Origin of the sequence: Flexivirga endophytica (assembly GCF_014640635.1) — a bacterium.
In the GTDB taxonomy this organism is placed as follows: Bacteria; Actinomycetota; Actinomycetes; order Actinomycetales; family Dermatophilaceae; genus Flexivirga; species Flexivirga endophytica.
The window spans coordinates 57672-168247 of sequence record NZ_BMHI01000007.1 but is presented as its reverse complement, the minus strand read 5'-3'; the positions used below and the strand labels follow the sequence as shown (position 1 = coordinate 168247).

The 110576-nt window shown below is 67.7% G+C and carries 113 protein-coding genes and 1 riboswitch (2 of these 114 cut by a window edge); of the genes, 51 read left to right on the top strand and 62 right to left on the bottom strand.

All coding sequences use genetic code 11. The features are described from left to right. The 5 genes from IEX71_RS20600 to IEX71_RS20580 form a co-directional block, all read left to right on the top strand. Nucleotides 1-1112, top strand: partial view of an extracellular solute-binding protein gene (locus IEX71_RS20600; protein WP_229749917.1) — the 3' portion only. 145 nt of this gene lie to the left of the window's left edge; the window shows 1112 of its 1257 coding nt (coding positions 146-1257); its start codon lies off the left edge, out of view; it ends in the stop codon at nucleotides 1110-1112. Beyond that, nucleotides 1109-2065, top strand: a complete 957-nt coding sequence (locus IEX71_RS20595) for a carbohydrate ABC transporter permease (RefSeq protein WP_188838956.1) — start codon at nucleotides 1109-1111, stop codon at nucleotides 2063-2065. The genes IEX71_RS20600 and IEX71_RS20595 overlap by 4 nt, the downstream gene beginning before the upstream one ends. A 63-nt stretch (nucleotides 2066-2128) precedes the next feature. Beyond that, entirely contained in the window at nucleotides 2129-2929 is an 801-nt protein-coding gene (locus tag IEX71_RS20590; protein ID WP_188839046.1) for a carbohydrate ABC transporter permease, read from the top strand. 17 nt (nucleotides 2930-2946) lie between these two features. Beyond that, a complete protein-coding gene (locus IEX71_RS20585) occupies nucleotides 2947-4209 on the top strand; it encodes an ABC transporter ATP-binding protein (protein WP_188838955.1) in 1263 nt (420 codons plus the stop codon). Between the two features lie 148 nt (nucleotides 4210-4357). Next, entirely contained in the window at nucleotides 4358-5053 is a 696-nt protein-coding gene (locus tag IEX71_RS20580; RefSeq protein WP_188838954.1) for an SDR family oxidoreductase, read from the top strand. A 7-nt stretch (nucleotides 5054-5060) separates the two neighbouring features. On the opposite strand, the gene IEX71_RS20575 is transcribed toward IEX71_RS20580, so the two are convergent. After that, nucleotides 5061-5978 (bottom strand): carbohydrate kinase family protein, encoded by a 918-nt coding sequence (locus IEX71_RS20575; RefSeq protein WP_188838953.1) that lies wholly within the window; start codon nucleotides 5976-5978, stop codon nucleotides 5061-5063. 19 nt (nucleotides 5979-5997) lie between these two features. Next, complete coding sequence (gene glpX / locus IEX71_RS20570; protein ID WP_188838952.1) at nucleotides 5998-7017, bottom strand: class II fructose-bisphosphatase; 1020 nt, start codon at nucleotides 7015-7017, stop codon at nucleotides 5998-6000. A gap of 126 nt (nucleotides 7018-7143) precedes the next feature. On the opposite strand from glpX, the gene IEX71_RS20565 reads away from it, so the two are divergent. After that, complete coding sequence (locus IEX71_RS20565) at nucleotides 7144-7812, top strand: DUF4245 family protein (protein ID WP_188838951.1); 669 nt, start codon at nucleotides 7144-7146, stop codon at nucleotides 7810-7812. 11 nt (nucleotides 7813-7823) lie between these two features. Here the strand turns inward: IEX71_RS20565 and IEX71_RS20560 are convergent, their stop codons facing one another. After that, complete coding sequence (locus IEX71_RS20560; protein WP_188838950.1) at nucleotides 7824-8075, bottom strand: exodeoxyribonuclease VII small subunit; 252 nt, start codon at nucleotides 8073-8075, stop codon at nucleotides 7824-7826. A 103-nt stretch (nucleotides 8076-8178) separates the two neighbouring features. Between IEX71_RS20560 and ligD the strand changes: the two genes are divergently transcribed. After that, entirely contained in the window at nucleotides 8179-9786 is a 1608-nt protein-coding gene (gene ligD / locus IEX71_RS20555) for a non-homologous end-joining DNA ligase (protein WP_229749916.1), read from the top strand. Between the two features lie 43 nt (nucleotides 9787-9829). Here ligD and xseA read toward each other — a convergent pair whose 3' ends face one another. After that, nucleotides 9830-11080, bottom strand: coding sequence for an exodeoxyribonuclease VII large subunit (xseA, locus tag IEX71_RS20550; RefSeq protein ID WP_188838948.1), 1251 nt, complete (start codon nucleotides 11078-11080; stop codon nucleotides 9830-9832). A 157-nt stretch (nucleotides 11081-11237) separates the two neighbouring features. Here xseA and IEX71_RS20545 point away from each other — a divergent pair, with 157 nt between their 5' ends. The 3 genes from IEX71_RS20545 to IEX71_RS20535 all read left to right on the top strand — a co-directional run bounded on the left by IEX71_RS20545 (nucleotide 11238) and on the right by IEX71_RS20535 (nucleotide 14307). Continuing rightward, entirely contained in the window at nucleotides 11238-11897 is a 660-nt protein-coding gene (locus IEX71_RS20545) for a 4'-phosphopantetheinyl transferase family protein (protein ID WP_188838947.1), read from the top strand. Between the two features lie 50 nt (nucleotides 11898-11947). Then, nucleotides 11948-13204, top strand: coding sequence for an alpha/beta fold hydrolase (locus tag IEX71_RS20540; protein WP_188838946.1), 1257 nt, complete (start codon nucleotides 11948-11950; stop codon nucleotides 13202-13204). A 62-nt stretch (nucleotides 13205-13266) separates the two neighbouring features. Further along, complete coding sequence (locus tag IEX71_RS20535) at nucleotides 13267-14307, top strand: 4-hydroxy-3-methylbut-2-enyl diphosphate reductase (protein ID WP_188838945.1); 1041 nt, start codon at nucleotides 13267-13269, stop codon at nucleotides 14305-14307. Nucleotides 14308-14339: 32 nt separating this feature from the next. On the opposite strand, the gene IEX71_RS20530 is transcribed toward IEX71_RS20535, so the two are convergent. Together IEX71_RS20530 and IEX71_RS20525 are read right to left on the bottom strand one after the other, a co-directional pair. After that, a complete protein-coding gene (locus IEX71_RS20530) occupies nucleotides 14340-15551 on the bottom strand; it encodes a DNA recombination protein RmuC (protein ID WP_188838944.1) in 1212 nt (403 codons plus the stop codon). A gap of 46 nt (nucleotides 15552-15597) precedes the next feature. Beyond that, entirely contained in the window at nucleotides 15598-16377 is a 780-nt protein-coding gene (locus tag IEX71_RS20525; protein WP_188838943.1) for an alpha/beta hydrolase, read from the bottom strand. An 83-nt stretch (nucleotides 16378-16460) separates the two neighbouring features. Here IEX71_RS20525 and IEX71_RS20520 point away from each other — a divergent pair, with 83 nt between their 5' ends. After that, nucleotides 16461-17072, top strand: coding sequence for a TetR/AcrR family transcriptional regulator (locus IEX71_RS20520; protein WP_229749915.1), 612 nt, complete (start codon nucleotides 16461-16463; stop codon nucleotides 17070-17072). On the opposite strand, the gene IEX71_RS20515 is transcribed toward IEX71_RS20520, so the two are convergent. Next, the gene (locus IEX71_RS20515) at nucleotides 17069-18025 is read right to left on the bottom strand and encodes a DUF389 domain-containing protein (protein WP_188838942.1); all 957 of its coding nucleotides are present in this window, start codon (nucleotides 18023-18025) and stop codon (nucleotides 17069-17071) included. The genes IEX71_RS20520 and IEX71_RS20515 overlap by 4 nt on opposite strands. 39 nt (nucleotides 18026-18064) lie before the next feature. Beyond that, nucleotides 18065-18379, bottom strand: a complete 315-nt coding sequence (locus IEX71_RS20510; RefSeq protein WP_188838941.1) for a DMT family transporter — start codon at nucleotides 18377-18379, stop codon at nucleotides 18065-18067. 17 nt (nucleotides 18380-18396) lie between these two features. Next, a riboswitch (guanidine-III (ykkC-III) riboswitch) is annotated at nucleotides 18397-18464 on the bottom strand. Nucleotides 18465-18605: 141 nt separating this feature from the next. Between IEX71_RS20510 and ychF the strand changes: the two genes are divergently transcribed. The 4 genes from ychF to IEX71_RS22705 all read left to right on the top strand — a co-directional run bounded on the left by ychF (nucleotide 18606) and on the right by IEX71_RS22705 (nucleotide 20769). Next, the gene (gene ychF / locus IEX71_RS20505) at nucleotides 18606-19679 is read left to right on the top strand and encodes a redox-regulated ATPase YchF (protein ID WP_188838940.1); all 1074 of its coding nucleotides are present in this window, start codon (nucleotides 18606-18608) and stop codon (nucleotides 19677-19679) included. 33 nt (nucleotides 19680-19712) lie between these two features. After that, on the top strand, nucleotides 19713-19994 hold the full coding sequence (locus tag IEX71_RS20500) for a type II toxin-antitoxin system RelE/ParE family toxin (RefSeq protein ID WP_188838939.1): 282 nt from the start codon (nucleotides 19713-19715) through the stop codon (nucleotides 19992-19994). Between the two features lie 10 nt (nucleotides 19995-20004). Next, nucleotides 20005-20304 carry a HigA family addiction module antitoxin gene (locus IEX71_RS20495; protein ID WP_188838938.1) on the top strand — a complete coding sequence of 100 codons (300 nt, stop codon included), beginning with the start codon at nucleotides 20005-20007 and terminating at the stop codon, nucleotides 20302-20304. Nucleotides 20305-20646: 342 nt separating this feature from the next. Next, nucleotides 20647-20769 (top strand): hypothetical protein, encoded by a 123-nt coding sequence (locus tag IEX71_RS22705; RefSeq protein WP_268235978.1) that lies wholly within the window; start codon nucleotides 20647-20649, stop codon nucleotides 20767-20769. Nucleotides 20770-20788: 19 nt separating this feature from the next. Here the strand turns inward: IEX71_RS22705 and arfB are convergent, their stop codons facing one another. Beyond that, nucleotides 20789-21229 carry an alternative ribosome rescue aminoacyl-tRNA hydrolase ArfB gene (gene arfB / locus IEX71_RS20490; RefSeq protein WP_188838937.1) on the bottom strand — a complete coding sequence of 147 codons (441 nt, stop codon included), beginning with the start codon at nucleotides 21227-21229 and terminating at the stop codon, nucleotides 20789-20791. 13 nt (nucleotides 21230-21242) lie between these two features. Next, nucleotides 21243-21812, bottom strand: coding sequence for an ArsR/SmtB family transcription factor (locus IEX71_RS20485; protein ID WP_188838936.1), 570 nt, complete (start codon nucleotides 21810-21812; stop codon nucleotides 21243-21245). 63 nt (nucleotides 21813-21875) lie between these two features. Here IEX71_RS20485 and IEX71_RS20480 point away from each other — a divergent pair, with 63 nt between their 5' ends. From IEX71_RS20480 to IEX71_RS20470, 3 genes are all read left to right on the top strand, one after another. Then, on the top strand, nucleotides 21876-22445 hold the full coding sequence (locus IEX71_RS20480; protein ID WP_188838935.1) for a dienelactone hydrolase family protein: 570 nt from the start codon (nucleotides 21876-21878) through the stop codon (nucleotides 22443-22445). A 111-nt stretch (nucleotides 22446-22556) separates the two neighbouring features. Then, nucleotides 22557-22850, top strand: a complete 294-nt coding sequence (locus tag IEX71_RS20475; RefSeq protein WP_188838934.1) for a hypothetical protein — start codon at nucleotides 22557-22559, stop codon at nucleotides 22848-22850. Further along, nucleotides 22831-23283 (top strand): GNAT family N-acetyltransferase, encoded by a 453-nt coding sequence (locus IEX71_RS20470; protein WP_188838933.1) that lies wholly within the window; start codon nucleotides 22831-22833, stop codon nucleotides 23281-23283. Before IEX71_RS20475 ends, IEX71_RS20470 begins: the two co-directional genes overlap by 20 nt. On the opposite strand, the gene IEX71_RS20465 is transcribed toward IEX71_RS20470, so the two are convergent. From IEX71_RS20465 to IEX71_RS20450, 4 genes are all read right to left on the bottom strand, one after another. Continuing rightward, nucleotides 23280-23750, bottom strand: a complete 471-nt coding sequence (locus tag IEX71_RS20465; RefSeq protein ID WP_188838932.1) for a MaoC/PaaZ C-terminal domain-containing protein — start codon at nucleotides 23748-23750, stop codon at nucleotides 23280-23282. The two genes, IEX71_RS20470 and IEX71_RS20465, sit on opposite strands and share 4 nt — an antisense overlap. 17 nt (nucleotides 23751-23767) lie before the next feature. Continuing rightward, entirely contained in the window at nucleotides 23768-24541 is a 774-nt protein-coding gene (locus IEX71_RS20460) for a hypothetical protein (protein WP_188838931.1), read from the bottom strand. Continuing rightward, nucleotides 24538-25566 (bottom strand): hypothetical protein, encoded by a 1029-nt coding sequence (locus IEX71_RS20455; RefSeq protein WP_188838930.1) that lies wholly within the window; start codon nucleotides 25564-25566, stop codon nucleotides 24538-24540. Before IEX71_RS20455 ends, IEX71_RS20460 begins: the two co-directional genes overlap by 4 nt. A 112-nt stretch (nucleotides 25567-25678) precedes the next feature. Next, on the bottom strand, nucleotides 25679-26323 hold the full coding sequence (locus IEX71_RS20450; protein ID WP_188838929.1) for a dihydrofolate reductase family protein: 645 nt from the start codon (nucleotides 26321-26323) through the stop codon (nucleotides 25679-25681). 88 nt (nucleotides 26324-26411) lie between these two features. Here IEX71_RS20450 and IEX71_RS20445 point away from each other — a divergent pair, with 88 nt between their 5' ends. Continuing rightward, complete coding sequence (locus IEX71_RS20445) at nucleotides 26412-26903, top strand: winged helix-turn-helix transcriptional regulator (RefSeq protein WP_188838928.1); 492 nt, start codon at nucleotides 26412-26414, stop codon at nucleotides 26901-26903. Between the two features lie 43 nt (nucleotides 26904-26946). Beyond that, complete coding sequence (locus IEX71_RS20440) at nucleotides 26947-27474, top strand: GNAT family N-acetyltransferase (RefSeq protein ID WP_229749914.1); 528 nt, start codon at nucleotides 26947-26949, stop codon at nucleotides 27472-27474. A 2-nt stretch (nucleotides 27475-27476) separates the two neighbouring features. On the opposite strand, the gene IEX71_RS20435 is transcribed toward IEX71_RS20440, so the two are convergent. The 5 genes from IEX71_RS20435 to IEX71_RS20415 all read right to left on the bottom strand — a co-directional run bounded on the left by IEX71_RS20435 (nucleotide 27477) and on the right by IEX71_RS20415 (nucleotide 30502). Beyond that, the gene (locus tag IEX71_RS20435; RefSeq protein ID WP_188838926.1) at nucleotides 27477-27971 is read right to left on the bottom strand and encodes an NUDIX hydrolase; all 495 of its coding nucleotides are present in this window, start codon (nucleotides 27969-27971) and stop codon (nucleotides 27477-27479) included. Between the two features lie 10 nt (nucleotides 27972-27981). Next, nucleotides 27982-28473 carry a hemerythrin domain-containing protein gene (locus IEX71_RS20430; RefSeq protein WP_229749913.1) on the bottom strand — a complete coding sequence of 164 codons (492 nt, stop codon included), beginning with the start codon at nucleotides 28471-28473 and terminating at the stop codon, nucleotides 27982-27984. Between the two features lie 22 nt (nucleotides 28474-28495). Next, nucleotides 28496-28966 (bottom strand): hypothetical protein, encoded by a 471-nt coding sequence (locus IEX71_RS20425; protein WP_188838925.1) that lies wholly within the window; start codon nucleotides 28964-28966, stop codon nucleotides 28496-28498. 76 nt (nucleotides 28967-29042) lie between these two features. Then, nucleotides 29043-29495 (bottom strand): HEAT repeat domain-containing protein, encoded by a 453-nt coding sequence (locus IEX71_RS20420; RefSeq protein WP_188838924.1) that lies wholly within the window; start codon nucleotides 29493-29495, stop codon nucleotides 29043-29045. 80 nt (nucleotides 29496-29575) lie between these two features. Continuing rightward, nucleotides 29576-30502 carry a ribokinase gene (locus IEX71_RS20415; RefSeq protein WP_188838923.1) on the bottom strand — a complete coding sequence of 309 codons (927 nt, stop codon included), beginning with the start codon at nucleotides 30500-30502 and terminating at the stop codon, nucleotides 29576-29578. Between the two features lie 97 nt (nucleotides 30503-30599). On the opposite strand from IEX71_RS20415, the gene IEX71_RS20410 reads away from it, so the two are divergent. Further along, entirely contained in the window at nucleotides 30600-31478 is an 879-nt protein-coding gene (locus IEX71_RS20410; RefSeq protein ID WP_188838922.1) for an oxidoreductase, read from the top strand. Between the two features lie 7 nt (nucleotides 31479-31485). On the opposite strand, the gene IEX71_RS20405 is transcribed toward IEX71_RS20410, so the two are convergent. The 11 genes from IEX71_RS20405 to IEX71_RS20355 form a co-directional block, all read right to left on the bottom strand. Next, complete coding sequence (locus IEX71_RS20405; protein ID WP_188838921.1) at nucleotides 31486-32265, bottom strand: DUF1295 domain-containing protein; 780 nt, start codon at nucleotides 32263-32265, stop codon at nucleotides 31486-31488. Continuing rightward, nucleotides 32258-33577 (bottom strand): SAM-dependent methyltransferase, encoded by a 1320-nt coding sequence (locus tag IEX71_RS20400; protein WP_188838920.1) that lies wholly within the window; start codon nucleotides 33575-33577, stop codon nucleotides 32258-32260. Before IEX71_RS20400 ends, IEX71_RS20405 begins: the two co-directional genes overlap by 8 nt. After that, the gene (locus tag IEX71_RS20395; protein ID WP_188838919.1) at nucleotides 33574-34896 is read right to left on the bottom strand and encodes an SAM-dependent methyltransferase; all 1323 of its coding nucleotides are present in this window, start codon (nucleotides 34894-34896) and stop codon (nucleotides 33574-33576) included. The genes IEX71_RS20400 and IEX71_RS20395 overlap by 4 nt, the downstream gene beginning before the upstream one ends. Before the next feature lies 1 nt (nucleotide 34897). After that, nucleotides 34898-35629 (bottom strand): DUF1365 domain-containing protein, encoded by a 732-nt coding sequence (locus IEX71_RS20390; RefSeq protein ID WP_188838918.1) that lies wholly within the window; start codon nucleotides 35627-35629, stop codon nucleotides 34898-34900. After that, nucleotides 35626-36885, bottom strand: a complete 1260-nt coding sequence (locus IEX71_RS20385) for an NAD(P)/FAD-dependent oxidoreductase (RefSeq protein WP_229749912.1) — start codon at nucleotides 36883-36885, stop codon at nucleotides 35626-35628. The genes IEX71_RS20390 and IEX71_RS20385 overlap by 4 nt, the downstream gene beginning before the upstream one ends. Before the next feature lie 64 nt (nucleotides 36886-36949). Then, nucleotides 36950-37663 carry an anti-sigma factor gene (locus IEX71_RS20380; RefSeq protein ID WP_188838916.1) on the bottom strand — a complete coding sequence of 238 codons (714 nt, stop codon included), beginning with the start codon at nucleotides 37661-37663 and terminating at the stop codon, nucleotides 36950-36952. Further along, nucleotides 37660-38265 (bottom strand): ECF RNA polymerase sigma factor SigK, encoded by a 606-nt coding sequence (gene sigK, locus IEX71_RS20375; protein WP_308420999.1) that lies wholly within the window; start codon nucleotides 38263-38265, stop codon nucleotides 37660-37662. The genes IEX71_RS20380 and sigK overlap by 4 nt, the downstream gene beginning before the upstream one ends. Nucleotides 38266-38289: 24 nt before the next feature. Then, nucleotides 38290-38955: a fasciclin domain-containing protein gene (locus tag IEX71_RS20370; protein WP_188838915.1), complete on the bottom strand. Its 666-nt coding sequence runs from the start codon at nucleotides 38953-38955 to the stop codon at nucleotides 38290-38292. A 92-nt stretch (nucleotides 38956-39047) separates the two neighbouring features. Continuing rightward, nucleotides 39048-40604 carry a molybdopterin-dependent oxidoreductase gene (locus IEX71_RS20365; RefSeq protein ID WP_188838914.1) on the bottom strand — a complete coding sequence of 519 codons (1557 nt, stop codon included), beginning with the start codon at nucleotides 40602-40604 and terminating at the stop codon, nucleotides 39048-39050. 171 nt (nucleotides 40605-40775) lie between these two features. Beyond that, nucleotides 40776-41264: a glutathione peroxidase gene (locus IEX71_RS20360; protein WP_188838913.1), complete on the bottom strand. Its 489-nt coding sequence runs from the start codon at nucleotides 41262-41264 to the stop codon at nucleotides 40776-40778. A gap of 4 nt (nucleotides 41265-41268) precedes the next feature. After that, nucleotides 41269-42840, bottom strand: coding sequence for an MFS transporter (locus IEX71_RS20355; RefSeq protein WP_229749911.1), 1572 nt, complete (start codon nucleotides 42838-42840; stop codon nucleotides 41269-41271). Between the two features lie 109 nt (nucleotides 42841-42949). On the opposite strand from IEX71_RS20355, the gene IEX71_RS20350 reads away from it, so the two are divergent. Beyond that, nucleotides 42950-43963: an Lrp/AsnC family transcriptional regulator gene (locus tag IEX71_RS20350; protein WP_188838912.1), complete on the top strand. Its 1014-nt coding sequence runs from the start codon at nucleotides 42950-42952 to the stop codon at nucleotides 43961-43963. Between the two features lie 23 nt (nucleotides 43964-43986). On the opposite strand, the gene IEX71_RS20345 is transcribed toward IEX71_RS20350, so the two are convergent. The 4 genes from IEX71_RS20345 to IEX71_RS20330 are packed head-to-tail and all read right to left on the bottom strand — an operon-like array spanning nucleotide 43987 to nucleotide 46929. Further along, nucleotides 43987-44703: a VIT1/CCC1 transporter family protein gene (locus tag IEX71_RS20345; RefSeq protein ID WP_188838911.1), complete on the bottom strand. Its 717-nt coding sequence runs from the start codon at nucleotides 44701-44703 to the stop codon at nucleotides 43987-43989. After that, nucleotides 44700-45008, bottom strand: a complete 309-nt coding sequence (locus IEX71_RS20340) for a 4a-hydroxytetrahydrobiopterin dehydratase (RefSeq protein WP_188838910.1) — start codon at nucleotides 45006-45008, stop codon at nucleotides 44700-44702. Before IEX71_RS20340 ends, IEX71_RS20345 begins: the two co-directional genes overlap by 4 nt. 56 nt (nucleotides 45009-45064) lie before the next feature. Continuing rightward, nucleotides 45065-45709 carry a response regulator transcription factor gene (locus tag IEX71_RS20335; protein ID WP_188838909.1) on the bottom strand — a complete coding sequence of 215 codons (645 nt, stop codon included), beginning with the start codon at nucleotides 45707-45709 and terminating at the stop codon, nucleotides 45065-45067. Next, the gene (locus IEX71_RS20330) at nucleotides 45697-46929 is read right to left on the bottom strand and encodes a sensor histidine kinase (RefSeq protein WP_188838908.1); all 1233 of its coding nucleotides are present in this window, start codon (nucleotides 46927-46929) and stop codon (nucleotides 45697-45699) included. Before IEX71_RS20330 ends, IEX71_RS20335 begins: the two co-directional genes overlap by 13 nt. Nucleotides 46930-47153: 224 nt before the next feature. Here IEX71_RS20330 and IEX71_RS20325 point away from each other — a divergent pair, with 224 nt between their 5' ends. Continuing rightward, complete coding sequence (locus IEX71_RS20325; RefSeq protein ID WP_229749910.1) at nucleotides 47154-49295, top strand: MMPL family transporter; 2142 nt, start codon at nucleotides 47154-47156, stop codon at nucleotides 49293-49295. Nucleotides 49296-49366: 71 nt separating this feature from the next. On the opposite strand, the gene IEX71_RS20320 is transcribed toward IEX71_RS20325, so the two are convergent. The 6 genes from IEX71_RS20320 to soxR all read right to left on the bottom strand — a co-directional run bounded on the left by IEX71_RS20320 (nucleotide 49367) and on the right by soxR (nucleotide 55933). Then, nucleotides 49367-50533 carry an ABC transporter ATP-binding protein gene (locus IEX71_RS20320; protein ID WP_229749909.1) on the bottom strand — a complete coding sequence of 389 codons (1167 nt, stop codon included), beginning with the start codon at nucleotides 50531-50533 and terminating at the stop codon, nucleotides 49367-49369. Continuing rightward, nucleotides 50530-51555 (bottom strand): ABC transporter ATP-binding protein, encoded by a 1026-nt coding sequence (locus IEX71_RS20315; RefSeq protein WP_188838906.1) that lies wholly within the window; start codon nucleotides 51553-51555, stop codon nucleotides 50530-50532. Before IEX71_RS20315 ends, IEX71_RS20320 begins: the two co-directional genes overlap by 4 nt. A gap of 5 nt (nucleotides 51556-51560) precedes the next feature. Continuing rightward, nucleotides 51561-52520 carry an ABC transporter permease gene (locus IEX71_RS20310; RefSeq protein WP_188839040.1) on the bottom strand — a complete coding sequence of 320 codons (960 nt, stop codon included), beginning with the start codon at nucleotides 52518-52520 and terminating at the stop codon, nucleotides 51561-51563. Nucleotides 52521-52534: 14 nt separating this feature from the next. Further along, on the bottom strand, nucleotides 52535-53545 hold the full coding sequence (locus IEX71_RS20305) for an ABC transporter permease (protein ID WP_188838905.1): 1011 nt from the start codon (nucleotides 53543-53545) through the stop codon (nucleotides 52535-52537). A 113-nt stretch (nucleotides 53546-53658) separates the two neighbouring features. Then, nucleotides 53659-55329: an ABC transporter substrate-binding protein gene (locus IEX71_RS20300; RefSeq protein WP_188838904.1), complete on the bottom strand. Its 1671-nt coding sequence runs from the start codon at nucleotides 55327-55329 to the stop codon at nucleotides 53659-53661. A 130-nt stretch (nucleotides 55330-55459) separates the two neighbouring features. Beyond that, entirely contained in the window at nucleotides 55460-55933 is a 474-nt protein-coding gene (gene soxR, locus IEX71_RS20295; RefSeq protein WP_188838903.1) for a redox-sensitive transcriptional activator SoxR, read from the bottom strand. Nucleotides 55934-56122: 189 nt separating this feature from the next. On the opposite strand from soxR, the gene IEX71_RS20290 reads away from it, so the two are divergent. From IEX71_RS20290 to IEX71_RS20265, 6 genes are all read left to right on the top strand, one after another. Beyond that, nucleotides 56123-56833: an SDR family oxidoreductase gene (locus IEX71_RS20290; RefSeq protein WP_188838902.1), complete on the top strand. Its 711-nt coding sequence runs from the start codon at nucleotides 56123-56125 to the stop codon at nucleotides 56831-56833. Continuing rightward, nucleotides 56830-57942 carry an S-adenosylmethionine:tRNA ribosyltransferase-isomerase gene (locus IEX71_RS20285; protein WP_188838901.1) on the top strand — a complete coding sequence of 371 codons (1113 nt, stop codon included), beginning with the start codon at nucleotides 56830-56832 and terminating at the stop codon, nucleotides 57940-57942. Before IEX71_RS20290 ends, IEX71_RS20285 begins: the two co-directional genes overlap by 4 nt. Nucleotides 57943-58078: 136 nt before the next feature. Then, nucleotides 58079-59980 (top strand): translational GTPase TypA, encoded by a 1902-nt coding sequence (typA, locus tag IEX71_RS20280; RefSeq protein ID WP_188839039.1) that lies wholly within the window; start codon nucleotides 58079-58081, stop codon nucleotides 59978-59980. Nucleotides 59981-59982: 2 nt separating this feature from the next. Then, complete coding sequence (locus IEX71_RS20275) at nucleotides 59983-60849, top strand: PIG-L family deacetylase (RefSeq protein ID WP_188838900.1); 867 nt, start codon at nucleotides 59983-59985, stop codon at nucleotides 60847-60849. After that, nucleotides 60846-61367 carry a flavin reductase family protein gene (locus IEX71_RS20270; RefSeq protein ID WP_229749908.1) on the top strand — a complete coding sequence of 174 codons (522 nt, stop codon included), beginning with the start codon at nucleotides 60846-60848 and terminating at the stop codon, nucleotides 61365-61367. Before IEX71_RS20275 ends, IEX71_RS20270 begins: the two co-directional genes overlap by 4 nt. Further along, on the top strand, nucleotides 61364-63082 hold the full coding sequence (locus tag IEX71_RS20265; RefSeq protein ID WP_188838899.1) for a VanW family protein: 1719 nt from the start codon (nucleotides 61364-61366) through the stop codon (nucleotides 63080-63082). The genes IEX71_RS20270 and IEX71_RS20265 overlap by 4 nt, the downstream gene beginning before the upstream one ends. Before the next feature lie 105 nt (nucleotides 63083-63187). Here the strand turns inward: IEX71_RS20265 and IEX71_RS20260 are convergent, their stop codons facing one another. Both IEX71_RS20260 and IEX71_RS20255 read right to left on the bottom strand, forming a co-directional pair. After that, a complete protein-coding gene (locus IEX71_RS20260; RefSeq protein WP_188838898.1) occupies nucleotides 63188-64141 on the bottom strand; it encodes a type IV toxin-antitoxin system AbiEi family antitoxin in 954 nt (317 codons plus the stop codon). Nucleotides 64142-64258: 117 nt separating this feature from the next. Further along, nucleotides 64259-65359: a GNAT family N-acetyltransferase gene (locus tag IEX71_RS20255; protein WP_188838897.1), complete on the bottom strand. Its 1101-nt coding sequence runs from the start codon at nucleotides 65357-65359 to the stop codon at nucleotides 64259-64261. An 83-nt stretch (nucleotides 65360-65442) separates the two neighbouring features. Between IEX71_RS20255 and fdxA the strand changes: the two genes are divergently transcribed. The 3 genes from fdxA to IEX71_RS20240 all read left to right on the top strand — a co-directional run bounded on the left by fdxA (nucleotide 65443) and on the right by IEX71_RS20240 (nucleotide 68267). Further along, nucleotides 65443-65769, top strand: a complete 327-nt coding sequence (fdxA, locus tag IEX71_RS20250) for a ferredoxin (RefSeq protein ID WP_188838896.1) — start codon at nucleotides 65443-65445, stop codon at nucleotides 65767-65769. 12 nt (nucleotides 65770-65781) lie between these two features. After that, nucleotides 65782-66888, top strand: a complete 1107-nt coding sequence (gene dapC / locus IEX71_RS20245; protein ID WP_188838895.1) for a succinyldiaminopimelate transaminase — start codon at nucleotides 65782-65784, stop codon at nucleotides 66886-66888. 101 nt (nucleotides 66889-66989) lie between these two features. Then, nucleotides 66990-68267 (top strand): citrate synthase, encoded by a 1278-nt coding sequence (locus IEX71_RS20240; RefSeq protein ID WP_188838894.1) that lies wholly within the window; start codon nucleotides 66990-66992, stop codon nucleotides 68265-68267. Between the two features lie 146 nt (nucleotides 68268-68413). Here IEX71_RS20240 and IEX71_RS20235 read toward each other — a convergent pair whose 3' ends face one another. The 3 genes from IEX71_RS20235 to dapD form a co-directional block, all read right to left on the bottom strand. Continuing rightward, the gene (locus IEX71_RS20235) at nucleotides 68414-69346 is read right to left on the bottom strand and encodes an esterase/lipase family protein (protein ID WP_188838893.1); all 933 of its coding nucleotides are present in this window, start codon (nucleotides 69344-69346) and stop codon (nucleotides 68414-68416) included. A 180-nt stretch (nucleotides 69347-69526) separates the two neighbouring features. Next, entirely contained in the window at nucleotides 69527-70624 is a 1098-nt protein-coding gene (locus tag IEX71_RS20230; protein WP_188838892.1) for a hypothetical protein, read from the bottom strand. Nucleotides 70625-70660: 36 nt separating this feature from the next. After that, nucleotides 70661-71599 carry a 2,3,4,5-tetrahydropyridine-2,6-dicarboxylate N-succinyltransferase gene (dapD, locus tag IEX71_RS20225; protein ID WP_188838891.1) on the bottom strand — a complete coding sequence of 313 codons (939 nt, stop codon included), beginning with the start codon at nucleotides 71597-71599 and terminating at the stop codon, nucleotides 70661-70663. Nucleotides 71600-71693: 94 nt separating this feature from the next. Between dapD and dapE the strand changes: the two genes are divergently transcribed. The 6 genes from dapE to IEX71_RS20195 all read left to right on the top strand — a co-directional run bounded on the left by dapE (nucleotide 71694) and on the right by IEX71_RS20195 (nucleotide 76336). Then, nucleotides 71694-72758 carry a succinyl-diaminopimelate desuccinylase gene (gene dapE, locus IEX71_RS20220; RefSeq protein WP_188838890.1) on the top strand — a complete coding sequence of 355 codons (1065 nt, stop codon included), beginning with the start codon at nucleotides 71694-71696 and terminating at the stop codon, nucleotides 72756-72758. Nucleotides 72759-72784: 26 nt separating this feature from the next. Then, a complete protein-coding gene (locus IEX71_RS20215; protein WP_188838889.1) occupies nucleotides 72785-73540 on the top strand; it encodes an LOG family protein in 756 nt (251 codons plus the stop codon). A 191-nt stretch (nucleotides 73541-73731) separates the two neighbouring features. Then, nucleotides 73732-74028 (top strand): DivIVA domain-containing protein, encoded by a 297-nt coding sequence (locus IEX71_RS20210; RefSeq protein WP_188838888.1) that lies wholly within the window; start codon nucleotides 73732-73734, stop codon nucleotides 74026-74028. A 7-nt stretch (nucleotides 74029-74035) separates the two neighbouring features. After that, on the top strand, nucleotides 74036-74479 hold the full coding sequence (locus tag IEX71_RS20205) for an SRPBCC family protein (RefSeq protein WP_188838887.1): 444 nt from the start codon (nucleotides 74036-74038) through the stop codon (nucleotides 74477-74479). Further along, nucleotides 74472-75056 (top strand): DNA-3-methyladenine glycosylase I, encoded by a 585-nt coding sequence (locus IEX71_RS20200; RefSeq protein WP_188838886.1) that lies wholly within the window; start codon nucleotides 74472-74474, stop codon nucleotides 75054-75056. Before IEX71_RS20205 ends, IEX71_RS20200 begins: the two co-directional genes overlap by 8 nt. After that, on the top strand, nucleotides 75053-76336 hold the full coding sequence (locus IEX71_RS20195) for a hypothetical protein (protein WP_229749907.1): 1284 nt from the start codon (nucleotides 75053-75055) through the stop codon (nucleotides 76334-76336). The genes IEX71_RS20200 and IEX71_RS20195 overlap by 4 nt, the downstream gene beginning before the upstream one ends. Before the next feature lie 131 nt (nucleotides 76337-76467). Here IEX71_RS20195 and IEX71_RS20190 read toward each other — a convergent pair whose 3' ends face one another. The 3 genes from IEX71_RS20190 to IEX71_RS20180 all read right to left on the bottom strand — a co-directional run bounded on the left by IEX71_RS20190 (nucleotide 76468) and on the right by IEX71_RS20180 (nucleotide 79211). After that, nucleotides 76468-77832, bottom strand: coding sequence for an SPFH domain-containing protein (locus IEX71_RS20190; protein WP_188838885.1), 1365 nt, complete (start codon nucleotides 77830-77832; stop codon nucleotides 76468-76470). Then, nucleotides 77820-78263: an NfeD family protein gene (locus tag IEX71_RS20185; protein ID WP_188838884.1), complete on the bottom strand. Its 444-nt coding sequence runs from the start codon at nucleotides 78261-78263 to the stop codon at nucleotides 77820-77822. The genes IEX71_RS20190 and IEX71_RS20185 overlap by 13 nt, the downstream gene beginning before the upstream one ends. A gap of 144 nt (nucleotides 78264-78407) precedes the next feature. Then, the gene (locus IEX71_RS20180; protein WP_188838883.1) at nucleotides 78408-79211 is read right to left on the bottom strand and encodes an enoyl-CoA hydratase-related protein; all 804 of its coding nucleotides are present in this window, start codon (nucleotides 79209-79211) and stop codon (nucleotides 78408-78410) included. A 228-nt stretch (nucleotides 79212-79439) separates the two neighbouring features. Between IEX71_RS20180 and IEX71_RS20175 the strand changes: the two genes are divergently transcribed. Then, on the top strand, nucleotides 79440-79607 hold the full coding sequence (locus IEX71_RS20175; protein ID WP_188838882.1) for a DUF3117 domain-containing protein: 168 nt from the start codon (nucleotides 79440-79442) through the stop codon (nucleotides 79605-79607). A 126-nt stretch (nucleotides 79608-79733) separates the two neighbouring features. Here IEX71_RS20175 and IEX71_RS20170 read toward each other — a convergent pair whose 3' ends face one another. After that, complete coding sequence (locus IEX71_RS20170; protein ID WP_188838881.1) at nucleotides 79734-80366, bottom strand: O-methyltransferase; 633 nt, start codon at nucleotides 80364-80366, stop codon at nucleotides 79734-79736. Nucleotides 80367-80600: 234 nt separating this feature from the next. On the opposite strand from IEX71_RS20170, the gene sigE reads away from it, so the two are divergent. From sigE to IEX71_RS20155, 3 genes are all read left to right on the top strand, one after another. Next, a complete protein-coding gene (gene sigE, locus IEX71_RS20165; RefSeq protein WP_229749906.1) occupies nucleotides 80601-81236 on the top strand; it encodes an RNA polymerase sigma factor SigE in 636 nt (211 codons plus the stop codon). Beyond that, complete coding sequence (locus IEX71_RS20160; RefSeq protein WP_229749926.1) at nucleotides 81236-81850, top strand: zf-HC2 domain-containing protein; 615 nt, start codon at nucleotides 81236-81238, stop codon at nucleotides 81848-81850. Before sigE ends, IEX71_RS20160 begins: the two co-directional genes overlap by 1 nt. Before the next feature lie 198 nt (nucleotides 81851-82048). Then, nucleotides 82049-82426: a twin-arginine translocase TatA/TatE family subunit gene (locus IEX71_RS20155; protein WP_188838879.1), complete on the top strand. Its 378-nt coding sequence runs from the start codon at nucleotides 82049-82051 to the stop codon at nucleotides 82424-82426. 242 nt (nucleotides 82427-82668) lie between these two features. Here the strand turns inward: IEX71_RS20155 and IEX71_RS20150 are convergent, their stop codons facing one another. The 4 genes from IEX71_RS20150 to IEX71_RS22630 all read right to left on the bottom strand — a co-directional run bounded on the left by IEX71_RS20150 (nucleotide 82669) and on the right by IEX71_RS22630 (nucleotide 86282). Next, nucleotides 82669-83802 carry an Mrp/NBP35 family ATP-binding protein gene (locus IEX71_RS20150; protein ID WP_188838878.1) on the bottom strand — a complete coding sequence of 378 codons (1134 nt, stop codon included), beginning with the start codon at nucleotides 83800-83802 and terminating at the stop codon, nucleotides 82669-82671. Between the two features lie 119 nt (nucleotides 83803-83921). After that, a complete protein-coding gene (locus IEX71_RS20145; protein WP_188838877.1) occupies nucleotides 83922-84497 on the bottom strand; it encodes a DUF1003 domain-containing protein in 576 nt (191 codons plus the stop codon). After that, on the bottom strand, nucleotides 84497-85804 hold the full coding sequence (locus IEX71_RS20140; protein WP_229749905.1) for a magnesium transporter MgtE N-terminal domain-containing protein: 1308 nt from the start codon (nucleotides 85802-85804) through the stop codon (nucleotides 84497-84499). Before IEX71_RS20140 ends, IEX71_RS20145 begins: the two co-directional genes overlap by 1 nt. Before the next feature lie 10 nt (nucleotides 85805-85814). Further along, a complete protein-coding gene (locus IEX71_RS22630; RefSeq protein ID WP_229749904.1) occupies nucleotides 85815-86282 on the bottom strand; it encodes a hypothetical protein in 468 nt (155 codons plus the stop codon). A 165-nt stretch (nucleotides 86283-86447) separates the two neighbouring features. On the opposite strand from IEX71_RS22630, the gene IEX71_RS20135 reads away from it, so the two are divergent. Then, nucleotides 86448-87149, top strand: a complete 702-nt coding sequence (locus IEX71_RS20135) for a L,D-transpeptidase family protein (RefSeq protein WP_188838875.1) — start codon at nucleotides 86448-86450, stop codon at nucleotides 87147-87149. 631 nt (nucleotides 87150-87780) lie between these two features. On the opposite strand, the gene IEX71_RS20130 is transcribed toward IEX71_RS20135, so the two are convergent. Continuing rightward, nucleotides 87781-89286, bottom strand: a complete 1506-nt coding sequence (locus IEX71_RS20130) for an aminopeptidase P family protein (protein ID WP_188838874.1) — start codon at nucleotides 89284-89286, stop codon at nucleotides 87781-87783. A 104-nt stretch (nucleotides 89287-89390) separates the two neighbouring features. Continuing rightward, nucleotides 89391-90023, bottom strand: a complete 633-nt coding sequence (locus IEX71_RS20125) for a hypothetical protein (protein ID WP_188838873.1) — start codon at nucleotides 90021-90023, stop codon at nucleotides 89391-89393. Nucleotides 90024-90220: 197 nt separating this feature from the next. Here IEX71_RS20125 and IEX71_RS20120 point away from each other — a divergent pair, with 197 nt between their 5' ends. Together IEX71_RS20120 and IEX71_RS20115 are read left to right on the top strand one after the other, a co-directional pair. Then, complete coding sequence (locus IEX71_RS20120; RefSeq protein WP_188838872.1) at nucleotides 90221-91624, top strand: bifunctional cytidylyltransferase/SDR family oxidoreductase; 1404 nt, start codon at nucleotides 90221-90223, stop codon at nucleotides 91622-91624. Between the two features lie 154 nt (nucleotides 91625-91778). Continuing rightward, a complete protein-coding gene (locus tag IEX71_RS20115; protein ID WP_188838871.1) occupies nucleotides 91779-93494 on the top strand; it encodes a CDP-glycerol glycerophosphotransferase family protein in 1716 nt (571 codons plus the stop codon). Between the two features lie 18 nt (nucleotides 93495-93512). Here IEX71_RS20115 and IEX71_RS20110 read toward each other — a convergent pair whose 3' ends face one another. Beyond that, nucleotides 93513-96143: a CDP-glycerol glycerophosphotransferase family protein gene (locus IEX71_RS20110; protein WP_188838870.1), complete on the bottom strand. Its 2631-nt coding sequence runs from the start codon at nucleotides 96141-96143 to the stop codon at nucleotides 93513-93515. Between the two features lie 244 nt (nucleotides 96144-96387). Between IEX71_RS20110 and IEX71_RS20105 the strand changes: the two genes are divergently transcribed. After that, nucleotides 96388-98502, top strand: a complete 2115-nt coding sequence (locus IEX71_RS20105) for an acyltransferase family protein (RefSeq protein WP_188838869.1) — start codon at nucleotides 96388-96390, stop codon at nucleotides 98500-98502. A gap of 63 nt (nucleotides 98503-98565) precedes the next feature. On the opposite strand, the gene IEX71_RS20100 is transcribed toward IEX71_RS20105, so the two are convergent. Continuing rightward, the gene (locus IEX71_RS20100) at nucleotides 98566-101313 is read right to left on the bottom strand and encodes a UPF0182 family protein (RefSeq protein WP_188838868.1); all 2748 of its coding nucleotides are present in this window, start codon (nucleotides 101311-101313) and stop codon (nucleotides 98566-98568) included. Nucleotides 101314-101659: 346 nt separating this feature from the next. Here IEX71_RS20100 and IEX71_RS20095 point away from each other — a divergent pair, with 346 nt between their 5' ends. Both IEX71_RS20095 and IEX71_RS20090 read left to right on the top strand, forming a co-directional pair. Further along, complete coding sequence (locus IEX71_RS20095; RefSeq protein WP_229749903.1) at nucleotides 101660-102565, top strand: ABC transporter permease; 906 nt, start codon at nucleotides 101660-101662, stop codon at nucleotides 102563-102565. Further along, nucleotides 102558-103409: an ABC transporter ATP-binding protein gene (locus IEX71_RS20090; RefSeq protein WP_229749902.1), complete on the top strand. Its 852-nt coding sequence runs from the start codon at nucleotides 102558-102560 to the stop codon at nucleotides 103407-103409. Before IEX71_RS20095 ends, IEX71_RS20090 begins: the two co-directional genes overlap by 8 nt. A 34-nt stretch (nucleotides 103410-103443) precedes the next feature. Here IEX71_RS20090 and IEX71_RS22765 read toward each other — a convergent pair whose 3' ends face one another. After that, nucleotides 103444-104277 (bottom strand): acyltransferase, encoded by an 834-nt coding sequence (locus IEX71_RS22765; RefSeq protein ID WP_188838866.1) that lies wholly within the window; start codon nucleotides 104275-104277, stop codon nucleotides 103444-103446. A gap of 105 nt (nucleotides 104278-104382) precedes the next feature. After that, nucleotides 104383-104883, bottom strand: coding sequence for a hypothetical protein (locus IEX71_RS20080; RefSeq protein ID WP_188838865.1), 501 nt, complete (start codon nucleotides 104881-104883; stop codon nucleotides 104383-104385). Nucleotides 104884-104983: 100 nt separating this feature from the next. On the opposite strand from IEX71_RS20080, the gene IEX71_RS20075 reads away from it, so the two are divergent. Then, on the top strand, nucleotides 104984-105832 hold the full coding sequence (locus tag IEX71_RS20075) for a PHP domain-containing protein (protein WP_188838864.1): 849 nt from the start codon (nucleotides 104984-104986) through the stop codon (nucleotides 105830-105832). Between the two features lie 185 nt (nucleotides 105833-106017). Here the strand turns inward: IEX71_RS20075 and IEX71_RS22620 are convergent, their stop codons facing one another. Both IEX71_RS22620 and IEX71_RS20065 read right to left on the bottom strand, forming a co-directional pair. Next, a complete protein-coding gene (locus IEX71_RS22620; protein ID WP_229749901.1) occupies nucleotides 106018-107046 on the bottom strand; it encodes a LuxR C-terminal-related transcriptional regulator in 1029 nt (342 codons plus the stop codon). Between the two features lie 9 nt (nucleotides 107047-107055). After that, nucleotides 107056-108567: a DEAD/DEAH box helicase gene (locus tag IEX71_RS20065; protein ID WP_188838863.1), complete on the bottom strand. Its 1512-nt coding sequence runs from the start codon at nucleotides 108565-108567 to the stop codon at nucleotides 107056-107058. Between the two features lie 347 nt (nucleotides 108568-108914). Between IEX71_RS20065 and IEX71_RS20060 the strand changes: the two genes are divergently transcribed. Next, nucleotides 108915-109628, top strand: coding sequence for a ferritin-like fold-containing protein (locus IEX71_RS20060; protein WP_188838862.1), 714 nt, complete (start codon nucleotides 108915-108917; stop codon nucleotides 109626-109628). A gap of 154 nt (nucleotides 109629-109782) precedes the next feature. On the opposite strand, the gene IEX71_RS20055 is transcribed toward IEX71_RS20060, so the two are convergent. After that, nucleotides 109783-110043, bottom strand: a complete 261-nt coding sequence (locus IEX71_RS20055; protein WP_188838861.1) for a GlsB/YeaQ/YmgE family stress response membrane protein — start codon at nucleotides 110041-110043, stop codon at nucleotides 109783-109785. A gap of 326 nt (nucleotides 110044-110369) precedes the next feature. Here IEX71_RS20055 and IEX71_RS20050 point away from each other — a divergent pair, with 326 nt between their 5' ends. After that, nucleotides 110370-110576 carry the start of an ABC transporter ATP-binding protein gene (locus IEX71_RS20050; RefSeq protein ID WP_188838860.1) on the top strand. It continues 603 nt past the right edge of the window, so 207 of the gene's 810 nt are visible here — the first part of the coding sequence; its start codon is at nucleotides 110370-110372; its stop codon lies beyond the right edge, outside the window.

Genomic DNA, 110576 nt, shown 5'->3' with positions numbered 1-110576 from the left:
AGGCGTCCGGCGGCAAGTACCGGATCAAGGTGCAGTTGTTGCCCAACTCGGCTAGTGACCAGCGGATCCAGTTGCTGCGGCGACTGGCCGGCGGTGACAAGACGATGGATCTGATGAGTGTCGATCCGGCGTTCGTCAGTGAGTTCGCGGCTGCCGGTTATTTTGCCCCCGTCCCCAAGAATATGATCGACGACTTCAAGGCCGATCGGGTGCAGTCGTCGATCGACGCGTCGACGTACGGCGGCAAACTGATGTCGGTGCCGTTCTGGTCCAACACGCAGTTGCTCTGGTACAAGAAGTCGGTCGCCAAGAAGGCCGGCCTCGACATGAGCAAACCGATCACCTGGGACCAATTGATCAAGGGAGCCCAGCGGGCCAAGATGCAGATCGGTGTGCAGGCGAAGCTCTACGAGGGCTACTCGGTCTGGATCAACGCACTGGTCGCGGGCGCGGGCGGGGAGGTCGTCAAGAACCCGAACGCCACCTACGAGAACATCAAGCTGGGTCTGGACACGAAGGCGGGCAAGGACGCGGCCAAGATCATCCACGACGTCTCCTCGACCGGCGTCGGTGGACCGGCGATGGGCAACTCCACCGAGACCGAGTCGCTCAACCTCTTCAGCAGCAAGAAGGGCGGCTTCCTGGTCAATTGGCCCTACACCTACGGCGCGTACGCAGGCAAGGACAAGGCCGATGTGGCCGCAACCATGTACCCGCAGACCGTGCAGGGTGAGAAGGCAGCCCCGCCATACGGTGGTATCCAGCTGGCCGTCGGCAAGGACAGCCAGCACGCCGATCTCGCCTACCAGGCGGCTGCCTGTATCACCAACCAGAAGCACCAGGCGGACTACATGGCCGCCTCGGGCAACCCGGCCAGCCGCAAGGGCGCCTATGAGACCGCCGAGGTCAAGAAGGCGTTCCCGAACGGCATCGCGGCCGAGATCCGGAAGTCGCTGGATGTCGCGGCGGCCCGCCCGCTGACCCCGTACTGGGGTGACATCTCGACGGCGCTGCAGCAGAAGTTCAGCCCACCGAGTTCGGTCAACCAGCAGACGCCCGCCAAGACGCAGTCCTTCATCCTGAAGGTCTTGAACGGGAAGGCCCTCCTATGAGTACCGTTGCGGAAACCACCAAGGCCGACCTGACCTCCGAGGAGCAGGCGCACCTGTCCGATCGGGCCAAGGGCGAGCGCAACCTCGGCTGGCGCCTGGCCGGACCGGCGTTCATCGTCATGCTGCTGGTCACGCTCTACCCGATCGGCTACGCGGTCTATCTCTCCCTGTTCAACTACCGGTTGACCGATCCGGCCGGCAAGAAGATGGTGTGGCTGCAGAACTACATCACCGCACTGTCCGATCCGCTCTTCTGGCAGGCGTTCGTCACGACCCTGGTGATCGTGATCGTGACTCTCGTCTTCGAGCTGATCCTCGGTATGGCGATCGCCATGGTCATGCACCGGGTCGTCTGGCCGCGGCGCACGTTGCGCACAGTGGTCCTGATCCCCTACGCGATCGTCACCGTCGTGTCCGGGTTCTCGTGGCTGTATGCCGCGCAGATCGACACCGGCTTCTTCAACCACTGGCTGCACTTCCTCACCTTCGGCGGATTCAGCGAGAACTTCAACTGGTTCGGTGGTCGCTGGTCGTCGCTGACCATCATCTGCCTGTCGGAGATCTGGAAGACCACGCCGTTCATGTCGCTGCTGCTACTGGCCGGCCTGGCTCAGGTCGATTCGGCGCAGGAGGAGGCGGCCAAGGTGGACGGTGCCACCTGGATGCAGCGCTTCACCAAGGTGATCCTGCCCAACATGAAGGCCGCGCTGATGGTGGCGCTGCTGTTCCGCACGTTGGATGCCGTTCGTATCTATGACAATCCGTATGTCATGACCGGTGGAGCGAACAAGACGCAGACGTTGTCGATGCTGGTTGGCACCGAGACGGTGAGCCGGGTCGAGATCGGCATGGGCTCCGCCCTGGCGGTGATCCTCTTCCTGATCGTGCTGATCATCGCGTTCATATTCGTCAAGCTCTTCAAGGTCGATCTCACCACGAGCGGGAGGAGTTGAGCTGTGGAGACCAACATCAGTACCAAGGCGAAGAACGGTCTCGGTGTCGTCTCGATCGTCATCATGATCTGGACCGTCATACCACTGTTGTGGATCCTTGCTACATCGTTGAAATCCGATGCGGCACTGGGCGATTCGAGCAAGAACGTCCTGGGCAACTTCTGGCCGAAGGACATCAGCTGGGACAACTACAAGCTGATCTTCTCCGGTGGGGCCTCGGACCTGTTCATGCCGGCGTTGTGGCACTCGATCATCGTCTGTGTGGTGTCGACCGTGATCAGTGTGGTGTTGGCGACGTTCTGCGCCTACGCGATCTCGCGGCTGGACTTCCCGGGTAAGAAGCTGATCCTCACGACGGCGCTGGCCGTGTCGTTCTTCCCAGTGATCGCGATGGTCACGCCGCTGTTCAACCTGTGGCGGCAGATCGGTCTCTTCGACACGCTGCCCGGTCTGATCATCCCCTATCTGGCGCTCACCCTGCCGTTGTCGATCTGGATCCTGTCGGCGTTCTTCCAGCAGATCCCGTGGGAGATGGAGCAGGCGGCCCAGGTCGACGGGGCGACGAGTTGGCAGGCCTTCGTGAAGGTGGTGGCGCCGCTCGCGGCGCCGGGTGTCTTCACGACGGCGATCATCGCCTTCTTCACCGCCTGGAACGACTTCGTCTTCTCGTCCAACCTCACAGCGCAGCATGCTCAGACGGTTCCGGCGGCACTGAGCTTCTTCACCGGCGCCAGCCAGTTCGTCCAACCGACCGGCGCCATCTGCGCGGCCGCGGTCGTCGTCACCATTCCCGTCGTGATCCTCGTGCTGGTCTTCCAGAAGCGGATCGTTGCCGGACTCACGTCCGGCGCAGTCAAGGGTTAAGGCCCAAGGAGAGAGCAATGTCGAGCATCGAACTCAAGCACATTGTCAAGAAGTACGGCGACGGCTTCCCGGCCGTCAACGACGTCAACCTGGACATCAAGGACGGCGAGTTCGTCATACTCGTCGGCCCGTCCGGCTGCGGCAAGTCCACGCTGCTGCGGATGATCGTCGGGCTCGAGGACATCACGTCCGGCGAGATGGAGATCGACGGGAAGCGGGTCAACGACCTCGCGCCGCGCGACCGCAACCTGGCGATGGTCTTCCAGAACTACGCGCTCTACCCGCACCTGACCGTCTTCGAGAACATCGCGTTCCCGCTGCGGCTGCAGAAGGGCAAGCACAGCAACGAGGAGATCGACAAGAAGGTGCGCGACGCCTCCGCGATGCTGGAGTTGGACGAGCACCTGGAGCGCAAGCCGGGAAACCTGTCCGGCGGCCAACGACAGCGGGTTGCGATGGGCCGCGCGATCGTCCGCGAGGCCGACGCGTTCCTCTTCGACGAACCGCTGTCCAACCTGGACGCCAAGCTGCGTGGTCAGATGCGCACCGAGATCGCGCGTATGCAGCGCCGGCTCGGCATCACCACCGTCTACGTCACCCACGACCAGACCGAGGCGATGACGCTCGGTGACCGCGTCTGCGTGTTGAAGCGGGGCATCCTGCAGCAGGTCGCGTCGCCGCGTGAGCTTTACGAACAGCCGACCAATCTGTTCGTCGCAGGCTTCATCGGCTCACCGCCGATGAACTTCCTGCCGGCGAAGGTGGAGGGCAATTCGCTGAAGCTGCCCTTCGTCGACGTGCCACTCGACGGGCCGCTGGCCGAGAAGGTCAAGGGCAAGGACATCGTCATCGTCGGCCTGCGTCCGGAGCACCTGAAGGACACGACCGTCGAGACGGGGCCGGAGCACTCGGTCAAGTTCAACGCCGTCGTCGACCAGACCGAGTGGCTGGGCAACGAGCAGTACGCCTACATCCCTTACGAAGCCGACGGTGCGGTGCGGGATCAACTCGAGGAACTCGACCGCGACCTGGACGGCGAGGGGCTGCGGACGCAGATGATCGTCAACTTGGATCCGCGCTCGCGGGTGCTCGAGGGTGACGAGGCGCAGCTGGCGTTCAACCCGGCATCCATGCACGTCTTCGATCCGCAGAGCGGTGACAACCTCACGCGCGACGACGCGAGGGCGGCCGAGATCGCGGCTGATTCGGAGAAGATGCGTAAGGCCGCGCTCGAGCGGGCGCGCAAGCGCGACGCGGAGCAGGCCGAGAAGTCCGCCTAGCCGCGGCCGGGCGCCTGCGAGGGACAACCCCCTTCGCCGAGAGGACACCCTTTTACCGAGAGGACAGGGAATAGCGGTCAAAACGACCCGATTTCCCTGTCCTCTCGATCATTTGCTGTCCTCTCGGCGAAACCCATAGCGTGGATCCATGACTGCTGAGACTCGTCCTGTCGTCCTGATCACCGGCGGCACCCGCGGCATCGGGCGGGCGGTGGCCGATGCCCTGGCGCCGGACCACGACCTGCTGATCGGTGGCCGCGACCAGGCCGCCGTCGCCGCGGTCTGCGGATCCCTGCCCGGCGCGACACCGTTCGTGGCCGACCTCACGGACGCCGACTCGATGTCCGCCGCCGTGGCATCGGCCGGACTGCAGCGGTTGGACGGTGTCGTGCACTCGGCTGGCGTGCTCGGCAGCGGCGCGGTCGCGGATCTCGGTCGCGACGCCTGGCGTCATACGCTCGAGGTCAACGTGGTGGCCGTCGCCGACCTGACGCGGACTCTGTTGCCGGTGTTGCGGGTCGCGCGCGGCACCGTCGTGGTCGTCAACTCCGGATCCGGCCTGCGGTCCGGCGCACAGGGCAGCCTCTACTCGGCATCGAAGTTCGCGGTGCGTGCGTTCGCTGACGGGTTGCGTCAGGAAGAGCGTGGCAACGGCGTGCGGGTGTCGACCGTCTACCCCGGTCGGGTCGCCACGGACATGCAACGTGAGTTGCGCGACTTCGAAGGCGGGGAGTATGACGAAGACGCCTACCTTCGCCCCGAATCCGTCGCAGCCGCAGTGCGTTTCGCACTGACTGCGCCGTCGGAGGCTTCGGTGGAGGACCTGTCGATCCGACCCCGCTGAGGCCGTGTCAGCGCAATTCGGCGCGGCTCGGTGGGTTGGCGCCGGCCCGGGAGACGGTGATCGCCGAGGTCTCGATCGCGCGGTCCACTGCGGGGCGCAGGTCGGACAGGTTCGCGGCACGCAGGCGAGAGCGTGCGTCGGCGGAGCCGAGTAGTCCTGAGTCGAGCAGACCGGACAGCAGACCGGACTGGAAAGAGTCCCCCGCGCCCACCGTGTCGACAACGGAAACGCTTCTGCCGGCGACGGATTCGGTCTCGCCGGTGGCTGTCACGTGCATCAGCGCGCCGTCGCCACCGCGGGTCATGACCACCAGCGAAGGGCCGAGCTGGCCCCACAACGCGAGCACCTGGCCCGGGTCGCCGCCCGCGCCATACAGCCAGGCGATGTCCTCGTCGCTGGCCTTGACGACGTCGGAGTAGCCGATCAGCTGCTCCAGTCGGGCGCGCACGTCGTGCGCGTCGCCGATCAGGGTCGGTCGCGGGTTGGGGTCGAAGGAGACGGTCGCGTGGTCGCGTGCCGCGAGCATCGCCTCGGCGACCTTCTCCGCGCCGGGCTGCAGCGCCGCGGCGATCGAGCCGGTGTGCAGGTGACCGATGTCGGTCGGCAGCGGGTAGGGGAGATCCCAGGCGAGGTCGAACTCGTAAGTGGCGGAACCGGTTTCGTCCAAAGTGGCGGCAGCGGTCGGTGTCCGCTCGGCACCGAGACTGCCTTCGACGAGGGCGACGTCATCGGCGGCGAGGTGCCGGGCGATGAGGTCGCCATACGTGTCGTTCGCGAAGTATGCCGCCAGGCGCGCGGGGTGTCCCAGGCGCGCCAGCCCGATCGCGACGTTGAGCGGACTGCCTCCGACGTGCTCCGTGGTCGGTGCGCCGACCGGCCGGACGATGTCGATGAGGGCTTCTCCGACCACCAGGGTGTCGACCATCGAATGAATTCCTTCGGCGTCAGCCGTCGAGGAGGCCGCCGCTGAGCTGCTGCAGCTTGGCCATCGGGTGAACGGCTTCGATCGAGCGGATCGTGCCGCTCTTGGAGCGCATGACCAGGGAGTGCGTGGTGCACCCGCCGGCGCGGTAGCGGATGCCGCGCAGTAGTTCGCCATCGGTGATGCCGGTCGCGACGAAGAAGCAGTTGTCGCTCGTCACCAACTCGTCGGTAGTCAGCACGGCGTCCAGGTCGTGCCCCGCGTCGATCGCGCGCTGTCGCTCGTCGTCGTCCTTGGGCCACAGCCGCCCCTGCAGCACGCCACCGGTGCACTTCATCGCGCACGCGCTGATGATGCCCTCGGGGGTGCCGCCGATGCCGAGCAGCAGGTCGATGCCGGTGTCGGGCCGGGCCGCCATGATCGAGCCGGCGACGTCACCGTCGGAGATGTAGCGGATGCGCGCCCCGGCAGTGCGGATCTCCTCGGCGAGCTTCTGGTGGCGCGGACGATCCAGCAGGACGACGGTCACGTCCGAGACCGAGCCGTGCTTGGCCTTCGCGACGCGTCGGATGTTCTCGGCGACCGGCAGCCGGATATCGACCACGTCCGCGGCCTCGGGGCCGGTGGCCAGTTTGTCCATGTAGAAGACGGCGCTCGGGTCGTACATCGAACCGCGTTCGCTCACCGCCATGACGGACACGGCGTTGGTCATACCCTTGGCGGTCAGGGTGGTGCCGTCGATCGGGTCGACGGCGACATCGACGTGCGGTCCGGTGCCGTCACCGACCTTCTCGCCGTTGAACAGCATGGGGGCGTCGTCCTTCTCGCCCTCGCCGATCACCACGACCCCGCTCATCGACACCGACGAGATCAGGTGCCGCATCGCCGCGACCGCGGCACCGTCGGCGGCGTTCTTGTCGCCGCGGCCGACCCAGCGGCCACCGGCCATCGCGGCGGCCTCGGTCACGCGCACGAGCTCCAGCGCAAGGTTTCTGTCCGGGGTCTCCGGGATGACGGTGTCGGACGGCATGTCGGACGGCATGGAATCTCCTCGGAGAACTCGGATGGGTTCGGCCACGACTCTATCGGCAGGAGCAGGGACCGTCGCGCGGCCGGGGCCGCGAGGTCGCCCGGCGCAGCACGGGCATCGTTTGGGACGATGAGAGGCGTGAGCGACAGTGAGACCCCCGCCGCCGAGCCCGGCGCAGCACAGGCATCGGCCGGCGACGAGCCCACGGCGGAGGAATCGGCCGGGCAACCGGCGCCGCGCCGCGGACTGGGGTCGGTGCGCAGCATGATCATCTCGATGGTGCTGGTCGTGCTCGCCGTCGTGGCGTGGTGGGCGTGGGTGCCGCGCGCCGACCAGACCCAGCAGCGGGTTGAGGACGTCGCCGGGATCGCCCGCGAAGTCGGGCTCAGCAAGCACTGGGACCCTGCGGTTGCCTCCGGCCTCCCGAAGGGCTGGCAGCCGGTCAACGTCCGGCTCGTCCCGGCCGACAAACAGCCCGACACCTGGCAGGCGGGGTATGACGCCCCGGGCGGCAGCTACGCGCGCGTCGTGCAGACCAAGGACGGCAGCCCGAGCTGGGTGCAGGCGCAGACGGACGACAGCAGGGCGGCCGGATCGGTCACGATCGACGGCGTGCGATGGGACAAGCTCGACCGTGCCGACGGCGGCGAACGCAGCCTCGTGCGGTCCGAGCCGCTCGCGGGGTTGACGACGGTGGTCACCGGGACCGGTGACTGGTCGCAGGTGCAGAAGTTCGCGGCGTCGCTGAAGCCGCTCAGCAAGAGTGATTTCAAGAGCGTCGGGCCGACGGCGCCGGCCGGCTCCTGAGCGGGCCCGCCTCAGTCCTCCGGCTCGGCCTCGTCGGTCATCGCGGTGATCGTGCGCTGTGCGCCGTCCAGCCAGCGCTCGCAGTGCGTGGCCAGCGCCTCGCCGCGCTCCCAGAGTCGCATCGACTCCTCGAGCGTCTCGGTTCCGCCCTCCAGCCGGCTGACGATCGACGCCAGCTCGTCGCGCGCGGCCTCGTAGCCCAGGTCGGCGACGTCCGCGTTGGCGTCGGCCGTTTCGTCGGCGATGGTGTCCTTCTTCGGCATACGGGGCAGCCTAGATGAGTCGTACGATCTCCTGACGCGCATCACGTGCGCGGGAGCGTCAGGGCGTCCGGCTCGGGGTAGGACTGCTCGGGAGGTGGAAGTTGTGCCGAGCAGAGCCGACGACGGCTCGTTGACGACCTACCGGGAGAAGCGGAAGTTCGACCGCACGCCGGAGCCGTCGGGCGACAACGAGCAGGGAGCCGCAATCCCCGGTGAGCGCCGCTTCGTGGTGCAACGGCATCGCGCGCGGCGGCTGCACTACGACCTGCGCTTCGAGATCGACGGCGTCCTGGTGAGTTGGGCGGTGCCCAAGGGGCCGACGCTCGACCCCGACGTGCGTCGGATGGCGGTCCACGTCGAGGACCACCCGCTGGAATACCAGGACTTCGAAGGCGTCATACCGCGCGGTGAGTACGGCGGTGGTGACGTGATCGTCTGGGATCGCGGCACCTGGGAGCCGCACGCCACGGACGACCCGGCCAAGGCCGTCGCGGACGGCGACTTCCACGCGGATCTTTATGGCGAGAAGCTGCGCGGCCGGTTCGTGCTGGTTCGCCGGGGCGAGGCGTCGGACCGCGAGCAGTGGCTGCTGCTGCACAAACACGACGACGACGCGGTGCGCGGCTGGGACCCGGAGGACCATCCGAGGTCGGTGCTCAGCGGGCGCACCAATGACGAGGTGAAGTCCGCGCCGGACCGGCTGTGGCGCTCGGACCTGCCGGCGGCGGCCGCATCGGTCGACCTGGACGGCGACGCCGTAACCGAGCCCGACCAGGAGGCGCTTGCCGCGCTGGACGAGATGGGCGACCACGGCACATGGCAGGTGTTCGGGCGGTCACTGAAGGTGACGAACCTGGACAAAGTCCTTTTCCCCGGCACGGACGACGCCGAGCCGGTCACCAAACGCGAACTGCTGCGGTATGCCGCCACGATCGCTCCGACGGTGTTGCCCTACGTCGCCGGCCGGGCGTTGAACGTGCACCGCTACCCGGACGGCGCGGACCACAAGGGCTTCTGGCACAAGTCGGTGCCGAGCCGTGCGCCGACGTGGTTGCCGCGGTGGGACAACGAAGCAGCCGACTCCGACGAGGCGCACACCTACCTCGTCGTGAACGAACCGGCCGCGCTGGTCTGGGCCGCGAATTACGGTGCCCTGGAATGGCATCCGTGGACCTCGCGCACCGATGAGCCGGAGCAGCCGACCTACGCGCTCTTCGACCTGGACCCGGGGGAGAAGACTTCTTGGGAAGAAGTGCTCGAGCTCGCCCGGCTGCACCGGACAGCGTTCGAGCATCTGGGCGTGACGGCGTTCCCGAAGCTCACCGGACGCCGGGGCATCCACGTCTGGGTGCCGATCGCCCGCGGGCCGACCTTCGAGCAGACCCGCGCTTGGGTCGAGCAGGTGTCGCGGACGGTCGGCGCGGTCATGCCGGAGTTGGTGAGCTGGAAGTGGGTCAAGAACGAGCGCCGTGGGCGGGCTCGCCTGGACTACACGCAGAACGCGATCAACAAGACGCTGGTCGCGCCATACAGCCCGCGTCCGGCGGCGGGGGCACCCGTGTCCGCGCCGATCAGCTGGGACGAGCTCGACGACGCGGACCTACGGCCGGACCACTTCACGATCCGCACGATCGGAGACCGCCTCGCCGAGCGCGGCGACCTCTTCCGCGGCGTGTTGTATGGCGAGCAGCGCCTGCCACGTCTGCACTGAGCCGGCTCGGGACACCTCACCCAACGAAGTCCTCGCTCGTCCCTCACTCGGAACTTCGCGGGGACCCCGAGACCGGGCGTACCGCGAAGTCACCGGACGCGACGGTCACCCGCAGGAGTTCGTCGCTCTCGACCGTCGCGACGTCGGTGACGACCTCGCCGCCCGCATGGCGCACGACGGCATACCCACGCTCGAGCGTCTGCAGGGGTGACAGCGCCCGCAGCTGGCCCCGCAGGTGACCGACCTGGTCGTGCGCACGGTCCAGCCGGTGCGTCATCCGGGCGCGTGCTCGGTCCCGCAGCGCCTCGACGGTGGCGCGCCGGGTCGCGACCATCGTCTCGGGTGCGACCAGGACCGGCCGGCTGCGCAGCTGCTCCAGGTGCCGACGCTCCGCGACGAGGCGGTGTCGCAACGCGCGAGCCCCGGCGGCGCGGGTCTGGGCCAGGCCGTGCAGCTCGTCGGCCAGGTCCGGCACGACGCGCTTGGCGGCGTCGGTCGGCGTCGACGCGCGGACGTCGGCGACGAAGTCCAGCAGCGGGGTGTCCTCGTCATGGCCGATCGCGCTGACCACCGGCGTGCGGGTCGCCGAGACGGCGCGCACCAGTGCTTCGTTGCTGAAGGGCAGCAGATCCTCGAACCCGCCGCCGCCCCGGGAGACCACGATCACCTGCACGTGCGGTGCGGCGTCCAACTCGGCGAGCGCGGCGGACACCTCGGCCACCGTGTTGGGCCCCTGCACCGCGACCTGGCGGATCTCGAATTGCGTTGCCGGCCAACGACGTCGGGCGTTCTCGACGACATCTTTCTCGGCCGCGCTGGCGCGTCCGCAGATGAGCCCGACCGTGTGCGGAAGGAACGGCAGTGGCTTCTTGCGGGCGGCATCGAAGATCCCCTCGCTGCGCAGCAACTGCTTGAGATGCTCCAGGCGGGCGAGCAGCTCGCCGACACCCACCGGACGCATCTGCCGGGCGTTGAGGTGCAGCGAGCCGCGCTTGGTCCAGAACTGCGGCTTGGCCTGCACCACGACGCGAGCGCCCTGCTGCAGACCAGGGCCCATCGCATCGAGCGTGTTGACGTGGACGGTGACCGACAGCGACATGTCGACCTCCGGGTCACGCAGGGTGACGTATGCCGTGGGTGCTCCCGGCCGCCGGTTGAGCTGGACGATCTGGCCCTCGACCCACAACGCGGACATCTTGTCGACGTAGTCGCTGATCTTGACCGACAGTTTGCGAACCGGCCACGGTTGCTCGGCCGTCGTGTCGGCGGCCTTCTCGGGGAGTGAGTTCGTCACCCCGGTCACTCTAGGCGCGGGGGACGACGCCGACGCGACCAGCGGTGGAGCACCAGCGGCACCCGCTGATAATCGACGGGACAGTTCTCACCGGGCAGGAGGCGCAGCGATGAATGTCGCAGACACCTGTCTGGCGTGGTGCTGGCGAGGGAGTGCCGTGCCACCCCTCGCCGACGGGCTGCTCAGCCCCGCCGAACGCGAGCGCGCGGCCCGCCTTCGGCATGTCGCCGACCGCACCTGCTCGGTGACGGCGGCGGCGCTGGTGCGACTGGTGGTCGCGGACTGGCGCGGCGCCGGTCCAGTCGAACGTGCCGACGTCGCGCGCGAACTGTCCGTCGACCGCACCTGTTCGACCTGCGGTGCACAGCACGGGCCGCCGCGGGTCTCCGGCGGCCCGCACCTGTCCGTCACGCACACGGGCGTCGGGGCAGATTCGCTGGTGGTGGTTGCGGCGACCGCGGCCGGCGCGGTCGGCGTCGACGCGGAGGCGGTGACGGATCTCGATTTCGCTGCCCTCGCACCGACCGTGCTCGCGCCCGAGGAGTCCGCAGAGGATGCACCGCGGTCGCCGCAGCGTTGGTTCGCGGTCTGGACGCGCAAGGAAGCGGTGCTGAAGGCGACCGGTGACGGACTGCGGACCCCGATGTCCGAGGTCGTGCTGGGCGACGGGGCGTCGCTGGTCTCCTACCGCGGCGATCGACTGCCGTGCGTCCTGCGCGATCTCGACATCGGACCGGACACTGCGGCCGCGCTCGCGGTGCTGGGCGCCTCGCAGGTCACGGCTCGACTGATGGACGCGCGACAGCTCTTCGGCTGATCACGTGGTCGGGCAGACGAGCCGACCCTCCGCGAACTAGCCTCGGCTGTATGACGATCCGCATCCCCGGCCTCGCGCTCACCGATCACACTCTGCAGGTCCCGCTCGACCACGCGGACCCGGGCGGTCCGACGATCGAGGTCTTCGCCCGGGAGGCGGTCGCCGTCGACAAGATCGACGACGACCTGCCGTGGTTGGTCTTCCTGCAGGGCGGCCCCGGTGGCGAGAGCCCCCGCCCGATGAAGGCCGACGGCTGGCTCGGGCACGTCACCAAGACACATCGCGTGCTGCTGTTGGACCAGCGAGGCTGCGGCCGGTCGACGCCCGTGACCGCGCGGTCCACCGACGGTATGTCGGCGGCGGAGATCGCGGCGTACGTCCGACACTTCCGCGCCGACAGCATCGTCGCCGACGCCGAGATGTTCCGGGAGAAGGTCGCCGGCGGCAAGCCGTGGACGACGCTCGGCCAGAGCTATGGCGGCTTCATCACCTTGACCTATCTGTCGCAGGCGCCCGAGGGGCTCACCGCCTGCCTGGTGACCGGCGGGCTGTCCGGCATCGACGCGAGCGCCGCGGACGTCTACGCGCACACCTTCCCGCGGATCGCGCGCAAGAACGCCGCCTACTACGAGCGTTACCCGGACGACGTGGCCGCGGTGCGCCACATCGCCGATCATCTCGCCGCGCACGAGGTCCTCCTGCCCGACGGTTCGCGCCTCACCCCGGAGCGCTTCCGCCTGATCGGCAGCATCTTCGGGATGAGCTACGGCTTCGAGCACGTGCACTGGCTGCTGGACACCGCGTGGGACGGTGATGACATCTCGGACCGCTTCCGGCAGTCGGTGCTGGCCGAGACGTCATACGCGAACGGCCCGATCTACGCACTGCAGGAGTACTGCTACGGGCTGCCCGGGACGCCGACCGGTTGGGCGGCGGACCACGAGATCGCAGCGCGCCCGGAGTTCGCGGCCGACGCCGACCCGCTGCTGTTCACCGGCGAGACGATGTTCCGGTGGATGTTCGACCAGATCCCGTTGCTGCAGCCGTTCGCCGAGGCCGCCGACATCCTCGCGGCCGTCGACGACTGGCCCGCGTTGTATGACGAGGAGCGTCTCGCGGCCAACACGGTGCCCGTTGCGGCCGCGGTGTATTTCGACGACATGTATGTCGACGCTGACCTCTCACTGGACACCGCGCGACGGGTCGGAAACGTCCGTCCGTGGGTCACCAACGAGTTCGAGCACGACGGACTGCGCTCGGGCTCGGTCGTCGAGCGGCTGATGGACATGGTCGCCGGCAAAATCTGATCGGCGTGTCGAACAGATCGGTCGGGTTCGTCGGGTCGCAGCACCGCACCTAGCATGGAGACATGACTTCGCCCGCAACGACCGAGACCGACCAGGCCGCCGCCGAGCACAGCAAGCGTGTGCTGCTCGCGGCGCCGCGCGGCTACTGCGCCGGCGTCGACCGCGCCGTCGTGACGGTGGAGAAGTCCCTCGACCTCTACGGCCCGCCGGTCTACGTGCGCAAGCAGATCGTCCACAACAAGCATGTCGTGGCGACCCTGGAGAAGCGTGGCGCGATCTTCGTGGAGGAGACCGACGAGGTGCCCGAGGGCGCCACGGTGATCTTCTCGGCACACGGCATCGCGCCCGAGGTGCGCGAGCAGGCCAAGGCGCTGTCCCTGAAGACCATCGACGCGACCTGCCCGCTGGTCACCAAGGTGCACCGTGAGGCAACCCGCTTCGCCTCCGACGAATACGACATCCTGCTGATCGGCCACGAGGGCCACGAGGAGGTCGTCGGCACCGCCGGTGAGGCGCCCGACAACATCATCCTGGTGCAGTCGCCGGAGCACGCCGACACCGTCGAGGTGCAGCACCCGGACAAGCTCGTCTGGCTGTCGCAGACCACGCTGTCGGTCGACGAGACCATGGAGACGGTGCGCCGGCTCAAGGAGCGCTTCCCCAATCTGCAGGACCCGCCCTCGGACGACATCTGCTATGCGACCCAGAACCGCCAGCACGCCGTGAAGCAGATGGCACCGCGCACCGATCTGATGCTCGTGGTCGGCAGTCGCAACTCCTCGAACTCCGTGCGGCTGGTCGAGGTAGCGCTCGAGCACGGCGCTCGCGACGGTCACCTGGTCGATTACGCGGACGAGATCGAGGACAGCTGGCTCGACGGCGTGAGCACCATCGGCGTCACCTCGGGCGCTTCGGTGCCCGAGATCCTCGTGCGCGACGTGCTCGGCTATCTCGCGGAGCGCGGGTATGCCGACGTCGAGACGATCACCGCGGCCGAGGAGAGTCTGCTCTTCGCACTGCCGACCGAGCTGCGCCGTGACCTCAAGGCACGCGGGCAGGGCGACTCGGCGCAGGTCCGGCACGACGCCGGATCACTGCACTAGCTCGGCCCGCGGACCCACGCCGCACGGACCGGTCAGCCGGCATCCCGTGCGTCGGCCTCGCCGGCGATCGGGTCGGTCCCGCGCGCGACGTCCAGATCGAGGGTGGGTCGCGCGACGTCCTCGTCCAGCGCTTCGATCAGCTCGTGCGCGGTCAGCGGCCGCGCCGGGGTCTCGATCGGTCGCAACTGCTCGGGTGGGGCATCCTGTGCCAGCCCGAGCGCGTGCATCTGCCGGGCGGTCACCAGCACCCGGGACTCGAGCGTGCCGATCATCGCGTTGTAGGCCTCGACCGACCGGGTCAGCGACTGCCCGACGCGTGCGGTGTGCCGGCTCATCGTGCCGAGCCGGTCGTAGAGGGTCTGGCCCAACGTCAACAGCTCACGCGCGCCCCGTGCCAGGCTGTCCTGCTGCCACGCAGCCGCACTCGTGCGCAGCAGCGCCAGCAGAGTGCTGGGGGAGACCGGCACCACCTTGCGACTCATCGCCCGGTCGAGCAACGACGGATCCTGTCGCAGCGCGGCGGCCAGCATCGCATCGGCCGGCACGAAGCACACGACCAGCTGCGGCGACTGCTCGAAGGCGCTCCAATATGCCTTCGCAGCAAGCGAATCCACGTGTCGCACCAAAGCTTTCGCGTGCTGCTCGAGCAGACGGTCTCGGTCCTGAGGGGCGAGGCCCTCGGCCTGCGAGTCCAGGAAGGCGCGCGCCGGTGCCTTGGCGTCGATGACCAGCACCCGGTCGCCGGGCAGCCGCACCACGACGTCGGGGCGGACGCGCGCGTCGTGCCTGCTGACCGCGGTCACCTGCTCCTCGAAGTCGCAGTGCGCGAGCATGCCGGCGTGCTCCAGCACCCGTCGCAGCTGGACCTCACCCCATGTGCCGCCGGTCGAGGTCGCCCGCAGCGCGCCGGCCAATTGGGTCGTCTCCTGGTGCAGTGCGCCGGTGACCCGTCCGACCTCGGCCAACCGCTCACCGAGCTCGCCGTACTGCTCGACGCGGTCACGCTCCAGCGTCGCGACCTGCTTCTCGACCCGCCCGAGCATGGCGCTCAGCGGCCCGAGTACCGCCGCGGTCTGCTGGTCGTCCGCGACGGTCGACTCCAGATCGATGACGCGCTCGCGCAACAAGTCTCGCTCGGTGCTCAGCGAGGCGCGCCCGGCGGCATACGACTGACGCAGCAGCAGCCAGGTGGCAGCGGCGGCGAGCAGTGCACCCACCAGGGCGCCCATCACGAATCCGGTCATGGATGCAGCCAAGCAGCCACCGCCGACAACGGTCGGTAGGACGCGGTCAGCCGAGCGTGTCGTCCAGCCAGTTCGCGATGTGTGCCGCCGCGCGCTGCCACCCGCCGTCGAGCATCAGATCGTGCGGCAATCCGTCGAGTACGACGGGCTCGACGCCGTACCGGTGTGCGGTGAACGCGACATCCTGCGGAGGCGCGGTGCGGTCCGCGGATCCGCCCAGAACGAGTAGGGGTGTGGTGACCCGCTTCGTGCGCACCGGGCGGACGAGGGTGTCGACGACGGCGCGGAAGCTCTCGTCGCACAAGCGGTCCGACCAACCGGCGACCTGACCCGCCGGAGTGTCGGCGGAGAAGAACCAGTGGTGCGCCGCCTCGGGCGAACCGAACATCGGCAGCAGCCGCAACGTAGCGAAGGCACGCGCTGCACCCGCCGGATCATGGCGTATGGCGCGCAACGTCAACCGCATCGCACCGCTGGGCGGTGTGGCACCGACCAGCACGGCCGCCGGCGCGGGGTGTTCTTCCAGTCGGCGCTGGACGACGAAACCACCGAGCGAATGGCCCACCAACACAGGCGGATTCGGTAGACGGTCGGCGACTTCGGCCAGGTCGTCCAGGTAGTCGCGGACGCTGGCCCACAGCACGGACCTGTCGATGGGACTGTCGCCGTGGCCACGCAGATCGAGGGCGATGACGTGCCGGCCGCGGTCCGCGAAGTAGCCGAGGAAGTGTTCGTCCCACGACCATGCCCCGTGCATCGCACCGTGCACGAACACGATCGACGGACTGGTCGGCGACGGGTCGCCACGCTCGATGGATGCGATCATCAACTGCCTCCAAGTTATTAGACGCACGTAAAATAACTTGGATGAGCCCACGGCCGCAACGTCCGCAACTAGGGTTGAGTCCCGTGCCGACCCGCCGACGGATGACCCCTGCGCAGCGGCGGGCGCAATTGCTCGACGTCGGCGAGGCGATCTTCGACGAGGGCCGTTTCGAAGAGTTGTCGATGGACGAGATCGCCGGTCGTGCCGGCGTGACTCGCGCGCTGCTCTACCACTACTTCACCTCCAAGGCCGACTACTTCGCAGCGATCTGGCAGCGCGCACATGAAAGCCTTCGCGGCATCTCCGAACCGTCACCCGATGCCACGGTGCGCGCCTGGGCGGCAGATCGGCTGGCGGCATACCTCGACTTCTATGCCCGGCACCCGCACCTCGTATACATCGCCAATCGCAGCTCGGTGTCGACGGATCCGACCGTCCGCGAACCGGTTTCGGCGCATTTCCGGTCCATGGGGAAGCTGCTTCTGGACGCCGCGGGATGCGCGGGCGCCGAGCGGGCGATAGCGGAGGCGGCGTTCGACGGCTGGATCGCATTCGTGCGTGCGACAGCTCTGGCGGCGTTCGTGGAGCAGACGATCACGCCTGCGCAGACCCTCTCGCTGTCCCTGGCAGCCCTGGATGCCACCGTCGGCAGACACGCTGATCTCGGTACCCGGCCGAAGCGGCGACCGGCCTAGGACAGTCGGCCGAAGAGGCGCTGGGTCCGGTGCATCAGGTGATTCCAGACGACGCGTTGGATCGCCAGGGTCACGATCCCGGCGAGCGTCATACCTGCGAGGTTGACGCCGAGTTGCGCCGCCGACCCGGTGATCTCGCCTCGCTCCCACGTCGCCAGGCCGAGCGCCAGGTTGCCCGCCGCGGGCACGGTCGTCACGGAGATGAAGACGCCGACCATCGCGGTCGCCTTGTCGGTCGACATCGCAAGGACGCCCACCGCACCGGCGACGAGCGCGACGATGAACGACCACTGGTCCGGGTGCCAGATGAAGGCGGTCTGGGGTCGCGGACGGGTCACGTCCGCCGCGCTGATCAGGTGCGTGGCCCGTGCGATCAGACCGAGGACCGCGACGGTCGCGATCGCCAGGACGAAGGACAGCACGATGAGCAGTGCGCTGCGCCCGACGAGGCCGAAGCGGGCGAAGACCACGCCCGTGCACAGCGCCGCGACGGGTGCGAAGTCCGGACTGACGACCATTGCGCCGACGACCAGCACGGAGGAGTCGGTGATGACCGCGATCGCAGCGAGAATCGTTGCCATTACAAGGAATATGTGGTAGCCGATCGTGGATCGGCTCGATGACTCGGCCGTGTCGAGCACCTCATCCCAGATCACCGCGTCGTCCGGCTCCCCGGGCGCGGCGTCCTCGAGTTCGGTCGCGCGGCGGAACGGCGTGCTGCTGGGCCGGCTGATGACGATGCCGCCCCGGTCGCCGAGTCCGAGTTCGTTGAGGCTGTCGACGAGCTCCCCAGTTGTCTCGCGAGCCGCGTCGCACTCGATGAGGTCACCGCGCGGCGTACGGCACGCACCGGGTATGACGACGAGGTTGGTCACGCACTGGCTCGCCCCGAGGAGTTCCACGACGTCGTCGGACAGTTCCGTCGGGACGGTGAGTCGCAGGTGCACCAGCATGCTCGAACCCTATGAGCATCGGTGTGTGCGGACGGGGAACTAGTGGCTGAGTTTGAGGCCGACCACGCAGCCCACGATGCCGAGCAGGAAGACGACCTTCAAAGCCGAGATCGACTCGGTGCCGGTTGCCATCGCATAGACGACGGTGAGCACGGCGCCGATGCCGACCCAGACGGCATACGCGGTGCCGACCGGCAGGCTGCGCATCGCGACGCCGAGGCCCGTCATGCTCGCGGCCAGCGCGACGAGGAAGACGATAGCCGGAATCGGTCTGGACAGACCGTGCGACTTGTCGAGCGCGGTGGCCCACACGGCCTCCAGCATCCCGGAGACCACGAGAACGACCCATGCCATGGAGAACACCTCTTCGGACTGGCCGTCTTGTCGCTCTCCGGGTACGGCTCCATCGTCCGGGGACCGCTCCGTGCTGCGGCCCGATCCCACGGTTTCACGCGCTCTCGCGGCCGGCAAGTCGAGTCGGTATGTCGCAGCCGCTTCGCAGCGTGTCCGGAGTCTTCCGGCGGGCCACAGTGCGGTGAGTCAGATAGAGGGCTCACGCACGCACTAGACTCCTGATCCCGTGGCACTCACTATCGGAATCGTCGGACTTCCCAACGTCGGCAAGTCGACCATGTTCAACGCCCTGACCAAGAACAACGTGCTCGCGGCGAACTACCCGTTCGCGACGATCGAGCCGAACGTCGGGGTGGTGCCGCTGCCCGACGAACGGCTGGACACGCTCGCCGGCGTCTTCAAGTCGGAGAAGACCGTCCCGGCGACTGTGTCCTTCGTCGACATCGCCGGCATCGTGCGCGGCGCCTCCGAGGGGGAGGGCCTGGGCAACAAGTTCCTGGCCAACATCCGCGAGGCCGACGCGATCTGCCAGGTCATCCGCGTCTTCAACGACGACGACGTCGTGCACGTCGACGGCAAGGTCTCGCCGGAGTCGGACATGGAGACGATCAACACCGAGCTGGTGCTGGCCGACATGCAGACCCTCGAGAAGGCACTGCCGCGCCTCGAGAAAGAGGTCAAGGGCAAGAAGACCGACAAGTCGGTGTATGACGCCGCCAAGGAGGCGCAGGCGATCCTGGAAGCCGGAGACACGTTGTTCTCCAAGGGTTTCGACGTCACCCCGATCCGTGAGCTCGGGCTGCTGACAGGTAAGCCGTTCCTCTACGTCTTCAACGTCGACGAGGACCAGCTGACCGACGAGGAGCTGCAGGCGTCCCTGCAGGCGCTCGTCGAGCCCGCCGAGGCGATCTTCCTCAACGCCAAGCTCGAGATGGACCTCACCGAGATGTCCGACGAGGACGCGCTGGAGATGCTGCAGGGCTTCGGCGCGACCGAGTCCGGGCTCGCGCAGCTGGCACACAAGGGTTTCAACACCCTCGGCCTGCAGACCTACCTGACCGTGGGCCCGAAGGAAGCGCGCGCGTGGACCATCCACCGTGGCTGGACCGCGCCGCAAGCGGCAGGCGTCATACACACCGACTTCCAGAAGGGCTTCATCAAGGCCGAAGTCATCTCGTATGACGACCTCGTCGAGCTCGGCTCCGTCGCCGAAGCCAGGTCGCACGGCAAAGCGCGCATGGAGGGCAAGGACTACGTGATGGCCGACGGCGACGTGGTGGAGTTCCGGTTTAACGTCTAGCGTTAATGACGCTCTGCGTTATATGATGATCCTGTGATCAGATCGTTTGCTGACCGCGATACCGAGCGCGTATGGCGCCGCGAGTCGGCGAAACGAGTTGATCCGCGAATCCACAAGGTGGCCAACAGGAGGCTCCGTCTCTTGGACGCCGCGACTTCGCTCGACGCCCTGCGAGTGCCGCCCGGCAATCGTCTCGAGGCGCTGAAGGGTGATCGGTCGGGGCAGCACAGCATTCGGATCAACGACCAGTGGCGGATCTGCTTTCACTGGACGGATGCGGGACCCGAGGACGTCCAGATCGTCGACTACCACTGAGGAGGAAATGATGGTCGAGAAGTTGTACGCACCGATCCACCCGGGTGAGGTTCTGATGGAGGATTTCATCGAGGGATTCGGTATCACCCAGAACAAGCTCGCTGTGGCGATCGGTGTTCCTCCGCGCAGGATCAACGAGATTGTGCACGGGAAGCGAGCCATCACGGCTGATACGGCGCTGCGGCTGGGGCGCTATTTCGGCGTCGACCCGCAGTTCTGGCTCAACCTGCAGACGCGGTACGAGCTGGAGCTTGCTGAGGATCGTGTCGCCGATCAGATCGAGGCGATTGCGCCGCTGAAGACCGCATGAGCATGTGCGGTGATTCCAGCCAGGTGCACGCGATCCCGGTTGGGATGTATCGCGGCGTCGTCGAAGGAGTCGAGAGCGGTCATTGCACAGCACGCATCGAGGTCAAGGTCGGGCCTGGAGGGTGTCTCATCGTCGACTACGAAAGCCGTCTCTGACCTCGGATTCCGGGCGGATCTCGACACTGGGGAGGGCTATGAACGGTGCTGGGGCTGCCAGTGTTCATGGCTCGACACTGGGGAGGGTTATGAACGGCGCTGGGGCTGCCAGTGTTCACGGCTCGACACTGGGGAGGGTTATGAACGTCACACGGGCTACGTGTCGCACGGGTGCTAGGTGGTTGTCATGAGTGGTGATGAATCGCAGATCGAGAGCCTGTCGCAGCAGTGCTCACGTATGATCACCGGCTCGCCGACGCTGCTCGTGGGGCTGGGCTCGACGTCATCGCCCCCGGGCCAATCAGCCTGAGGGGCGCCGCGTCTCGGGATCAGTCCGGGCGCGGCGGCCTGCGGCTCTGCTTGACCTCGGCGCGCTCGCGCTTTGCGTCCAGCCGCCGACGCTGCGAGCCGCGCGTCGGGCGGGTCGGGCGCCGAGTGGGCGTGGGAGCAACGGCAGCACGCAGCAGTATGGCGAGCCGCTCCCTCGCTGCGGTTCGATTGCGGCGCTGGGAGCGATGCTCGGCGGCGCTGATCGTGAGCACCGTGCCCGACAGCCGGGTGGCGAGTCGCTCCAGAGCCAAGGTGCGTTGGGCCTCGGTCAGTGCCGTCGTGGTCCCGATGTCGAGGCTGAGCTGCACGCGTGAGTCGGCCGTGTTGACGCCCTGGCCGCCCGGTCCGGATGCGTGCGAGAACTGCTCGAGAAGCTCGCCGGCCGGAACGGTCAATCCCTGAGGTGCACCGGGTCCCGGTGGTATCTGCAGGTCGTCCACGCCGACCAGTCTGTCAGTCCGCGGATCGCGGAAGTTGCGGATAGTCCGGGATCGGATAGATGCCGAGCGCGAATCCGTGCACGATGTCGCCCTGGCGGGGGAGCGTGTCGAACTCGTCCACCAGTGCCGTCATACGCCGCCAGAACTCCTTCTTCTGGTTGTCGTCGATCGTGGCGTGCCGGATGAAACCCCAGAGCTGCCCATCGCTGTATGCCGGCCGCGACTCGCGAGCCGCGACCTCGAAATCGTTGAAGTCGAGCGGTCTTTCGTCGTTGTCGCCTCCTTCGTCGAGCGACACGTAGAACATCCGGGCGGTGCGCCCGTAGAAGGCCTCGTCGATGGCCCGCACACGACGCGTCCGGACCACTCGAAGCATTCCCGCATCGGTCAGCACCTTCACGTGGTGGGCGACGGTGCTCTTCGGTCGGCCGACCGCCGTGCTCAGCTCGGTGACGCTGGCGGCGCGTTCGTGCAGCAGCCCGAGGATGGTGTTGCGCAGCGGGTTGCCGAGTGCGCGCACCTGGGCCGGCGTGGTCAGTGCGCGCTGGTCCTCGAGGTCGTAGTCCGGCGTCTTGCCTTCCATGGCTCGACATACTAGCGTTTCAGAACGTTCGAAATTTACGGATCATTGACCGAAGAAGGCGCCATGACCGAGATTCTGTTGTTCCACCACGCTCAGGGGCTCACCGCGGGCGTGCGTGCGTTCGCCGACGAGCTGACCGCAGCCGGCCACACCGTCCATCTGCCCGACCTGTTCGACGGCCGCACCTTCGCCGACGTCGAGTCCGGTGTCGATCATGCTCGAGAGATCGGCTTCGACGCTCTCCTGGCGCGCGGTGTTGCCGCAGCCGATGAGTTGCCGAACACCATTGTCTATGCGGGATTTTCGATGGGAGTGATGTCGGCGCAAAAGCTCGCGCAGACCCGTGCCGGCACGGTCGGCGCGCTCTTCTACGAGTCGTGTCTCCCGGTCGAGGAGTTCGGTGCGTGGCCCGAGGGCATTCCGGTCCAGATCCACGGCGGTGTCGATGACGAGTGGTTCGCGGAAGACCTGGAGTTCGCCGAGAAGCTCGCCGGTTCCAGCCCGAACGCCGAGCTCTTCCGCTACTCCGGCACCAAGCATCTCTTCGCCGATTCGTCGCTCACGTCGTATGACGCGCAGGCTGCCGGACTCCTGCTGGAGCGGACGCTCTCCTTCCTCGCTGATCTCGGCTGAGCCTCCGAGCCCTACGTCGGAAGACCCACTGCCACCTACGGTTCCGACGTTTCGGAAGTTGCTTGACTGCGACATGGAACGCGAGGAAGCTGCTCCGGGGGAGTGATTCTGATGGCTGAGAAGGGGACTGAGCCGTCGGTCGTGCTCGTGCATGGGGCATGGCACGATCCGTGGCACTGGCACGAAGTCGCGAAGGGCGGGTTCGAGCCACCGGCCGAGGAGCCGAACATCCATCCGCAGACCGACCGGGAGATGGTCGACGAACGGATCATGATCATGAAGCCGGACCGCGCGCCGGAGGTGCTGTTCCACGACTGCCCGGACGTCGATGATGCGGTGGCGGCGTCATACGGCTGGGCGGCCGCAGCGTGCGACGATCTGCCACATGGAGATTCGCCGCGCTGACCTCGACGACGTCGCGGAGCTCGCGCGACTGCTCTGGTGGCACGCGTCATCGGAGGAGCAAGCAGCGCAGCCCCGTGAGGAGTTCGAGGTCGGCCTCACTGCGTGGTGGTCCGCCCACGCGCAATCCCACCTGGCATTCGTCGCGCCTGCTGCCGGCGGTGCGCTGATCGGTATGGCGTGGCTGGCGCTGCTCCCGCGGATCCCACGCCCGGGCACAACGATGCGCCGATCTGCCGACATACAAAGCGTTTTCGTCATACCGGAGCAGCGTGGGCAGGGCGTCGGCTCGGCGCTCGTCGATGCCGCGACCACGCACGCGTTCGGAGTCGGGGTGAGCCGGGTGACGGTCAGCTCCGGTCGCAGAGCTGTCCCGGTCTACGAGCGGTTGGGATTCGCCGCGTCGCCGCGACTGCTGGAGAAGACCGCGGACTAGCTCGGGCGGCGAGCGACCATCAGCCCGATGTTGCCGCGCTGCACCACGACGTCGTCCTGATTGGTGACCGTGAGCTCGCGATCGAGGATGCCGGCCTTGCCGTTGCGCGTCGCACGAGCTCCGGCGATCCGCAGGGTGCACCGCACCGTGTCGCCCGCGACGACCGGGTGCTCGAAGCGCCAGCCGTCGATGCCGAGCAGCGCGATCGAGCAGCGCTCGAAGATGCCCAGGCGGGAGACGAGGCCGAGGGTGACGGACAGACCGAGCAGCCCGTGCGCGATGGGCTGCCCGAAGCGCCCGTCCGCGCTGTGCACGGCGTCCGTGTGCACCGGGTTGGTGTCCCAACTCCAGCCGGCGAAGGACACGATGTCGGCCTCGGTGATCGTGCGGCCCTGAGTCCGGAAGGTCTGACCGACGGCGAAGTCCTCGAAGAACCAGTCGGCCGGCGAGCCCATCTCCTGTGTCATGGGGTACCCATCGCGGTTCAGCTCACCGTGGCCAGGCGCTTGATCGCGTCGCGCCACTCGTCCTCCGCCATACCGGCCGGCACGAGCGTGGTGGGATCGTCGGCCGAACGCACGAACGCGTGGCAACGCTCACCCTCCTGCGCCAGCACCATGTCGTGAGTGTCCCGGTCACCGGCGTCGTTCCAGCGGCTCACACTCACCAGCGCGGTGTACGCGCTGGCGGACAGCACCGACTCGGCATCGGCGTCATCCGGCCCGCGGTCACCGGACGGCAGCCGCTCCCAGAGCCGGTCGTAGGTGTCATCGGTCTTGCGCAGCGAATAGAAGTGGATCCCGAGGGCATCGATCAGCACCTCGAGGGTGACGCCGTCCGGTTGGGGCATCAGGATGAAGCGCCAGGGGTGGTCGGGCTCGGAGCCGGTGACGCGCGTGTCGATCACCGTGCTGGCCCGGTGTTGCAGAGCTGTCGCGATCCCCAGGTCGCCGCGGATCTCCAGCTCGTCGGACCCTGCCTCGGTAGTGATCAGGTTGCGTGCGACCAGTGAGCGCACCGCTTCGGCGACCAGCGCCGGGTCGGGCTCCTGCTCGAGCAGGTGGGCGATCCCGCCGACGGCGTAGATCTCGGCGAGTGTGTAACCGCCCAATGGCACGGGACCGGTGTCGACCAGCTGCACGAGTGCTTCCAGCGACTCCTCGGGGATGCCGGTCTCGTCGGTGTGCGCGCTCGTCCGGGGCCCCCGCGAAGAATCGGAGGAGTGAAGCGGGGGAGAACTTCGTGGGGTGGGGTTCACTTCGTCTCCTTGCCCTTGTCGCCCGGCGCGCTGGTGCTCGACATTTGGTCGCCCGAGAGGTGATTGCTGGTCACCGTGTCGCCCGGCACCCGACGTAGGGCGCTGCGGATCTCACGATCCCCACCTCGCAGCGTGGTGGAGGTGGTCTCCCCGGCGTCCGGGAGCGTCCACGTCGGCGTGAACCCGCTCACCTCATCCAGAACAGCGCGCGCCGACTCGGCCGGCGCCGCTTCGACATAAACCTCCGACGAGCCGAACAGCCCACGCCCGTTGCGCGAAAGGGGGTTGAAAACCAACTCCGCCAGGGTGTTCCGGCGATCCGGCGGTGGGAATCGCCTGGCCAGGTCGGGGGAGGCCGAGGTCGTGTCATCCAGGTCCTCGACCCGCTCGAGGGTGTCGGTCAGATTGCCTTCAGCGGTGGCCGGGACCGGCACCGTCGCCGACAGAGCAGGAGCGAGGTAGACGGGTCGGCGTTCGGTCTGCTTGGACAGGCCCCACGGGCCGACGTTGCTCTTGGTGAATCGGTAGACGACGTAATCACACAGGTGTCGTATGTCGTTCATCGTCGGCAGGTGGAACCCGGGACCCATGGCCGCGGGTGTCTTCTCCAACTGCACCCACGTCCCCTTCGCGGTCCGGCCGTGCAGCTTCTCGCGGACCAGCGGTCCTTTGAGACCGAGATCCGGGTATCGCTTCTTGTCGATGTTCGGGTGGTGACTCGACAGGCGCTGGTGCGTCTTGGGGAAGCGCCAACGCTCGTAGAGCTCGGTGTCGTCGACGAGGACGTGTCCGCCCCAGAGCACTTCGCGCAGCTGGGGCACGTCGAGACCGTGCCTCTCCAGGTCGGCGATGATGGTGGCCTCGGCCGGGGTCAGGCGTTCGCCGGCGAGCTCCAACCCGTCGCGGAAGCCTCCCGCCTTCGAGGTGATGTCCACCAGTAGTTTCACTCGTGTTCTTATCCGTTCGGCCGCGGCGCCGCTGAGGATCGGTGCCGTACCGGGGTCGGCAGACTGCTCATCGGTCATCCCAGCACCGTATCCCGATGGCCCGGGAACCTGCGAACAGTGGGCCGAGTGATCTTCGCGAGCTCTGGATCGCAGATCGAAAACCGTTCCGCCGTAAGTCGATTGGCTCCGGTCAGGTGCCCGACTTCTTGTTCCAGAGCTGATGGGTGACCCCGCTGGGTGAGGTGACCGTCTCGATGTCGAAGCGGCTCTCGACGCCGGTCAGGTCGCCGAAGAGCGGGGTGCCACGTCCCAGGGCGATCGGCACGATGGCCAAGTGCAGGAAGTCGATGAGGCCCGCCTTCAGGAACTGCTGCACCGTCGAGGGGCCACCACCGATGCGGACGTCCTGGCCTCCGGCGGCCTCGGCCGCAAGGCGCAAGGCCTCCGCGGGTGTCCCGTCCACGAAGTGGAAACTCGTGCCGTTGGCGAATTCGATCGGCTCGTGGTGGTGATGTGTCAGCACGAACACCGGTGTGCGGAAAGGTGGTTCGTCGCCCCACCAGCCCTGCCAGTCGTCGTCCGGCCACGGGCCGGTCTGCGGCCCGAACTTGCGCCGGCCCATGATCTCGGCACCGATGCCTTGACCCCACAGGGTGGTCAGCGCGCGATCGACCGTGAAGGGCGCGTCCACCCCCTGCATGCCGTGTATGGCGCGACCGTCGAACTGCCCGAAGAGGCGTTCCGCTCCGCCTATCGGCTCATCGAAGGTCACGTGCTCGCCGGCGGCGAATCCGTCCAGCGAGACGAACAGGTTGTGGACACGGGTGCGGCTCATCGCCCCTCCAGAGTGATTGCAAAACAAGAGCACTTGAACAGTAGAGTAAAGTGATTCGTGTTTGCAATCACTTTGGAGGGATGAAAAGTTGCGGGAGCAACCACGGTCCGGCTGCGCCATCAACGCGGCGGTCGAGGTGCTGGGGGACGCTTGGAGCCTGATCGTGCTGCGGGACATCGTCTTCGGTGGGCGTCGTCACTTCCGAGAATTGCTCACGCTCAATGACGAAGGCATCGCGTCCAACGTGCTCTCGAGTCGGCTGCGGCAGCTCGTGCGCCACGGGCTGCTGACCCGTGACGACGCTTCGAGAGGGCAGCGAGCGACCTACTCGCTCACCGAGGCAGGCATACAGACCGTTCCGGTGATGGTCGCGCTGGGCACATGGGGCATGAACAATCGACCGACGACGCCGGAGCTCACCGTGCGCGCGCGGATACTCGCCGAAAGTCCCACCCTGACAGCAGATCTCATGGACGAGCTGCGCGAGCTGCATCTCGGCACCCGGCGACCGCATCCCGATCGGCAGAGTGCGTCCGACCGCCTGCAATGCGCATACGAGGCGACTCTTGGCGACCGGTGACCCGTTCTCGGCATGGACGGGTGCGTCGGATCCGGAGGCGCCCGTGCAGTTTCGCGAGGCGGGTTCCGCCGACGTGCTGGCGGTCGTCACGTTGGTGGAGTCGGCATATCGAGGTGGCTCCAGCCGCGAAGGTTGGACCACCGAGGCGGACCTGCTGCGCGGGCAGCGCACCGATCCCGACCAGGTGGCAGATCTGCTCGCCGCACCCGATACGGTGCTGCTCGTCGTGGACCGTGGCGACGATCTGGTCGCCTGCTGTCAGCTCGAAAAGCGCGGTGCCAGAGCATATTTCGGGCTCTTTGCGGTGTCACCCGGTGAGCAGGGTGGTGGACTCGGAAAGCGGATCATCTCGTATGCCGAGGAGTATGTCGCGGGACAGTGGTCGTGCCGGCAGATGGAGATGACCGTCATCCGGCAGCGCGTGGATCTCATTGCCTTCTACTGGCGGCGTGGCTATCGGGACACCGGCATCCGGTCACCGTTCCCCTACGGCGACGAACGCTTCGGCATACCGCAACGCGACGACCTCGAATTCACCTTGCTGGAGAAAGAACTTGCGCCGAGGTCGTGAGATCAGCGCTCTCGTGCGGCGGCACCGAAGAGCACGGGTGCGTCGTCGGCGAGTGCCATCGCCAGTTGCTTCTCGAAGCGGGGGAGCAGCGGCGGCAGGTCGTCGACGCCGAACCATCGCACATCGCTCGATTCCTCGTCGCCGACCCGAGCCTCTCCGGAGACCCATCGACACCGGAAGGCGTGATCGAGGTACTGGCAACGGTCGCCGTTGTCGTAGGCGATGGGGCGCAGTGCGGTCACGGCCAACAACCGCTCGACGGTGATCTCGACCATCGCCTCCTCGAGGGCCTCGCGCTGGGCCGTGGTGTCCGGCTCCTCACCCGGATCGCAGATGCCGGTGACCGGGGTCCACCGGCCGTTGTCCGACCGCCGCACCAGGAGGACCTGCGGACCTTCGGCGCCGTCGCGCAGGATGTATGCCGAGGCGCCCGGCATCCAGATCAGGTCGGTGCCGATCTTCTCGCGCAGGCCGGCGATGTACTCGGGGATCGACATACTCCCGAGTCTAGGTAGCGCTCGCGTTCTGGCAGGTCCAGCCTTCCGGCATACGGCCGGCATACAGGAAATCGGCGAGGTCGTCATGGACCGCCTCGTCCAGATCGAGGTCGGCCCGCGGGTAGATGACCGGCTCCTCCTTGGTGTTGTGCTGGTCGAGCATCGCGAGCAACTGACGACACTGCTCCAGCAGCGCGGACGGGTCCGCCGTCCCGGTCAGATCGGTTTCGAGCGTGTCCATCGCGTCCCACAGCGCACCGTGCTCGCGCAGCATGACCATGACAGGCATCATGAGTCCGGCCGCCCGCAGCGGGGGGAACAGGATGGTCTCCTCGAGGTAGATGTGCCGCCGGAGCGCGGTCATCGTGCGCAGCAACGGCTCCGCACGGACTTCGCCGCTCTCCGCGCAGGCGACGAATTCCTCGATGCCGGAATCGATTTCGTGGTGCTCGCGGGTCAGGGCGGTGGCCAACTCGCCCATCGAGGTCGCGGGGTCTGTCATGGGAGTCTCCTCGTGTGGGTGGTCAGCCGGCCATGAAGCAGCCCAGCACGACCAGGATCAGGCTGAGCACGCCCAGTGCGGCTCGCAGGATGGCGGCCGAGCGCCGCCCGCGTCGGATGGCCGGGACGCTCGCCGGGTCGTCGCCGGATTTCAGGGCGCTGTGGCGCAACCGGGTCATCCGGCGTGCCTGCTGGACGCCCGCCGCCAGCAGCACGACCAGCAGCAGCGCGGCGATCGCGGCGCTGATCAGCGTCGCGTCCCAGGGATGATCGCGCGCGAGGAGGGCACCGCTCACCAGGCCGATGACGAGCGCCGGGGTGCCGACCCGGAGATAGGCGCGCCCCAGGGAGCGGAAGAACGCGACCCGCTGTGCGGGATCCATCGTGGCCGTGGCGCTGCGCGCGACGATGCCGATCGCGACATAGCCGCCGAGCCAGACGCTCGTGCTGAGGACAAGGACTGTCACCAGCAGGTGGTGGCCGAGGTGAGACATGTTTGTCACAATAGATGGTTGTGAAAAACGGTCGGCACCGACCCGGAGGTAATGCCGGCAGGCGGACTTCCGACGGTCAGCTGGTCGTGGAACCTGCCCAGTTGCGGGCCCACTCCACGACGCCGCGGACCGTCGCGTCCGGATCGGTCTCGAGCTCGGTCAACAAGGACTCCGGCACGCGTGGATTGGCAGCGACCCATCCCCGGACGTCCGCGGTGGTGTCGTGCGCGAGCTGACGCAGGAGTGGCTCCGGTGTGCTCGGCTGGCGAGCCACGCATTGCCGGACGCTCGGGTCGGTGTCCCGCGCGAGTAGCTCGAGCACGTCCGTCGGGCACTGCTGGTTGAGCGCTGCGCTCTGCCGGATGCTCGGGTCGGTGCTCTTGGCGAGCAGGCGGATCCGGCGCAGCTTGCCCTCGGTCGCAGGTGGACTCGGATGTGCGGCGCGGACCTCCTCGGGGGAACGTCGCTCGTCGTCCGACTCGCGTAGCGCTGCGCGCTGGGCGGCGCTGAGGAAGCTCACGCAGGACATCCGGTCTCCTTCATGCGGTCGGGGCTTTCACTGTATGACGAGCGCAAACTGTCCCTGCGAAGGCGGGCCGTACGGTCCGCTCACTGCTCGAAAAGCGTTGACACCTGCGGGGTTCGGTGAACCAGAGAAGGCAACATCGCGAGATCGGCATACGAACCCTGCGCGGTGGCGCTCTGCACCGACACCGAGCCGGCGGTCACCGCGAAGCGCAACGCCTCCGATATGGACGCCCCGGCAGCCAGCTGTGCGGCGAAGACACCGCAGAACGCGTCACCTGCGCCGGTCGAGTCGACCACCTCGACGACCGGAGCCCGGACCTGGAACGTCTCGTCTGCGGTGCAAAGGATCGCACCCTGCTCGCCGAGAGTCGTCGCCACCGCGGTCACGCCACGTTTCACGAGCGCGTGTGATGCGGCTACCACAGCTGCCGGATCCGCAGTGTCGGAAGCACCGAGGCCGGAGACTTCGGCGAGTTCGTGCTCATTGACGATGAGGACGTCACAGTGGCCGAGGAGTTCATCGGAGAGGTGCTGCGAGGGTGCCGCGTTCAGCACGAACATGCCGGCCGCCGCGGCCACCGCTTCGACGACCGGCAGCGGGATCTCGAGCTGAGCGAGGACGATGTCGTCCTGCTGCAGAGACGGTTCGATCCCGGTCCATTGGTGGTTCGCGCCGGAGACGACCAGGATCGTGTTGTCGCCGGACGCGACGGAGATCCACGCACTTCCGGTCGGCACACCGCTCGCCCGCCGGACCGACCGACCGTCGACACCTGCCTGCTGGAGCGCGTGCAGAGCGGTGTCGCCCTCCGGGTCGTCTCCGAGCACGCCGACCATTGCGACGGTCGCGCCCGACTTCGCCGCAGCCACAGCTTGATTCGCGCCCTTGCCACCGACGGAGTGGCTGAGTGAAGAAGCCAGGAGCGTCTCTCCGGGGCGTGGGAAACGCTCGAGTGCGATCGTGTGATCGACGTTGATCGATCCGACGACGACGACGCGTGCGGTCATGGCGTGCCAGCTCCTGCGGTGATGGGTTGCGAGGCTCCAGGCTATTGATCCGGGACGTGCGCGTGTGTGTCCCGTCCGAATGTGCTGAGGTGGACATATGACGACCGAGACCTTCTCCCTTACCGGGCACGACATCCGCCGCATCGGGTTCGGTGCGATGCAGCTTCCCGGGCCCGGCGTGATGGGCCCGCCGCGGGACCACGACGAGGCGATCGCCGTGCTGCGGCGCGCCGTCGAGCTGGGCGTTAACCACATCGACACCGCGCAGTTCTACGGACCCGACGTGTCCAATGAGCTGATTCGCGAGGCGCTCCACCCGTATGACGACGACCTCGTGCTGGTCTCCAAGATCGGTGCGCGCCGGGACGAGTCGGGTGGCTGGCTGCCCGCGCAGCGTCCGGACGAGCTCAAGCAGCAGGTGATCGAGAACCTGCGCACCCTGGGCGTCGACCGGCTGCCGGTTGTCAACCTGCGGGTCATGCCGGAGGAGGAGATCGGCGCCGAGAACCACTACCCGCTGGAGGACCAGCTCGCTGCGATGCAGGACATCGTGGCGGAGGGGCTGCTCGAGGCGTTCGGCGTGAGCAATGTGCCGCAGGCAGAGGCCCGTACGGCGATCGACGCCGGTGCGGTGTGCGTCCAGAACGCCTACAACCTGCTGCACCGCGACGACGAGGCGACACTGCGACTGTGCGCCGAGCGAGACGTGGCCTACGTGCCGTTCTTCCCCCTGGGATCGGCGTTCCCGGACATGCCCAAGGTGACGGAGGACCCGCGGGTGCGGTCGCTGGCCGACAAGCTCGGCGCGACCCCGTCCCAAATCGGCCTCGCCTGGCTGTTGCGTCAGTCCGACGTGGTGCTGCTCATCCCGGGCACGTCGTCCGTCGCGCACCTGGACGAGAACGTCGCCTCCGGTCGCATCGTGCTGTCCGACACCGAGATCGCCGAGTTGGAAGGCCCGCTCGCCGCCGAGTGACCAGCGCTCAGCCGGCGCGCGGTGGCCACGGCACGAAGATGCTTGTCCGGGAACGATATTCGGCATATCCGGGACGGTCGGCCATCGCGCGCTCGGCGAGGCGCACACCGCTGCCCCAGACGAGCAGGGCGACCATCACCACTGGTGATGCGAACGTCACGGGCCCCGGCCAGGCCGAAGCGGCGATGAGGTAGACGCCGACCCATACGCAGGCGTCGCCGAAGTAGTTCGGATGCCGGGACCACGCCCACAGGCCGGTGTCCAAGATCGGCGGCCGTGCATCCTGTGCCTTGTACCGCTGCAACTGCCGGTCCGCGACAGCCTCGGTCAGGATTCCCGAGGCTGCGAGGAGTATGCCGAAACCCGCCAGGCACCAGAGGAATCCGTCAGGGTCTGGGGAAACGGCGATGGCCTGCACCGGCAGCGACACGATCCACTGGATGGCGCCTTGGAGTCCGAAGACCCGCAGCATCATTGATGGGGCGGAGCGCCCTTGCGCCATATGCGCGTAGCGTGGGTCGTCATCGGAGTGACCGCGTGACCGCAGCCAGACGTGTGCTCCGAGGCGAAGACCCCACACCGTCAGCAGTGCGGCGACCACGAGTCGGCGCCCGACGCCACCGTGACCGGTCAGCAGGCCGAGGATCGCCAACGCGGCGAAGCCTGGTCCCCAGACGATGTCGGCGACCGCCCAGCGGCCGACTGCGCGTGACCAGGCCGCAGCTGCGATCTGTAGCAACGCCAGCAGGATCGCGCTGGAGAGGGCCATCCACGCGAAGTCACCCACGCGGGTCGCTCCAACTTGCCGGCCGACGAGCCGGTAGACCGCTGGAACCGCGTCTGCGTCGCACGGCGACGATCTGGTCGACACCCATGCGGCCCTCCTCGAATGCGAGCAGGCCGCCAGCCAGATAGAGCTCCCACACCCGGACGGTCTCTGCCGGAACGAGCTGTGCGATGGCCGCTCGGTGCTGCTCGAAACGCCGCTGCCACGAACGCACCGTCCACGCGTAGTGCTCCCGCAAGGCGTGCACGTCGCGCACCTCGAGGCCTCCCTGCTCGAGCAGTTCGATCGTGTTGCCGACCGGCCGCATCGTCATGTCCGGAGCGATGAACGCCTCGATGAACGGCCCGCCACCGGGGTGGCGCCCGCGTCGGCTCATCTGCTGGATCAGGACACGGGCGTCGTCGCTCGCCGCGTCGTGCAGCACACGGGCGAAGTCGGGATAGCCCTTGTCCCCGGCGTGTTCACCCATTTCGAGTGAGGCGACGGCGTCATACCTGCCAGCGACGTCGCGATAGTCACGCAGTTCGACGGTGACGCGGTCCTGCAGGCTACGGTCGCGAATCCGCTTGTCGACGAACGATTTCTGCTCGTTCGAGATCGTCACACCCGTCACGATCGCGCCGTAGTGCTCGGCGGCGTGCAGGCTCAGTGCACCCCACCCGCAGCCGACGTCCAGCATCTGCATACCCGAGCGCTGGTCGAGGCCGATCTTGCGGCAGACGAGATCGAGCTTGTCACGCTGAGCGTCCTCGAGCCGGTAGCCGTCGCTCTCGCACCCGGCGAGGTCACCCCGCGTCACGTACGCGCACGAATAGGCCATCGTGTCGTCGAGCACGAGCGCGTAGAAGTCGCTGTCCACGTCGTAGTGATGATGTATGACGTCGCTGTCGCGTCGACGGGAGTGCAACCGGCCGCGCACCTGGATCTGCGCTCCCGGGGTGGGCGGGCGCGCGCCGAGGCCACCAGTCGCGGCAAGGCCACGAAGTGCGATCGCGAGGTCCTGCGGACGTGGCGTCCGTCCGGCCAGGTCGCGCTCCGCACCGACCCTGCGCACGTGTTGCAGCACCTGCGTGACCGGTGTGTCGAGCTCGATGTCGCCGGCCACGTACGCCTGCGCAGCACCGAGTTCGCCCGGATGCCAGAGCAATCGACGCAACGCGTTCGGGCTGTTGAGCCGAACCTCCGGCGCGTCCGGATCGCCGGCGACGCTGCGGTCCCACGCGGTCAGCCGGACGGGCAGCCGGCCCCGCAGGATGGGCCGGAGTGCTTCCTGGATGGTGTCGGCGACGCCCGACACCCGCACGGCGGTCATGCCGCACTCTCGCGGACGAACGTCAACTGGTGCACGTCGAGGTAGCCGGCACGGAAGCCGCCCTCGGAGTAGCGCAGATAGAACTCCCACATCCGCCGGAAGGTCTCGTCGAATCCGAATTCGCCGAGTCGCGAGCGGTTCTCGTGGAATCGCACTGCCCACTGGTCCAGTGTCCGCGCGTACGAATCACCCATCGCCAGATCGGCGACGACTCGCAGGCCGGACCGACCGGCCGTCTCCTCGATCAGCTGTAGCGACGGGATCGCACCGCCCGGGAAGACGTACTTGTGGATCCAGGTGTAGTTGCGATGCGTCCGCAGCGCCCGGTGATGTGGCATCACGATGGCTTGAACGGCAGCGCGCCCGCCGGGCCGTAGGACGTCCGCGATCTGACGGAAGTAGGTCTCGAGGAAGTCCAGTCCGACCGCTTCGATCATCTCCACCGAGAGCACCGCGTCGTAGCTGCCGCGAACGTCCCGGTAGTCGCGCAGGGAGACCTGCGCTCGGTCCGCTACGCCCGAGCGGTGCAGCAGATCGTTGGCCCACCGCTGTTGCTGCTCGGAGAGGGTCACACTGTCGACGGTTGCCCCGCGACGACCCGCCCGTAGGGCCAAACCACCCCAGCCCGAACCGATTTCGAGGACCGCGGTGCCCGCCGTGACGCCGGCCTGGTCGAGCAGCCGGTCCATCTTCCGGCGTTGAGCCGTCGCCAGGTCATCGCCCTCGGCGAACAGCGCGGCCGAGTAGGTCATGGTCTCGTCGAGGAAGCCTGCGAAGAGATCGTTGGACAGGTCGTAGTGGCGTTCGACGTTGCTGCGCGAGTTCTCCCGCGCGGGGCGCTCGGCGGACGGTTGCGGCGGCAGGACGACCGATCGCAGCGCACGTAGCGGCGCGGGCACCAGACCCTCCACGCCGCGTGCGAACTGCTCGATCACGGACGCCAGGTCGTTGCTGTCCCAGTCGCCGGCGAGATAGGACTCACCGAATCCGATCAGCCGGTCGTGGCCGATGCGGCGCATCAGCGCGTCGGCGTCGTGCACGACGATCGTTGGTGCGTCCGCGCGGCGATCACCGCCGAACACCGCACCGTCGGGCATCAGCACTCGGATCCGGAGCCGGGCGACCGCCCGCCGAAAGATCCTGGCGCCGATCTTCGCCACCAGCGCAGCGAGCAGCCCTTCCGGCACGCGTGCGACGTCTGGCCAGCGTTCGGCGTCGATGGCAGGTGTGGAGTGTGTGCGCTGTGCGGTTGCGCGGGCGCTCAGTAGTGGAAAGGCCCGTGCTCGGGTGGCTCCGGGTGCTGTCCGGAAGAGGGTCATGTCAGCTCCTCGCGTGGTCGGGTCGATGGGCGGGTCGAGGTTGCAGCGGCAGCCGGCGAGCCCACAGGTAGATGCCCTGGATGCGGATCCGGGCGGTGGTGAGCTGAGCGGCCAATGGCAGTTGAGTTGCCAGAGCTAGGTGTTCGCGTCGGGTGGATGGCCGATGCCCGGACCAGCTCGTGACGAAGGGCGGCTGTCCGGGCCGGTGCAACGTGACGTGGACGTCGAAGCGGCCGTCCCGGGGCGGTGGCACCGTCAGCGTGTAACGGCCGCTCATGTCGTTGAAGGGCGACACGTAGAGCGTCTTGTCGACCTGTGCGACGCCGCGCTCGTCGGGATGAACGACGTAGGCGTGTCGCTCGCCATACGTGTTGCGCACTTCGGCGATGACCGCCACGACGTCACCGTGCGGTGAGGTGCACCAGTAGACGGTCAGCGGGTCGAAGGCATGGCCGAGCGACGCTGCGCCGGTCAGCACGGTGATGTCGCAGGCGGAGGTGTCTAGGCCCCGCGAGCGAGTGAAAGTCTCGATGTTGGTGCGCCACGATTCGGTGTCGCCCAGGTGATCGGCCGCCCGGAATCGCACGAACGGACGCTGCCACCAGGCGATTTCATGGTTCGGGTCGGACTGGCTGAGCGAGATCACCCACGAGCAGATGCGGTAGGTGAAGTCGTGTCGCACCGGTCCGGTCCGGATGTGTCGGATCGTGGCGAGGTATGGCGTGGCGTTCACCAGTGCCCTCCGAGCGCTTCGGCGGCCCGGAGCCCGGACAGTGCACCGTCCTCGTGGAACCCCCACCCGTGATAAGCCCCGGCGAAGGCGATGCGCTCGTCGTTCAACTGCGGCAGGCGTGTCTGAGCGGACACGAACTCCGTTGTGTAGAGCGGGTGCTCGTAGAGCATCTCGGCGAGCACGGTGCTCGGGTCGACACGATCGTCCCCGCCGAGGGTCACCAGCACGCGGCGGCCCGCCGGGGCAGGCAGCCGCATCAGGCGGGTGAGGTCGTAGGAGACCAGGACGCCTTCTTGGGCGGTCGCGGGCAAGCGGTAGTTCCAGGATGCACGTGCCGCGTGCGCGGTCGGCAGGATTGACGAATCCGTGTGCAACAACGCCGGATTGCGGGAGTAGTGCATTGCGCCGAGCACCTCGACCTGTGCGGTGGTCGGTGACTTCAGGATCTCCAGCGCAGTGGCCGGATGGGTCGCGACGACGACGCCGGTGAAGTCGGCCTCGTTCTCGTCGGTCAGCACCGCCACCCCGTCCGAGCGAGGCGCGACCGCGCGCACCGCGGTGTCGCAGGCGAGCGAGATCCGCGGATGCGCCAGGACCGCATCGACATACGTGCGGGACCCACCGGACACGGTGCGCCAGGTGGGTGATCCGGTGACCGTGAGCATCCCGTGGTGTTGCAGGAAGGTCAGCAGACTGCGCGCGGGGTAGGACAAGGCGTCCTTCGGGTCGCACGACCACACCGCAGCGATCACCGGGCGTGCGAAGTGCTCCAGGAAGATGTCGCTGAACCCTTGCGCAGCCAGCCAGTCACCGATCGGGACCAACGAGTAGTCATCGGGCGAGGCGAGCAGATCCGTTGCCGCACGGTGGAATCGGCGCACCTCCAGCAGCATCCGAAGGAATGCCGGTCGGCGTGCAGTGCGTGGATCGGCAAGCACACCACGCAGTCCCTGGCCACCGGCGTACTGCCAGCCGGTGCGCTCGGAGAAGACCGACATGCTCATGTCGGTCGGTTGCGTGCGGACGCCGAGCTCGTCGAAGAGCCGGCACAGCGTCGGGTACGTCCGCTCGTTGTGCACCAGGAAGCCACTGTCCACGGCGACGGACTCGCCGTTCAGCGTGATGTCGTGGGTGTGTGCATGGCCACCGGGACGGTTGTCCGCCTCGAACACCGTCACCCGGGCCGAGCGCGCCAGTACGTGGGCAGCAACGAGCCCGGAGACACCACTGCCGATGACTGCGAAGTGATCCGGCACCACATGACCTTTCGACGAGAACGTCTGTCAGTGGTGGTTCGGAGCCGCGACGTGGCCGGATGGGTCAGGTCATCGAGACCTGGGCGATCGGCTTGCTGGTCGGTTGTTTCGACCCTCCGGAGGGTTCGACCGTGACGGCCGCTGCCTTGGCGCCGGTGATGCTGCCCTGGAGCAGAGTCGCTTTGCCGGGGGCCAGGAAACCTGCGCTCACCGGACCGGAGCCGGTGATGATCCACGCCTGGTAGACCTTGCCCGCAGCCGCGTTCGGCACACCGCGCAGCGTGGCGACCGCCTTGCCCTGCTTCTCGGACGTGACCATCACCAGCGATCCGTCGCGAGCGGGCGCCGTCGCGTGCTGTGCGTCGGGCGCGTGTTCGACCCGCTCGACCGACGAGACCGGTGTCGGCTCGTGCTGCCAGGGTTTGGTCGCGACCGTGATGCCACCGCCGATCAGGACGACGGCGGCGGCGGCTGCTGACAACCACCGGCCGGGGTGGCGGGTGCGCCCGGAAGCCGATGGGGTGCGGTGCGCGGAGGTGCTCGCCGGCGCGCGCTCCTGTGCAGAGCGTGCAGCCTCGGCGAGCACCGCCTGGCGCAACGCGGGAGGTGGATCGACCGGTTCGACCGAGGACCCCAGTCCCGCGGTGACCTCCCGCCATTCGGCCACCTCGGCCTGGCACTGCTCGCAGCCGGCGAGGTGCTGATCGGCGCGTCGACGGCTCACGTCGTTCAGCGCGTCCATTGTGTAGTCGATCGGGTCGATGTGCTCGTCGCTCATGATTCACCTCCCAATGTCGAACGAAGCTTGAGGAGCCCGTCGCGGATCCGCGACTTGGCGGTGCCGAGCGGTATGCCGAGCCGGTCTGCGACCTCGACATGCGAAATGCCTTCGAAATAGGCGAGTTCGACGGCTTCGCGTTGTAGCGGCGAAAGACTCCCGATCGCAGTCCGAACGGTCTCGGCACGCAGCGTCCCGTCGACCTGCTCCGCCGTCGAGTCGTATGCCGGCTCTCCCTGCGTGGCGACGTAGGCCGTGTCGCGGTGGCGTGCGGCCTCACTGGACCGCACCCGGTCCACCGCTCTGCGGTGCGCGATGGTGAACAGCCACGACAGTGCGGACCCCCGCTGGGAGTCGAACCGTGGGCTGGTCCGCCAGACCTCGAGGAACACTTCCTGGGTGACCTCCTCGCTGATGCTCCGGTCGACCAGGATCCGGCAGATGAGACCGTGCACCCGCGCCGCAGTTGCGTCATACAGCTGGGCGAAGGCAGCGTCGTCGCCCTGGCCGACCTGCCGCAGCAGGTCGGCCAGCGCGGGTATGTCGCGGACGGCCACGTCGCCCATTGTTACCTGGGGACGGTCCGCGACAAGCATCGACATGGCCGTGACTCCGCACGAACGCGGTTACTTGCCCATCAGGACGGTGTCGACGATGTACACGGTGGCGTTCGCGGTCTGCACATTGCCGCATACGACGTTGGAGTTGCCGTCGACCGTGAACTTCTCCCCGGAGCCGGCGACCTTGATGGTTGTGCCGGCGAGCGACTTGTGGTCGCCGGCCAGCTGCTTGGGGCTCAGCCGACCCTTGACGACGTGTCCGGTCAGCAGGGTCGTCAGCTGCTTCTTGTCCGCCAGCACCGCATTCAGTTGGGACTTCGGCAGCTTCGCGAACGCCGAGTTGGCGGGCGCGAAGACAGTGAGTGCGGGCGCGCTGTTCAGTGTGTCGACCAGGCCCGCCTTCTTGACAGCCGTCACCAGCGTGGACAGGGCCGGGTTGTTGGAGGCGGCCGTGGCGACGGGGTCCTGCGCCATACCGTTGAACGAGCCCTTTCCGCTCTTGGGAACGGTCGAGCACGCCGGGCCGAAGGGCTTCGCCGCGTCGGCTGCGCCGCCCATGCTCGAGCCACTGTCGCTCGATGCCATCGACGACTTCATCGCGGACGAGCTCGCCATCGGGCTCTTCGCAGCGCCGCTGTCGCCGGAGCCACTGGAGCCGGACGAGCCGCAGGCGGTCAAGGAGGCGGCCAGCAGTGCCGTGGTGGCCAGCGAAAGGGTGATACGAGTCTTCATGGGAGTCAGCTCCTGTGAGCGGTGTTTGTGGTTGAGAACACTGGTGATTCGGTGCCGGCAGCAGATCGGATGGGTCGTCCGCGTTGCGACTTTCAGCGGACGACGAAGCTGCGTTCCTCGATGCCACTGGAGCCGCTGGGGAAGACGCCGGCCCGCTTGGCCGTCTGCACCTCGTGGTCGCCGTAGATGACACGGGCCCGGACGTTGTGGGTGCCCTTGTCCGTGCTGTTCCACGCGTAGAACCACTGCCGCCAGTAGTCGACGTTGACGTCGGGTCCCATCGTCGCGTCGTGCCATCGGCCGTCGTCGATGCTGACCTGCACCCGTACCACGCCGCGGCGCTGGGCCCAGGCCGTGCCGCCGATCAGGACGCGGCCGGACTGCACGGAGGCGAACGACCGTGGGACGTCGATGCGGGCGGTCGGTTTGATCTCGCCCTTCGTGGTCCAGCCGCGCTCGGTCCAGTACGCCTTCTTGTCGGCGTATGTCGTGACCGTCAACCGAGTCACCCACTTGGTGCAGCCGAGCATTCCGTAGAGACCCGGGGTGATCAGGCGTGCCGGGAAGCCGTGGGTGCGTGGCAATGGTGCGTCGTTCATCGCGATGGCGAGCATCGCACCGCGGTCGTCGGTGAGCGCGCCCAATGGCGTGCTGATGGTGAACCCGTTGAACGAGGTGCTGAGGACCTGGAGGTCGGGCCGATCGGGCTCCACGACGCGAGCCCGTGACAACAGGTCCTTGGTCAGCACGCCGCGCCAGGTCGCGCCACCGGCATACCCGCCGCCCACCTCGTTGCTCACGCACGTGATGGTGATGTTCCGCTCGACCAGTGGCTGGCGTAGCAGTTCCGAATAGTCGATCTCATAAGGGTTTTCGACATCACCGTCGATCTGGAGCGACCAGCGGGACGCATCGAGCGTCGGCACCGTCAGCTCGGTGTCGACCCGGTAGAACTTCGCGTTCGGGGTACGTAGTGGCGTCACTCCTTGCACGGAGCGATCGAGCCCGCGGGGGAGCGGCGCTGCCGGCTCGGCGGCTGTCGGGATCTGCACGTCGACGCCCGACCGTGAGTTGGTGAGGCGCCGTGCTCCGCCGAAACCCACCACCGCCGCAGTGGCCGTCACACCGGAGGCGACAACGAAATCACGTCGGCTGGCCCCCGAGGCGCCGAGGGCAACCGGCCCGCGACGGACCAGCCGCCGCACGGTCGGTTGGTGGTCCAGCCAGAGCAGGGCGAGCAGCACCAGCAGGGATGTGATCCCCGCGGCAACCGTCGGGATCAGGTCCGGGTAGCGGGCGAAGGGCCGGTCGAGCACCGCCCAGCCGGCGACGGCCAACATCGCGACCTGTATGGCGCCCCCGACGCCGACCCGGTGACGCGCCGCAAGGCCGGAGACGATCGCGACGACCAGGACGGCCACCGTGACCGACGACAGCAGCACCAGCTTGTCGTTGGTCCCGAACTGTCGAATCGCCCAGTCCTTCAACGGAGTCGGCGTGCGGTCGATGACCGCCGACCCGACGGCGAGCACCGGCGATGTGGCGGGATCGCGCAGCGCGGCGACCACCTGGCCGACGGCCAGTCCGGCTCCGACCGACAACAAGCCGGCGGTCGCAGCACGGACCCGGGAGAGAAGCGCATCTTTCATGCAGGTGGTTCGCCACGAGCGCCATACCGGATGGGTGCGTGTCAGATATCGCGCAGGTAGAACCGGAATGTCACCGGTGAGCCGTCCGGGTGCGCGTCGGTCGTCGAGAAGAACTGCCGAGTGAACCTCGGCAGTCGGTTTCGCCCAGTGGTCGCAGCGAGACCTCCGGCATCAGCTCAGGGTGGACTCGACCGCCGCGATGACCTGCGGGTCGTCCGGCGTGACCTGCGGGCTGAAGCGCTGCACGATGGTGCCGTCGGCGCCGACCACGAATTTCTCGAAGTTCCACTGGATGTCGCCGTCCTTGCCCTCCTGGTCGGCGGCCCGGGTGAGTTCCTGGTAGATCGGGTGCCGGCCGTCGCCGTTGACTTCGATCTTCTCGGTCATCGGGAAGGTCACGCCGTAGGTCGCGCTGCAGAACTCCTGGATCTCCTCAGCGGTGCCTGGCTCCTGCCCGGCGAACTGGTTGCACGGGAGGCCGATGACGGTGAATCCCTTTGCCTCGTAGTCCTTCTGAAGCGCTTCCAGGGCCGTGTACTGCGGGGTCAGCCCGCACTTGCTGGCCACGTTGACCAGCAGGGCGGGCCGACCCTGGGTGATGTCGGCGAGAGTGCCTTCGGTGCCGTCGAGTCGGGCGATGGTCGCGTCGAGAATCGTCATGGTGTCAATGTATGCCGACGACCTCGCGCTCCACGGGGGGAGTCGCATCCGGCACGTCCGGGGCCGCCTCGTGCCGGGCCGGCCGGATGAGCGCTCCCGCCACCAGACCGCCGACGACACCGAGGACACCAGCGACCAGTGCGGTGAGGCGCAGGCCCTCGACCGATGACAGCTGGATGAGATGCTCGGTCGTCGCGCGGGCGCTGGCCGGGACCTGGGCGAGCAGGAGGCGGGACTGTCCGCCGGCGACGGCATCACTCGCGGCCGACGCATTCGGGACGGTGTGTGCGGCCAGCACCGACGAGATGCGCGCCGCGTAAAGCGTTCCCAGCGCTGCGATCCCGAGCGCGAAGCCGAGCTGTCGAGCCGTGTTGACGGCGCCCGCCGCCATACCACCGCGCCGGACAGGAACGACGGACATCGCGGTGGAGCTCAGGGTCGGCGCTGCCAGGCCGACACCGATTCCACTGACGGTCAGTCCGGCGATCAGGGCCGTCCAGTCCGCGTCGGCACTGCTGAGCTGCAGCGCGACCAGCAAGCCACCGACACCGGTCAGGGCGATGCCGAGGCCGATGCCGATCCAGCTGCGGGCACCATGCATCGCTCGTCCGAGCGTCGCGCTCGTCACGAACGCCGCCACGGCCAGGGGCAGGGTGGCGAGTCCGGCCTCGACCGGCGACATGTCACGGACCGACTGCATCCAGATGGAGGCGTAGGTCAAGTAGGCGAACGCCGCTGCGGACAGGACGAATCCGGCGAGCAGCGACCCAGCGAAGACTCGGTTGCGCAGCAACCTCAGGTCGAGCATCGGGTGCTCGTTCCGCGTCTCCAGGAACAGGAAGGCGACCAACATCAATGCCGAGCCGGCGAACGCGATCAGCACCCCGGCATCGCCCCAGCCGTCCTCGTTCGCGCGGATCAGACCGTAGGTGAGCGCAGCGGCGAAAGCGGTGAACGTGACGATGCCGGCCGGGTCCAGCGGGGCCGGATGCCGCTTGTCGGCCCCCAGCACGACGAAGCAGAGCACGATCGCGGCGATCGCGAACGGCAGGTTGACGAAGAAGATCCACCGCCAGGAGAGGTGCTCGGTCAGCAGTCCACCAGCGATCGGTCCGATCCCCGCGGCCGCGCCGGACACCGCACCCCAGATGCCGTATGCCGTGCCCCGGTCCTTGCCGGCGTAGCTGCTGTTCAGCAGGGCGAAGGTGGTCGCGAACATCGCCGCCCCGCCGAGGCCCTGCACGCCACGAGCGGCGACCAAGACGGTGTCGTTGCCCGCGAATCCGCAAACGGCGGAAGCGATTGCGAAGAGCGCCAGGCCCACGGCATACGTCGAGCGGTGACCCAACCGGTCGGCGAGGGAGCCGATGCCCAGCAGGAACGCGGCGAGGACGAGGGCGTAGATGTCGACGACCCACTGCAGCGAGCTGAAGCTCGTGTGCAGATTGACGGCCATGTCGGGCAGTGCGACGTTGACGATCGTGACGTCGACCAGCAACATCAGCGTGCCGACGCAGATCGTGAGCAGCGGTAACCATTTGCGCATGAGCGGTCGCTCCTTCAGTGAGTGGTTCATCGAGATGACGGTCGAGCGGCCCGGAGATCGACACGGGCCGATGACAAAAATTCTGATCGTCGGCGGCAGGAAAGCGTTAGCCAGGAGCGTGTTGGCGTAGATTTCCACTATGACAATGCGTCTTCCATACGAAAACGCCACTCGTGACGCTCTCGACGTCAAAATCGTCCATTGCCTCCAGGTCGCGCCACGTGCTTCGTTCGCCGTCATCGGATCGGTGCTCGCGGTTTCGGAACAGACGGTCGCCCGCCGCTACCGCAGGCTGCTGTCCTCCGGAGCGGCGCGGGTCATCGGCTTCGTCGACGCGGAGCCGTTCGGGAGGCAGAACTGGATGCTGCACCTGTCCTGCCGCCCGGATTCTGCGCTCAACATCGGTCGGGCCGTTGCGGGCCGGCGCGACGTCCAGTGGGTGGCAGTGATGAGCGGTGGCACCCAGGTGGACTGTGTGCTGCGGCCACGAAGTATCGACGAACAGGACCAGTTGCTGCTGCGCCAGCTGCCGCGCACCGCGCAGATCACCGGCATCGAGGCGTCCAGCGTGCTGCACGTCTACCGCGGTTCCACCACCAAGGACTGGCGCCTCGGCCCGGACTTCCTGAGCGCGGAGGAGGAGCAGCGGCTCGTCGGTGGGACTCCCGCCCCGTCAGGCCGAAGTGTGGAGCTGACCGCATCCGACGAGCCGCTCGTGCAGGCGTTGATGGTGGATGGGAGGGCGACGTACGCCGATCTGCGGTCGGCGAGTGACGGCATGACGGAGGCGCAGGTGCGTCGTCGCGTCACTGAGCTGCGTGAGGCGGGCGCGCTCTATTTCGACGTCGACATCGACGAACGGCAGTTCGGTCTCGCACTCAGCGCCCAGCTCCACCTCACGGTTGCGCCCTCCCACTTGCACGCAGTGGGCGAGGCCGTCGGTGCGCATCCGGCGGTTCGCTTCTGTGGGGCCACCAGCGGCCCCACCAGCATCACCGCCAATGTCGCCGCGCCGGACACCGAGAGCATCTACCGTTTCGTGTCCGAGGAGGTCGGCCGTCTGGAGGGAGTGGCGCAGGTGCAGGTGGCACTGGTCAGCCGCATCCTCAAGCGCGCCGGCGCAGTGGTCGAGCGGGATCGTGGCGGTAGTTAGCCGAGGGTCCCTCCGGTGGCCGGTCAGACCGCCGTGCCGACGAGCGTGCCCACGCCATACGTGATGGCCATGGCGAGCATGCCGCCGAGGACGTTGCGCAGCACTGCCGGTCGCGTCGGTGCCTCGCCCAGCCGCGCGCTCACGGCACCGGTGACCACGAGGGCGACCGCCACGGCCACGAAGCAGATCGGCACCCGAAGGCCCGGAGCCGGCAGGAGTATGGCGATCAACGGGATCAGCGCACCCACGGTGAAGGCCACGAACGACGCACCGGCGGCGTGCCAGGGGTTTGTCAGGTCGTCCGGGTCGATCCCCAGCTCCGCCTCGGCGTGTGCCTCGAGGGCGTTGTGCTCGGTCAGCTCGTGGGCGACCTGGGCCGCGAGCTCCCTGCGGAGCCCTTTGGACTGGTAGATCTGGGTCAGCTCCTCGAGCTCCTCCTCGGGCAGCTCACGCAGCTCCTGCTTCTCCTTGCGCAGCATCGCGCGCTCGCTGTCGAGCTGCGTGCTGACGGAGACGTATTCGCCTGCGGCCATTGACAATGCGCCGGCCACCAGGCCGGCAATCCCGGCGATCGCGATGTTGTTGCGGTCGGTAGTCGCACCGGCGACACCGGCGACGATGCCTGCGACGCTGACGATGCCGTCATTGGCTCCGAGGACACCCGCGCGCAACCAGTTGAGCCGGCTGCTGAGCGCCTCGTCCTGCAGCTCGCCCTCGTGCGGCTCCACGGAAGCGGTCACGAACTCACTCGCGCGCCGGTCTGTCCGGCCGCCTCGGCGATCCGGTGCGCCAGCTCGATGTCGAGCTGGGTGATGCCGCCCTCACTGTGGGTGGACAGCGTCCAGCGGATCGTCGTATACGAGATCTCGATGTCGGGGTGGTGGTTCATGTCGTCGGCGTCGGCCGCGACCAGCCGCACGAACTCGATGCCGTCGGCGAAGGACGTCGCTTTGTATTCGGACCGGATGGCATCGCCGTCGCGTGACCAGCCGTCCAACGCGGTCAACTGCCGCGTGACTTCTTCTTCGGTGAGCAGTCTGGACATTCTTCGAGACTGCCTTGTTCGGCGCGCGTTGTCCACGCAGGAAAGCCTGCGATAACTCAGCCGTTGAGGTGCGCGAGCACGGCGAGTACCCGGCGATTGTCGTCGCTGGACACCGGTAGGTCGAGCTTGGCGAAGATCGCGTTGGTGTGTTTGCTGATCGCCTTCTCGGTGACGAAGAGCGCGGCCGCGATCGCGGCGTTGGAACGCCCCTCGGCCATCAGGCCGAGGACCTCCCGCTCGCGATCGGTGAGCCGGTCGGTCTTGCTGCCGCGTGGATGCCGCGCGATCAGCTCCCGCACCACCGACGGGTCCAGCACGGTGCCGCCACCCGCAACCTGTTTCACCGCCTCGATGAATGCGCCGACGTCGGACACCCGGTCCTTCAGGAGGTAACCGACACCACCGTCACCGTCTTCGAGAAGCTCTCGGGCGTAAAGGCTTTCGACATACTGGGACAGCACCAGCACGGGTAGTCCGGGTTGCTCCTTGCGTGCCTCGATTGCGACCCGCAGTCCCTCGTCGGTGAGCGTCGGTGGCATGCGGACGTCGACGACGGCGATGTCGGGGGAGTGCTCGCGCAACGCCTTCATCAGGCTTGGGGCGTTGTCGGCGGTGGCGACGACCTCGATGTGGTGCGCGGTCAGAATGCGCTGCAGACCGTCGCGCAACAGCGCGTGGTCCTCCCCGATCACTGCGCGCACGGCACCTCCATGGTCACGATGGTCGGGCCGCCGCGCGGACTCGACACCTGCATCGTGCCGTCGAACACCGCGAGTCTGCCCGCTACTCCTTGCAGTCCGCTGCCGTGCAGGTCGGCACCGCCGGTGCCGTTGTCGCCGACAACGATGTGGATGACCGCTTCGTCCGCAACGATACTGACCCAGCCGGTCGAGGCACCGGAGTGCTTGCCGATGTTCGCCAGGCACTCGGCCACCCCGAAATAGACGGCCGACTCCAACGGCGGCGGCAACTGCGGCGGCCGCAGATCGAGTTCGAATTCGATCGGCATACCGACCGCCACAGCCCGGATGGCGTCCGCCAGGCCACGATCGGCCAGCACCGGCGGGTGTATGCCGCGCACCACGGACCGGATGTCCTGGAGCGCGACCCCGGAATTGTCGCGCGCTTCCAGCAGCAACTGGCGTGCGGCGGCCGGGTCGTTCTCGATGAGCTCGGCGGCGAGGCCGAGGTTCATTCCCAGCGCCACCAGCCGCGCCTGAGCGCCGTCGTGCAGGTCGCGCTCGACCCGGCGCAGCTCGGCGGCCGCTGCGTCCGCTCCTTGCGCACGAGACACGGTGACCTGCTCGACCCGGCGGGCAAGCACCTCCCGGCGGGACAGGCCCAGCAGGTAGGCGTCCAGCCCGAAGCGCCAGCGGCCGATCGGCTTGGCGGTGGCCCACCACAGCAGAGCTCCCACGAGGAACCCGCTGGCCGAAACCGCCACAGCGCCAGCGGTGCTCGTGACACGCAGGGAGTCGCCATACGGTGTGTCGAAGATGTCCGGCAGGCCCTTCCAGAGCCCGAACCACACGATCGACCAGATGGGATAGAGGAAGAGCGCGATGCTCAGCACGGACAGTGTGAAGCCCAGCGTCACCGAACACAGCTCCCACAGGACGTCCCGCCACCGCGCCGGGTCACCGGCCCACCGCTGGATCCGGGTGAGGAGTCCGAGGCCGGCCGTGTCGCGGTAGTCCTGCAGGACCGGCTCGCGCAGCACGACCTTGGCCAGGCCGCGCTGGCCGGTGGCCAGCAGCCGGGTGGTGGGCACCGCGATGAGCAGCAGCAGGATGCCGACCCCCAGGGGCGAGGTGGCGGTGCCGACGATGATCAGGACGAACATCGCCAGTGTCGGGACGCTCAGCAGGATGGCGACGAAGTGGGCCAGCATGATCTGCGGGCGGTCGGCGGTTGATTGCACGCTCCCATCCTGACGTGTCGCGCGCCCGGGCGCAGGTGGCCCAGTCCCACTTCCACTGGTGGTGCTAGCCCTACCCCAACTGTGGTGCTGACGTCACTGACTTCGTCTCTTGATCCGACGAGTGTTGACCACGGCCGGGATCCGCCCGGCCAGCTGCTCATCGAAGAAGGGGGACCTCCGCCGTGAAGAAGGCCGGGTTCACACTCAGAATCGCTCGCTGGAGCGTGCGCCGTCCATGGCGTGCTGTCGGCACCTGGCTGCTGCTGGTGATCGCGGCCGTCGCTTGTGGTGCTGCCGTCTCCATGCACACCACGACCGAGGCCGACTATCGCGTCGGCCAGTCCGGGACCGCGGCCGCTCAGATCGAGCGCGCCGGGCTGGACGCGCCGGACACCGAGTTCGTCGTGCTGTCCCGCACCTCCGGAGCCGCCGTCGGATCCGACGTGCGCGCCACGGCGGACCGTATCGCCAGCACGATTCGCACGGACAGTCACGTGCAGCAGGTAGGCAAGCCGGCGACGTCACCGGACAAGAAGTTGATGATCGTCCCGATCACGATGAAATCCGTTGCGGACGACAAGGATCCGGACATCAGCGCCATCACGCGCACCGTCGATGACGCCCAACCGCGGGCGCCCGGAATGCACATCGTGCAGACCGGTGACACCTCGATGAACGAGGCGATCAACACCCGCGTCGGCGACGACCTCGGGTCCGCCGAGTCCAAGAGCCTGCCCATCACGATCGTGCTCATGCTCATCGTCTTCGCCGCGCTCATCGCGGCCGGCATACCGGTGCTGCTCGCGATCGCCAGTGTCTTCGCGACCATGGGCCTGATGGGCCCGGTGTCGCTCCTGCTGCCGATGGAGGACTCCGTCACCAGCGTCATCCTGTTGATCGGTATGGCGGTCGGTGTCGACTACTCGCTGTTCTACCTCAAGCGTGAACGCCAGGAACGGCAACGCGGTGCGAGTTCGGCGGACGCCGTCGAGATCGCCGCCGAGACCTCCGGGCACTCGATCGTCGTGTCGGGCATCGCCGTGATCGTCAGCATGGGCGGCCTGTATGCCGTCGGCGATGTCACCTTCGCGTCCATCGCCACCGGATCACTCGTCGTGGTCGCGTTCGCGGTCTTCGGCTCCCTGACGGTGCTGCCGGCTCTGCTGTCCCTGCTCGGCCCGAAGGTGGACCGTCCGCGGATCCCATTGCTGTGGCGGCTGTCCCGTCGCATGCAGCCCGGCTCGGTCAGCAAGCGCCTGCTCGGTCCGGTCCTGCGTCGCCCGGTGGCTGCGCTGATCACCGGCCTGGTGATCCTGGGCGCGCTCGCCATACCGGCACTCGGCATGAAGCAGCAGACCGCCAGCCTGGACTCGCTCCCGCGGGACATTCCCGCGGTCCGGGCGATGCAGCAGATCGGTGGGGCGTTCCCCGGCGACGGGCCGACGGCCGAAGTGGTGCTGCAGGGCGACAACGCGCAGACGTTGCGACATGACGCGAAGATCGTTGCGAACAATGCGGTTTCGACCGGTGACTGGAAGAAGGTCGCCGACCCGGTGCGCGTCTCCACAGACGGTCGCACCGCGGTTCTCACGCTGGGCAGCAAGGCCCCGGAAGGATCGTTCGCGTCCGGTGACGCGGTTCACGCGCTGCGCGACACGGTGATCCCACAGGCGGTGGCGTCGTCCGGCACGAAGTGGGCCGTCGGCGGCGGTGTCGCCGCCAGCTATGACCAGATGGAGCACCAGTCATCCGGTCTGCCGAAGGTGCTCATCGTCGTTCTCGGCCTGACCCTGGTGATGATGCTGGTGACGTTCCGCAGCATCGTGGTCGCACTGCTCACGATGGCGCTCAACCTGTTGTCCGTCGGTGCCGCGTTCGGTGTCCTGACAGCGGTCTTCCAGCACAGCTGGGCGGAGTCGCTGCTGAACTTCCACTCCACCGGTGGCCTGATCTCGTGGATCCCGATCTTCCTGTTCGCAGTGCTGGTCGGACTGTCGATGGACTACCACGTCTTCGTGCTCAGCCGGATCAAGGAGAAGATCGACGCCGGGCTGCCGCCGAAGCTGGCGGTGCGCGAGGGTGTGCAGGAGACCGCCGGTGTGGTCACCAGCGCCGCAGTGGTGATGATCTCGGTATTCGCCCTCTTCGCGACGCTGTCCATGGTCGAGATGAAGGAGATCGGCGTCGGTCTGTCCATCGCGATCCTGTTGGATGCCACCGTTGTTCGGCTGGTGCTGCTGCCGTCGGCGCTCGCGTTACTGGGCCGGTGGGCGTGGTGGCCGTCGCGTGGCGGCAGGGGCGGGGCGGCTCGTCGTCCGGTCGACCCTGCGCCATACACGGTGCGTGAGCCGGTCGGTATGGGCTGACTCACCAGGCAAGCGAAGAGCCGCCGAGTGGGCCCGCGGGGGGACCGGCTCGGCGGCTCTTGCGTCGTGCGTCAGGGCGCGGAGATCGGCCCGCCCGGGTTCTCCTGGGTGTTGACGGTCGGCGAATCGGACAACGAGCTGGGATCGACGGCGGTCGCACTCACCTCGTGCCGCTCGATCTCGCCGGAGTGGATCTGCTCCGCGTAATGGCAGGCCACGCGGTGCGACGTCGGAACGCCGTCGATCTGCACGACCCGCAGCTGCGGGCGTTCGGTGTCGCACCGCTCCTCCTGCCGCCACGGGCAGCGGGTGTGGAAGCGGCAACCGCTCGGCGGATTGGCCGGCGAAGGCAGGTCCCCGGCCAGGATGATCTGCTCCCGCTGGTCCTCGATCAGCGGGTCGGGGATCGGGACCGCGGACATCAGGGCACGCGTGTAGGGGTGCAACGGCGTGGCGTAGAGGCCGTCGGAGTCGGCTTCCTCGACCAGTGAACCGAGGTACATGACGCCCACCCGGTCGCTGATGTGCCGGACCACCGCGAGGTCATGCGCGATCACCAGGTAGGTCAGGCCGAACTGTTCCTGCACGTCCTGCAGCAGGTTGATGACCTGGGCCTGCACCGACACGTCGAGCGCGCTCACCGGCTCGTCGGCCACGATCAGCTCCGGGTCGACCGACAACGCACGCGCGATGCCGATGCGCTGACGCTGACCGCCGGAGAACTCGTGCGGATACTTGCGCAGCGCGGCCACCGGCAGGCCGACCGCCGTGAGCAGCTCACGCAACCGGGCGTCCGCCGCCTTCGCGTCCTTGGTCAACCCGTGTGCGCGCATGCCCTCCAAGAGCAGCGACTCGACCGTCTGGCGCGGGTCGAGGCTGGACAGCGGGTCCTGGAAGACCATCTGCATGTGTCGTCGCAGGGTGCGCAGTGCCTCACCCTTCAGCGGCGACAGGTCGGTGCCGGCGAAGGTGACCGTGCCGTTCGTCGGCTCTTCCAGGCGCAGCAGCGCACGACCGAATGTCGATTTGCCGCAACCAGATTCGCCCACCAGGCCATACGTCTCGCCACGGCGGATCTGCAGCGTCATACCGTCGACCGCGAAGACGTGCCCGACGGTCTTGTCGAAGAACACTCCGCGTTTGATCGGGAAGTGCACCTTGACGTCCTGGGCATCGAGCAGCACCTCGTGCTCGGCCGCCGTGTCCTTCTTGTCCAGCATGGACGTTGTCTCGCTCATGCTTCTCCTCCTGTCGGCCAGGGGTTGTGACACCGCAGCAAGTGATCCTCGATCGCCACCGAGTCCTGCTCCAGTGACGGTGTCTCGGCACGGCATACATCGATGGCGCGCGAGCACCGCGGTGCGAAGGCACAGCCCGAGGTCCACGGGATGTTGTCCGCGACCGAGCCGGGTATGGCGGCCAGCTGTTCGTTCCGTGCGCCGTCGAGACGCGGGATCGAGCCGAGCAGGCCATTGGTGTAGGGGTGCCGCGGACTGGCGAAAAGCTCGTGCCGGGGCGCGGTTTCGACGATCCGACCGCCATACAGGACGTTGACCTCGTCGCACAGTCCGGCGACGACACCGAGGTCGTGCGTGATCATGATCAACGCGGTGCCCGAGTCGACGACCAGTTCCTTGAGCAGGTTGAGGATTTGCGCCTGGATGGTGACGTCGAGCGCGGTCGTGGGCTCGTCGGCGATCAGCAGCCGCGGCTTGCAGGCCAACGCCATCGCGATCAGCGCGCGCTGGCGCATCCCGCCGGACAGTTGATGCGGATACTCCTTCAACCGGCGGGACGGGTCGGGGATGCCGACCTTGTCCAGCAGGTCGCGCGACTCCGCCATCGCCGCCGACTTCTTCATCCCGCGGTGCCGTTGCAGCACTTCGGCGACCTGCACACCGATCGAGACGACCGGGTTCAGCGATGACAACGGGTCCTGGAAGATCATCGCCACGTCGCGACCCCGTCGGTCCCGCATCTCGCGGTCGTCCAGGGTCAGCAGGTCGGTGCCGTCGAAGGTGGCCGAGCCGGCCACCTTGTTGCCTCGCTTGGGCAGCAGACCCATGATCGCCAGAGACGTCACGGACTTGCCGCAACCCGACTCGCCGACCAGGCCGACCGTCTGGCCGGGGCGGACGTCGAAGGAGACCCCGTCGACGGCACGGAACGGTGTCTGTCCCTTGGTGCCGAACTCGACGGTCAGGTCGCGCACCGACAGCAACGTGTCGGTAGTGGCTGGGGCTGGGCTCGGGGCGGTCATGCCCGTCACCTCCTGTTCCGGGGATCGAGGGCTTCGCGCAGGGACTCGCCCATCAGGGTGAAGCCAAAGGCGACCACGACGATGCAGCCGGCCGGCCAGAAGGCGATGTGCGGCGCGATGTCGAAGAGGTCCTGCGCCCGGCCGAGCATCTGGCCCCACTCGGGGGAGGAGTCGTCGGGGTTGCCCAGGCCGAGGAAGCTCAGGGACGCCGCCTCGATGATCGAGACCGCGAGCACCAGCGTCGCCTGCACCAGCACCGGGCCGAGGGAGTTCGGCAGCATGTGCCGGAACGTGATCGGCCCGCGCTTGACGCCGAGCGCCCGCGCGGCGAGCACGTGATCGCTCGAACGCTGACTGAGCATCGAACCGCGCAACAGCCGGGCGAAGATCGGGATCTGCACCACGGAGATCGCGATGATCAGCGTCCACTGCGACGGCTGCCCGAAGAGGGTGGCAACCGCCAGCGCCAGCAGCAGCGACGGCAAGGAGAGCATCACATCGACGATGCGCATGACCACGGTGTCGACCCGGCCGCCGAACGAACCGGCGAGCGTGCCGAGCACGAGGCCACCGGCCAGGCCGGCGAGGGTCGCGAGGACACCGACGATCAGCGTCTGCCGCGATCCGAGGATCAGCCGGGACAGCAGGTCGCGGCCCTGGTTGTCGCCGCCGAGCGGATAGCCGGACTGCGGGTTCGGGATCGGGTGGTTGGTCGTGACTTGACCGATCAGCGGATTCGCGGTGCCGCTGTGCGGCGCGATGAGCGGGGCGAAGATCGCCAGTAGCACGAACAGCGCCGTGATGGTCGCCCCGACCAGAAAGACCGGGTTGCGGCGCAACCGCAGCCAGGCACTGCCGATCAGGCTGAGGCCGCCGGACTCGCTGACGTGCCCGGCATCGGGTATGTCGCCGGCCGTTCCCGCTGTGGCGGCGAGCGCGTCGATCCGGTCCTTCTTGCGTTGCATGGGACTCATCGGATTCACCTCGTCCGGATCCGGGGATCGATGATCGCGTACGCGACGTCGACGAGCAGGTTGACCAGGATGTAGCCGAGCGCCGCCGCCAGGATCAGCACTTGGAGCACGGCGTAGTCGCGTTGCCGGAAGGCCTGCGCGAGGGCGTCACCCAAACCCGGATAGCCGAAGACCGTCTCGGTGAGCACCGCACCGGTGAGCAGCGCTCCGACCTGGAGGCCGATGGTCGTCACCACCGGCAGCAGCGCGTTGTGCAGCACGTGCCGGCCACGGATGATCCGCTCGGACAGCCCCTTGGACTCGGCGGTGCGGACGTAGTCCTCGTTCAGGACCTCCAACACCGATGCGCGAGTGATCCGGAAGATCACCGCGAACGGGACCGAGGCAAGCGTGATGGCCGGCAGGATCAGGTGTTTCAGGGCGTCCCACGCGGCGTCGTACTCACGGGTGAGCAGGCCGTCGAGGACGTAGAAGTTGGTGATGCGGGTCGCGTCGAGGTCTGGGTTCTGGCGACCGGCCGGCGGCAACATGTGCCACTCGATCGAGAAGAAGTACTTCAACACGAAGCCGAGGAAGAAGACCGGGACAGCGACGCCGACCAGCGACAGGACGACCGATCCGGTGTCCAGGAAGCCACCGTGCCGCTTGGCGGCGAAGTAGCCCAGCGGGATCGCGGTGATCACCGCGAGGATCAGCGCGAGGACGGACAGCTCGACGGTCGCGGGCAGGCGCTGGAAGAACAGGTCGAGCGCGTCGGTGCCGGTCTGCACCTGCGTCGAGGTGCCGAAGTTGCCGTGTATGGCGTTGTTCAGGAAGTGCAGGTACTGCACGGGTATCGACTGGTCGAGACCCAGCGTCTTGCGCAGCGCGGCGCGGGTCTCCGGGGTGGCGCGTTCGCCGAGGATCGCGTCGATGGGGCCGCCGGGGAGCTTGCGCAGCCAGGTGAAGAGGAGGAGGGAGACGATGAACAGGACGAGCACGGCCTGTAACAGTCGCCGCACGATGAATCTGAGCACGAGGGGAGGCTCCTACGAAGAAGTTGATGCAGCACAGGCGCCCGAGAACAAGCCTCGTACGCCTGTGACCGGCGCCGCGGACGAACCACGGCGCCGGTCACCGAGCCGAGGACTTACTTGCTGACCTTGGCGGTCCACAGGTGCTCGTCGGTCAACGGACTCGGTGTGACTCCGGTGACCTTCTTGCTGAAGACGATCGCGGGCGGCGAGCTCGAGATCGGCAGGCCCGGGAGGTAGTCCTCCATGATCTGCTTGTTCAGCTTCTCGTATGCCGTGGCGCGCTGGGCCTCGTCGACGACCGAGTCGTCGTCGGACAGCGCCTTGTGCAACTTGTCGCCCCACGGGTAGGCGCCGACCGTCATCTGGCCCTTCGGGTCGGAGAAGAAGTTGCCCAGGAAGTTGTCCGGTGTGTTGTAGTCACCGGTCCAACCCATCAGGTATGCCGCGGCGTTGCCGTTCTGCGTGCCGGTGACGTAACCGCCGGCCCAGGGCAACGGCTTCGGGGTGACCTTGACCCCGACGGCCTGCCAGTCCTTCTTGATCGCGTTGAAGATCTTGTCCGGTGCCGGCATGTACGGCCGGGTGACCTCGGTGGGGTACCAGAGGGTGATCTTCAGGTTGCTCTTGCCGGCCGCCTTGAGCAGCGACTTGGCCTTCTTGGGGTCGTACTTGTAGGGCTTGAGCGACTTGTTGTAGCCGGCGACGGTGTTGGGGATGAACTGCGTGGCGACCGTGGCGCCGTCCGGCAACTGCGACTTCACCAGCTGGTCGCGGTTGATGGCGTAGTAGAGCGCCTGACGGACGCGCAGGTCCTTCAGGTCCGGGTCGACCTTGGCGTTGAGGCCGAGGTAGAGGATGTTGAAGGCCGGGCGGATCTCGAGGTTGTCGTCCTTCTTCAGCGTCGGCCAGTCGACCGGGTTGGGCAGGTCGTAACCGTCGATCTGACCGGACGCCAGTGCCTGCTTACGGGCGGTCTCGTCGGGGATGATCGAGAAGACGACCTTCTTGACGGTCGCCTTGTCGTCGCCGGCGTAGTCGTCGTTGCGCACGAGGGTGACCGTCTTGTTGGTCTTGTCGTACTTCTGGAACTTCATCGGGCCGGTGCCCGTCGGGTGGGCGTTGGCGTAGTCGGAGTAGACGAAGCCCTGGCCCTGGGCCTTGATGTTGTTGGCCTTGTACTTGTCCATCGCGGTCGGGGACTGCATCGAGAACGACGGCAGGCCGAGCAACGCGGGGAACTTCGAGGTGGGCCGGGAGATCTTGATCTGGACGGTGGCGGCGTCCTTGGCGGTGCAGCCCTGGTAGAGCTCATCCTTGGCCCCGTTGTAACCGCCCATGTTGGCCAGCCAGTACTCCGAAGCGGTCTGGCCTGCCTTGTTCTGGCTGTCCATCCGCTTGAAGTTCTTGCAGACGGCCTCGGCGTTGAACGGGGTGCCGTCGGTGAACTTCACGCCGGTCTTCAGCTTGAACGTCCAGGTCTTGCCGTCCGCGGACGGCTTCCAGCTGGTGGCCAGGCGCGGGGCGACCTCGGCGGTGCCGGGCTTGAAACCGACCAGGCCTTGGAAGATCTGCCGGCTGACGCGGAACGTCTCGCCGTCGCTGGCGTAGAAGGGGTCGAAGGTGGCGGGGGCGCCGGCGGCCCCGAAGTTCAGCGTCGCGCTGGTGTTGGCGGCATTGCCGGACTTCTTGGCGCCTTCGTCGCGCTTGGAGCTGGCGCACGAGCTGAGCGCCAGGGTGGAGGCGGCCAGCAGCGCGATAGCGGCCGTGGTCTTGGTGGCGGTCATAGTGGTGGACCTTCCGCGGGTAAAAAAGGGGTCTCGCGAACGTTACTAAGTCCATGGCCCCCACGCCGGGTTTCGAGCACACCGTCATCATCTCGATATATGACACGGTGTTATCTCAAGCCGGGTTATCTCAGGCTGGCTTGTGCGGCCGTCGCAACAGTGGGGGCAGGAACGCAGCACCGGGTGCGCCGTTGCCGTCGGCGGCCCGATCGGCCGGGTTGGAGATGGTGCAACGCCGCAGCGACAGGCAGCCGCAGCCGATGCAGGAGTCGAGCCCGTCGCGCAACCGCTCCAGGGCCGCGATCTGATCGTTGAGTCGCCCGCGCCAGTGCGTCGTGATGCGCTGCCAGTCGGCCTTGGTGGGGGTGCGGCCGTCGGGCAACCGCTCGAGTTCGTCGCGGATCTCCTCCAGCGTCAGCCCGACGTTGGATGCGGCCCGGATGAATGCGAGGCGGCGCAGCACACTGCGCTCGAAGCGGCGCTGACCCCCGGAGTTGCGATCGGCATGGATCAGCCCCTGCGCCTCGTAGTAGCGCAGCGCGGACGCGGCGAAGCCGCTGCGTTTGGCGACGGTGCCGACGGGAAGCAGATCGTGTGTGTCCATGAAGAACCCTTCTCTCTCATGCCGAGAGGACAGGCAATCCCTGAGAGGACAGGCGATTCGGGGTCAAAAACGTCCAAATCCCCTGTCCTGTCGATCGTCGGGTGTCCTGTCGGCGAAAATTGCCCTTGACTTCAAGTTGACTTCAGCTTGAAGGATGGCATCAATCAACCTGATCAACAAGGAGATTCGATGTCTGACACGAAAGTCGCACTGATCACCGGGGGATCGTCCGGGCTGGGCAGAGAGCTGGTCCGCGCACTGTCCGCTGACGGGTGGCGCGTGATCACCGATGCACGCAACCATGCGACCCTCACGGACGAGACCCACGGTCTGCCCGGGGTCGAGGCGATCCCCGGGGACGTCACAGACTTCACCCACCGCGAGGAGTTGGCGGCCGCCGTCCGTCGCTTCGGACGGCTGGACCTGCTGGTCAACAACGCCAGCACGCTCGGCCCGACCCCGTTGGCCCCACTGGCGGAGCGCACCGTCGAAGATCTGCCGGATGTATGGCGCACGAACGTCGGCGCGCCGTTCGCGCTCACGCTTGCTGTGTTGCCCGACCTACTGGCTCACGACGGGGTGCTGCTGTCGATCTCGTCGGATGCGGCGGTCGAGCACTACGAGGGGTGGGGTCTGTATGCCGCGAGCAAGGCGGCGCTGGACCACCTGACGCTCACCTTCGGCGCAGAGAACCCGGAACTGCACGCCTACGCCGTCGACCCCGGCGACATGCGTACAGCGATGCACCAGGCGGCCTTCCCGGGCGAGGACATCTCGGATCGGCCCGAACCGGCCGCCGTCGTACCCCACCTGCGGCATTTGTGGGAGCAACGTCCCGAATCCGGTCGCTACCGCGCGGCGGACCTGCCCGCGCGTGAAACCGCCGGAGCCCGCCGATGACCGCCCTCGCGGCCCGGCCGCGCACCAGGTTCGACGCCCCCGACGACCGCACCGCACCGGCTCCCGCCGAGAGCCGCGGTGTCGATCGCGACGGTGTGCGACTGCTCGTGGCCTCCCGGGACGGTGTCGAGCACACGGTCTTCCGGTCGTTGCCGGACCACCTGAATGCCGGAGATCTGGTCGTCGTCAACAACTCGGCGACCATCGCCGGCCAGGTCGACGCAAGGCGCGACGGTGCGCCGATCGTGCTGCACGCGGCCACCCCGCTGGATGAGCACCCCACGAAGTTCTCCCCCGCTTCGCTCCTCCGACACTTCGCGGGGACCCCGCACCACAGCACCTGGGTGGTCGAGTTGCGCAGCGCCCCGGACGCGGCCCGTGCAGTGCTGGATGCGCAACCCGGTGACCACGTCGAGGTCGGTCCGCTGGTGCTGACGCTGCGGGCGCCATACCCCTTCGCCTCCTCGCCGACCGGTGTCGGCAACCGGCTCTGGCAGGCCGAGGTCGACGGGGACCTGGTCGAGCACCTCTGGCATCACGGTCGGCCGATCAGCTATGGCTACCTGGACCGCTCGTACCCGCTGGCTGATTACCAGACTGTGTTCGCGACGGTGCCGGGCAGCGCCGAAATGCCTTCTGCTGCCCGACCGTTCACCCCGCAGGTGGTCACTCGTCTGGTCGCCGCAGGCGTCGGAGTGGCACCGATCACGCTGCACACCGGGGTGTCGTCGCAGGAGGCCGGCGAGGGGCCGCAGGCGGAGCGTTTCGACGTGCCCGAGGTGACCGCGCGGCAGGTCAACGCCACCCGTCGCGCCGGTGGCCGGATCGTCGCGGTCGGGACGACGGTGGCCCGCGCGCTCGAATCGGCGGTCAACTGCGAGGGACTGGTGGTCGGCGCTGCCGGCTGGACCGAACGGGTCATCACCCGTGACGACCCGCCCCGGGTGGTCGACGGACTGATCACCGGCTGGCACGACCCGCATGCGTCGCATCTGCTGCTCGTCGAGGCCATCGCGGGGGAGGAGATGACCCAGGCGGCATACGACGCGGCGGTCCGTGAGCGCTACCGCTGGCACGAGTTCGGTGATTCGGCCTTGTTGCTTCCATGAAACGGGGCGTGGTCATAAGCACGAAAAAACCCTGAGACACTGGTAGGGATCCGATACACGTCGTCAGAAAGGACGAAGCCTGTCGGTGCCCGACGCCCTTTTCGGCGCAGCGGGTGCGCGCAGCTTTGACAACTCCATGGCCATGAAGTCCCGCAGCGACGTCCGCAACGTCGCCATCGTTGCCCACGTCGACCACGGCAAGACCACACTCGTCGACAAGATGCTCTGGCAGACGGGTGCCTTCAGCGAACGCCAGACCGTCGAGACGACGGGCGAGCGTGTCATGGACACCGGCGACCTGGAGCGCGAGAAGGGCATCACGATCCTGGCGAAGAACACCGCCATCTCGTATGACGGGCCCTCGTCCAACGGCCAGTCGATCACCATCAACATCATCGACACCCCCGGTCACGCCGACTTCGGTGGCGAGGTCGAGCGCGGCCTGTCCATGGTCGACGGCGTCGTCCTGCTGGTCGATGCGAGCGAAGGTCCGCTGCCGCAGACTCGTTTCGTGCTGCGCAAGGCATTGGCGGCCAAGATGCCGGTCATCCTCTGCATCAACAAGGTCGACCGTCCCGACTCACGCATCGCGGAGGTCGAGGAGGAGGCCTACGAGCTGTTCATGGATCTGCTCGAGGACGCTGACGCGGACGCCGACCAGCTCGACTTCCCGGTCGTCTTCGCCTCGGCCAAGGCGGGCATCGCCTCGACGACCCGCCCCGGCAACGGCGAGCTGCCCGAGGGCGCCGACCTCGAACCGCTCTTCAAGACGATCCTGGAGACCATCCCGGCGCCGGTGTATGACGACGAGGCGCCGCTGCAGGCGCACGTCACCAACCTCGACTCCAGCAACTTCCTGGGCCGCCTCGCGCTGCTGCGCGTCCGCAACGGTGAGATCAAGAAGGGCCAGCAGGTCGCCTGGTGTCGGCACGACGGCTCACAGCAGAATGTCAAGATCACCGAGCTGCTGATGACCAGCGGCCTGGACCGCGAGCCGGCCGAGAGCGCCGGTCCCGGCGACATCATCGCCGTTGCGGGCATCCCGGAGATCACCATCGGCGAGACGCTCGCCGACCCGGAGAACCCGATCCCGTTGCCGCTCATCACCGTTGACGAGCCGGCGATCTCGATGACCATCGGCACCAACACCTCGCCGATGGTCGGCAAGGTCCGTGGCTCCAAGGTCACCGCCCGCATGGTCAAGGACCGCCTCGACCGCGAGCTGATCGGCAACGTGTCGCTCCGGGTGCTCCCGACCGAGCGTCCGGACGCCTGGGAGGTCCAGGGCCGTGGCGAGCTGGCGCTCGCGATCCTCGTCGAGCAGATGCGTCGCGAGGGCTACGAGCTCACGGTCGGCAAGCCGCAGGTCGTCACCAAGGAGGTCGACGGCAAGCTGCACGAGCCGGTCGAGCACCTGACGATCGACACGCCTGAGGAACACCTCGGCACGATCACCCAGATCATGGCGGCGCGCAAGGGCCGCATGGAGCAGATGACCAACCACGGAACCGGTTGGGTCCGTATGGAATTCGTCGTTCCGTCGCGTGGGCTGATCGGCTTCCGCACCGAGTTCCTCACCGAGACCCGTGGCACCGGCATCGCCAACCACGTCTTCTCCGGCTACGAGCCCTGGCACGGGACGATCACGACACGCCTGTCCGGCTCGCTGGTGTCCGACCGCACCGGCGTGGTGACGTCATACGCCATGGTCAACCTGCAGGAGCGCGGTGTGCTCTTCGTCGAGCCGACCACCGAGGTCTACGAGGGCATGATCGTCGGCGAGAACTCCCGCGCCGACGACATGGACGTCAACATCACCAAGGAGAAGAAGCTCACCAACGTGCGCGCCTCCAGCGCGGACAACTTCGAGAAGATCTTCCCGCCGCGCAAGCTGTCGCTCGAGCAGAGCCTGGAGTTCTGCCGCGAGGACGAATGCGTCGAGGTGACACCGGAAACCGTGCGCATCCGCAAGGTCGTCCTCAACGCCGGTGAGCGCGCCCGCACCGCGGCGCGTGCCCGGAGCGCCGCAAAGCAGTAATCATGCGGCTGGTCTTCGTTCACGCCCACCCCGACGACGAGTCGTTGTGGACCGGGCTCGCCATCGCGCACCACGCGGCCCGCGGTGACGACGTGCGTGTGCTCACCTGCACCCTGGGTGAGGAGGGCGAGGTCATCCCCGTGGAGCTGCGTCACTTGCAGCTGCCGGCCGACCAGCCCCGAGCGGAGAACACACCGGACCCGCTGGCCGACCTGAGGCGGGACGAATTGCAGTCTGCCGTCAAGGAACTCGGCGCCACCGAGGTCACCGTGCTGGCGGACGGTGCCTACCGCGACTCCGGTATGGCGGGCACGCCTTCCGCAGCGCACCCGCGAGCCTTCACCGGCACCGACCTGCAGGTGACCAGCGGGAGCATCGCGGCATACCTGCGCGATGTGGCGCCGGACAACGTGGTGACCTACGACGCCCACGGTGGCTACGGGCATCCGGACCACATCCGGACGCACGAGGCGACGCGGGCCGCGGTGGCGAGCCTGCCGGAGCCACCCGCGCTCTACACCGTCGTGACACCGCGTAGCTGGGCGGTCGAGGATCGTGAGTGGCTCGCCGCGCACGCGACGCGACCCGAAGTGATCGTCCCTGCCCCGGAGGAGACCTTCTTGCCGAGCGTGGTGGACGATGCGACGGTGACACACACCGTGGTCGATGACGACGCCCTGGAGCGCCAGATCTCGGCGTTGCTGCGGCACCGCACGCAGGTGAGCGTCTACGACGGCTACTACACGCTGTCCAACAACGTCGCCACGCGGCTGGCCGCGCGAGAGGCGTTCCAGCGGATCGACCCCGCGTCGGGCACGGTGTCGGCGGTGGAGGCGGAGCAGTTGCGGCATACCGGGTTGATCGCATGAGCGAGCAGCGGCACGAAGCGCTGGGACCGTCCGAGGTCGACCCTGACGCCTACCGGCAGGTGATGGGCCGCTTCGCCACCGGCGTCTCGGTGGTCACGACGCGCATCGGCGACATCGATCACGCGATGACTGCCAATGCGATCATGTCGGTCTCGCTGGAGCCACTGCTGATGGTCATCAGTGTGGAGCGTGAGGCGCGCTTCCACGACGCGGTCCTCGAGGCGGGCGCCTGGGGGGTGAGCCTGCTGCCCGAATCCGAGCGAAAGACCGCCGCCTGGCTGTCGACGCGAGGACGTCCGTTGCACGGACAACTGGAGCGGGTGGCGTTCCACCGCGGCGAGCAGACCGGCATGGCGCTACTGGACAACGCCCTCGGCACGCTGGAATGTCACACCTACGACACGGTTGTCGCAGGTGACCACACTCTGGTGATCGGCGACGTACGCTCTGTCTCGATCACAGAACGACCGGGGGACGCCTTGATTTACTATCGCGGAGCATTCGGAGTGCAGCGGTGACCGCCGAGGAGACCGGCGACAACACTGAGCGACCGCGGCGCACGCTGCGCACCTGGCTGCTGGCCGGTGGCCTGGCGGTCGTCGTCGTGCTGGTCGGGGCGTATGTCGCCCTGGCCGCGTCCCAATCGGGGAAGATCCAGCGGGGGACGGTCGTCGGCGGCAAGCACGTGGGCGGGATGAGTCCCGAGGACGCCAAGGCGGAGATCGAGTCCGTGGCAACCAAGCAGGCCAAGGCGCCCGTCACGATCGACGCCGATGGCAAGACGGTCACCCTCGACGCGACGAAGGCTGGACTGTCGATCGACACCGACGGCACTGTCGACGGCCTGAGCGGCTTCTCGCTGAACCCCGCGACCGTGTGGCACCGGCTGACCGGCGACGGGCCGCATCGCACCGTCAGCCCGAAGGTCGACACCACGAAGCTGCAACACGCCGTCGCGACCGCGTCAGAGCAACTCGAGGGCTCCCCGAAGAGCGGCTCGGTGAAGTTCGGCGACGGCAAGGTCGTCACGACCAGGTCGACGCCGGGCAAGGGCGTCGACCCCAAGGCGATCAGCCGGCAGATCGCGGCCGGCTGGCCGAAGACCAAGCACTACACGGCCAAGGTCGCCGATCGGCCCGCGGCGTTGCCGAACTCCGAGATCGAGCGTTTCGTCAAGGAGTTCGCCGAGCCGGCGATGTCCGACCCGGTCACCGTGAAGGCCGGCGGTCAGGACACGACGCTCAGCGTCAAGGAGATCTCCGGCGTGCTGAGCACGACCTTCGACGGCAAGACCCTGAAACCGAAGGTCGACGACAACGCCCTGGCCGATCTGCTCGACGAGAAGAAGACCGCGCTGACCACTCCGGCGGTCGACGCCAAGCTCCGATACACCGGCGGTAAGCGCGATGTGTCGCCCAGTAAGGCCGGCACCGCGCCGAAGACCACCGAGGCCGGGAAGCTCCTGCTCGCGGCACTCACCGCGCCGGACCGCACCATGTCGCTGCCGACGACGAAAGTCCAGCCTGCCGTCACCGCGGCCGAACTGAAGAAGACCACGGTGCACAGCCAGAAGATTTCCGAGTTCGTGTCGGAGTTCCCAACCGGCCCTGAGAACGCCGCCCGTACCAAGAACATCCGCCTCGGGCTGTCCAAGATCAACGGCATCGTGGTGCAGCCGGGTGAGACGTTCTCACTGCTCAACGTGCTGCGGCCGTTCGACGCGGCGCACGGCTACGTCAACGCCCCGGTGCTGGTGGACGGTGTCGACGTCCCCGGCATGGGCGGCGGCATCTCGCAGGTGTCCACCACGCTCTACAACGCGACGTTCTTCGCCGGCGTGAAGCTGGTCGAGCACACCGCCCACGCCTACTGGATCCCGCGCTATCCGATGGGCCGGGAAGCCACCATGCTGGACCCGACCATCGACAACAAGTGGACCAACGACACCGGTCACCCGATCCGGATCCAGGCGGGTATCGAAGGGAACGCTGCCGTCATACGGCTGTACGGCGTGAAGACGTTCTCCGTGTCGAGCACGACGAGCGACAAGTTCGACATCGAGAAGCCCGGCCCGACCAGGCACCTGAAGGGCGACAAGTGCATCCCCCAGGAGCCCGAGAACGGCTTCAAGGTCACCGTCACCCGGGTCGTCAAGGACGGCTCCGGGAAAGTCGTCAAGGACGAGCACCTGACCACCCACTACATCCCCGCCGTCCGCGTCACCTGCAACTGACCGCGACACCGCCTGACCTCACGAGTGACGGCCTCACGGACGACTGACGGCGCCAGGACGCCGTCAGTCGTCCGGCGGACCGTCATTCGTCTGTGGACTGCAGACTCAGCTGATGTCTCGGCCCCACCGGTGGTTTGTCGACGGCTCCAGGCCCGCCGATTCCAGTGCCGCCGCCAGTCCGATGCCCCGTAGGGCATCGAGCCAGACCCAGCGCGCGAACCCCCAACCCATGCGGCGCGCACGGTCCTCGCGATGTTTCTCCCTGACGACGATGTCCTCACTGGCGGTGTTCCCGGCGTCACCGGTCGCGCGGTACTTCCGGTCTCCGTCGAACTCGCCGATGAGGCCCGGCCAGCCGAAGTCGCCTCGGCCGAACTCGCCGCGGTCGTCGACGAGGGGAACCTGGAGTTGTGGCTCGGGGAATCCGTACTCGTAGATCCTGGCCCTGCTGAGGGACTCACCGGGTGACTCCGCACGTGGATCCACCAACCGCGCGGTGAGTACGGCAGCGGCCCGTCCCCGACCGCGACGTGGCACCCGTACTGCTGCGTCCACGATCTCCTCGATGCTGCAGCGTTCCGCCCGGACCGCCCAGTCGCCGGCCACCAGTCCGCACCCGAGCGACCTGGTCCGTGCCAGATCCACGACGGTCCGCGCGGGCGGCGTGACCGGTATGCCGTCGACGAACACGGGCTCGGGCAGGTCGACGACCCGGTGTCGCTGCACCAGCGCACTCGATCCCGCGGCTCCGGCATCCAACATCACTTGCACCCGCGAGGGGAAACGACCGATGACAGGCATCCGCAACATGACCGCTGCCGATACACCGGACAGCATCGGCAACGGAGTGCGCATCTGAGCCGTCGTCGCGAGAATCAGCGCGCGATGTCGTCCGGCAGGAGACAGGTCGGTCCAGCGTTCGGCAGACACGTAGTGACCGGTTCGGACCTTGACGAGTGGTGCGGACCCGATGCCGGCGAGTCGGGACGGCTTGATGCCACGTCGGACGAAAGCGGCGGTCGGCATGATTTCGCGCCGGTCGAGTGGCTGCTCGGACATCGCCATACCATTGCAAAATCGGCCGTGCCGACGCAGAACTAATCCACAGGAGCCCGACTGTGACGGTCTCCGGGTCGACTGACGGTGTCCCGGCACCGTCAGTCGACCCGCGGACCGTCAGTGGTCCGTGGGGCGGGCGTAGTGGTACTCGTGGTGGGTCTGCCATCCGAGAGACCGGTAGAGGCCGACCGCCGCGTGGTTGTCGGCGGCAACCTGCAAGTACTGCAACGGGATTCGTCGTTCGGATGCGGTCCGCTCGGCCTGGCGCATCAGTGCGCGGGCGACGCCGCGACCACGAGCTGCGGGATCGGTGTGCACGTCGAAGACGCCGGACCAGCCGTCGGCCAGTGCGAGTCGCAGGTGCCCGATCGGGCGATCGTCGAGGTATGCCGTGAGGTATGCCGCAGGCCGAACCCGCTCCAGCATCCGGCCCAGAGTGTCGCGGTGGGCGAGCGCTCGCGATGACGCCGTGTGCCACCAGTCGTCCGTCGGCTCGTCCGACACCTCGACCCGCAACGCCGCACCGTTCGCTGCCGATTCGCTGTTCGGCGTGCGTCTCGTCATGACCGAGGTCCGCAGGAAGAAGTGCCAATCCTGTTGAGCCAGAACCGATCCCAGGGTCGATGCGGCCGGGTCGGCGTCGGTCGCGTGCGGCAGTTGGATCAGCGCCGGCTGGTCCCGTTCGGCATACCAGGCGACGACCTGCTCGACGGCAGCATCCAGCGGGACACCCGGATCACCCACGGCCAGAACGGAATTCGCGCGTCCGGTGTAGCCGTTGGCCGCGCGCAGCAACCAGTCGCCGACGTGCGCGGAGTCCAGCGGCGGCATTCCTGCCACCATCAGTGCCTCCAACAGGTCGCGAGCGACGGCTTCCTCGCCGAGTGACGGCGAGTTCGGACCGTCACTCGGTGAAGAAGCCGTCATTCGGGATCGGGTGGGTTGCAGGAGTGGGTGGCTGCGAGGCGCCCGGCGCGGACGAGCGGGCGGGATGCGTTTGGCCAGCACGATGCTTGAGCGATCCACCGGCACAGCGCCGTTGCGGGTGTCGAGCACGACCGCATCAGCAGTGACCTCGGCCACATCGCCGACCACATCGGTCAGCGTCGGACCACCCGGTTCGACCTGCGATGACGCCAGTCGACAGCGCAGCACGACACGGGTGCCCGGCACGAGAAGTTCGGTGAGGTGAGACTGACTGACGGGCTCGGAGGGCACGACGGCATACTAGAAGACGGATATCGACCTATCGGCCGTCGACGTACGGCCACGCATGCTTCGCAGCAGGAGGACCGTTTCGTATGACCTACGTCATTGCACAGCCGTGCGTCGACCTCAAGGACAAGGCGTGCATCGAGGAATGTCCGGTCGACTGCATCTACGAGGGCCAGCGCAGCCTCTACATCCAGCCCGACGAATGCGTCGACTGCGGAGCCTGTGAGCCGGTCTGCCCGGTCGAGGCGATCTACTACGAGGACGACACCCCCGAGCAGTGGGCCGACTACTACAAGGCCAACGTCGAGTTCTTCGACGACATCGGCAGCCCCGGTGGCGCCGCCAAGATGGGTGTCATCCCCAAGGACCACCCGCTGATCGCTGCGCTGCCGCCGCAGGAACACGACGAGTGACGCGCGTCGCGCATGCCCGTCGCTGATCTGCCTGACTTCCCCTGGGACTCCCTGACTGCCGCCAAGGCGAAGGCCGGGTCCCACCCCGACGGCATCGTCGACCTGTCGGTCGGCACGCCCGTCGATCCGACCCCGCAGGTGCTGCAGGACGCGCTGGTTGCGGCCGCCGACGCGCCGGGTTACCCGCAGGTGTGGGGCACTCCCGACCTGCGGGCGGCCGTCGCCGGCTGGTTCGCCCGCCGGCGCAACGCCTCCGGAGTCGACCCCGACTCGGTGATGCCGGTCATCGGCACCAAGGAGTTGGTCGCGTGGTTGCCGACCCTCCTCGGTCTCGGCGCAGGCAGCTCGGTCGGCATCCCGGAGTTGGCCTACCCGACGTATGACGTCGGTGCGCGCATCGCCGGCGCCACCCCGAGGGCAGCGGCAAGTCTGCTGCAGTTCGGCCCGATGGCTCCGAAACTGTTGTGGATCAACACTCCGGCCAACCCGCACGGTCAGGTCCTGCCGGTCGACCACCTGAAGAAGGTCGTCGCCTGGGCCCGCCGGCGAGGTGTGATCGTCGCCAGCGACGAGTGCTACGCCGAACTCGACTGGCGTGAGGACCCGGATGGTCTGACCACTCCAAGCATCCTGGACGACCGCATCTGTGGTGGAAGTCACGAAGGACTGCTCGCGGTCTACTCGTTGTCGAAACAGAGCAACCTTGCCGGCTACCGCGCCGGGTTCGTCGCTGGTGACGCCGCCCTCGTCCAGCGGCTGGTGCAGGTGCGCAAGCACGCCGGGATGATCGTGCCCTGGCCGGTGCAGCGCGTCATACACGCCGCAGTGCAGGACGACGAGCACGTCGCCGTGCAGAAACAGATCTACGCAGCCCGGCGGGCAGAGCTTAAAACCGCTCTGCTGCAAGCAGATTGGCGGATCGACTACTCCGACGCCGGTCTCTATCTCTGGGCGACCCAGGGCAAGCCGTGCCGGGAGAGCATCGACGAGCTGGCCGAGCGCGGCATCCTCGCAGCGCCCGGTGACTTCTACGGAGCGGCCGGCGCACAGCACGTGCGCATCGCGCTCACGGCGACCGACGAGCGAATTTCCGCTGCCGCGAAGAGACTCACTTCTTGACACGGGGTCGCAGCCTGCCCTCGGCCCAGGCTGAGGTACCGTCGATTTCGCTGACTTCCCCGGCAGTGCTGCCGGTTGACGTATAAGGACGGAAAGCAAATATGACTGACCAGGCACCTGCCACATTCCAGGCAGGGGACAAGACCCTCGAGTTCGGGATCGTCCCCGCGACCGAGGGCAACGACGGCTACGACATCTCGAAGCTGTTGGGCGAGACCGGCAACGTCACTCTCGACGTCGGCTTCGTCAACACTGCCTCCTGCAAGTCGGCGATCACCTACATCGACGGCGGCGCCGGCATCCTGCGTTACCGCGGTTACCCGATCGAGCAGCTGGCCGAGAAGTCGACCTTCATCGAGGTCTCCTACCTGCTGATCTACGGCGAGCTGCCGACGCCGGAGGAGCTGGACGCGTTCACCGAGCGCATCCGTCGACACACGATGCTGCACGAGGACCTCAAGGACCTGCTGGCCGCGTTCCCGCGGGACGCGCACCCGATGTCGGTCCTGTCCGCTGCGGTCTCCGCGCTCGGCACCTTCTACCAGGACTCGCTGTCGATCACCGACCGCGACCAGATCGAGCTGTCGACCGTGCGTCTGTTGGCCAAGCTGCCGACGATCGCGGCATACGCCCACAAGAAGAGCCAGGGCCAGCCGACGCTCTACCCGGACAACAAGCTGAGCCTCGTCGAGAACTTCCTGCGTATGACGTTCGGCTTCCCGTCCGAGGACTACGACATCGACCCGGTCGTCTCCAAGGCGCTGGACCAGCTGTTCATCCTGCATGCAGACCACGAACAGAACTGCTCGACGTCGACCGTGCGTCTGGTGGGCTCCGGTCACGCCAACCTCTTCGGCTCCATCTCGGCCGGCATCCACGCGCTGTCCGGTCCGCTGCACGGCGGCGCCAACGCGGCCGTCCTGGAGATGCTGGACAGTATCGACAGCGAATTCGGCGGCGACGTCGACAAGTTCGTCGAGAAGGTCAAGAACAAGGAGACCGGGGTGAAGCTCATGGGCTTCGGACACCGCGTCTACAAGAACTACGACCCGCGCGCCGCCATCGTGAAGAAGTCGGCCGACGAGATCCTCAAGAAGATGGGCGTCAACGACCCGCAGCTCGAGATGGCGATGCGGCTGGAAGAGATCGCGCTGAAGGACGACTACTTCGTCTCGCGCAAGCTCTACCCGAACGTCGACTTCTACACCGGCCTCATCTACAAGGCCATGGGCTTCCCGACCGAGATGTTCACCGTGCTCTTCGCCATCGGTCGCCTGCCGGGCTGGATCGCCCAGTGGCGCGAGATGATGGAGGACCCGGCCACCAAGATCGGCCGTCCGCGGCAGATCTACGTCGGCGAGGGCGCCCGCGACTACTGATCACTGATCCGCATACAAGAACGCCCGGCACCACGCGGTGCCGGGCGTTTTCGTGTGTCGTTTTCGTGCGCATTGCCCGAGATGACTTTCACACGGGTGTCGGGGTCCCCGCGAAGTGCGAAGCGGAGGAGACCTTCGTGGGGTGGCTAGATCGCCGGACCGTAGCCGGTGCATTCCGGCTTGAAGTCGGCCGGGCCGCCGCCGAGCGCGTTCATCGTCAGTTGCAGCGTCGGGCTGTCCAGGAACAGACCGGCGTGACCGGTCGGGTCGTTCGGGCACAGGTTCTGCAGCACGATGTTCTGCGCGCCGGGCAGCGATTGGGTGGCGTACGGCGTGACGACCTGGTCGTGGGTGGTCTGGATGGTGAGGTACTTCGGACCCTGCGGCAGCGGTATGGCGGCCGTCTGTTTCGTGTATGCCGACCCGACCTCCTGGTCCCGCAGGCCGGGGGCGCCGAGCGCCGCGAGGCCGACGTTGAAGATGCCGAGGGCGCCGAGGGCCTGGGCGCCCGTGACGAGCCCGGACAGCGTCGTGCCGTTCGAGCTCTGGCCCCAGCCGACATACGTGCCGACCTTGTTGCCGCCGTCGTGCAGTTTCAGGTAGTTGACGCCCATCGAGCCGCCCTGGCTGTGGCCGACGATGTCGACCTTCTGCGCACCGGTGGAGGCGAGCACCTTGTCGATGAACGCCGCCACCTGGTTGCCGGAGGTGGTCTCGGTGTCGAGGCCGCCGACGCGGTCACCCGCCGACAGCCAGGTCATCCCGAAGTTAGTCGCGAAGACGCAGTAGCCGGCGTTCTTCAGCATGGGGGACAGTGCGACGAAGTTGGCGCCGATGTTGGCGAAGGTGCCGGGCAACAGCACCACCGGGTCGGGGTGTGCCGCGCTCGGCTTGCAGCTCCAATCGTTGGCTCCCGCAACGGAATTCGGGTGGAAGGCATAGCCGACGGCAGCATCGCCCAGGCCGCCGATCGGCAGGGTCGACTCCGCGCGAGCGGCGGGCGCCGCGGCGGTGCTGACCAGGACAGCTGCGGTGCCGGCGCAAGCGAAGGAGAGGGCTGCGGAACGGGTGAGACGCATGTGAAGCCTCCAGGGAAGTTGATTAGTAACAGGCACAGGAGGCTTGTGCTCTGTTGTGGGTTGCAGCGAGCTTGCGAGTCGCAACCCCAACAGAGAATAGGCCTCAGAGTGAGGTGGGTCACACGAACGCTACCTACTGTCGAGTAGGTAGCGGGTGGATCGGAGCCGGGCGGTTTCCGGCTACTTCCCGGTCTCCACGTCGATGCGGACCGCCGTCGGGGAGCTGGTGGGCTGCGCGGCAGCACGCCAGCTCCAGCCGTCGCGCCCGCGGTGTCGCTCCCACGCACGATCACCGACGGTGACCGCGGTGATGTTGTCCGAGTCGGCGTGGGCAACGGCCCAGGACGCGATCGCGAACGCGCCGTTGACCGACTTGGCGCGGTAGTCGACCGAACGCGCACCCGCCGTCGCGTTCAGCCCGCTCTCGTCCCGGAGTTGCTGGACGATCTGCGACGGCGAGCCGTTCTTCTTCGCCGGGTCGAGTCGGCAGCCGATCGCCTCGTGGGCCGCACCGGTCATCACCTTGGTGATGACCTGGCCCTGCGTCTCGTGCTCGGCATACGCGTCCGGGAAGCCGCTCTTCTGGACCTCCTGGGCGGCTTCGCCGATGGGCATCGTCTCCCAGTTCGGGACCTTCAGCAGGGCGTTGTAGAACGAGCCGCTGGAGAAGACCGGGTCCTGGATCTGCTCGGTGGTGCCCCATCCCTGGCTCTTGCGCTGTTGGAAGAGTCCGAGGGAGTCGAGGTCGCCATACGCGAGGTTGCGCAGTTTGGATTCCTGTATGGCGGTCGTGGTCGCCACGATCGCCCCACGCGCCGGGATGCCCTTCTTGTAGACACCGACCGCGACGATCGTCGACGCAGACTGCGTCTGGTCCGGATCCCATTGGTAGTCATAGCTGTCCGCGACGAACTTGCACGTCGGTGAGCCCCAGTTGTCGCGCAGGTGCTGGTAAGCGACGTAGCCGCCACCGGCGATCCCCGCGACCAGCGCGATCGGGATCAGGCAGCCGAGGGTGCGCCGGATCGGTCCGCGCGGGCGGTGCTCCTCCTCGAAGAAGTCCTCACCCCCGAATGCCGCCCACGCCGAGTCGTCCTCGGGGTCGTGGTTGAACCCGTCGACCGGGCCGTCGTCGTACTCCTCCGGGTCGTGCGCGTAGTGCTCAGCGGGGTAGGCGTAGCGAGCCGGTTGCTCGTCGCCGGCGTCGGAGCCCGCGCCATACAACTGATGGACCTCGCGGTCACCGGGGTTGCGGTCGCGTCTGCGGCGTAGGGGCATGTGGGGCGGGTTCGCTGCTTCTCTCGGAGGGGTGGGTCAGTTGGCGTGCAAGGCGTCGTTGAGCGCGATGCCATGTCCCTTGCGCGGCCGGCACTCGACGACACCGGTCGTGGAGTTGCGGATGAACAGCAGACCGTCCTGGCCGGACAGCTCGCGCGCCTTGACGATCGCGCCGTCCGGCAGCGTCACCTTGGTGCCGGCGGTGACGTAGAGGCCCGCCTCGATCACGCAGTCGTCGCCGAGGGAGATGCCGATGCCGGCCTCGGCGCCGATCAGGCAGCGCTCGCCGATCGACACCCGGTCGGTGCCGCCGCCGGACAGGGTGCCCATGATCGACGCTCCGCCGCCGATGTCCGAGCCGTCGCCGACGACGACGCCCTGCACGATGCGGCCCTCGACCATCGAGGTGCCGAGCGTGCCGGCGTTGTAGTTGCAGAAGCCCTCGTGCATGACCGTCGTGCCCTCGGCCAGGTGGGCGCCGAGTCGCACCCGGTCGGCGTCGGCGATGCGCACTCCGGACGGCACGACGTAGTCGGTCATCCGCGGGAACTTGTCGATGCTGTGCACCTGGACCGGGCCCTCGAGGCGCAGCCGGACCCGGGTCTGCTCGAAATCGTCGACGGCGCACGGGCCGTAGTTGGTCCAGACGACGTTGTTCAGGACACCGAAGATGCCGTCCAGGTTGACCGAGTTGGGCAGGACCATGCGGTGGCTGAGCAGGTGCAGCCGCAGGTAGGCGTCCGGGACGTCCGCCGGCGGCGTGTCGAGGTCGATCGCCACGCGGGTCACGCGGGTGCGCACCTGCCGGCGCGGGTGCTCGCGAGCGAGCGCCGCGATGTCGGCCGGCTCGGAATAGGGGTCGTCGGCGGGGGCTTCGCCCAGTTTCGGCGCGGGGAACCACGTGTCGAGGAGGTCCCCGTCGGACGTCTCGGTGGCGAGGCCGTAGCCCCAGGCAGCGCGCGGGGAGTTAGTCATGGCGCCCAGGGTATTCGACGACCTGTGATGATTCCGTGACCTGGTGGGTGGACGCACGTCACATCGGCGGTTCGCCATACGCGAGGATTGCCGTATGGCGGAACTTGACCTGACCCGAGACGTCGTCGACCTCACCGCGGACCTGGTCGACATCCCGTCGGTGAGCCGTGACGAGCAGCAGATCGCCGACGCGGTGGAGAAGGCGCTGCGCGCGCTGCCGCACCTGCGGGTCGACCGGGACGGCAACACGATCGTCGCGCGCACCGACCTGGGGCGCGCGGAGCGGGTCGTGCTCGCCGGTCACCTCGACACGGTCCCGCTGACCGACCCGCCGAACTTGCCGACCCAGCGGGTAGACGGCCTGCTGGTCGGGCGCGGCACCACCGACATGAAGGGCGGCGTCGCCGTCCAGCTCGCGGTCGCACAGGCGATCACCGAGCCGACCCGCGACGTGACGTTCGTCTTCTACGACTGCGAGGAGATCGAGGAGGAGTTCAACGGGCTGCGTCGGATCGCCGCGCAGCACCCCGAGTGGCTGGCCGCGGACTTCGCGGTGCTGCTCGAGCCGACGAACGGTGGCATCGAGGGCGGTTGCAAAGGGACCCTGCGGGTCGATGTCGCCACGAAGGGCATCAGCGCACACTCGGCCCGGCCGTGGAACGGCCACAATGCGATCCACGACGCCGGTGAGGTGCTGGCGCGGCTGGCGGCATACGAACCCGAGACTGTGAACGTCGACGGACTCGACTACCACGAGGCGCTCAACGCGGTCGGGATCAGCGGCGGCATCGCCGGCAACGTCATACCCGATCGGTGCGTGGTGACCGTCAACTACCGCTTCGCTCCGGACAAGTCCGCCGAAGAAGCCGTGGCGCATGTGCGCGCGATCTTCAGTGGATATGACGTGACGCTCGGCGACTGCGCGGCCGGCGCCCGGCCCGGCCTGGACACGCCGGCCGCGGCGTCGTTCGTCGCGGCGCTCGCCCTGCCGGTCACCGCCAAGCAGGGCTGGACGGACGTCGCGCGCTTCTCGGCGATCGGCGTGCCTGCGGTCAACTTCGGGCCAGGCGACCCCAATCTCGCGCACACCGACGACGAGCGCTGCCCGGAGCGGCAGATCACCGAGGCGAATGACGCCCTCTGCCGCTGGCTGGCATGAACGCCGCCGTGTGAGAGATTGACGCCGTGACCAACGAATCCGAGGTATATCGAAAGGGTGCGACCACCTTGCGCGGCCGCCACGTCCCTGCCACGACCACGGACCAGCGACTGCTCGACCAGTCGCAGGACACCGACTGGCTGCACACCGACCCGTGGCGTGTCATGCGCATCCAGGCCGAGTTCGTCGAGGGCTTCGGCACGCTCGCCGAGATCGGCCCCGCGGTCAGCGTCTTCGGGTCGGCCCGGATCAAACCGGACAGTGACTACTACGCCAAGGGCGTCGAGCTGGGCCGGTTGCTGGCCGACGCCGGCTACGCCGTGATCACCGGTGGCGGACCTGGTGCGATGGAGGCGGCCAACAAGGGCGCCTTCGAAGCCGGCGGCACGAGCGTCGGCCTGGGCATCGAGCTGCCCTTCGAGTCCGGCCTCAACCCGTATGTCGACCTCGGCGTCAACTTCCGCTATTTCTTCGCGCGCAAGACGATGTTCGTGAAATACGCGCAGGGGTATGTCGTGCTGCCCGGCGGTTTCGGGACCCTCGATGAGCTCTTCGAGGCGGTCACCCTGGCGCAGACCCAGAAGGTCACCAGCTTCCCGATCGTGTTGCTGGGCAAGGGTTTCTGGACACCGATGATCAACTTCATCCGCGACACCCTGTATGCCGAGGGGATGGTCGGCGAGAAGGACATCCACCGGTTGCAGATCGTGGACGACCCCGCCGAGGCCGTGCGGATCATCACCTCCGACGGCGAGAACCTCGGCGCGACCAGACCTGAGTGACGACCGGCCCCGAGGCCGGAACCTGTCCCGAAGTGCCGACGGTCGGTCTGTCGGGACGGGTGTGGGCGGTATCGGTGTCCCGAAGTGCCGACGGTCGGTCTGTCGGGACGGGTGTGGGCGGTATCGGTGTCCCGAAGTGCCGACGGTCGGTCTGTCGGGACGGTGTCCGGTGCGACAGTTAGTCTGAGGGCGTGATCGTCTTCCTCATCGCGCTGCTGGTCGTGGTCATCGGCCTCGTCGTCTTCGCGATCCTCGGACACTTCGGGACCCACCTGGAGGACCCGACGGGGACCTCTCCCTTCGAGTCGCTTCCGCGTGGAGTGGTCACCGTCGAGGACATCGAGCAGGTGCGCTTCGACCAGACGCTGCGCGGTTACCGGATGGGTCAGGTCGACGAGGTGCTCGACCGGTTGTGCGCCGAGCTGGCGGCTCGCGACGACGAGATCGCGATGCTGCGCGCTGACGGCACCCGCCCCGTGCGCGACTGAGCGCGCGGTGTCCGACGTAGTGCTCGTGCAGGAATCTTCGGCCTCCGTTGCCCGGCTCTGGCAGGTGGCGACCGACTGGCCCGGTCACAGCCGGTTCTTCCCGCTGACGACCGTGCGCGTCGACGCCGGCAGCCCCGGTGTCGACCTGCGGCTACACGCAACGACACGCATCGGGCCGCTGCGACTGCATGACCCGATGGTCGTCACCCGGTGGTCGCCGCCGGGGGAGCGGGGCAGTTGCGAACTGCGCAAGACCGGTCGCATCCTGGGCGGGCGGACGTTGCTCGAGGTCGAACCGGTCGGCGCCGGCTCGCGGCTGCGCTGGACGACGGACGTGGGACCCGCGCCGCACTGGTTGCGCCGTCTGGCCGTCCCGGTGGCGAAGGTGAGCGCCATACCGCTGTATCGGCATGTGGTGCGTGCGATCGCACGGGAGGCCGAACATGACTGAACGTCCCTCGCTGGTGGTCGGTCCGGACGGTATGGCGCGCTGCGCGTGGGCCGACGGCAGTGACGACTACCGCGCCTACCACGACGCCGAGTGGGGCGTCGCCGTCCGCGGTGAGCGCGCGCTCTACGAACGCATCACGCTCGAGGCGTTCCAGTCCGGCTTGGCGTGGATCACCATCCTGCGCAAGCGCCCGGCGTTCCGGTCCGCGTTCGCCGACTTCGACGCGGAGGTCGTGGCGGCATACGGGCCGGCTGACGTGGAGCGGTTGATGCAGGACGCCGCGATCGTCCGCAACCGGCGCAAGATCGACGCTGCGATCACCAACGCGCAAGCGGTGCTTCGGTTGCGCGAGGCCGGCGGCCTCGACGAACTCGTGTGGTCGCATGTGCCGGCGACCCACCAGCAGCCGGCGAGCTTCGCCGAGATCCCGGCGCAGACGCCCGAATCCATAGCATTGGCAAAGGCTTTGAAGAAGGCCGGCTTCGCGCACGTCGGTCCGACCACGATGTATGCCGCGATGCAGGCGTGCGGCCTGGTCGACGATCACGTCGCCGGTTGCTTCCGGGGGGCCCGATGACGAGCACCACCACCAAGGCCGCCGAGCGGTCGCAGAAGCTGCGCAGTCTCACGGCGCCGACCCGACTGCAGATATGGCGCGCACGCGGCCTCGACCTCGTGCAACGCCGGCTGCTGATGTGCTCGATCGTCGCCTTCCTGGTGTTCCGCGTCTTCTCCGCGATCGTGATGCAACTCGTTGCCGGACAACAGGATCCGAGCTTCATCTTCTTCTCCAACGGTCATCAGGACTACTGGCAGATGACCCACGTGTGGGACGGCCGCTGGTATCAGACCATCGTCGAGCAGGGCTATCCCGCGCAGCTGCCCGAGGACGGTGGGGTCGTCCAGCAGAACCCGTGGGCGTTCTACCCGATGTATCCCGCGATGGTGTGGGTGCTGATGCACCTGACCGGCGGATCGTTCGCGGTGGTCGGCTCGCTGCTTTCAGTGGTACTCGGCGCGGTGGCGGTCGGTCTGATGGCCGTACTCGTGCGCGACAAGGTCGGCCCGGTCGTCGCCTTCTGCGTCGTGTGCGTCTTTGCCGCGTCGCCGCCGTCACCGGTGTTGCAGATGACCTACACCGAGTCACTCGCCCTGGTGCTGCTGATCGGTGCTCTGCTCGCGCTCCAGCGCCAACAGTGGTGGCTGGCGAGTGCCGCCGCGCTCGCTACCGGGTTGGCGCGCCCGGTCGCAGTACCGCTCGGAGTCGTCGCACTGGTCGCCGTCTGGATGCGCTGGCGCGAACGCGAGGAGCGCCCGGTCACCCGCCCCGAATGGCTCGCAATGGGCTCCACACTGGTCGCCTGCGGCGTCGCGGGCGGGCTGTGGCCGGCGATCGCCGCGCTGCGAACGGGCGTGCCCTCGGCATACACCGACACGATGGCCTCCTGGCGCACCGGCAACACGATCGTCTACTTCCAGCCCTGGGCCGCCAACTTCGACGAGCTGATGGGCAACGGCGTGCTGGCCGCGCTGGTGCTCACGGTGCTGATCGTCGGCTTCGTGGTGATCACCGTCGGGCCGTGGGCCGATGCGATGGGTGCAGTGATGCGCACCTGGCTGCTCGCCTACGGCTTCTACCTGCTCGCTGTGTTGGATGCGTGGACCAGCACCTACCGCTACCTGCTCTTCATGTTCCCGATCCTGATCGTGTTCGTCGGGGCGGGCTGGAAGGACCACGCGAAGCGGCTGCTCGTCGGGTGGCGGACCGTCATCTGGGTCGGCCTCGGTCTCGGCTGGCAGGTCTGGTGGTGCTGGACGCTGCTGGTGCTGCGACACGTCAGCGGCGACCCCATCTGACCGACGCCCCAACACCCCCTTGCGCCGAGAGGCTCACCTGAACGCCGAGAGGCTCAGTAAAACCGGGAAAGCGACCGATTTACTGAGCCTCTCGACTATTTAGTGAGCCACTCGGCGGAGGTGGTGTCTGCCTACTGCTGCGGGCCGTTCTGCTCCGGACCCGGCTGACCGGGTGGCGGTGGCTGCGGCGCGGCCTGGGGCTGGTGGCCGGGCAACTGCACTCCCTGCGGCGGGTAACCCGGCGGCGGGCCGGAGAGCTGTTGGTGCTCGCTCGAGCCGGGAATCTGCGGCTGGGCCTGCGTGGCCCGCACGTCGGGCGCCGGCTCCGCGTCGTCTTCCGGCTCGGACGTCGTTGCCGGCGCGGAGGGTCGGTTGGCGCGGCTGGTCCGCGGTGCCCGAACGTCATCCATGTCCGTGGTCGTGCGTGCGACCGCCTCTGCGTCGGCGACCGCCTGCGCGACCACCGGGTCGCGCTCCAGCTTGAACCAGTCGGCGACGTCCTCGTCCTCGACCGGGGCACGCTCCTCGGGGGCGGGAGCTTCGTAGCGGAAGGTGCCGTCGTCGCCCTGTGCGCCGAAAGACTTGGCGAAGCCCTGCAACGCCGACCCGAAGTCGCTGGGCACGACCCAGACCTTGCTCGCCTCGCCCTTGGCCATCTCCGGCAGCATCCGCAGGTATTCGTAGGCCAGCAGCTCCGGCGTCGGGTTGCTGGACTTGATCGCGTTGAAGGTCTTCTCGATCGCCTTGGCCTCACCCTGCGCGTGCAAGTACTTGGCGGCGCGCTCACCCTCGGCGCGCAGCACCTGCGACTTGCGCTCACCCTCCGCGGAGAGGATCGACGCCTGCTTGGCACCCTCGGCTGCCAGAATCTGGCTCTGCTTGTCACCTTCGGCCGACTTGATCGCCGCCTCCCGGTGGCCCTCGGCCGCCAGGATGGTCGCGCGCTTCTCGCGGTCGGCCTTCATCTGCTTCTCCATCGACTCCTGGATCGACGGCGGCGGGAAGATCGACTTCAGCTCGACCCGGGCGACGCGCAGTCCCCAGCGGCCGGTCGCCTCGTCCAGCACCCCGCGCAGCTGCGCGTTGATGGTCTCGCGGGAGGTCAGGGTCTCCTCCAGTGTCATACCACCGACGACGTTGCGCAGGGTCGTGGTGGTCAGCTGCTCGACACCGACGATGTAGTCGTTGATCTCGTAGACCGCGGCGCGCGGCTCGGTCACCTGGAAGTAGACGACGGTGTCGATGTTGACCGTCAGGTTGTCCTCGGTGATCACCGGCTGCGGCGGGAACGAGACGACCCGCTCACGCAGGTCGACCCGGGCGCGCACTCGGTCGATGAACGGCACCAGCAGCGCCAACTGCCCGGACACCGTCTTGGTGTATCGACCGAGTCGCTCGATGACCGCGGCCTCCGCCTGCGGTATCAGCGCCACCGACTTCGCGACTACAGCGATCACCAGGATCACTATCACTGCGACAACTATCAGGACTGCCATGAGTCATCTCCCCGTTTCACGACGGCTGTGGCGCCGTCGATGTCTTGGACGATCACGCTCTCGCCACTGCGGAACGTGTCGTTCTCGTCGGCCGGCCGCGCCGTCCAGACGTCGCCGCCGATGCGCACCCGGCCGCCGTCGTTGCCGAACGCGGCCAGCACCGTCGCTTCCTGTCCTCGCAGCGCCTCGATGCCGGTCGGGACCGTCGGCGAACTCAGCAGGTGGCGCTTTATCACCGGTCGTATGCCGAACACCAGGCCGACCGACACCACCGCGAAGACGATGGTCGCCAGCCACAACGGCGCGCCAAGGAAGGAAGCCAGCGCGGCGGCAAGAGCGCCGCCGCCCAGCATCAGCAGGACGAAGTCACCGCTGAGCGCTTCCGCGGCCGCCAGCAACACGCCTCCCGCGAACCAGATCAGCGCTGCCATGACGCAAGTCTTTCACGTATGCCGGGAGCGCGAGTGACCGCCGTCACAAGGTTGCCGGTTCGTAACGGCAGCACTTGGCCCGCGGGCGAGGAAGTGGCGACAGTAGCGAGTGGTTCGCCGGAGGGCCGGCGCTCGGAATGGCTGTCAGCGACCCTCGAAGGTGGGCTTCTCCTTCGCGAGGAACGCGTCGACCGCGGCGCGGTGGTCCTCCGTGCGGCCGGTGGTCGTCATCAACTCCGCCTCGTGGGCCAGTGACTCGGCCAGCGTGTGCGTCGCGGAGAACTCCACCGCGCGCCGGATGGCGCCGTACGCCTTGGTGGGGCCGGCCGCCAGGCGGATGGCGAGTTCGTCGACCGCGCCGGCGAACTCGTCCGCGGGAACCACCTGGGTTGCGAGTCCGAGTTCCAATGCCTCGTCCGCCGGCACCGTCCGCGGCATCAGCAGGAGTTCTTTCGCCTTGGCGACACCGACCAGCCGCGGCAACCAGAAGGACGATCCCGAGTCACTCGACAGCGCGATGCCGGTGAAGGCCAGGTTGAAGCCGGCCGAGTCGGCCAGGATCCGCACGTCCGCGGCGAAGGCGAACGCCGCGCCCGCACCTGCCGCCACACCGTTGACCGCCGCGACGACCGGCTTGTCCATCGTCGAGAGCAGCGTGACGATCGGGTTGTAGTGCTCGGGCACCGTGGTGAAGAGCGCGTCGGAGCCCTCCGCCAGGAGGCCGACGTGCTCCTTCAAGTCCTGTCCGACGCAGAACGCCCGGCCGGTCCCGGTGAGCACCACGCAGCGCACCGACTCATCGGTTGCCACGTCCTGCAACGTCGCGAGCAGCGCCTCCTTGGTGGCGATGTCGAGTGAGTTCATCGCGTCCGGCCGGTTCAGCCGGACGGTGGTGACACCGCCGGAACGCTCGGTGACGACGGGTGCGGACGCAGTGGAATCGGTCATGCGCAGGATGCTCCTTGACGGTGGTCGGGGGACTGGCGGCAGCCGCTGGGCGACGTGCCGGCGGGCAGGCCTGCAGCGTATCCGGGCACGAGGATTTCCCTCCGCGGCGCGGAAACTGAAATAATGCGCAGGACTGTTGGTCGCACCCGCCGGATCCCCGGCGCCGAAACCACCGCGTGGCATTGGTGCGCCCGAGGATTTGAGCCACGCGGACGGAAGGGGAAGCCGATGGCGGCAATGAAGCCGAGGACCGGAGACGGGCCTCTCGAGGTGACCAAGGAAGGCCGCAGCATTCTCCTGCGCATGCCGCTCGAGGGCGGTGGCCGCTTGGTTGTCGAGATGAACGCCGAGGAGGCAGAAGCACTCGGTGACGCCATCAAGGGCTGCATCGGCTGATCAGGATCAGCGCAATGAAGACGGTCGCTCACCACAACAGTGGTGAGCGACCGTCTTTGTGTATCGGTTACGAAGCCGAGTTCGACCCGTTGCTTCCCGGAGCGGGCGGAGCCGCCACCCCGGACATTACGCCTTGACGGCGGCGAACAGGCCGTCGCCGACGGGCAACAGCGTGGTCGTCCAGTCGGGGTCGTCGCGCAGCTGCTTCCCGAGGTTGCGCAGCCCGACCGTGGTCTCGTCGCGCACCGCCGGATCGGCGACCCGGTCGTGCCACAGCATGTTGTCGATCAACAGCAGCCCGCCGGCGCGCAGCAGGCGCCCGGCCGCCTCGACGTAAGCGGGATAGTCCGGCTTGTGCGCGTCGACGAAGACCAGGTCGTAGCTGCCGTCGGCCAGTCGCTGGGTCACCTGCAGTGCGTCTCCGGTGATGATCCGGGTGCGGGCCGGCGGGATGCCGGCGTCGGCATACGCACGTCGCGCGGCGCTCTGGTGCTCGGCCTTGATGTCGATCGTGGTCAGCACGCCGTCCGCGGGCATGCCGGCGAGCAGCCACAGCCCTGACGAGCCGGCGCCGGTGCCTATCTCGACGACCGCCTTGGCGCGGGTCGCCGCGGTCAGCAGCCGCAGCGCGGGACCGGTGCCCGCGCCGATCGGCGTACATCCGAGTTGTTCCCCACGCACCCGGGCTCGCTCGACGACTTCGGGCTCGGGCACGAACTCCTCGGCATACCCCCAGCTGGCCGCACGCTGTGATGACATGCCCACGAACCTAGTGCGTATGGCGCCCTGTCGCCGAACCGGGAGCGACGATCTGACGCGCGTCGGTAACGAAACCGCGCCGGCGTTCGTTGAGCGATGTAGGGACCTAGTCGGCTGTCCTGCCTGACAGAGATGCCACAGCAGAGCCACAGGTTGATGCGGAAGAATCTTCCGTGAGAAGTAGGAAGTCAGTAAGCCTCAGGGTCGACGACAGATGAGATGGAACGCGAAGCGATGACCGATCAACTGCTGCGGGGTGCAGTGAAGACCGAGGTGCCCGATGTGGCGCCGCCCGGGTGGGAGCCGCCGACCTGGGAGGAGATCGTCACCGAACACTCGGCGCGCGTCTACCGCCTGGCCTATCGACTCACCGGCAACGTGCACGATGCGGAGGACCTGACGCACGACGTGTTCGTGCGCGTCTTCCGTTCTTTGCACTCCTACCGGCCGGGCACGTTCGAGGGCTGGTTGCACCGCATCACCACCAATGTCTTCCTCGACAAGATGCGTCGTAAGCAGCGCATCCGGTTCGATGCCCTCGCCGATGATGCCGCGGCCAGGCTGCCGAGCCGGGAAGGCAGCCCGGAGCAGGTCTACGCCGACGCGCACTTCGACGACGACGTACAACGCGCGCTCGACGCGCTGGCACCGGACTTCCGGGCGGCCGTCGTGCTGTGCGACATCGAGGGTCTGTCCTACGAGGAGATCGCCGCCACGCTCGGCATCAAGCTGGGCACCGTGCGGTCCCGGATCCACCGTGGTCGCGCCCAGTTGCGTGAGGCGCTGGCGCACCGCGCACCGGAGAACCGTCCCGCGGCTCGTCGCCGCATCGGCGTGCCGACGTTGTCGACCGCGGGAGCCACGCAGTGATGCTCTTCGCGCGCGACCAGTTCGCTCGCGCACAGCACGAGCACCTCGGTGACCGGATCGCCGACTATGTCGACGGGCTGCTTCCGGCGGAGGAGGAATACCGTGCCGACGTGCACCTGACGGTGTGCGAGCACTGCCGCTATGCCGTGCAGCAGGAGCGCGCGATCCTTGCCCAGCTGCGTTCGGTCAGCTTCGACTCCGGCGGACATCAGCAGTTGATGGCCGGGCTCTTGTCGCTGGCGTCGACCGAACCCGCACGCCCGCTCGGTGCGGCAGCCATGACACCCCAGCGGCCCGCCGCCGCACCACGCCCGGCGCCCGCCGTCGTCACGTGTAGCGCACCGCCGCAATACCAGTCGGCCCGCAAGTCGATGGCGTTCGCCCTCGTCGCCGTGGCCGGCTGTGTCGGCGTCGCACTGGTCGCATCGACCGCCACCGGCGTCGCTCGTGGTCCCGAGAACCCGCACCAGGAATCGCCGGACCGGGCTGCGCTGGTCCGCAATCTCCCGGCGCCCCAGACGACCGAAGTCGCCCAACGTCGCGACAAGGTCAGCGGCACGCTGACGCACGACATGCCGATGTTCGCGCTGGTCGCGGCGCAGCAGACTCCCTGAGCACCGGCACCGGCAGCATCGATCTGCCGGTCGCCACTACCCGGCCACCCGGCGGGTGCGACAATCAGGCGGTCGTGGCTTCAGCGACGCTCGATCGGCATCGGTGTGCGAGTCGCGGACTCCTCGACGCCGCCGGTGCAACTCGAGCTTCGCGTGCCCGTTGGGATTAAACTTCGATGTGAAAGGGACCGACGCGACATGTTTGGCATCAGCGGGTGGGAGTTCTTGATCCTCATCGCGCTCGCCGCTGCCCTGATCGGTCCCGACCGGCTGCCGGAGTATGTCGGCAAGCTGCGTGGCTACATCCGGCAGGCGCGCGACATGGCCGAGGGTGCGAAGTCGCAGTTGAAGGACCAGATGGGCCCGGAGTTCGAGGACATCAACTGGCGGGCCTACGACCCGCGGCAGTACGACCCCCGCAAGATCGTGCGCGACGCGCTGCTGGACCCCGACCCAGAAGACGAGGACGAGTTCGACGCGGGTGATGACACCCCGCAGTTCGCGGCCGGACCGTCATACGACCCGCACAAGTTCGACCCCGACCGCGCGACCCCCTTCGACGTCGACGCGACCTGACTCCTTCCTCCTCCGACTCCTCCCGACGAAATGCTGTTGGGCCTGGGCGAACAAGTTCGCTCAGGCCCAACAGCATTTCGTCGATCGTCGTCTCCGCGGCCGTCGGCCTGTCGGTGCCGCTCCTGAACAGGGCCGCCGCGTGCCTAACCGGCGACGGTTGCTACTTGTGAATGGGGATTGGCCGCGGGGGGCGTTCATAACCGGCGACGGTTGCCGGTTCTGGACCCTTGGCACGTGCGGCCTCAGCGGCCGGCGGGGGTGAGGCCGAGTGAGCGGCCGGCGAGACCGCGCGAGCGGGTGCCGAGGCCCTTGGCGATGCCACGCAGGGCGACCGCGGCCGGGGAGTCCGGGTGCTCGAGCACGACCGGGGTGCCGTTGTCGGAGCCCTCGCGCAGAGTCACGTCGAGCGGGATCTGACCCAGGAGCTCGACCGGTGCGCCGATCGACCGGGTCAGCGACTCGGCAACCTGCTGGCCGCCGCCGCTGCCGAAGATCTCCTGACGGCTGCCGTCAGGCAATTCCATCCAGGACATGTTCTCGATGACGCCGGCAACCCGCTGCTTGGTCTGCAACGCGATCGCCCCGGCCCGCTCGGCAACCTCGGCGGCAGCCTGCTGCGGGGTGGTCACGACCAGGATCTCGGCGTTCGGGATCAGCTGGGCGACCGAGATGGCGATGTCGCCGGTGCCGGGCGGCAGGTCGAGCAGGAGCACGTCCAGGTCGCCCCAGAAGACGTCGGCCAGGAACTGCTGGAGGGCGCGGTGCAGCATCGGGCCGCGCCATACGACGGGCTGGTTGCCGGGCACGAACATGCCGATCGAGATGACCTTCACGCCGTGGCTGTCCGGCGGCAGGATCATGTCGTCGACCTGGGTCGGGCGGTTCTCGACACCCAGCATGCGCGGCACCGAGAAACCGTAGATATCGGCGTCCACGACACCGACGCTCAGACCCGAATCCGCAAGTGCGGCAGCAAGATTGACGGTGACGGACGACTTGCCGACACCACCCTTGCCGGAGGCGACCGCGTAGACGCGGGTCAGCGAGCCGGGCTTGGCGAAGGGGATCTCCTTGTCGGCCTGGCCACCACGCAGGTGGTCCTTCAGCGCGGCACGCTGCTCGTCGGACATGACGCCGAGGCGCACGTCGACGGACGTGACGCCCTCGACCTTGCTGACGGCCGCGGTGGTGTCGGTCTGCAGGCGCGTCTTCATCGGACAGCCGGCGATGGTCAACAGGATGGTGACGGTGACTTTGCCGTCGTCGGCGATGTCGACCGACTCGACCATGTTGAGCTCGGTGATGGGCCGATGGATCTCGGGATCCTGCACATCGGCCAGTGCAGCGCGAATGGCGTCCAGCGAAGGGGTGGGCATGTCTTCCATGGTAGGAGCCGGTCAGCGACACCCACTGGGCAGGTCAGCCGGTGTGACCGGGGCCATAGGGTGCTGTTGCCGTCCCGATGGCCCGACGGTCGTCGGAGCGGAGCGCCGAGCTATGCCCGCGCCGCTTCGTCGCCGTCGTCGTCCGGTTGATCCGGGTGGCGCAGGAAACCGCGTTCTTCCATCTCCTCCAGCAGCGACCGCAGCTCGGAACGGACGAAGTCACGCGTGGCCGTGTCACGAGTGGCCAGTCGCAGCGACGCCACCTCGCGGGTGAGGAACTCGGTGTCGGCCAGATTGCGCTCGTCGCGGGCACGGTCGGACTCGATCGCCACCCGGTCCCGGTCGTCCTGCCGGTTCTGCGCGAGCAGGATCAGCGGCGCGGCATACGACGCCTGCAGGCTGAGGATCAGGGTCAACAGTGTGTAGTTCTGCGCTCGCGGGTCGAACTGCGCGCTCGGCGGCAGGAAGGTGTTCCAAGCCAGCCAGACACCCACGAAGACCGTCATCAGCACGAGGAACTGCGCGGTGCCCATCCACCGCGCGAACGCCTCGCTCAGAACACCGAAGGTCTCCTTGTCGAAGCTGGGCCGTGGCAACCATCGACGTTCCGCCTCACGCGGCTGGTCCAGGCGCGCGGACTCGCGGCGGCGCCGACGACCGCGACGCTCCTCGTCGCGGTCCGCCATCAGACGACCTCCTCGTCGGTCGCCGGAGCGTCGGAGGGCCGCGGATCGTGCCGTGCCTCGCGCCAGTCGTCGGGCAGGATGTGGTCGAGAACGTCGTCAACGGTGACGGCGCCCAGCAATCGCCCGGCCTCGTCCACCACCGGCATGCTCACCAGGTTGTATGTCGCGAGCTGCCGGGTCACCTCACCCAGAGGAGCGTCGACGCCGACCGGCTCGATGGTCTTGTCCACGATCGTGCCGACAGCGGTCTGCGGCGGCTCGCGGAGCAACTTCTGGGTGTGCACCAGCCCGATGAATCTCCCCGTCGGCGTCTCCAGCGGTGGGCGGCTGACGAAGACGGCGGACGCGAGGGCGGGAGCCAGCTCCTCCCGGCGTACGACGGCCAGTGCCTCGGCGATCGTGGCCTCCGGGCCGAGCACGACCGGCTCGGTGGTCATCAGTCCGCCGGCAGTGTTCTCGTCATACGACAGCAACCGGCGCAACGGCGCCGCCTCGTCCGGCTCCATCAACTGCAACAGCTGCTCGGCCTGCTCCGAGGGGAGATCGGACAGCAGGTCCGCTGCGTCGTCGGGCTCCATCGCCTCGAGGACGTCGGCGGCACGCTCGGTGTCGAGGCCGGCGATGATCTCGATCTGGTCGTCCTCGGGCAGTTCCTCGAGGACATCGGCCAGCTTGTGGTCGTCCATCGCGGCGGCGACCTCGGCCCGCCGCTTGGGGTTGAGGTCGTGGATCACCTCGGCGAGGTCGGCGACCCGCAGGTCTTCGTACTCCTCCAGGAGGCGCTCCGCGCTCTGCGCGCTCGCCTGCTGGTGCAGGCCGGTCACGTCGTGCGCGTCGACCAGCATCGTCTTGCCGCTGCGCCGGCGCGTCAGACGTGACATCGCCTTCGACGCGGACGAGACGCCGTCGACGTGCCGGACGAAGACCTTGGCCAGGACCCAGTCGCGGCGCAGGTTCTGCTCGATCGCGATGTCCTCGACCAGGCCGATGAACGTCTCATCGCCGTCGCGAACCTGCACTCTGCGGTCGAAAAGCTCCGCCAACACAAGGGTTTCGCCGGCGCGTTGCTCGAAGCGACGCATGTTGACCAGGCCGGTGGTGATGACCGCTCCGGCGTCGACACTGGTGACGCGGGTCATCGGCACGAAGACGCGACGCTTGCCGGGCACTTCGGTGACCAGGCCGATCGCCCGAGGCTCGGAGCCGCCGAAGGTCATGACGACGTCCCGGACCCTCCCGACACGGTCCCCCAGGGGGTCCAGCACGGTGAGTCCGGCGATCCGGGCCACGAAAACTCGGCTGCTCACCTGCGAAAGGTTAGTCAGGTGTGTCCGATGCGCGCGGCGCCGGATCGGCGTGGCTGCCAGATCCGCTTTCGTCGGCTGCTGCCTGCGGTTGCTGTGAGGGGTCGGAAACCGGCTCGCTCGGCATGCTGAGGTCGAGCGACCAGACAGCGCAATGCGCCGCCCAGCGCTCGCGCACTCCTTCGACCGGGTTGCTCTGCCGCGCGCCCAGCAGGGCCGTCGTGGCCGCCTCCCAATCCTCGGAGCCGGGCTCGACGCGGCGTGCACGAGCGGGCACCGGACCGATCGCGCGTCGAGTCTCCTTGTCGCGAAGGATGATTCGCAGCTCGGTCGGCAGCTCCGGTAGCGGCTGCTCGCCGTCTCCGCCGACGACGTATGCCGTTTCGCCGGTGGCGGCATACCAACAGGGGACCGTGACATCGGGTGGCACGAGCAGCCACGCGACCTTCGATTTGGCCAGTGCTGCGGTCACTTCCGACATGCGGCGAGCGTATCCCGACGGCCTTCCGGAAATTGAGCTGGACAGGTGGACAACCGAATCGAGGATTAATACGTCATACCCCATGAGCCGCGGCGACGATGGAGTCGTCGAGGGGGGATCGACGGAGTTGCCCGACCGGGTGGCTCGCAGAATTTGGGGGAAGAAATGAATACATCGATAGCACGTCGGCAGGCACTCGGCGGGGCGGCGGCAGTCGGCGCCCTCGCCGTGGTCGGGGTGGCAACAGCAGGCAGCGCGGAGGCCGCGACCAGACCCACCGTCCAGTACGGCAGTCGCGGTTCGAGCGTCACATACCTGCAACAGCGACTCAATGCTGTCGGCTACTGGTGCGGGGCAGCCGACGGCGTCTTCGGCGGGCAGACCCAGCAAGCGGTCTTCGCGCTGCAGAAGGCATGGAGCCTCGTCCGCGACGGCATCGTCGGACCGCTGACCTGGACCCGGGTCGCGTCCAACACCCGGCGACCGGCGCGCTACGGCTACGGCCACCGCATCGAGATCGACAAGTCCCGGCAGTTGTTGCTGGTCGTGTGGGGATCCACCGTCCGCTACACGCTCAACACCAGCACCGGCGCCAACAAGCCGTTCTACGCCTGGGGTCGTTGGTATGACGGCCGCACCCCGAGCGGGAAGTTCACCGTCCGGAGCCACGTCAACGGCTGGCAGACCGGGGCACTGGGCTCGATGTACAAGCCCTACTACTTCAACGGTGGCATCGCGGTGCACGGTTCGACGAGCGTGCCGACCTACAACGCCTCGCACGGTTGCTGCCGGTTGTCGCTGGCCGCGCAGGACAAGCTCATCGGGTCCGGCTACCTCGTCAACGGTCGCCAGGTCTACGTGTACTGAGTCTTCTGCTGCGACTCCTCGCAGCCCGGTGCCGGCTGCCGCTCGCAGGCTCGCGGTGCGCCGGCTCCGGGCTGGTCGTCGTCTCCGCGGCGTCCGGTTGTCGTTCGGTGGGTTGTCGTGGCCTGTCGCCATGGCCGGGTTGTCGTTTCGTCGTCCTGATCGGCGCCGGTCACCTGGCTCGCAAGCTCGCTCGTCGCCCAGACCGACCCGGTCGTCGTCTCCGCGGCGTCCGGTTGTCGTTCGGTGGGTTGTCGTGGCTTGTCGCCATGGCCGGGTTGTCGTTTCGTCGTCTTGATCGGCGCCGGTCGCCGGCGGACGCGAGATCCAGCCCGCTGACCAACACGATGACGTGACCACCCACAACCCAGCCACGTGTGAAGTCATGGCGTCCGGGACTGAGGCTCTGACACGGGCGCGTTTCCGGGTTCGATAACGAATGGGACACGTCCTGGAACCGGACGCAACGGAATGCGTCGCCGCGTCGTCCATCCAGTATCAGCACAGCGGGGACTCGGCTCCGGTCCATCTGGTTCGGAGCACATGGGGAGGAAACGGCTGGTGCCGGCACTATCGGGGAGTGCCGGCACCAGCCGTTCGTCATGTCCGGGGCGAGTGCCCGGATGTGCTCGGGTCAGGCCGTGGCGCCATCCCGCACTCGCGCGATCCACGCCTCGACGTCCTCGAGCTTGCTGGGGATGTTCGCGGACAGGACCTCGTGGCCTTCCTCGGTCACCAGCACGTCGTCCTCGATGCGCACACCGCTGCCGCGCAACTCCTGCGGCACCAGCTCGTCGTCGGCCTTGAAGTAGAGGCCCGGCTCCACCGTGAGGATCATCCCGGGCTTCAGCTCGGCGTCCATGTAGTCCTCACGCAGGGCGAGCGCGCAGTCGTGCACGTCGATGCCGAGGTGGTGGCTGGTGCCGTGCACCATCCAGCGGCGGTGGTACTGGCCCTGCTCCTTGTCGAGCGTCGCGTCGACGTCGACGCCGTCGGGCAGCAGGCCCCACTCGTAGAGGTGCTCGGCGATCACTCGAATTGCGGCGTCGTGTATGTCGGAGAACTTGTTGCCCGGCTTCACTGCGGCGATGCCGGCCTGCTGGGCGGCATACACGGCTTCGTAGACCTTGCGCTGCGCGTCGCTGTAGGTGCCGTCGACCGGGAGCGTGCGGGTGATGTCCGCGGTGTAGAGCGAGTCGACCTCGACGCCTGCGTCGAGCAGCACCAGGTCGTCCTCGTGCACGTCGCCGGTGTTCTTGATCCAGTGCAGCGTGTTGGCGTGATCGCCTGCGGCACAGATGGATTCGTAACCGACGCCGTTGCCCTTGTGCCGTGCGTGCAGCCCGAAGACGCCTTCGACCCAGCGCTCGCCGCGGCCGCGGCGGACGGCTTCGGCCAGCTCGGCGATGACGGCCTCGAAGCCTTCGGCTGTGGCGTCGACGGCCTGACGCATCTGCTCGATCTCCCACGCGTCCTTGACAAGACGCAACGTCGACAGCAGGCGCCCCAGCTCGGCGTCGGCCTCGACGCGCTGCTCGGCGGCCGACTCGGTCTCGGCCTCTGCGGTCCGTGCTTTGTCGACGGTGGCGGTGACCTCGGCGTCGGCGTCGCGCACGACCCGCACGCCGATTTCACCGGCGTCCTTGGCGACCGCGTCGATGAACTCGTCGATGTGCCGGGCGGTCACACCCAGCTCGGCCTCGATGTCCTCGGTCGTCGGGCGGCTGCCGACCCAGAACTCGCCATAGCGTGCGTCGGCGAAGAACTCCTCGGTGTCGCGACCGGCCAGCGGGCGGAAGTAGAGAACCGCCTCGTGCCCGCCGTCGCGCGGCTCGAGCACGAGCACCGCGTCGGGCTCACGGTCGGCGCCCAGACCGGTCAGGTGCGCGAACGCCGAGTGCGGCCGGAAGATGTAGTCGGTGTCGTTGCTGCGGACCTTCAGTCCACCGGCGGGTATGACGAGGCGCTCGCCCGGGAACGCTTCGGACACCTGTTCGCGGCGTTTTGCGGCGTAGTCGGCGACGTCCGCGCGCGCCGGGGTGTGGTCGCCGCGCGGGGTCCAACCGGAGCTGATGAACTTCCGGAAGGCCTCGGGCGACGGCTGGCTGCGGGACTGCGACTTCTGCTGCTTCTCACTCACCCTGCCATCGTCGCATGACGACGGTCCGGACGAGGGAGCGAGCACCGCCCTGACACCGCGGGATGTCGGAAAGCCAAGCCTCCTGTGCTCATTCTGAATAGAGTTCAGCGCTGTTTCCACGCCCAGGTCGAGAAGATCGCACTCAGCGCCTGGTCCGCGCCTGCGGACGCCTCGGAGCTCGAAGCGCTCGTCATGGTCATCGAGTAGACGTGACTGCGGAACACCACGAAGTACTGGGTCTGGGTGAACTCCGCGCCCTGCGCCTTGCGATCGAAGGTGTAGCCGCGCGCCGGCAGGCCGCCGATCGTCCGGTCCGGCTTGTCCTTGATGTGCACGCCCTGCTGGCGCCAGGCGATCTCCGCCTGGGTGACCACGTCGTCCAGCGCGGGCACCGGCTGCGGACTCTGCACCACGACGTTGAAGTTCGTCGTCACCTGGTCCTGAGGCTTCGGCGCCTTGAGCGCGAGCGTCGCGGGCTTCGCCGTCAGCTTCTTCCACCCCGTCGGCGCCACCAGGGAGAACGTCTTGTCGCTGCTGGTGAGGCTGCCGTCCGGCGCCGAGGTGCTCGGCGTGGGCGTCGGTGCCGCCGTCACGGTGGTCGGGACCGACACGTGGGCGCTCGACGTCGGGGTCGTGCCGCCGGAGCTGGAGCACGCGGCGACGCCGGTGAGCACCAGGGCGGCCGCGCCGGCGGTGGACAGGCGTGCCGACATCCGAGGCGAGTTCGATGCGGTCATCCGCCAGATCCTAAACGGCAGCCACATGAACGCTGGATACGGTGCGCCGTGGTGAACGATAGGAACGAGCCCGTCCCCCTGCTGTCCACCCCTTGTTAAACTCGCGCCCACCCGGTGCAGGGGACCAGGGCGGGTGGACACGACGCCGACCGGGTGTGGCGAATTTCGGCTGCCGACTCAATGAATGGGAGTACCGCGTGAAGACGTATGGAGTTGTGCTGGCTGGTGGCGTTGGCGCACGGCTGGGGCTCAGTGTCCCCAAGCAGATGGTCAAGGTCTCCGGCAAGACGATTCTCGAGCACACCGTCGCCGCGCTGCACGATTCGCCGGTCATCGACGAGATGATCGTGATGGTCACCCCTGGCTGGGCCGAGCAGACCGCGACGATCCTGGGGGAGAAGTACCCGAAGGTCTCCCGGATCCTGGAAGGCGGGTCCACCCGCAACGAGACCACCATGCGCGTCCTCACCGCGATCGAGGAGGACGAGGCCAAGATCCTGCTGCACGACGCCGTCCGTCCGCTGGTCGACGGCCGGATCCTGAAGGACTGTGCCGCAGCGTTGGACAGCTACAACGCGGTCGACGTGGTCATCCCGTCGGCCGACACCATCGTCGCGGTCGACGAGGACGAGATCATCACACACATCCCCGAGCGCAGCTTCCTGCGTCGCGGGCAGACGCCGCAGGGTTTCAAGCTGTCGGTGCTGCGCTCGGCATACGAGCTCGCGGCGGAGGACCCCTACTTCTCCGCGACCGACGACTGTGGGGTGGTCATCAAGTACCTGCCCGACGTCAAGACCAAGACGATCCAGGGCTCCGACCGCAACATGAAGGTCACCTACCCGCTCGACATGTACATCGTCGACAAGTTCTTCCAGCTGGGCACGCAGGAAGCACCGCTGCCGGACGGTGACCTGAAGCAGCACTTCCAGGGAAAGACGATCGTCGTCCTGGGGGGCAGCTACGGCATCGGAGCCGAGATCGACCGGCTGGCGCGGGGTCTCGGCGCCGAAGTGGTCGCGCACGGACGCTCGACGACGGGCCTGCACGTGGAGGACCCGGACGAGATCGCGCAGGCGTTCGAGAAGACCGTGCAGGAGCACGGTCAGATCGACGCGGTGGTGCTGACCGCCGGTGTGCTGCACATCGGCAGGCTGGCCGACGTCACTCCTGACGAGGTCGCCAAGGTGATCAACGTCAACTACATGGCGCCGGTCAACGTCGCCCGAGCGGCATACCCCTACCTGAAGAAGTCCGGCGGCCACCTGCTCAACTTCACGTCGTCGTCATACACGCGCGGCCGGGAGAACTACGCGCTCTACTCGTCGACGAAGGCGGCCGTGGTCAACCTGACGCAGGCGCTGTCGGAGGAGTGGGCCGGCGACAACGTCAAGGTCAATGTCATCAACCCCGAGCGCGCAGCGACACCGATGCGGCTCGCCGCGTTCGGCGAGGAGCCGCCAGGGACCTTGTTGTCCGCCGAGCAGGTGGCGGAGGCATCGCTGGCGGTGCTGGCGTCGGAGCTGACCGGTGCCGTCATCGACGTGCGCCGCAAGCTGCCCGCGTCGACCGATCCGGGCGCGGCATCGACGGGATCGTGACCTCCCGGCAACGGGGATTCAACCGGCACGCGGAATTTTATTCAGAGCAAGCACAGGAGGCTTGGACTGTGTTGGCGTTGCAGGGAGCTTGCGACTCGCAACGCCAACACAGAATAAGCCTCGAGGCGAGCGATCGGGGACGCTGATGCTACGGGTGCTCACAGCAGCAGACCGACACCTACGACGATTCGACGTCTGGCCCGCCATTGCGGCACTGCTCGCGTTCGGTGTGCTGACGGTCGCGGCCGCCGACGGCCCGGCGGTGCTCAGCCTGACTCTGGCGGGACTGCTGATCGCCCTCCTCGTCTGGCAGTTGCGGGACAGCCTGGCCGGCCGCTTGCGGTCGGCGCAGTCCGTCGGCACGTGTGTCGCGGCGCGGCTGCTCCTCGCTGCTTCCGTCGTCGTCCTGACGTTGCAGCACGGTTCGTATGACGGGCTCGTCGGCTGGACGGCGATGGTTGCCGCGGTGCTGCTGTCCGTCGGGTTGCTGATCACCCCGCTGGACCAGGCACTGGTGCCGACGGTCGCCGGACTCCCCGGCGTCACCGTGACCACCGGTCCGCGTTTCGGGTATGACGTCCTGGTCCTCGTCTCGCTGGTGGCCCTCGGGATCGGGGTCGTCGCCGGAGCCGTCGCCCCCGGTCTGCTGTGGGTCTTCGAAGTGGCTGTGCTCGGTTGGGCCGTTCTCGGCGTGCTCGCCCTGCTGGATCTGCTGCGCCGGCTTCGGTCCCGCAGCGAAGCGAATCGTCAGTTGCCGGAGGCCCTTTCGGCGCTGCAGCCGTTGTTCGCGCTGCACTGGTCCGGTCCGGAGCAGGCGGCATACCAGGTGTCGATGTGGCTGCCCTATCTCGACCGCATCGGTGCCCCGTATGTCGTGGTGGTCCGCTCCCGGGAGAACTTCGACGACATCCGGGCGCTGACCGACCGGCCCTTGGTGCTGCGCGAGAAGATGAAGGAACTCGACGCGGTCATGGTGCCCTCCCTCAAGGCCGTCTTCTACGTCAACACCGCCCTGCTCAACAACCACCTGATCCACCACACGAGTCGGCTGCACATCCAGCTCAACCACGGGGACAGTGACAAGGTCGCCAGCAGCAACCCGGTGCTGCGGATCTACGACCGCAACTATGTCGCCGGGCAGGCAGCCATCGATCGCTTCGAGCAGAACGGCGTGCCGACGCAGCCGGACTTCTTCCGCGTGGTCGGCCGGCCGCAACTGGATGGTCTGCAGATCGGAGCTGCCGATCCCGCGGATCACCCACCCACCGTGCTCTACGCACCGACGTGGTCCGGCTTCTATCAGGAGTCGGACTACTCATCGTTGCCGTGGGGCGCCGAGCTGGTCGGCAGGCTGGCGGAGAGGGGCTGCCGGGTCATCTTCCGGCCGCACCCCTACACCAACAGGTCGGCACGGACTGCCGCCATGGCGCAGGCCGTTCGCGAGGCACTGGCTGTCGACGCACAACGGACCGGCCGACGGCATCTGTATGGCGAGGAGGTCGAGCGTGACATGAGCATCGTCGACTGCTTCAACGCCTCCGACGCGATGGTCTCCGACGTGTCGAGCGTCGTCAGCGACTACCTGCAGACCGAAAAACCCTTTGCGATGGTCGCGGTCCACCGCGAGCCGACCGCGTTCGTCCAGCGCTTCCCGATGGCCCGGGCGGCCTACGTGCTCCGGGCCGGTGCGGACGGGATGGACGATCTCGACGAGGTGCTGGACGAGTTGCTGGTCAGTGATTCCCGGGCGACCGAGCGACACGCTGTGAAGTCCTACTACCTGGGAGAGGACCATCCCGGTGGCCCGGCGCAGCGTTTCGTCGACTGCGCCAGGGAGGACCTGGGGATCTCGGCGTCGATCACCGAGTGACCTGCCCCGCGATTTTGGTCAGACCCTGAACTTCGACTCGATCAGCTCGGTGATGCGGTCGGCCGACTTGCCGTCGGCGAGCGGCAAGGTGCGGGCGATGCGGTCGGCGAACAACTGTGGCCATTGCCCGCCCTGCGCGGTGTAGGCCTCGTTGGTCAGCTTCGCTGCGTCGTCCAGTTGGGTGCTGATCGGACCGAACCCGTGCACGTCGTAGTCCCAGTAGCCCGGCAGGTAGGAGTGCGAACCGTTGAGGAACGTCTCCTGGTCGAACTGGAAGTAGACGATGCGTGATCCCGCCAACGCCGCGTCGAAGAAGATCGACGAATAGTCGGTCACGGTCACTCGGGCTCGCGCCATGAGCTCGTGGATGTCGGGGGTGGAGTCGATCACCGTCACGTGGTCGGGGTAGGTGACCTCGGGGGTGTTGCCGCGGAAGTTCGGGTGCGGCAGGTAGACGATCTCCGCGTTCTCCTCGTCGGCGAGTTGCTTGAGCGCGGGATGCGTCAACAGGCCCATCCAGTTGCGCCCGTAGTCGGTCTCGAGGAACGGGTCCCGCAACTTGCGCCGGGCCGCGAAGGACGCCTTCGGCAGGAAGAGGCTGTCACGCCACGTCGGGGCGACCAGAACGACCGAGCGCTGGTCGTAGGGGTGCCCCTCGGCCGCCTTCAGGATGGCGTCGTGCCGTGGGAAGCCGGTCATGACAACGCTGTCCGCTGTCAGCCGGTAGGTGCCGCCGTCCTCAACGATCGATGCGTGCTCGTCGACGCTCGCGGTGGTCAGCAGGTCGATGTCCTTGCCGTTGAACCAGTGGGCCAGGTTGTGCTGCAGCACGCCGTGCTGCAGGTAGACGAACCGCCAAGGGCGACGCTTGTGGCGGTAGAAGTCGGCCGGCGTCGGCTCGACGATCTCCACGTCCAGCTGGGACGAGGCGACCACCGCGGCGCACTGCAGCGCGACCTTGTGCTCGACACTGCGATAGGGGATCAGCCGAAAACCCAGACCGCTCAATCGATCCCACTCGGGAGTCCCCTTCTGGATCACGAACCAGGCGTTGATGTCGGGACGCTCGGTGCGCAGGTGTTCGTAGAGGTATTCGCCGTTGTCGTGGCCGGAGGCCACCCGGTCCATGACCAGCCAGGCGTCGCGGTACTTGTCGGCGAACCGTGGTGTCTTGGCGAGGTTGCGGATGAACGCGCGATAACGCTGACGGCGCAGCGCAGCGCCCTTGCTGACCGCGGTCGGCGCGGGGATCGGCGCCTTGGTGTAGCAGACCACCTCAGCCGCGCAGCGGATCGCCATCTGCCGCCACAGCGCGGTCGTCTTGAGCGGGGCCGCCGCACTCAACCGCACGCGCGCCGCGGTGGCCTCGGACGATCCGAGGTAGTAGCCGCCGTACTGCAGCGGCCGGTAACGGCCGTCCAGGCTGATGCGTATGTCGGCGAGCTCGGGTAGGCGGATGATGCGCTCGCGCAGCAGTTCCTGGCCGAAGTAGTCGAGCTTGCGGGTCTTGGCAGTCACCGGCGTGACGGTGCTGCCGTCGCTCTCGATGAGCTCGGTCGGCAGCTCGTCGCGGAAGAGGTAGCAGATCTCGAACGACCCGGCGACGTTCTTGGCGAGGCGGACGGTCCCCACCTCGGGGAGTGGGTTGTCACCGAGGGTGAGCATCAGCGCGCGGACCTCGGGGGAGATCGCCGTAAGCCGGTAGTTGACGATCGTCGAAGCCTTGAGCTGGCGCAGCACGGCCCGCAGCAGCTCGATCGCCTTGGCCCGCTCGGCATCGGTGAGGTGGGTCGCCTTGCGGTCCTTGTTCATCTCCCGCGGGAAGTACCAGCTCAGGTCGTAGAGGATGATGTTCTCCAGCCACCGCGGTATGTCGCCGTGGGACTTGGCGAGTTCCAGCAGCGGCAGGTAGCCACGGACGAACCGTCCGAAGTAGAAGTCCGGGTTGGTCTTGTAGGAGTCGGCCGCCGACGTCGCGTCCGCCCGGCGACGGTAGTAGTAGATCGACTTGCGCAGCGGCACCACGATCGTGGTCGGCGCGGACAGCAGGTAGGTGGAGGCGAAGACCGCGTCCTCGGCGACCCGCAGACCCTCGACGAACGCGATGTCGTGCTCGCGGATGACGTCCAGCCGGAAGAACGCGGAGGCGGCCTGCGTCTGGATGAAGCTGGGCCGCTCGGCGAGGTCCACCGCACCGACGTCGTCCCGGAACTTCAGTCGCAGCGGATGTACGTCGGCGCGCTTGCCGCTGGCTTCCTCGTAGCGCCAAACGTTCGCGCTGAGCAGGACGACGTCGGACGTCGCCGCGTGCACGGCCGCGGCCGCTTCGGCGAAGTAGCCGTCGCTGAGCAGATCGTCCGAGTCGGGAAAGGTTATCCAGGTGCCGGTCGCCGCCGCGATGCCGCGGTTGCGGGCTCGGGAGACGCCGCCGTTCTCCTGGCGGATCACCTGGCCCGCGCGGCCGGACCGGTCGAGCCAGGCCTGGGCCACATCGGCCGAGGCGTCGTCCGACCCGTCGTCGACGAAGATGAATTCGAGTTCGTAGTCGCCACGGCGTTGGGCGTCGAAGCTCTGCAGCAACTCGCCCAGGAACTTCTCCGTGCGGAACATCGGCACCACGACGCTGAACTTCGTGCGTCCTTTGCTCAACTACGTCTCACTTTCTCGGATCGTCTTGTCTTCTCGGACCGTCTCGGCGGGCCCCGATCACTCGGTCCACGGTGACTGGCAGGCCGGGTCAGGCTACCCCGTGTTCACGTCGCCGTTGAAATATCGCGACCGCGTCGTGGCCTGACCGTCAGCTCGGCGAAGTAGGGCCGTTGAGGTACTGATCACACACCGGAAGGCTCCCGATGGACCGTTCGACCGTAGCCGGCCATTATTGTTGACGGCCGTGACGACGACTACCGCCCGACCGGACGCTTCCGAAGCCGGCACCGTGGGAAGCGCGCGGGGTTTCCGGCCGGACATCCAAGGGCTGCGCACCATTGCCGTCCTGCTCGTGGTGATCTACCACGTCTGGCCCAACCGGTTGACCGGCGGATTCGCGGGTGTCGACGTCTTCTTCGTCATCTCCGGATTCCTGATGACCGCGGTCCTGTTGAAGTCACCGCCGCGTTCCGGGCGCGACTTCGCCGGCTTCTGGGCGCGGCGCATCCGCCGGCTGGTGCCGGCCGCGCTGGTCGTCCTGCTGGCGACCGGCGTCGCGACCCGATTGATCGCGCCGTCGACGATGTGGATCGGCACGGCCCGCGAGACGATCGCCAGCATCTTCTACGTCGAGAACTGGGTCCTCGCCGGGAACAGCGTCAACTACCTTGCCGAGGACAGCGCCCCGAGTCCGCTGCAGCACTACTGGTCGTTGTCGGTGGAGGAGCAGTTCTACATCGTCTGGCCGTTCCTCATGGCGTTCGCGACCTGGTGGGCCTACCGGAAGGCGACCTCGTCGTCGGCGACCGCCAGGGCGACGGTCCGGTTGATGACGGTGCTGGGCGCCGTGTTCGTGGCGTCCCTCGTCTATTCGATCCGGTACACCGCGACCAACCCGTCCGGGGCCTACTTCGTGACGCCGACGCGGGTGTGGGAACTCGCCCTCGGCGGCATGGTCGCGATCCTCCCGGTCACGTTCGTCGGCCGGCTGCCGCTGTGGGCCCGGACCGCGCTGAGCTGGCTGGGCATTGCGGCGATCCTGATCACCGGGTTCATGTATGTCGGCAGTATGCCGTTCCCCGGCTACTCCGCCCTGTTGCCGACGGTCGGCACGGCGCTCGTGCTGGGCTGCAGCCCGAAGGACACCACGCTCCTCGGGCAGCTGCTCGGTCTGCGGCCGGTGCAGTTCCTCGGTGACATCTCCTACTCGCTCTATCTGGTGCACTGGCCGGTCATCGCGCTGCTGCCCTATGTCAGCGGGCACCTCGGTCTCCTCGACCGCTGCGCCGCCCTGGTCGGCTCGGTCGTGCTGGCCGCGCTGTTCAAGAAGTACGTCGAGGATGTGTTCCGTCAGAAGCGCACGCCACGGGTGCTGGCCAACACCTACCGGTACGGCGCGGTCGCGATGGCGGCTCTGGCGCTGGCCGCCGGTGGCTGGTGGTGGGCCGGCAACGTGCACATCCAGGCTGAGCAGCGGTCGGCCGAGGCCGCGATCTCCGATGCCGGCCCGTGCTTCGGTGCAGCATCCATGGCGAAGGGCTTCCGTGCGTGCCCGCAGGACCCGGCGGCAACCCCGGTGCCTTCTCCGGACGCCGCGAAGGACGACAAGGAGGTCGCCTATGCGGACGGCTGCTGGGCGTACCGGCCGTTCACCAAGCGCCCGAAGTGCCACTACGGCAACGGGTCGATCAAGGTTGCGCTGGTCGGCAACTCGCACGCCGGTCACTGGCAGCCTGCGCTGAACGAGCTGGCGAAGAAGAACAACTGGTCGATCACGACCTACCTGGTCTCGCAGTGCGCACCGAGCGACACCCGGCAGAAGTTCGACACCAAGGAGATGACGGACAACTGCCAGGCGTACGGCAAATGGGTGCTGGATCAGACGGCGCACGGGCAGTACGACCTGATCATCAGCTCCAACCGGGAGTCCGTGCAGGCGGAGGGCAAGAACGACTGGCCGTCCAGTGAGAAGGCGGCCCGAGCCGGCTTCCACACCTATCTGAAGAAGTGGGCCGCCGACGGAACCCCCATCGTGCTGATCCACGACCTGCCCTACCCCGGCAACACCATGCAGAACGTCCCCGACTGTCTGGCGGAGCACGCCGGTGAGAACGACAAGTGTGCCGGCACACCGTCGTCCTGGAAGTGGTATTACCCCTATACGGCGGCCGCAGCCGGTGTGAAGGGCGTGCACACCATCGACTTGACGAAGTACTTCTGCACCGCGACCACCTGCCCCGCGGTCATCGGCGGTGTCACGGTCTACTTCGACGCCTCGCACATGACCGCGACCTACGCCCGCACGCTCACTCCCTATCTCGAGCAGAAGCTGGACGCCTTGGGTCTCGGGGTGTCCTGAGCCGGAGACGACAAGGTGCCACGGCCCCGGCTGTCCCGCCGGGGCCGTGGCACCTCTGGTTCGTCAGTGCCGGCTGGCGGCGGACTTCGTCGCTGCCTGCACCGCACCCTGGAGACCGTTGTCGAAGGACGGTGCACCGTTGCCGTACAACGCGATGACGTGTCGCAGGATCGGGAACGACTGGCTACCGGTCGACTGCGTGTAGACGGGCTCGACATACAACAGCCGACCGGCCACCGGAATCGCCTCGAGCGAACCCAGCACGACCTTCGACTGGCCGCCGCGCTGCAGGGTCAGTGCCTCGGTGATCGTCGTGTCGGACTCGATGTCGTTCTGCACCTGCGACGGGGACTCGCCGCCACCCTCGGACGGGAACGACAGCACGGTGAACTTCCCGTAGTCGGGACCGGGCTGCGCATCGACGGACACGAACGCCGCGAGGTCGCGTCCGTTGTAGGTGACCATCGGGCTGGACAACGCATACCGCTGGTGGCCGTAGCCGTCCGCGGACAGCGACATGTACTGCGACGGCTGGTTGGGCGTGGCCGCGGGTGTCGACGCGCCGCTGGAGTTGATCGTGTTGGCGGCGGCCACCGTCGGGTCCGTCGGAACGGTCCAGAAGTCGTTGCCGCTGTAGAAGTTCGCCGCGCCGTTGACGTGATACTTCGCCAGCAGGGTGCGCTGCACGTTGAACAGGTCGGTCGGGTAGCGCAGCTGCGGCAGTAGTGCGGATGAGATGCTCGACTGTGGCTTGACCAGTCCGGGGAAGACCGACTCCCAGGCCGTCAGCAGCGGGTCGGGCTGCTGCTTCTGGTTCCACGCGTAGAGCGTGACCTTGCCGGTGTAGGCGTCGACGACGGCCTTGACCGAGTTGTGCATGTAGTTGACCCCGGCGCTCGCCTGCGACACCGACGAGCCGTTCTGCGTCAGGGTGGTGTTCGTCGCGCTGTGCAGGTTGATCCGCTGGGCGTCGGGATACCGGTTGGACGTCGTGTAGCCGTCGACGACCCAGTCGATCTTGCCGTCGACCACGGCGGGGTAGACATCACCGTCGAGGGTCAGCCAGGGAGCGACCTTCGCGACCCGGGCACGCGGACTGCGCACCTCGAGCAGCTGTGATGCTTTGTTCAGTTCGGAGCTGAACAGGATGCTCGGACTCTTCAATTGGGCAGCGAACAGCATCCGGCGCAGCGTGGAGCCGATCGGGATGCCCCCGTCACCCTGGTATGTCGTGTGCGCCGAGTCCGACGATCCCTTGGGTGCCGGGTGATCGAACTCGAGGTTCTGGTGGCTGCCGGCCGGCTGCCCCACGATCGAGTAGGAGTTCGCGGGGAACCCTTGCCCGAAGTAGACCTGCGGCCGGTTGATCGGGATCTCCTGGGATGCCGGCATCCCGCCGTCGAGGAAGTTCGGGCTCTCCGTGTCGGCATTGACCGATGACACCGGTGCGGCCACGACGCCATACCCGTGGGTGTAGACGAGGTGCGAGTTGACCCAGGTGCTGCTGGGTATGCCGGAGAGGCTCAGCTCACGGGCCGCCAGCGCGACGTCCTGTCCTTTCGCGCCGGGCAGATCGTAGTGGCCGACGTCCAGGGTCGACTTGAACTGGTAGTAGGGCTGGAGTTGCTGTTTGACGGTGAACGTCGGCGACATCTTGTTCGGGTCGATGACCGGGATCTGCGCGGTCCTGTTCGCCAGCCTGGTCAGAGTGTTGCTGTCGGCGGTGTTCGAGGGGTTGTACGCCACGGTCTTGACGTTCCCGTCCAGGCCGAACGCCGTCCGGGTCGCCCGCTGGTTCTGGGCGATCTCCGGTAGGTCCACCTGAGCGGCGCTCGGCGCCTCGCGGAGCCGGTAGACCAGCTTGGGCCAGCCGATGCCGACCACCAGCGCGGCGACGACCAGCGCCGCGAGGGAGCCGGCCAGCATCCGGGCGCGGCCGACGGCCAGCCCGTTGACCACCAGCGCCGCGGCGCCGAGGACAGCGATGACCACCATGGTGTCCTTGCTCGGCAGCAGTGCGTGCACCGCGGTGTAACCCGCCCCGGTCACCGGGCCCTGACCGGAGGTGGTGACCGCGTAGCGCGCCAGCCAGTAACCGACCGCCTTCAGCAGGACGTATGCCGCCGCGAGCAACGACAGCGTGACGACGAACGGCCGGGTGACCTTCTGGTGACCGCCGCGCAGTCGCCAGGCGCCATACCAATAGCCGGCCAGGACGGCGATGATCAGGCCGTACTCGACTGCGGTCGACAGGAGCGAGACCACGGCGACGTGGAACGGATAGACCTCGACGAAGAACGAGATGTCCTTGTGGAAGAGCGGATCCGTCCGGTGCCACGAGGACGCGTGGCTCCACAACAGATAGGTCTGCCACTGCGCGGCGGCGCGCTCGCCGATCCGCACACCCGGCACCACAACGGCCAGCCCCAGCAGCAACCACCTCACGCGAGCCTCGTGGCGCCGGAAGCCGGCCCGGAAGACGTCGTCCTCCTCGTCGATCGCCAGCCGCGGCCGTGCCCGGCGCAGTGTCCAGAACGCCACACCGCCGATGGCCGCGGCGAGGATGCCGAAGACGCTGAACAGCAGCACCTTCGACCAGATCTCCTTGGAATAGACCGACCCGGCGTCGACCGAGTCGAACCACAGGTAGCTCGTGCTGATCCGCACCGCGACCTTGCCGAGCTCGATGACGACGGCGATCACCGCGACGGCGATCGCCAGCCGCAGCGCCCATCGGCGCAGGGCGCCGCCGAGCCTCACGCGCCGCTGTTCCTCGGTCGACCGAGCGGGCGCCATACGCAGCAGGCTCATCGGCGCGCACCGCCGCGGGATCGGGTGGCGGTATGCCGTGTTCGTCGCATGGAGGCCTCCTACGGGTGCCCTGGAGACGCAGGACGACCCATGCCAGCAAGGAGGGCCCGACCGTGCGTCAGGCCCTCGGATCGCGCACACGATAGAAGCCGAAGTCGAGTGCGCCATTCAGGAAGCCCGAAGGTGGCTCTCAGGAACCTCAGGTCGGGGTGTGGGGCAGGTCGACGGCGGCTCGTGCCGCCCGATGACGGCGCTTCGAGAGCGGACTCGAGCGCCGGATTCTGATCGGCGGGTTGCGAGTGTGACGGTGCGGAGCGGTGTCGCAGATGCCGTATCGTTTCACGTCGTGACACAGGCGCAGACATCGAAAACCTCACCGGGGAACGGCCAGCCGTCCCCGAAGGAGGTGCGAGAGCTGGTCGATCGTTTCGGCCTCAAACGGGCCGGAGCCCGCGCGCCTTTGACGGAATACACGCGTGAGTTGTGGACCAGGCGGCACTTCGTCCTGGAGTTCTCCAAGGCGACCAACGCGTCCGGTTATGCCCGCAGTTTCCTGGGGCAGGCGTGGCAGGTCCTGACGCCGCTGTTGAACGCCGCCGTCTACTACCTGATCTTCGGCCTGTTGATCGGCACTCGCAAGGGGGTGCCCAACTACCTCGCCTTCCTGGTCATCGGCGTGTTCGTCTTCCAGTTCATCCAGGGCTCGGTGACCAGCGGCGCCCGGTCGTTGCAGTCGCACCAGTCGCTGGCGCGCACCCTGCGGTTCCCACGCGCGGTGTTCCCGGTCTCCTCGACCTCGATCGCCCTGCAGCACCTGTTGGCGTCACTCGTCGTATTGGTGCCGATCGTCCTGTTCACCGGTGAGCCGGTGCGATTGCAATGGCTCGAGGTCCTCCCGGCGCTCGCGATGCAGATCATGTTCTGCGCCGGGCTGGCATTCATCTTCGCGCGGATCGGCACCAAGATCCCCGATGTGTCGCAGATGCTGCCGTTCGCATTGCGGGTGTGGTTCTACGCCTCCGGCATCATGTTCAGCATCCCCGAGCTCACCAAGGACAAGCCGCACGTCCGAGAGTTCATGGAGGCCAACCCGGCGACGATCTACGTCGATCTCTACCGCAGCGCGTTCCTCGAGTCGGGGCAGAGCGCGTCGCTGAGTCAGTGGCTGCAGGCCCTGGCATGGGGTGTCGGTGTCCTGGTGGTTGGATATGTGTTCTTCTGGAAGGCAGAGGAGTCCTACGGCCGTGACTGATCCCAGCGCAGAACCGGTACCCACCGTCATCGCCGATGACGTCCACCTGACCTACAAGATCGCCGGCAGGTACGCCAACCGTGGCGGCGCACTCGCGCTCGCTCGCACGGTCACCCGCTCGTCGAGCCCGGGTTTGCGGGAGGTGCGCGCCGTCCGCGGCGTCAGCTTCGCCGCCTGGGAGGGCGACGCCATCGGCCTGATCGGCCCCAACGGTTCCGGCAAGTCCACGCTGCTGCGCGGCATCGCCGGCCTGCTCACCCCCGCTTCCGGCGCGATCTACACCAGGGGCGAGCCCGCCCTGCTCGGCGTCAACGCCGCGCTCATCTCGACCATGAGCGGCGAACGCAACATCACCCTCGGCGGACTGGCCATGGGTATGACGCCCGAGGAAGTCGCGTCGAAATACGACGACATCTGCGAATTCGCCGGCATCGGCGAGTTCGTCTCGTTGCCGATGAACGCCTACTCCAGCGGTATGGGCGCACGCCTGCGCTTCGCCATCGCGTCGAGCAAGTCGCACGACATCCTGCTGATCGACGAGGCGCTCGCCACCGGTGACGCGGAGTTCCGTCGGCGCAGCGAGAAGCGGATCCAGGAACTGCGCAAGGAGGCCGGCACGGTCTTCCTGGTCAGCCACAGCCTCGGCGTCGTGCGCAAGACCTGCAACCGCGCGATCTGGCTCGAGAAGGGCGAGATCGTGATGGACGGCCCCACCGACGAGGTGCTGAACGCCTACGAGGAGCGGCACGACCCCGAGAAGGCCGCCCGGCATCGCGCCGACCAGCGGCGTGAGGCCGAGGAGAAGGCCAAGAACAAGGCTGCCAACGTCCGGGCCGTCGGCTAGCGCCACCCGCGCGAGCGACCCCGACTGCGAACGTCTAGCGGGAGCGGCGCCTGCGCCACACGGTGCGGCCTCGCCGTGCGGCTCGACGAGCACGATCCGAGACCGCCCGTGCGGCGCGCGGCGCCGGGCGTACGGAAGCCTCGGTGGCTGCGGCCGGTGCGGGGGCCGGAATCTCGCCGTCGGCGGCGGTGAGGTGCCAGTACGGCGACTGTTTCACCGTCGACGCGTCCGGCTTGTAGAAGGGCGGGGTCAGGCCCAGGTGCGGGCGTTCCCAGGCGATGTCCTTCCGGACGACCTTCGCCGGCGAACCCACCGCGACGGCGTTGTTCGGAACGTCCCGGGTGACGATGCTGCCGAGGCCGATGACCGAGCCCTGGCCGATCTTCACGCCGGCCAGCACGACCGCGCCGGCGCCTATCCAGCAGTGGTCGCCGATCCGCACCGAACGCGCGGTGTTGACCCGTTTCCCGGTGTGCACGTCGAAGATCGGATGCCCGTCGTCGGCGCGGACCTCGTTGCGGCTGGCGAACATCACATCGTCGCCGATCGTGACCGAGACGCCTTCGACCGCGGAGATCACCACACCGGAGGTCGATGACACCTCGTTTCCGATGATCACTTCGGCGTCCTGCCCCACCCGCACACCGCCGGAGAAGCCGCGCTTGTGGTGGTTGGAGCCGAGCACGAACGTGCCGTTGCTGCCGTTGAAGTCGATGCGCAGGTTGGACGCCCGAGCATCGGCGTGGACACGCGCGACGTTGTTGCTGCCGCGAAATCTGAACTTGATGTTGTTGGAGGGTGCGCCGGTGAACTCGATGCGGTTGCCGCTCTCATCGGTGTATGGCGCCAGGGTGACTTCGTCGGACATCTACCAAACCTGTTGCGAGGGGTTGCCAGGGAAATCTCAGGGTGTAAACGTAGCAGTGCAGTCAGGCACCGACGGGCAGCCGCGGTCCGACTTCGGCAGGGCAGATCAGGCGGGATGCCGCAGGCCGGCGCAGCGCTCGAAGAAGGTCGTGCTGGCCGGCTGCCACAACAGCCAGACGGCGGCAGCGCCGACGAGCAGGGTGGGCACCTCGGCGATCGCCGTGGCGGCGGTGCCGCGGGTCGCCATACCGATGGTGAGCAGGAGGTTCAGGACCACCAGCACCGTCGAGACGATCCGGGCCCATCCCAGGCCGCGGCTGTTCGCGACCGCCATTACCAGCCAGACCACGGTCGCTGCGATCGACATGGCGAGGAACGCGGTGTAGGTCAGATCGGCCGCGTGCTGCAGGTCGTCGGCGGACAGTCGGTCCCCGGGCGAGCGGCCGTCGTTGGTGCGCTCCAGCGCGCGGGCGATGGATCCGCGTGACAGCGCGTTGACCAGCACCCCGATGAGCGCGAGAACGACCCCGGCATACATCAGCCGGATGGCGTTGACGACCGGCTTCGGGCGCAACGCGGACAGCCGAGGCCTGGTGGGGGCGGACATGGTCCCAGCTTGTCAGCCGGGGGCCGCTCGCGTGACACGTATCGGTCGATACGGCACCGCGCCGCGGGTCGCCTGATCACCGGCGGGCTACAGTCAGCGCGTGCGCATCGACCTGCATACCCATTCCACCCAGAGCGACGGCACCGAGAGCCCCGCCGACGTCATGCGATCGGCAGCGAAGGCCGGGCTCGACGTGATTGCGCTGACCGATCACGACACCACGCGCGGCTGGGGGCAGGCGGCGCGCGCGATCGCCGAGACCGGCGTCACCCTGGTGCCCGGCATCGAGATCTCCTGTGCGTATGACGGCATCAGCATCCACCTGCTCGGCTACTTCATAGACCCGCTGGACGCGCCGCTGCTGGGGGAGCTGGAGCGAGCTCGCTCCTCCCGCCGGACCCGGGCGCAGCGGATGGTCGAGCGGCTCGCGCCGGACACCGGATTGCGGTGGGCCCAGGTGCAGGAGCAGTTCGGGGCGGACACCACCATCGGGCGCCCGCACATCGCGGACGCGTTGGTCGCCGCGGGCGTCGTCGCGTCCCGGGACGAGGCCTTCGCGTCATACCTCGCCTCGGGCTCGAAGTATCACGTGTCGCACTACGCGCCCGACCCTGCGTTCGCGACCCGGCTGGTGCGCGCGGCCGGGGGAGTGCCGGTGATGGCGCACCCCTTCGCAGCCGCGCGTGGGCGCACGGTCGACGTCGACGTGATCGAGGGTATGGCGGACGCCGGTCTCGCCGGCCTGGAGGTCCATCACCGGGACCACACCGCGGAGGCGATCGGGCAGGGCCTGAAGCTGGCCGAGCGGCTCGGCCTGCTGGTCACCGGGTCGAGCGACTACCACGGCACCGGCAAGGAGAACCAGCTCGGCGAGAACACCACGTCGCCGGAGGTGCTGGAGGCGCTCGCCGCGCAGGCGACGTCCGGCAGCGGCCCGCTGCGCCCATAGGGGACATAAAAGATCGCCGGCACATCCCCGAATGTGCCGGCGATCTCTCCCCTGGACCGCCGTTCGCGTCCCCCTCGCGCGAACGATCTTGTTCCATGATGGCGAAACGACGCGATGACAGCTATGCGACTCGGGCTGAACTTTCACGGGGCGGGTACTAGGCCCTAGGCCTAGAGCCGCTGCCGTCAGGGTGACTCGGGCAGCTTCGACCGGTGCCGCGAGGTGCTCTGCAGCATGGTCGGACCCAGCACCAGCTCGATCCCGGCGCGCTGGGCGACCCCGAGCTTGCGCAGCACGTTGCCGACGTGCGTCTTGACGGTCTTCTCGGAGATGTGCAACTGCTCCGCGAGGTCAGCGTTGCTGACACCTTCGCGCGCGATCAGCTCGGCGATCTCGCGCTCGCGGGCGGTGAGTTCAGCGGCCGGATCCGGCCCGTCGTCCTCGCCCTGCGCGGCGTCCGCGAACGCGCCGAACAGGTCTCCGATCTCGATCTGCGTCGTTTCCGACAGGTGCTGCAACTGCTGGGCGGCCTCGGCGACGGCGCCACCGGCGGGGGCGGCGAGCTGTGCGAGGTCCCGGATGCCGCGATGCAGGCGGTTGACGCGGGAGCTGACGGCGTCGATCAGGTCGGTCTCGTTCTGGACGCCGGTGGTGTCCAGCTCCGGGTAGATCGTGTAGAGATCGAGTTCGTCCTGAGCGGCGGTGTCCCGGGCGAAGGAGTGCATCAACGCCCGGCCGAGCCACTCCAGAGCACGGATCGCCTCGTCGTCATACGAATGTGGTTGCAGGCTCTGCGCGCTCATCAGCCCGGTGACGTCGCCGGTCTCGGCATCGATCAGCGGCACGACGACGGCGTCCAGCGACACCTCGTTGGTGTCGCCGAACGGCATCGCATTGGTCAGCAGCCGGCCGCCGTCGTCCCGGTAGACGTAGGGACGCTTGCTGGTGCGCACCCAGTGCGAGACGCCGTGCCTGCCGTAGCGTCCGATGCTCGGGCGCAGGAACTGATCGTGGTCGTAGATGTAGGGGATGAACACCGTGTCGGTGTCCCGGAAGAACCCGATGTAGAAGCTGTCGACCCGCGCCAGCGCGGAGATGGTCGTCCGGCATACGGCGTAGCGCGCCGCATGGGCGTCACGCTCCGACGCACGCAACCACCGGTCGGCGGCGCGCAGCCGGTCGACGTATGGCGGACTGAACCGCGCCGTGCCCACCGGTCCGGCTCAGCCCTGCTCGGCGGAAGCCCGACCCGCGGGTCCACCGCGATGCGTGCGGCGACGACGACGCTGCGAACCGCCCTGGCGGCTCTCACTGCTCGGCTTGTGACCGGACGGCTTGTGTCCCCGGTCGCCGCCGTGGCCGCTGCGACCGCCGTCACGGCCGCCGTGGCGGGTGCCGGTCTCGCCGAGGTCCTCGACCCGCTCGGCGCGCAGGCCGGCGCGGGTGCGCTGGGAACGCGGCAACTCGCCGGTCGCCGACGTCGGGATGTCCAGGTCGGAGAAAAGGTGGTCGGAGGAGGAGTAGGTCTCCGGAGGCTCGGGGATGCCCAGGTCGAGTGCCTTGTTGATCAGGCCCCAACGGCCCAGGTCGTCCCAGTCGACGAAGGTGACGGCCGTGCCGGTGTTACCCGCGCGGCCGGTGCGGCCGATGCGGTGGACGTAGGTCTTCTCGTCCTCGGGGCACTGGTAGTTGACCACGTGGGTGACGTTCTCGACGTCGATGCCGCGGGCGGCGACATCGGTGGCGACCAGCGTGTCGACCTTGCCGGTGCGGAACGCGCGCAGCGCCTGCTCACGGGCGCCCTGGCCCAGGTCGCCGTGCAGCGCAGCGGCGGCGAAGCCACGGGTGGTCAGCTCGTCGCTGACCTTGGCGGCGGTGCGCTTGGTGCGGGTGAAGACGACAGTCAGGCCGCGGGCCTCGGACTGCAGGATCCGGGCCAGCATCTCGACCTTGTCCATGGCGTGTGCGCGGTAGACGAACTGCTCGGTCGCCGCGACCGTCTGGCGGTCGTCGCCGTCCTCGCTCATCGCGCGGATGTGCGTCGGCTGCGTCATGTAGCGACGTGCCAGCGACACGACGGCGCCGGGCATGGTCGCCGAGAACAGCATCGTCTGGCGCGACGCGGGGGTCATCGCCAAGAGCTTCTCGACGTCGGGCAGGAAGCCCAGGTCGAGCATCTCGTCGGCTTCGTCGAGCACGACGCTGCGGACGTGGCTCAGGTCGAGGTGACCCTGGCCGGCGAGGTCGATCAGGCGGCCCGGGGTGCCGACGACGACCTCGACGCCCTTCTTCAGCTGGTCGATCTGCGGCTCGAAGGCGCGGCCACCGTAAATGGTGGCCACGCGGATCCCGCGGCGCTTGGCAGCCGTCTGCAGGTCACCGGCGACCTGCACGGCCAGCTCACGGGTCGGGGCGACGGCCAGCGCCTGCGGCTTGCCGGGGGCGTCCAGCGCGTCGAAGCCGGCGTCGTTCGGGCCGACGGTCTGCTGCAGCATCGGGACGGCGAAGCCGAGCGTCTTGCCGGTGCCCGTCTTGGCCTGGCCGATGATGTCGTGCCCGGACATGGCCACGGGCAGGGTCATCGCCTGGATCGGGAACGGCGAGATGATGCCCGCCTCGGCGAGAGCGGCGACGATGTCGGGGTGCACATCGAAGTCGGCGAACGTCTGAATGGGTGCCACCTCGACGGGAGTGGTCTCGTCGGGCTCGGTGGTGATGGTGGTTTCGTCGGTCATGACGCGCGGTGAAGTCTTCCTGTGATCGGCGTGCGTCGCCTCCAGCGCCGACGAGGTATCTCGCCGGCGCGAGCATCGCATCGCGCTGCGTAGCGGAGCCGATCGGAATTTTTCGGATGCGGGGCGACCCCGCGAACATGTCTTCGTGACCGACCGGGCACCTGGGTGAACCGGTTGTGCTTGGTGTTTATTCAAGACAAGCGCAGGAGGCTTGAAATGCGTTGGCGTTGCTGCCGCAACGGCCCATGCAGACCAAACCTCTTGGCACGACGGGCGTGCTGCGCACGACCCGTCAGTGCAAATTGTACCTTGTCGGAGCGCCATACCCCGCCAGCTAGCATGCGGTCATGAGCGAGCGACACGAAGTCACCAGGCCCCAGCGGACCGAGGCGGACCTGGCAGACCCGGCATACCGGCAGGGTCTGGTGGCGCTCCTCGGAGTCCTCGCGTATGGCGAGCTCGTCGGCTTCCTCACCATCGCACAGGAGGCGGGGTTCGCCCCGTCATCGCGTGACAAGGTCACGCTGGCGAGGGTCGCGAGCCAGGAGTTCGGCCACTACGAGCGTCTCGCTGCGCGCATCGAGGAGCTCGGCGGCGACTCGCACCAGGCGATGGCGCCCTTCACCCGCGCCGTCGACGACTGGCACCGCCGCGCGACCCCGACCGACTGGTCCGAGGCGTTGATGAAGGTCTACGCCGGCCACTCGATCGCCAACGACTTCTACCGGGAGATGTCCGACCTGGTCGACCCCGACACCCGCCGGCTGATGCGTGACGCGCTCGAGGACAGCGGTCGGGTCGAGTTCGCCGCAGGGGAGCTGCGCCGGATGATCGCCGCCGACGACAAGGTCGCCGGCCGGCTCGCGCTGTGGGGGCGCCGGCTGATCGGAGAGGCGCTCTCGCAGGCGCAACGCGTCGCCGCGGACAACGACGACCTGATCGCACTGCTGGTCGACGACGGCTCTGGCTACGGCCTCGACCTCGGTGGCTGGATGCACATGTTCACCCGGCTCACCGACGCGCACACCGCACGGATGGAAGCACTCGGCCTGTCTGCTTGAGCACCCCACGAAGTTTCTCCCCCGCTGCGCTCCTCCGAATACTTCGCGGGGTGCTCAAGCGGCGACCCCGCTCGAGCACCTTCGCCGAGTACCGCCAACACGTGAGAACGCCCCGCAACTGGTGTGGTTGCGGGGCGTTCTCACGTGCGAAGGGTCAGCGGGCGAGCTGCTCCTTACCGCTGACCTTGCCGTAGAGCACGATGGCGCCGCAGGCGACGATGACGGACACGATCCAGGAGATCCACGGGTGATCGCCGAGGACAGCACCGAGGACGAGGCCGACGATGAGCGACGAGACCACACCGATGGCGATGGTCATGAGGATCGAGAGGTCCTGCTTGCCGGGAAGAATCAGTCGGGCGACAGCACCGATGATGAGACCCGCGATGATGGAACCGATGATTGCGCCGATCATTGCCTTCTCCTTGTGATTTCGGGGTTCCGTCGGAAGACGGACCCAGGAGGCTGACTGTGCTACACCCTGGGAGAACCCGCAACGGTTGATGTGGGCGTGCCGTGTATCTGTTCGGTAAAGCTCGTAATGCAGTTGTCGCCGGTCGGCGGCGACTGCGACGCTGGTACCCCTGTGGCGAAGCCGGCGAACCGGCCACGCACGGAGACCACCGCTCAGGGTCGACCCGGGGGTTATCAGGGTTGAACCGCATAGCGGCGCGTTCGTTCGCGGGGGATAGTCGATGCCGACACTGCAGCACATTCAGGAACAATCTCGGGAGGAACCACATGTCCAACCCAGCAGCCGCCCCAGAGGTGGCCCGGGAGGCGCAGCAGCCGCCGGCCGCGGCGGCATACAAGCTGGCCAAGGTCTACGGCAAGGGCGAGACGGTCGTGCACGCCCTGCGGGGCGTCTCCGTCGAGTTCGCCGAGGGGGAGTTCACGGCCATCATGGGCCCGTCCGGGTCGGGCAAGTCGACGCTGATGCACTGCCTC

What these genes read in the sequence shown, in the direction of transcription:
- IEX71_RS20560 (WP_188838950.1), bottom strand. Translation starts at nt 8,075, where the DNA reads ATGCCGAAGAAGGACACCATCGCCGACGAAACGGCCGACGCCAACGCG.
- IEX71_RS20100 (WP_188838868.1), bottom strand. Translation starts at nt 101,313, where the DNA reads ATGAGCCTGCTGCGTATGGCGCCCGCTCGGTCGACCGAGGAACAGCGG.
- IEX71_RS20410 (WP_188838922.1), top strand. Translation starts at nt 30,600, where the DNA reads ATGACGACCGAGACCTTCTCCCTTACCGGGCACGACATCCGCCGCATC.
- IEX71_RS20270 (WP_229749908.1), top strand. Translation starts at nt 60,846, where the DNA reads ATGAGCGAGCAGCGGCACGAAGCGCTGGGACCGTCCGAGGTCGACCCT.
- IEX71_RS20415 (WP_188838923.1), bottom strand. Translation starts at nt 30,502, where the DNA reads ATGACCGCACGCGTCGTCGTCGTCGGATCGATCAACGTCGATCACACG.
- fdxA (WP_188838896.1), top strand. Translation starts at nt 65,443, where the DNA reads ATGACCTACGTCATTGCACAGCCGTGCGTCGACCTCAAGGACAAGGCG.
- IEX71_RS20510 (WP_188838941.1), bottom strand. Translation starts at nt 18,379, where the DNA reads ATGGCATGGGTCGTTCTCGTGGTCTCCGGGATGCTGGAGGCCGTGTGG.
- IEX71_RS22630 (WP_229749904.1), bottom strand. Translation starts at nt 86,282, where the DNA reads ATGTCGGAAGTGACCGCAGCACTGGCCAAATCGAAGGTCGCGTGGCTG.
- sigK (WP_308420999.1), bottom strand. Translation starts at nt 38,265, where the DNA reads ATGTCGATGCTTGTCGCGGACCGTCCCCAGGTAACAATGGGCGACGTG.
- glpX (WP_188838952.1), bottom strand. Translation starts at nt 7,017, where the DNA reads ATGCCGTCCGACATGCCGTCCGACACCGTCATCCCGGAGACCCCGGAC.
- IEX71_RS20185 (WP_188838884.1), bottom strand. Translation starts at nt 78,263, where the DNA reads ATGGCAGCGCTGATCTGGTTCGCGGGAGGCGTGTTGCTGGCGGCCGCG.
- IEX71_RS20530 (WP_188838944.1), bottom strand. Translation starts at nt 15,551, where the DNA reads ATGACCGGATTCGTGATGGGCGCCCTGGTGGGTGCACTGCTCGCCGCC.
- IEX71_RS20275 (WP_188838900.1), top strand. Translation starts at nt 59,983, where the DNA reads ATGCGGCTGGTCTTCGTTCACGCCCACCCCGACGACGAGTCGTTGTGG.
- IEX71_RS20260 (WP_188838898.1), bottom strand. Translation starts at nt 64,141, where the DNA reads ATGTCCGAGCAGCCACTCGACCGGCGCGAAATCATGCCGACCGCCGCT.
- IEX71_RS22765 (WP_188838866.1), bottom strand. Translation starts at nt 104,277, where the DNA reads ATGTCCGACGAAGTCACCCTGGCGCCATACACCGATGAGAGCGGCAAC.
- IEX71_RS20230 (WP_188838892.1), bottom strand. Translation starts at nt 70,624, where the DNA reads ATGCCCCTACGCCGCAGACGCGACCGCAACCCCGGTGACCGCGAGGTC.
- IEX71_RS20365 (WP_188838914.1), bottom strand. Translation starts at nt 40,604, where the DNA reads ATGAAAGATGCGCTTCTCTCCCGGGTCCGTGCTGCGACCGCCGGCTTG.
- IEX71_RS20200 (WP_188838886.1), top strand. Translation starts at nt 74,472, where the DNA reads ATGACTGAACGTCCCTCGCTGGTGGTCGGTCCGGACGGTATGGCGCGC.
- IEX71_RS20420 (WP_188838924.1), bottom strand. Translation starts at nt 29,495, where the DNA reads ATGTCCTGCGTGAGCTTCCTCAGCGCCGCCCAGCGCGCAGCGCTACGC.
- IEX71_RS20145 (WP_188838877.1), bottom strand. Translation starts at nt 84,497, where the DNA reads ATGGCGGACCGCGACGAGGAGCGTCGCGGTCGTCGGCGCCGCCGCGAG.
- IEX71_RS20310 (WP_188839040.1), bottom strand. Translation starts at nt 52,520, where the DNA reads ATGCAACGCAAGAAGGACCGGATCGACGCGCTCGCCGCCACAGCGGGA.
- IEX71_RS20430 (WP_229749913.1), bottom strand. Translation starts at nt 28,473, where the DNA reads ATGACAGACCCCGCGACCTCGATGGGCGAGTTGGCCACCGCCCTGACC.
- IEX71_RS20495 (WP_188838938.1), top strand. Translation starts at nt 20,005, where the DNA reads ATGGTCGAGAAGTTGTACGCACCGATCCACCCGGGTGAGGTTCTGATG.
- IEX71_RS20320 (WP_229749909.1), bottom strand. Translation starts at nt 50,533, where the DNA reads ATGAGCGAGACAACGTCCATGCTGGACAAGAAGGACACGGCGGCCGAG.
- IEX71_RS20455 (WP_188838930.1), bottom strand. Translation starts at nt 25,566, where the DNA reads ATGACCGATGAGCAGTCTGCCGACCCCGGTACGGCACCGATCCTCAGC.
- IEX71_RS20285 (WP_188838901.1), top strand. Translation starts at nt 56,830, where the DNA reads ATGACCGCCCTCGCGGCCCGGCCGCGCACCAGGTTCGACGCCCCCGAC.
- IEX71_RS20370 (WP_188838915.1), bottom strand. Translation starts at nt 38,955, where the DNA reads ATGAAGACTCGTATCACCCTTTCGCTGGCCACCACGGCACTGCTGGCC.
- IEX71_RS20055 (WP_188838861.1), bottom strand. Translation starts at nt 110,043, where the DNA reads ATGATCGGCGCAATCATCGGTTCCATCATCGCGGGTCTCATCATCGGT.
- IEX71_RS20065 (WP_188838863.1), bottom strand. Translation starts at nt 108,567, where the DNA reads ATGACCGACGAAACCACCATCACCACCGAGCCCGACGAGACCACTCCC.
- IEX71_RS20300 (WP_188838904.1), bottom strand. Translation starts at nt 55,329, where the DNA reads ATGACCGCCACCAAGACCACGGCCGCTATCGCGCTGCTGGCCGCCTCC.
- IEX71_RS20590 (WP_188839046.1), top strand. Translation starts at nt 2,129, where the DNA reads ATGATCTGGACCGTCATACCACTGTTGTGGATCCTTGCTACATCGTTG.
- IEX71_RS20585 (WP_188838955.1), top strand. Translation starts at nt 2,947, where the DNA reads ATGTCGAGCATCGAACTCAAGCACATTGTCAAGAAGTACGGCGACGGC.
- IEX71_RS20580 (WP_188838954.1), top strand. Translation starts at nt 4,358, where the DNA reads ATGACTGCTGAGACTCGTCCTGTCGTCCTGATCACCGGCGGCACCCGC.
- IEX71_RS20575 (WP_188838953.1), bottom strand. Translation starts at nt 5,978, where the DNA reads ATGGTCGACACCCTGGTGGTCGGAGAAGCCCTCATCGACATCGTCCGG.
- IEX71_RS20235 (WP_188838893.1), bottom strand. Translation starts at nt 69,346, where the DNA reads ATGCGTCTCACCCGTTCCGCAGCCCTCTCCTTCGCTTGCGCCGGCACC.
- IEX71_RS20180 (WP_188838883.1), bottom strand. Translation starts at nt 79,211, where the DNA reads ATGACCGATTCCACTGCGTCCGCACCCGTCGTCACCGAGCGTTCCGGC.
- IEX71_RS20080 (WP_188838865.1), bottom strand. Translation starts at nt 104,883, where the DNA reads ATGTCCGCCCCCACCAGGCCTCGGCTGTCCGCGTTGCGCCCGAAGCCG.
- IEX71_RS20380 (WP_188838916.1), bottom strand. Translation starts at nt 37,663, where the DNA reads ATGAGCGACGAGCACATCGACCCGATCGACTACACAATGGACGCGCTG.
- IEX71_RS20315 (WP_188838906.1), bottom strand. Translation starts at nt 51,555, where the DNA reads ATGACCGCCCCGAGCCCAGCCCCAGCCACTACCGACACGTTGCTGTCG.
- IEX71_RS22705 (WP_268235978.1), top strand. Translation starts at nt 20,647, where the DNA reads ATGAGTGGTGATGAATCGCAGATCGAGAGCCTGTCGCAGCAGTGCTCA.
- sigE (WP_229749906.1), top strand. Translation starts at nt 80,601, where the DNA reads ATGACCGATCAACTGCTGCGGGGTGCAGTGAAGACCGAGGTGCCCGAT.
- IEX71_RS20060 (WP_188838862.1), top strand. Translation starts at nt 108,915, where the DNA reads ATGAGCGAGCGACACGAAGTCACCAGGCCCCAGCGGACCGAGGCGGAC.
- IEX71_RS20350 (WP_188838912.1), top strand. Translation starts at nt 42,950, where the DNA reads ATGACAATGCGTCTTCCATACGAAAACGCCACTCGTGACGCTCTCGAC.
- IEX71_RS20290 (WP_188838902.1), top strand. Translation starts at nt 56,123, where the DNA reads ATGTCTGACACGAAAGTCGCACTGATCACCGGGGGATCGTCCGGGCTG.
- IEX71_RS20435 (WP_188838926.1), bottom strand. Translation starts at nt 27,971, where the DNA reads ATGTCGATCCCCGAGTACATCGCCGGCCTGCGCGAGAAGATCGGCACC.
- IEX71_RS20170 (WP_188838881.1), bottom strand. Translation starts at nt 80,366, where the DNA reads ATGTCATCACAGCGTGCGGCCAGCTGGGGGTATGCCGAGGAGTTCGTG.
- IEX71_RS20160 (WP_229749926.1), top strand. Translation starts at nt 81,236, where the DNA reads ATGCTCTTCGCGCGCGACCAGTTCGCTCGCGCACAGCACGAGCACCTC.
- IEX71_RS20450 (WP_188838929.1), bottom strand. Translation starts at nt 26,323, where the DNA reads ATGAGCCGCACCCGTGTCCACAACCTGTTCGTCTCGCTGGACGGATTC.
- IEX71_RS20525 (WP_188838943.1), bottom strand. Translation starts at nt 16,377, where the DNA reads ATGATCGCATCCATCGAGCGTGGCGACCCGTCGCCGACCAGTCCGTCG.
- dapC (WP_188838895.1), top strand. Translation starts at nt 65,782, where the DNA reads ATGCCCGTCGCTGATCTGCCTGACTTCCCCTGGGACTCCCTGACTGCC.
- soxR (WP_188838903.1), bottom strand. Translation starts at nt 55,933, where the DNA reads ATGGACACACACGATCTGCTTCCCGTCGGCACCGTCGCCAAACGCAGC.
- dapD (WP_188838891.1), bottom strand. Translation starts at nt 71,599, where the DNA reads ATGACTAACTCCCCGCGCGCTGCCTGGGGCTACGGCCTCGCCACCGAG.
- IEX71_RS20175 (WP_188838882.1), top strand. Translation starts at nt 79,440, where the DNA reads ATGGCGGCAATGAAGCCGAGGACCGGAGACGGGCCTCTCGAGGTGACC.
- IEX71_RS20190 (WP_188838885.1), bottom strand. Translation starts at nt 77,832, where the DNA reads ATGGCAGTCCTGATAGTTGTCGCAGTGATAGTGATCCTGGTGATCGCT.
- IEX71_RS20340 (WP_188838910.1), bottom strand. Translation starts at nt 45,008, where the DNA reads ATGTCCAGACTGCTCACCGAAGAAGAAGTCACGCGGCAGTTGACCGCG.
- IEX71_RS20535 (WP_188838945.1), top strand. Translation starts at nt 13,267, where the DNA reads ATGACTTCGCCCGCAACGACCGAGACCGACCAGGCCGCCGCCGAGCAC.
- IEX71_RS20470 (WP_188838933.1), top strand. Translation starts at nt 22,831, where the DNA reads ATGGAGATTCGCCGCGCTGACCTCGACGACGTCGCGGAGCTCGCGCGA.
- IEX71_RS20355 (WP_229749911.1), bottom strand. Translation starts at nt 42,840, where the DNA reads ATGAACCACTCACTGAAGGAGCGACCGCTCATGCGCAAATGGTTACCG.
- typA (WP_188839039.1), top strand. Translation starts at nt 58,079, where the DNA reads ATGGCCATGAAGTCCCGCAGCGACGTCCGCAACGTCGCCATCGTTGCC.
- IEX71_RS20125 (WP_188838873.1), bottom strand. Translation starts at nt 90,023, where the DNA reads ATGACCGCATCGAACTCGCCTCGGATGTCGGCACGCCTGTCCACCGCC.
- IEX71_RS20395 (WP_188838919.1), bottom strand. Translation starts at nt 34,896, where the DNA reads ATGACCCTCTTCCGGACAGCACCCGGAGCCACCCGAGCACGGGCCTTT.
- IEX71_RS20150 (WP_188838878.1), bottom strand. Translation starts at nt 83,802, where the DNA reads ATGCCCACCCCTTCGCTGGACGCCATTCGCGCTGCACTGGCCGATGTG.
- IEX71_RS20360 (WP_188838913.1), bottom strand. Translation starts at nt 41,264, where the DNA reads ATGACGATTCTCGACGCGACCATCGCCCGACTCGACGGCACCGAAGGC.
- IEX71_RS20595 (WP_188838956.1), top strand. Translation starts at nt 1,109, where the DNA reads ATGAGTACCGTTGCGGAAACCACCAAGGCCGACCTGACCTCCGAGGAG.
- IEX71_RS20480 (WP_188838935.1), top strand. Translation starts at nt 21,876, where the DNA reads ATGACCGAGATTCTGTTGTTCCACCACGCTCAGGGGCTCACCGCGGGC.
- IEX71_RS20425 (WP_188838925.1), bottom strand. Translation starts at nt 28,966, where the DNA reads ATGTCTCACCTCGGCCACCACCTGCTGGTGACAGTCCTTGTCCTCAGC.
- IEX71_RS20135 (WP_188838875.1), top strand. Translation starts at nt 86,448, where the DNA reads ATGAATACATCGATAGCACGTCGGCAGGCACTCGGCGGGGCGGCGGCA.
- IEX71_RS20515 (WP_188838942.1), bottom strand. Translation starts at nt 18,025, where the DNA reads ATGCTGGTGCACCTGCGACTCACCGTCCCGACGGAACTGTCCGACGAC.
- IEX71_RS20485 (WP_188838936.1), bottom strand. Translation starts at nt 21,812, where the DNA reads ATGGAAGGCAAGACGCCGGACTACGACCTCGAGGACCAGCGCGCACTG.
- dapE (WP_188838890.1), top strand. Translation starts at nt 71,694, where the DNA reads ATGGCGGAACTTGACCTGACCCGAGACGTCGTCGACCTCACCGCGGAC.
- IEX71_RS20475 (WP_188838934.1), top strand. Translation starts at nt 22,557, where the DNA reads ATGGCTGAGAAGGGGACTGAGCCGTCGGTCGTGCTCGTGCATGGGGCA.
- IEX71_RS20400 (WP_188838920.1), bottom strand. Translation starts at nt 33,577, where the DNA reads ATGACCGCCGTGCGGGTGTCGGGCGTCGCCGACACCATCCAGGAAGCA.
- IEX71_RS20240 (WP_188838894.1), top strand. Translation starts at nt 66,990, where the DNA reads ATGACTGACCAGGCACCTGCCACATTCCAGGCAGGGGACAAGACCCTC.
- IEX71_RS20195 (WP_229749907.1), top strand. Translation starts at nt 75,053, where the DNA reads ATGACGAGCACCACCACCAAGGCCGCCGAGCGGTCGCAGAAGCTGCGC.
- IEX71_RS20540 (WP_188838946.1), top strand. Translation starts at nt 11,948, where the DNA reads ATGACGATCCGCATCCCCGGCCTCGCGCTCACCGATCACACTCTGCAG.
- IEX71_RS20155 (WP_188838879.1), top strand. Translation starts at nt 82,049, where the DNA reads ATGTTTGGCATCAGCGGGTGGGAGTTCTTGATCCTCATCGCGCTCGCC.
- IEX71_RS20465 (WP_188838932.1), bottom strand. Translation starts at nt 23,750, where the DNA reads ATGACACAGGAGATGGGCTCGCCGGCCGACTGGTTCTTCGAGGACTTC.